Consider the following 106387-nt stretch of genomic DNA (forward strand, 5'->3'; position numbering starts at 1 on the left):
TGCCGGACTACATCCCCTTCCTGTGCACCGGGATCTTCGTCTTCGCCTTCACCCAGTCGGCGGTGCTGGCCGGCGCCCGCTCGCTGACCGACAACATCGGCCTGGTCAGAGCCCTGCATTTCCCACGGGCCGGGCTGCCGCTGGCCGTCACCCTGGTGCAGCTGCGGCAGCTGCTGCTGTCCCTGGGGGTGCTCGCGGTGATCGTCGTGGCGAGCGGTGTACCCGTCACCGCCCGCTGGCTGCTCGCGGTGCCCGCTCTGGCGCTGCAGACCGTCTTCACCGCCGGATGCGCGCTCGCCGTGGCCCGTGTCGGCGCCCGCACCACCGACTTCGCCCAGGTGCTGCCCTTCGCGGTCCGCAGCTGGATGTACGCGTCCGGGATCTTCTACGACCTCTCCCGGATCACCGCGCACGCCCCGCACGCCGTGACCCTGCTGCTGGAGGCCAACCCGGCGCAGGTCTACGTCGCGCTGATGCGCTACGCCCTGATCGACAGCGTCACCAGCGGCCGGCTGCCGCCGCACGTGTGGCCGCTCGCGCTGATCTGGGCGACTGTGGCGGGGTGCGCGGGATATGCGTTCTTCTGGTCGTCCGAGGAGGAGTACGGACGTGGCTGAACAGTCCGCAGGCGAGTCCGCAGCCGCAGCCCAGCCGCAGGCCGCACCGAAGGTCCTCCGGGGAGCCGGGCGCGAGGCGGAACCGGCGGCCGGGCCACCGCCCGTCCTACCGCCGTCCGCGCTGTCACCGGGAGTGCCGACCGTCGTGGTCGACGGCCTGCATGTCGTCTACCGGGTATACGGCGCCGGCACCGGCCACGGCAATGCCGCCGCCGCGCTGCGCCGCATCCTGCTCCGGCAGGGCGCGCCCAGCGTGCACCTCGTGCACGCCGTCAAAGGGGTGAGCTTCACCGCCTACCGCGGCGAGGCCATCGGCATCATCGGCTCCAACGGCTCGGGCAAGTCCACCCTGCTCAAGGCCATCGCGGGCCTGCTCCCACCGGACCGGGGCCGCGTCTACACCGACGGCCAGCCGTCGCTGCTCGGCGTGAACGCGGCGCTGATGAACGACCTGACCGGCGCCACCAACGTGATCCTCGGCGGCCTGGCCATGGGCATGTCCCAGGAGGAGATGCGCGAGCGCTACCAGGGGATCGTCGACTTCTCCGGGATCAACGAGAAGGACGACTTCATCTCCCTGCCGATGCGCACGTACTCCTCCGGCATGGCCGCCCGGCTGCGGTTCTCGATCGCGGCGGCCAAGAACCACGACGTGCTGATGATCGACGAGGCGCTCGCCACCGGCGACCGGGCCTTCCAGCGCCGCTCCGAGGAACGCATCCGCGAGCTGCGCAAGGAGGCCGGCACGGTCTTCCTGGTCAGCCACAACAACAACTCCATCCGCGACACCTGCGACCGAGTGCTGTGGCTGGAGAAGGGCGAACTGCTGAGAGACGGCCCCACCGACGAGGTCATCAAGGCCTACGAGGCCCACTCCGGCGGCAGCTGAGCGAGCGCGAAGGGGGAGGCCGGCCGTCAGGAGGGGTAGACCGTCAGTAGGAGTAGAAGCCCGCGCCTGACTTACGGCCGAGCCGCCCGGCGTCGACCATCCGCTGGAGGATCGGCGGGGCCGCGTACAACGGCTCCTTGTACTCCGCGTACATGGTGGCTGGTTGGGCTTGCCTGCGAGGGTTGGGGGCTCCGTCTCACTTACCTGCGCAAACGTCGTTTCGCAGCATTCCCAGACGTTCCGTGTGATGTCTCTACAGAGATCCCTGACGGGTCCCTGGGGCCGCCTGGCCTCCCTCAGAAATCCCTGGAAATAGACCGCCGCCCCGGTCCCTGAAGAGGGACGCGGGGCGGAGCCTGCCCTGCCGGCGGCGTGCCGCCCGGCTTCCGACCGACAGGGCCGTTCTGGGGGAGTGGTGCGATCCGGTCTGTACGACACTCGGGTCACCCGAAAAGATGCGTGCTCGATGCAGTAGAAAGTCGAACAGATGTTTGGTATGCAGGCGGTAGGTTCGTTTTGTCGGGTCCGCCGACCTCGGGATCTCCTTGATCGGAAACTGAGTAGTTAACTATGCAGACAGACGATCATGATGGCTACAGCGTTGATCACGTGCCGTCCGCAACCCCGATCCCCGACGAGATCCTGCGTCGCCGGCTCGCGCTCGGGGTTCGCATCCGGATCGCCCGGGAGGCCGCGGACCTGTCACAGGACCGCCTCGCCGAACTGGCCGGCCTGACCCGGGCGTCGATTTCCCACATCGAGACCGGAGTCCATTCCCCCACCGTGGACCGGCTGATGCTGATCGCCGACGCAGTCCGGGTACCCCTAAGCGTCCTAGTGCGGGACTGACTTCGGACTAGGTGCATGCCTCACGGTCCCGCACTCCGATGCCCGGGGCAACCATGTTGAGGTCACCCGATCGGGTGAATCTATGCGCGTCCTGCTGACGTTCCTGCGCACAACCCTGCCGCCCCGACCGCGTTGCGACCACCCGCGGTCGGGGCGTCCCCGCCGGCGCCATGGCGGGGTTGCCTGCGCGGCGCCTCGACGGGGGGCGTGGGCACCGCGCAGGCGGTGGGCTACCGGTGGCACCGTCCACCGGTGACCCGGTCTCAGGGGGCGTGCATTCGGGCGGCGGTGAGCCAGACCGGGGCGTGCCGGTCGGCAGTGCGCTTGGCGTCGTCGCAGGCCCGGGAGTCCCGGCACCACACCAGTTGAAGAGGTCCGCGGTCGTCGGTCCGCTGTCGGACCTCCCAGTCGGTGACTGTCCGCCCGCAGTGGTCGCAACGGCGGGGGGCGCCCTGCGGGATCCCCGCGTGGGCGGGTGGCCCGTCAGGGCACCCTATGAAGCTGGGCTCGGTCACCGCTTCGGCCGGCCGGTCACGGTCGACGTCGACTCGGTGGTGCAGCCGCCTTTGCGGCAGCCTTCAATCGGACAGGACATGGGTTCCTCCTCTCTCGGGTGTGATGGTGGTGCGTGCGAGCGCCTGGCCTACCTCGGCGAACAGGTCGGCGGTCAGTTGGAAGCCGGCGCCGCAGTGGTGGTAGAGGTGGCTGATCAGGATGTGCAGCCTGCGGAAGTCCTCCATGCCGATGCCGTCGACGAGGGCGGCGCGCAGGTTGGCGACGGTCTCGGGTAGCGGCTGCCCGGTGAATCGCGCTGTGAGGGCTTCCAGGTTCGAGGCGCGGCGTAGCCGGTCGAGGTCGGCGTCGAGGAACTCGCGGACGGTGTACGTCATGGCCGTCGTCCGCAGTCTGGCCCGCAGTGGTGGGGGACCGTCGCCGGGGGCGTGACACCCGGCAGGTGGACGATCGTGACCGGCCCGATGCTGGTCTGCCCCTCCCGGACGGTGACCAGGGTGGCGTCCGTGGACTCCATCACGCGGGGCCATTCGACCGGTTCGGGGGTCACCCGGACGGCGGCGTCCTCGGTATCCTGTTCCATGCCGACCTCGTACTCACTGGGGGTTGGCCACTCCCCGGACCGGTGGCACGGTCGCGGGGATTCTTCGTCCCATTACGGTATACCCCGATGTAGACCTCTGTAGAGGAGTACGGAGGGATCTGCACATGTGCGCAGGTCAGCGCATGTCTACGTTGATCGTGTGAGTGACACCGATCCGCAGGACCTCATTGACCACGAGTCCGGCCGGCCCATTTACATGCAGCTCGCCGACATCGTCGCGGGCATGATCTCCGCCGGGGCGCTGGTTGTGGACCGGCCGATCCCTGCCGAGTCCAGGCTGGCCGAGGAGTACGGGGTGGCCCGGTTGACGGCGCGTCGTGCTGTGCGGGAACTGCGCGAGCGGGGGCTGGTGTACACGGTGCAGGGCAAAGGCACGTTCGTTGCCGCACAGGAGCCGACCGCCGACTGACGGCATATGCCGTCCTGCCTGCGTGGATACCGCCCTGTCACAGGCGGGCCGTAGGGTTGTGCCATGCCCCGTACCACCACTCCCCCGGATACCGCGCGCCCTGATGCCGCGGCGCTGAACGAGCGGATACGGGCGTTCACGGCGGGCCGGTCGTACTGGTCGCCCGAGGCTTTGGCGGAGTTGGCGCGGATGCGCGCGGAATGGCAGGCGGCGGTCCAGGTGGAGGAAGCGGCGTGACGCGGGTGGTGCGGTACGTCGGCGGCCCACTGGACGGCCTCGAAGTAGACGTCACCGCGATGCCGGACTTCGATCCCAGCGGTGGCGCCTACCAGATCGTGGACGGCTGGGAGGACCGGGCGGACTACGAGCCGGAGCCCGGCGGGGACCCGCTGGTGTGGGTGTACCGGGGGCCCGTGTCGGGCTGAGCAGCGAGTTGTCTCCCCCAGTGGCAGCCCAGCGCGCGCCCGGTGATGGTGGAAAGACCCCAAGAGTCTGGAGATCACCGTGATCGTGAAACTGCTGCACGACAAGGGCCTGCGCGCCGAGCACTGCTACGCCGCCGGGTTTGTGTCCATTGGGCTGGCCATCGTGTCGTGGACGGCATCGATGCAGGCTGAGGCGGCTGGGGTGTCCCGTGCGGATCGGTGGGGCATTTTCATCGGCGAATGGGCGCCGACGTTCTTCGCGCTGGGGCTGGCTGTGGGGACCTATGAGACGCCTGAGGCGGCCGACCCGGGTGTCGACCGCCGGGACGCTTTCGCGTAGGTGCAGCACAACGCCCCCGCCGCGAACGACGGGGGCGTTCGTGTCTCCGGGGGCCTCTGCCCCGCGCCGTGTGGTCCCGCTGATTCGGGTACGGCTTGCGGGAGGGACTGGGGTTACCCCCCCCCGGCTGAACCCGGCAGACGAGGCCCGTCCCGCATCCGTGGGGATGCCGTTGCCGACCGTGGGGCCGAGGGGGCGGGCGGAAGGCGCCTACACCGGCCAGCGGGCCGGTTCAGCTCCTACGGGCCAGTGTGGCACGCCCCTCCGACACCGGACGCTGGATTGTCCGACCTCCGCCGTAGGGTGCGGGCATGGCCGATACGACGTTCCCCCCGGACCTGGTTGACCTGCAACGACGCGCCCATGAGGCGTGGGCTGCGGTGGAGGCGCACCGGAAGCAGGTGGACGCCCGGCGGGTCGCGGAGGCGGATGCGGCGGACGAGGCCCTGCGTGCAGCCGGACAGCGGGTGTCGGAGGTGCCGACGTGGGGCCGGCGCACCCTCCCCCCGTGGACCGAGGCGGACGACCAGGAGCACGCGCGGCTGATGGGCGAGGTCACCGCGGCCGCTGAGGCGCTCCGGGTGGGGGTTGCCGGGGCCGGGCTCGACGGCGGATACGACGCGGCACAAGGGCTGCACACGGCGGCGCGGGCGTAGGAGCGACGAAACCCCCGGCCGATGGTCGGGGGCCGTGGTGCGGCGGATCAGGTGATGTTCTTCTGCCGCCACAGGTCGTCGATCAGGTCGAGGCCGCGGGCTGTGGCATAGGCCACGGGGTAGCTGACCCCGCGATTCGTCTCGGGGATGACCCGGAACTGACCGCCGTCCTGGAACGCCTTCCGGGGAAGGTTCCGGCCGCCACCGTTCTGCGAGGTCTGCTTGCGGAATATCTGGATCTCGACCAGCCAGTTGGTCATGGTGCGCACGTCCGTGCCGAGCATGTCGGCGGTCTCGGTCATACCGATCAGCCCCGCCGTGTTGAGGAACTTGTCCCACTTTCCGGCCTTCGGAGCGGCGACTTCCAGCTCCTTCGCCAGCTGCTGCTCACGCTCCAGCGCGGCCACGTACTGCTTGGCCATCTCCAGCTCGGACATCGGCCGGCTGGTGGCGATCTCGGCCTTACGGGTCTGCACGGTGAAGTACGACTGGGCGGCGGCGACGGCCGGCTTATTCGGGTCGCCGTTCATCGCGACCAGGTAGGCGGCCTGGCGGCTCAGGCGGTAGTCGGCACGTGGGGCGCCGCCGGTACCTTTTTGCGTGGTGGCACAAAAAGCCTGTTCAGAGTAGGTGCCGGTGTTCTCGGCGGACCGGATGGCCCGCTTGACGACCTCGTCGAAGTCACGCCACTGGACGTAGGCCATGATCGGCTGGAGGTCGCGGGCGGACCAGTATTCCTGGCCGTAGTCGTCCACCCGGCGGATTGCGTCGAAGGGGCTGCCGTCTCCGCCGTCCCCGTCGTCGCTTCCGGCGGCCAGCGAGATACCGTTGTTCTGTGCCACGGAGCTTGTTCCTCCTGGTTCATGCCCTCCGCGGGACCCACTCCCGCGTGAGGGCGCACTTCGTTTTGGGGCGGATCGTGGGGCGATCCACTGGTTGGAACAATACAGCCAGTGACGACAACTCCCGGCGCATGATCGGAATTGATGATCTATCAGGGCGTTGCGAACTCATAGAAGACGGACTGAGTCAGACTGGCCGGACTGAAACGGCACTAGCCGGAGTGAAACGACACCCAGCTGCGTGACGCACGTCACAAAACCAAAGCGCTCCGACCTGCGGCTACGATCGAACACATGCCCGATTCCCTGCCGCCCCGTATCCGGGTCACCCTCCCCGGGTCCACCACCGGGCAGATCACCGGCTGGCAGCAGGACCAGGACGGCCAGTGGTGGGCCACCGTGACCGTGCGCGCCCCCGCTACCGCCGTGCAACCGGTCGACGGCGAGGACTACAGCCACGTGCCCCGCCAGCCGGCCCCGCAACCCGGACCCAAGTACGTCCTCGTCGCCCCCATCGACCCCGCCGGACAACCACTCGCCGCGGAACTCCACGAGACCACCTGCTTCGCCATCCCCCGCGACAGCAGCCTCCACCGGGTCACCCCCATACCCACCCCGGCCGACGCCCGCGGCATGCTCGGATTCCCCGACACCACCGCGTGCACCGCCTGCCGACCCGAGCCGTGACAGGGCTGCGCCCCGCCGGTACGGGGAGAGCGGCGGGGCGCTGCGGGGGGTGGGGCAAGAATGCGCCCATCCGGGGCCGGTGGCCATACGCATAAATGCGCAGAACACCTATGCAGGCGGGTCGAGGGCGTCCGCGTGCGCGACCAGAGCAGCGGCCAGCACGCGGGCCTGCTCCGGGGTGAGCAGGACCGCGTCGAGAAGTTGCGGCGCCTCCAGTGCGACGTAGTCCTTGCCCTCGAAGCGGTCCAGAGATACGACCGGCACCGGGCTGTAGTGGCTCACGTGCCGCTCCTCTGCGCGGTCCAGGTCTCGCCGTCGTGCTTCCACTCCAGTCGGTCGCTCGGGTCGTCGTAGCCGTTCTCGTAGCAGATGCCGCACAGTGCCCCGTGCTCGCCGTCGTGCCCATCGGGTAGGTCGCACACGGCTGTTCCGTGGGTGTGATGCAGCTCGGCGCCACACGCGGGCACGTCGACCTCTGCCATCAGGTCTCCTCGGGTGCGGGCGGGGCGGGGGTGGCCGTGCGCTTCGCCTCGACCTCGCGGCCGACCGTGGGCTCCCGCTTGCGTTCGGCACCGACCGAGCGGGCGATGCGGCGGAAGAACTCATCGGACAGCCCGGTGAGCTTGGCCAGCTCTGCAGCGGTCGAGCCGGCCAGCAAGTCCTTGGCGGCGCGTTCCTTCACCTCGGGTAGCTCAGCCTTGGCGGCTTCGTGGTGCCGCTTGTGTCGGGCGTAGACCCGGAGGTTGTCCTCGTCGGGCGCGTGGTCGGTAGCCATACCACATAGTTGCACAACCGTTGGCCTACTGGTAGGCCACACCCTTGCCCCACTAAAGAATCATGGAGAACAACAGGTTGGCCTCTTGCCTGGCCAAGAGTTGGCCTCTATAGTCGAGTCATCAGCAAGGAAGCGGCGAGCAGGGGAGACCAAGATGACGATGACCGCGCACATGGTGGCGTACACGGCACGCACCGGCACCGAGACCGAGCAGGGCGTCGCCCGCGTTGTAACCGACCGCAGGGTCCCGTCATGGCAGGACTGCCACGCACAGATCCCCGGCTACTTCACCGGCAAGTACCTCGGCCCCACCACCTCCTTCACCCTCCGGTACACCACCGCGGCGGGCGAGCAGGTCAAGGCCATGGACGCCACGCTCCTCAACAAGATCGGCCGTCTCGTCGCCAGCGCCGCCAAGCGCGGTGAGGCCTGGGACATCGCGGTCACCGACGCGGCGGGCGAGGACGTCACCTTCGACTTCGACTGCTTCCAGGACTGACCCACCCAGCCCACGGACCGGCGTGACGCTGCGGGACCGAATCCCGCCCGAGGGCACTCCGCGCAGACCGCATCACCGCACCGAGGGGCCCCCGATGATCCGCACGCTCCGCACCGCCCGCCGTAGTCTCCGTGCCGCACTGGCCGCCGGCCGGCACATGGTGTCCGCCGCGATCAGCGCCCACCACCGGCTCCTCGTCCGGCTGCTCGCGGCGGCCGACACGGGGGCTGTCGTGCGGATCCGCTACCAGGACCAGCACGGGACCGTCAGCGTCCGGGACATCAGCCCCCACACCCTCCGTCCCACCAACGCCGGGGACATCACCGTCCGCGCGTTCGACTGGCGCGACGGCGAAGACACCACATTCCGCACCGACCGCATCCAGCTCGCCGCGTAGGAGTCCGCCATGTACACCGACCCCGACTACAAGGCGCTCCCCGCCTCCAGCGTCCCCGCCGCGTTCGACCGTGGCCACCTGTACAGCCCGACCCTGGACCTCACCCGGTACGCCCTCGACGACAGCTACGCCTACGACTACCGGCCGGGTGACCTGTACGAGCCGATGCCCGAAGCCCCGCGCGGTAACCCCAAGGGCTTCGCGTGGTGGTGGCTGAACATCGCCCGAGTGGACGTGCCCGACTTCCTCGGCCTCCGAGTCGGCGACCAGATCACCATCCAACACGTCACCAGCGTCGGCTCCGGCGAAGTGATCGTCACCCATCGATTCGGCGCGGTCGTCCGATACCCGCTGCCAGCCAGCAGCTTCACCGAACGGACGCACGACGAAATGTACGTCCGCCGCCGCAACGACGCAGGCCACTGGTACCCGTAAGCCCCCAGACCGGCCCCACTCTCGACCTCTCCACCTGAACCACAACCCACAACCCAAAGGAAGTCATGAACATCGAGATCAACGTCAGCGACATCACCCTCGACACCATCGTCGGACAGGTCGTCGGCTTCGACGAGGACGGCGACGCCTACGAGACCGGGCAGCGCACCGTCGCCGATCTGGTTGCCGAGAAGATCGTCGCCCGACTGGTCGGAGACCAGCGCTATCCGACCCTCCGCGACATGGTCACCGAGATCCGCAAGGAGGAGATCCGCGCGGCCGTTCGCCCGTCCATCGACGAGGCGCTCGCCCGGCCGATCTACAAGACCAACGCCTACGGGGAGCGCACAGGCACCGAGACGACCCTTGCCGAGATCGTCGCCGATGAGGCGCGCAAGCAGCTCGCCGAGCCCGCCGACCGGTACCGCAGCGAGAAGGGCAGCGTTCTCCAGCAGGCCGTTCGCGCCGAGGTGCAGAAGGCGTTCTCCGATCAGATTGCGCAGGCCGTTCAGCAGGTCCGCGACATGGTCGCGCAGGAGTTGACGGGCGATCTCGCTGCGCAGATGACCAAGGCGCTGGCCGCCGGGCTCCGCAAGCCCTGACCCCGTCCCGCCTGATCGCCGCCCGGGTGCACGGACCCCCGCCGTGCACCCCGCGAGGTGATCAGCCGACCGACCCGAGAGGAGCCCGCTGTGACCGTGCTGATATCGGAAGCCACCCGGCGGTGGTGCGCCGACCGGGACCACCCCTTCATCACCTACAACCCGTGGCTCGACCGCAGCTACTGCAGGTGTGGCCAGCGGCAGGAGCCCGGCGATCAGCCGCAGGACTGGGACGCCACGCGCGAGATGTTCCACGACTGCAAGCCCGGCGAACCCTGCCGCTGCTACGCCAGTACGAAGCCCGACGCCGGCGATCGGCCCCGACCTGTCGTGCGGCCCGAGCAGGAGTCCCTCTTCGACGAGCCGACTCCTCCGAGGCACCCCGCCCGCAGGCCGCGGCTGCGTGACCGCCCCGTCACCGACGTCCACCTCCCCACCTGACCCCCGCCCACCCGAGCCTGCCAACCAACCAGCAAGGAGCACAGCATGACCGCCGCTGACGACTTCATCCGCCACATGCAGGGCCAGGACCCCGCCGAACTCGAACGCGACCGCGAGGAAGCCTGGGGGGGCGCGCGCACCGGCAAGGAAGCAGCCTTGACCCCCGCCGACCACGCCCGCCAGCGGGCCGCAGTCGAGGCGATCGGCTTCCGGCCGTTCGCCGAGACCGACACCCGCACGCTCATCATCGACAACGCGCCCGACGTGCCCAACCGGTACGGCTCCGGCAGCATCCGCGTCGCCGACGTGACCATCACGTACCACCGCGGCGAGGACGGCAGCCGCCGGATCACCGCCCGGGTTCGCGGTGAGTGGCGGCGCCCCGACGGGGAGATCACCGACGCCCCCATCAACCAGGAATACGCCGACGGACCCACTGCGGACTGGCCGGACTGGCTCGCTGGCCTCGCCTGGTACTACCACCCCGAGCCGCACACCGTTCCGGAGGAAGCGCGATGACCACCAAGACCGCCTGGCCGTATGACGCGGACCGTGACGACCCGCTGACCAAGCTCCGCATCCCGGTCGTGGCCTCATCCCACCCGGAGTGGAACTACATCGTCGCGTTCATCGCGGTCGACACCGCGCCCTACTCGTGGGGTAGCGGCGAGAGACCCACGGACGCCGAAGCCCAGCAGCTCGCCTCGTTCCTCGGGTACTACATCGACACCTGGTACGGCGACTCGTACAAGGCGCGGCTTGCGGAGCGCCCGTTCGATGTTGACGGCGGGGCGAACGGCATGACCTTCGTCAAGTACGGGGCCGGCGACTGGGGGTACCGGCGCCGCACATGGACCATGGGGCCGCTGTTCGTACCACAGTCCCCCAACTTCGCCGAGCGGCCCATCGGTCCGCTGACCCTGCCGCAACTCATGGACCGCATCTACGACGACGGAGACGGCAACGACCGGCCCGACTGGGCGCAGTGGAAGGCCGACCACCCCGACGTGTTCGGAGGCGACCAGTGACCGCCCTGGACGATGCCGCGCAGGCCGTGGAGGAGGCGCGGAGCAGGGTGCGGAATGCCCTGTGCGACCCGCCGACGCATCCCCCGACCGGTGGCGTCGGGATGATCTGGTCAGACGCCACGCCACTCGTGGACGCCCTCATCACCGCCGTCCGCCACCACGACGCGGAGGTGGCCCGGGAGTTCGCCGACCAGGAAGACGGGCTGCTCGCCATGCCGAAAGCCGCCGTGTACGTCCAAGGCATCCGCGACGGCGCCGACCGAATCGAACCGAAGGAGGGGACGTGACCGCCACCGATCACCCGTGCTTCTACGGGTGCCTGATCTGCCTGGAACGGAAGACCCGCGGCGCAAGTCCCAGCCTGTCGATCGCCCGCGCCGTTCAGACCTGCGCCGCGTGCCCGTCGCAGTGGGACGCCTGGACCGAGGACGGCGACTACCTGTACCTGCGCTACCGGTGGGGTGTCGGCACCGCCCGCTACGGCGACATCTTGGTCGCCCAGTTCGACACCGACGACCCATGGGGCGGAGTCATGGGACTCGACGAGTTCTGTGCCCGCGCCGGGATCATCCTCGCCGACGACGCCGAAGCGCTCGGTCGCCCCACCGCCTGATCCGCCCCGTCCCGCCGAACACCCGGCGCGGACGGGGCCGGCGTAACTCGCTGGCAGACGCCGTGTGACCAGCCGATCATCAGACCTACCCGTCCGAAAGGCCCGCTGTGAACATCCTGCTGTCAGGCATCGTCGGTTCCACCGCCTACGGCCTCGCCCGCGAAGGCTCCGACGTGGACCGCCTCGGCCTGTTCGCCGCACCCACAGAAGAACTGCACGGCCTGCACCAGCCGAAGGACTCCCACGTCACCACCCACCCGGACCGGACCCTGCACGAGGCGGCGAAGTGGTGCCGACTCGCCCTCGGCGGCAACCCCACCGTGATGGAACTCGTCTGGCTGCCCGACGACCTATACGAGGTGCGGACCGCCCTCGGTGACGAACTGATCGGGATACGGTCCTCGCTGCTGTCGGCGAAGCGAGTCCGTGACGCCTACCTCGGGTACGCCACCCAGCAGTTCAAGCGACTGTACGACCGGGGCGACGGGTCGTTCTCCGCCGATACCCGGAAGCGGACTGCGAAGCACGCCCGGCATCTGCGGAGACTGTGCCATCAGGGCTTCGAGCTGTATGCCACCGGCCGGCTGAGTATCCGCGTAGACAACCCCGAGGAGTATCACCGTTTCGGGGAGCAGGTCGCCGCCGACGCCATGCTGGCGCTGCCGATGCTCAAGCGCTTCGAGGCCGCTTTCGACGCCACGGTCAGCGTGCTGCCCGAGCAGCCTGACGAGGCTCCTGTCGAAGCGTGGCTGCGACGGGTGCGCGCCGCCCACTACGTCCGCGAGGGAATCTGACCTCACGCAATTCCGCCCCGCCACCGGCAGCAACGGTGGCGGGGCGTCGGCGTGTCCGGGGTCAGGGCACCCACAGGTGCGTGCACGCGAGGCATATTTGGGTGCTGGACCATTTGCCGCGGGCCTGGTCGGCGAGGGTGATCCGCCCGTGGATCGCCCACACGCCGACCCCGCCCCCGGCCAGGGCGAGGAGTCCCAGCGGCCACGCCCCGGTCACCAGCAGCACCACCCCGAGGGCGGCAACACCTGCGGCGATCAGCCGGGCCCGCCGGTCACCCTCGGCCGGCTGCGCGTACTTGCCTTTCAGCGGCGAATCCCCCGGCAACGACCGCCAGTAGTGCGGCAGGTGCTGAATGTTCGTGGACGCGCATTTGTCGGACGGGCAGCGCATGAATCCCCCTCAGGTCGGAAGCCCCAGCCTGCCGCAGGATGGCGGGCGAGGCGAGAGGGGAACCAGTCAGGCCGCAGCCAGTGTCGGCAACGCCGGGATGGCCCCGGCCAGCCACCCGCCCGGCTCAGCGGTGAAGTTGGGTGCGGCCGACGTCTCCCACCAGGACCGGACGGCGGTCGTGGTGACGGTCTCCTGGGTGCGCTTGTCGACGTACTCCACCGGCCGCTCCCCGACCTGCCGGACCGTGACCCGCCCACGCTTGCAGCCGGCCGGGTAGTCGTTCCAGTTGACCCCGGCCTCGGTGAACAGCAGCTCCTGCATGCCACCGGAGGACACCCCGTGCAGCCGCTTGTGGGAGAACTCGGCCTGCGCCGCCATCGAGATGCTGTTGCGGACGGCGTCGCGCTGCCTCCACAGGAAGTAGTTCGCGACCTCCACCGGATCGGCCATCGTGAACACCCGGGCATCGAACAGGGCGCGCTTCCCGGGGCGCCGCTCGTTCAGTACCGCGGTGGCCAGCGACGCGGACACGGACAGGACTTTCGCGACGACCCCGCCGAACCACGGCTGCGTGCCGAGCGCGGCGAAGTCCGTGACCAGGATGCTGATCTCGTCGGACTGCGTGTACGCGAACGCGGCCCCGGACACCTCCGCGCACAGGGCCTCCGCGACCGCGTCCATGTCCGCCATGAACGCCTCATCGAACGGGCGCTCGCAGCCTCGCAGGTACGAGTGGAACGACCGGCCGTCGAGACGCAACAGGGTGTACGTGCGGCGGGGCAACAGCGCCCGGTGGACAGCCTCGTAGGCCTTCATGCGGTCACCCAGGGCGGTGCTGTCGCTCATGTCGTGTCCTTCCTCGCCGCCCGCCGTGCCCGCATCCGGGCCAGGCGCTGCTGGTCGGTGGGCTCGGTCCAGCGATGCCAGCCGGCGTCGGCCGCCCACCGCTGCATGTGCTCCCGCTCCGAGTGCGGGCAGTGGCGGCAAGCGGAGGGGGTGGTGGTCATTCGCCACCTCCGAGTAGTTCGCCGTCCAGGGCGGCCAGACGCAGGCGGAACGGCTCCACGGTCTCGGTCGGCTGCTCCTCCCCGGGGCGCGGCCACTTGTCGGCGCGCAGCCCGTACTTCACTGGCGGCTCCCACCGCGAGCACTTCCAGTCAGAAGCGCGCCGGTAGATTTTGATCCACCCGTCGTCGCCATGCTCGGTACTGAGGTACGAGGGCATCAGGCCGCCCGTGTTGGGAATCGGCTCAACATCCGGTGCACTCCGGAACGCAGCCTCTGCGGCACGCCCGAAGTCTCGGTGCCGGTTGCAGTACCAGACCGGGGTTCGCCAGCCCGTCTCCAGGTCGACCCGCAGGGCGTTGCTGACCGCGTGCTGCCCGCACTCGCCCGCCCGGCGGATCATCGGCGCCGAGCAGAGCCGCTGCTGCCAGACGGCGGCATGCTTGTCCGGCTCGTACCGGGGCCGGTCGGCGTCGATCAGGTCGGAGAGGCGCGACCCCTTGCGACCCCATGTCGGGTACTCGCCGAGGATCGCAGCGGCACGAGTCCAGACCTGGCCTTTCGGCTCGCCGAACATGTCGAACCGGTCAGGGTCGCGGGCAACGAGCCAGGCCAGCAGGAGGATCAACTCGCGGGCCTCGGGTGTCATCCGCGGGTCGCGGTAGATGCGGGCAACGAACTTGTCGTACCCGTCACCACTGCCCCCGCCGCCCTTCCTCTTCCGCTTCGGGCCGGGCGGGGCCTGGTGGACTTCGGCGAGATGCAGGGCGGCACCCATCACGCCCCCTTGCTGACGGTCTTGCGTGCGGGCCAGGACCAGCCCATGCGGGCCCGGTGCCTGCCGCCGTGCTCGGCCGGAAGCTGACACGGGCGCGGCTGGTACTGCGACGGCACGAGATTCGGCGGACCGCCGACGCTCCCGCACTCAGTCTCACCGGGCGACGCAAAGTCCCGGAACCAGTCCATGTGCAGCGCGGACGACTTCACGTCCCGGTAGCAGAAGTGCGTGGCACAACCGCCGCACAGCTCGCACTCACGGCACTCGTCCAGCTTCCAGGGGTCGACCTGGAAACCCATGGCCTGCTGGTACCGCTCGTTGGCGCAGCCAGAGTCGAGCACCGACTTCCACGTGCGCTGGTCGTCGGCGGTCACGACGCCGCCTTGAAGCCGCCGCGAGCGACCGCACGCCGGACAGCGGCTGCGTGGTGCGCCCAGTACGACTGGTCGGCGTCGTCCAGTTCATCCCAGCCCCGGGTGTTGGCGCTCCGCCCGAACCGCTGGTACAGCCACGCAGGAAGGGTGTCCGGAGTGGCCTGCGGCTGGGCGCCGCCGCGGTCCTCAACGATCCACTTGCTGCCGAAGTCGTGTTCGTCGTTGCCGCCCGCTCCGAGCCAGCAGAGCCGCTGCCCGCCGGTACGGACACCTCCGCCGTGGATCACGTTCCCGGCATCGACAAGCGCGGGCGACACCGTCCCGGCGAGCGGGTCGATCCCGTAGTCCGCGAGGGCGTTCAGCGCGTCGGCGAGGTTCTGCCACAGGGCGGCCTCGTCGGTGGCTGCCGGGACGGGCTGTTGGACGTCAGTGGTCTGATCCATGGTCATTTTCTCCTGTTATGTGTAGGTTCAGTATCTCGCGAACTGGCCCCCGCCGCCACCCTGTTGGCAGGGTCCGCGGAGGCAAAAGCGCAGGTTGGGGCGGTCACCACTGCATCGCGGGGTGGCACTTCTCGCATGGGTGGTCGGTCTTGATGCCGTTGTGGTCGATGTGCTCGCGGAGGCGTCCGATCGGCTCGCACTCCACCTCGCCGCACCATGGGATGCCGGCGGTCTCCTCCGGGGTGGCGGGCCGGGACCAGATGTCGTTGCTGTACGGGGTGTGCTCGCGGGTCAGGGTGTCCGACCCCATGCGTTGGTGGGCCCGGCCCATCGCCCGTTCCCACATGCCCCCGTCCGCCGCGTCCCGGCGGCCGCCACCGAGGACGTCCTCCAGGGTCAGGTTCGCGTAGTCCTCCGCCGACGCCACCGCACCGCGGATGCCACCGGCAGCAGGCGGCGGCGAGGCGGGCACCGTGTCCGGCAGCTTCTTCGTGAGCTTCGACAGGTAGAACGCCACCGGGTTGTCCGGCCGGTAGTTGCCGAGGTGGAGGTAGTACGCCAAGCCCTGCATCGTCCAGCCCTTCTCAAGGACGGCGACGAAAGCCGCGGTCAGTTGCTGCCGCTGCTGCTTGTCTGGCACCTGATCCAGGTATTCGAGGGACGCGGTGATGTGCTCGGCAATCGATCGAAGATCGGAACCCCCTCCCCCTCCTCCTTCGGTGACGTCGGGGTCGACGGCCGGCTCGCAGGGCTCCGACAGGGAGGAGGTGGGATCTTGATGAGATTTAGAGACATGGGATGGGGGGCCAGTCACCACTGCTTCCGAGACAGTGGTGACTGCTTCATAAGCAGTGGTGACTGTCTCCCTTGCAGCGGTGACTGCTTCCTCGGCGGTCGCCACTGTTTCCGGAGACGAAGAAGAGACAGTCACCACTGTCTCTTCCGTCTCGATCAGCGGGGCCTCGAAGTCCGGCACCCGGAACTCCGCCGCCCTGCCCGGCACCGCGTACAGCAGCCGGCCATCCGCGCCCTTCCCGAACGGCACGCGGAACTCCCAGCCGGCCAACGCCAGGTTGCGCAGCGCATCCCTGACGACCCGCTCGTTCTTCGCCGCCGTCCACCGCACCAGATCCGTCAGGGTCGCCTTGCTGCGGCGACCGGTCTCCGGGTTGTACCGCCAGCCGTCATCCCACCGGGCATCGTCGGCGATCTCCAGGGCGACCGCCCGAGGCAGGCCCTTGATGCTGGGTGGCAGCACCTCGCGGAGATCACGGCGCAAGCTGCTACCCACGGGCGGTCACCCGGTCGGACCTGGGCACGCAGAACGAAGACATCAGTGGAGCCCTTCGGTACGAGAAAGAAGATCAAGAGCGCGGCGCCCGGTGAATCAGGAAGCCAGCAGGTCCAACCGGACCGGCCAATCGCTCACATCGACGCCGTTCGCCGCCGCGAGAAGGCCACGGACCGTCAGGTCGTGCTCAATCACGCCCTGCCCGATCGGCATCAACAGAGTCCACCGGCGCCAGTTGTCGCGAGCAGTACGGATCTCTCCGCACCACCCCATCTGGGGGGCGGCAACCTCGTGGACCTGCGCACGCAGCATCAGCAGGAGAGTCCGCAGCGGAAGCGACAGGTAGTCGAACCGAGTGAGCGCCGCGCCCGGGTCCTCCGGGAACTCCGTCAACCACGGCACCGGCAAGGGGATCGGCGTGCACTCGGCGCCCCGGCACGAGGACCGGCCCTTCGCCCACACATCCCGGTGCTTGCCGACCAGGCCGTCCTTGCGGACCACCTGCGGACGCTGACACCCCGCGCACACCGCGAAGCGACGCGGACGCGACCTCGGGGACTGGGCAGCTAAGGGCGTGCTTGCTACGCTTTCCATGCTGAAGCTCCTTCGTCTGGCGATGACGGACTTCTCTGGCCAGCGGTTGGTCCCGCTGGTTCTTGCGGCGGCCGGGTGCTCTAACACCCGGCCGTTGTGCTGCTCAGGCCTGACCCGTCTCGTGCCCCTTGGGCGCCTCGCCCATCTTGTTGAGGATTCGGACGAGCGAGGCAAACGCCTGTGGCGACATCTCGTCTCGGAGAATCTGGGCGATCACGGACGGCTTGTCGGTGGGGACCAGCGCTGCCCTTGGGTCGTTGCTGAACAGGGCCTTGTTGTAGGTGCGCCACTCGCGCAGCTCCTGACGGAATCTCTCTCGGTCGACGGGTACGTCAGTTAGCTGAGGCGTCTGGTCGTTGCGCACGAACCAGGCCCGGGCGAGGTAGCCGTCGAACCACTTGCCGGGGCCCCCCATGCCGAAGGCCGGGCGAACGTCGGGGCTCTCCAATTGCCCAAGTGCGGTGTTGCACCACTTGCAAAGGAGTCCGCGCACGGCTGCGTATCCGTATCGGTGGTCGTGGTCGATGACGAGACCGTGGCCCCGACGGTTCTCTGGAACGATGCCGCAGGCCTCGCATCGGCCGCCGCTGCGTTCCCAGAGGTTTTCGTAGTCGGCGCAGGTGAGCGAGTAGACCTTGTGGATCTTGCAGTCGACGGTGCTGGCGTGCGGGTTCTTCAGTCGCAGGAGGGCAGAGGGCCTCAAGTCGGCTCCTTTCCGTGGTTCACGCGCTTCAAGGCAACCACTATGGCGCCATAGTGTCAATGCGGCTCTACGACGGAGTCTGTTCTAGGCTGGCAGGGCACCTAGGTACCAAGACATCAGAGGAGGTGGGCCATGGTCAGCAGATACGACCGCCGAGCCGCATTCGAGCAAGTAGCCGACGCCCTTCGCGACCGCATTGCGAGAGGCGAGTACGAGCCGGGGAGTCAGCTCCCCTCGTACACGCAACTCGAATCGGAGTACGGCGTCGCCATCACCACGGCCCAGCGAGCGATCCGGACCCTCAAGGCCGAAGGGCTCATTGAGGGCCAGCGGGGCAAGGGCAACTTCGTTCGCCGCGAGCGACCGGTCGTCACGATTCCTGCTTCGTACATAGCGCCGGCCGACGGGAAGTGGCATGGCTGGCGTGCCACCGCACGTCTGCACGGCATGGACGGGTCGCAGACCCTCGATGAAGTGACGGAGGGCGACCCCCCGACCCCCGTTGCGGACGCTCTGCGACTCGAAGACGGCGAGCTGGTGGTGGTGCGGCGACGCACCATGTACCTGGACGGAAAGCCGGTCCAGTTGGCCGACAGCTACTACGCCGCGGAGCTGGCCCGGGGCACCCTCCTGGCCCGTAACGAGAAGATCCCGAGGGGCACCCCGGCGCTGCTCGACGAGATGGGGTACAAGACGGCCGAGTGCGAGGAGTTCGTCACCGCACGGATGCCGACCACCGGGGAAGCGGAGGCGCTCAAACTCGGCCCTGGCGTCCCCGTGATCGAGATGGTCCGCGTGACGAAGGCGGAGAACGACGTGCCGGTGCAGTGCGAGGTCTTCGTGCTTGCGGCCGATCGCCATCGGTTGAAGTACGTGCTGCCAAACTGCTGAGGCACCCCCTGGCGCCCCACCCCCTTCTGGGGTTGGGGCGCTTCTTGTTGTCCGAAAACAAGCAACGCGATTCGCGGGAACCTTGGCACTGAGGCGCCATGGCGCTATAGTCGGAATCCACGGAAGCCGCCCCAAGGAGACCGAGTGCCTACGAATGGATCACCGGAAAGGCGCCCGCCGTACTCCGTCAAGCAGATCGCACGCCTGCTCGGCGTCTCCCTGACCACGGTCTACGAGGAGATAGCGAGAGGCGAGCTGCCTGCCATGGCGATCGGTACTGGGCGCGGCACCTACCGCATCGAACCCACCGCCTTCGACGACTACAAAACACGCTGCTACGCCCGCGCCGTGCGTAGCGCCGAGACACCCGCCGCCGCCTAACGCAAGACGCCCCGGACGCGGTGACGCAATCACCGGCCGGGGCTGACCACCCAAGACCGCTAAGCCAACTGGGAGATCGAAATGACCGTATCAGCCACCACGAAGTCCGTCCGCCCGTTCCTGTCGCCTGTGGGCGAGGCCGCCCTGTCCCGCTTGGTGGCGGACACCGAGGGTTGGTTCCCGGTCGCCGCCGGGGATGAGCACCCGAGCCAGGAGGACGAGGCGTTGCGCCGGGTGCGGGAGCACCGTGACGCGATCCGTGAGGGGAAGGCCGCCTACGAGGAGTGGGCGGCGACCGCCGCATGAGCCCGGAGATGACGGCCCCCGCCGACCAGGGCCTGGCCGCCGTCGCACTCGCAGAACTGACCCGGCAGCACCTCGCCTCAGCCCAGCAAGCCGCACGGGCAGCCGACGACGCACACCGGCAGGTCGAGCAGGTGCGGGGCCAGCGGTGACCACGGCCGACGAGCAGGCGCAGGCCGCAGCCGACTGGCTCAACCCGACACCCGTCCGCGAAGAGGACGACCCCGAGGCCGCAACCCCCGCCGAAATGGATCAGCGCGTCCACGACGCCCGCACCACCTAACCCCCCAGCCCCTGGGTCGGCGGTGACGACCCCCACCCGCCGGCCCAGGCCACCAGCACTGGCACCCCACCGACACCCCAAGGAGAACCCGTGAGCAAGAAGTCCGATGCCCTGGCCGCCGTCACCGCCGAAGCCGAGGGGGCCGTTGCGCTCGACGTCTTCTACGGCGAGGACTCCCTGCAGTCCCGTGTCGGCCGTCGTGACGCCGGTAACGCCGTCACGAACGCCCGCAACGCCGGCGCCACCGACGACGAGATCCGCCAGGCCGCCCGGCAGGCGTTCCGCAAGGGCTGACCGTAGCCCCGACCGCCCGGACCCCGCGCCCGGACGGTCAGGAGATCAGTCGGACGACCCAACCCGGAAGGACCCCGTGAATCCGCTGAAGACCATCGCCGCTGTCCGTGAGCTGCGGGCGGCCGACCGCGCGCTGGAAGCCCTCGATGACGAGTGTGACCAGACCCCCGGCTGGTATGCCGCCAATCGGCGCGTCGATCAGGCCGACCGTAACCCGTACCTGCCGCAGTCCATGCGTGACCCCCGCGACCGCTGACCGTAGCCCAGGCTGCCCGTCCCGCACGGGCCGCCCGGAGATCGGCCAGACCACCACCACTCACCGACTTGGAGTTGCTGTGAACCGATTCCGTGAATCCGCCGCGTACCGGCGGCTCGTCGAAGCCACGCCCGGCATTGACGTGCTCGACGACGTGCTCGCCGTCGCTAAGGCCCGCCGCATCGACCGGCGGGAACGGCGCGAGGCCGACCGTGCCGCCTTCCGTGCCGCCCGCCGTACCTCCTGACCTCACCCCCCGACCCTTGGAGTTGCTGTGAAGACCGTGCTCGACTTTGTCGCCCCGGCCACTGGGGCGAGGCGTGGCGCCCGGCGGGATGCCGCGAAGTTCGCCCTGGGCGTGAAGCCGGGCGTGACCTACTTCAGCGTCGTCAACTGCCATGGCCGGTACCCGGGGGCGCCCCGGCAGATGCTCCTGGAGTGGGTGTTCACCGCGCGTGGCCCGTGGCTCTGGCAGAACGCCCGTTGCGGGCATCTGACGGCTGAGGGCGCGTGGCTGGGGTACGGGCCGTTGCACGAGCGCCGGCCCGCCGGGATCATGACGCACGCCGAGTTCCGCCGCCGCCCCGGAGTAGCCGGCCCGGACGCCGTCGAAGCCCTCGCCCGCGACCTCACCCCGGCGGGGGTGTGACATGACCTGGACGATCAGCCACGGCCGCCCGAACCCCGGCGGCATGTACGACGGGTACCACTCCCGCAGCTACGGCGAGGTCGGGGAGTGGCGGGACGCCCTGCTGTCGCTGCCCCTGTCGGCCCGGGACGCGGCGATCCTGCGGCCCCTGACGCAGCGGCGGAATGGTGACCCGTTCACCGTCGAGCCGCGCCGGGCGGCCGCGATTGCAGGCATCCTGCGGCAGAACCTGGGGCGGATGCCCCGTGGGCTGCGGGAGATGACGGAGACCCTGGCGGATGCGGCGGAGCGCGCTTCGGCGGCCAACCAGCCGTGGCGGTGGTCGTGATGACCATCGACATGGCGGTCTTCGAGCGGGAGCTGGTCGACCTCGGCCCCGGCCTGGCGGACGAGGTCGAGGCGTGGTTGCACGACCCGGGCCGGACCGCGCACCGCCTGGTGACCGTGCCGACCGCTGCACTGGTCGAGCAGGCCCTCAGCGGGCAGCCGGCCGCGACGGACACCCCGGTCCTGCCGGGTGGCATGTGGCGGGTCCTGCCCGACCGGCTGCTGGCCCTGCATCCGGGCCGGCGTGCGGACCGTCTGGAGCGGCTGCGTATCCCCGTCGCCCAGCACCTGGAGTTGACCGCCCACGTGCTCACCGAGTGGGGGTGGGCTCAGCCCGGCCGCCACAACCGCACGGTCACCGGCGGCAGGTGCCCCCGCGGCGCCCAGTACGCGCTCTACCGGCTCGGGTACGGCACCGAGCACACCCTCTTTGAGGGCGGGCGCCGCATCCAGGGCGAACTCGCCCGGCGCGGCGTCACCGCCCCGTACTGGGAGTGGAACGACTGGGCCACCACCAGCCGCCAGCAGGTCATCAGCGTCGTCTGTGAAGCCGCGAAGGGAGCCTGACATGCGCCACTGGAACAAGGCCCGCACCGTGGGCGACCTCGGGAACCTGATGGCCGACTGGCTGGAGGGCCGCATCCCCAAGCGGCCCGGCTACTTCGGGGGCGACACCGACCCGGAGACCCAGGCGCTCCTGCCGACGCTGATCGCCTGCAACCGGGCGGGGTTCGTCACTGAGGGCTCACAGCCAGGCCAGGACGGTCCGGCGTTCGATGGGCGTCGCTGGGTGCAGCGGGCCGCCGTAAACGGCTGGGTCGCCGACGACGCCCTTTATCAGCGGCTCGTGTCCGGCGCCCGCCGGTCGGGCCTGACCGTCGCCGACGGTCGGGCCATGACCATCACCGAGTGGGACGGTCGCCCGCACACCTCGTGCGGGGGGCGGATCTCCCAGCGGGACCTGCGCACCATCTGGGACGGCATCTCCCGGGAGGCGTTCCGCGCGGTTGGGCAGGCCCACGAGGTGGCGATCATCGACCCGCAGTGGGGGTCGTCCGATCGACTGTGGCGGATGCTCCGCCAGGCGGTGACGTGATGCCGACCGTACTGGTCGCCCGGCCCATCCGTGGTTGGCGGCGAATCCCGCTGGTTGCGCTGCTGCTGGCCGCCCAGGTCACGGTCGGGCTGATCGTCCTGGCCCTCCGTACCGTGCGGGTCGCCGTAACCCTCGCCGTCACCACAGCGGGCGCGGTCGAGCACCAGTTGGCCGCCCGCACCGGGCGCCCCGCCCTCTCCCAGACCAGCATCGCCGCAATCGCCAGCGCGTTCGTCACCGAGTTCCGTGCCGCCTACCACCAGCCCACCCGATAGGAGACCGGCCCCATGCGCGAGTTCTACACCACCACCATCAACGGCCAGATCCTCCACGGCACCACAGTCCTCAAGTGCCCGCGCGACCAGGCCGAGACCGGCCTCACCGTGTCCGGCTACGTCGGCCAGGGTGCGCGCATCACCTGCCCGTGCGGCCAGCAGTTCGAGCCCCCGCCCCCGTTCGACCCGGTGCACCTGCTCCGGATCATCGCCACCGACCCCCGCCGCGAGTTCAACCTCAGCTGCGGCGAACTGCCCAACTAGCCCACTCCCTGACCTGCGAAGGAGACCCCACCGTGACCGGCCAGCCCCTCAACGGGACCACCATGAACGGCACCAAGCCCCGCGTGCCCCTGTTCGAGGGCTGGCAGCCGATACACCTTGGCGGCATCCCCGCCCAGCCCGAGCCCGAGCCCGAGCCGATCGTCGAACCCGTGACCGAGCCCCGTTTCGACCCCGTCGCGCTCGCCGAAGCCGACCGCATCCGCCGACTTGCCGACGCTGAGGCCGAGGCGGTCCGCACCCGAGCCGTCGAGGACGCGGAGAAGCAGCGGATCGCCAATGAGCGCGCCGCCATGCGCCTGGATAAGGAGCGCGCCGACCACGTAGCGCACCTCGCGAAGAAGGCCGCCGAAACCGCCAAGGCCAACGCCGAGGAGGACAAGGCCAACGCCGCAGCCGAGGACGAGGCGGCCCGCGACGCAGCCCGAGACGCCGAGCAGCAGCGCTCCGAGTCCCTGTGGAAGTGGGGCGCCCGCGGCATCTACGCGGTTGGCCTCGCCATCGCCGCCCCCGTGCAGTTCGTCGACTTCTGGGACCCGCACCGGAAGTTCCTCCTCGCCGCACCCGCCCTCCTGGAAGGGTTCGCGCTCGTCCTCGCGGCCGGCGCCGCGTGGGCGGTCGCTCACCGCCGGGACGTCCTGCCGTACCGCATCGGCATCATGATCGGCGCTCTCATCGCGGCGACCATCAACCTGCGCGGCGGCCTCACCAACCCCGCCCTCGGGCTCAACGCCGGCCTCATCGGCGCCATCGCCTCCCTCGGCGGCCCGATCATCCTCATGGCCTACGAACACGGCATCGCCCAGAAGACCGACGGGATCCCGTCCCGCCGGGACCGTCGCGCAGAGCGGAAGCGGAAGGCCGCCGAGGAGGCCGCGCGGGACAAGGCGCGGGCCGACCGGAAGGCCGCCGAAGACAAGGCGGCGGCGGACAAGAAGGCCCGCGACGACGCCGCCGAAGCCGAGCAGAAGCGCCGGGACGACGACCGGCAGCAGCAGCACAAAGACGTGTGGAAGTGGGCCGAAGCGATGCGTTCGGCGCGCGGCCTGGCCACCGTCACCGAGCAACTGTGGGCGGACGCCTGGTATCGCGCCACCGGCTCGAAGACCGTCGGTGTGACGCCCGAGATGGAAGCCGAAAGCAGGGTCGCACACGACCGAATGAAGGTCGCCCTTGGTGGATCATCCGCGCACGTCGAATCCCATCGACCCTCTACCGCCACGAAGGACCCTGACGCCCCTGACGGCCGCCGCTTCAACGGGGGAACGCCGCCCACTCGCCGCCCGGGAGACAGCGCCTCCCCGCACCCCATCGCACGCACGCAGGCCCGCCTGGAACGGACCGCCGACACCCCCCGAGAGGACTCCTGAGATGGCCATCACCCAGATGCCCGACGCTGCGGTCGAGGCCGTCACCGACGCCCCGCCGATGCCCGCGCAGAGCCCCTACGCCGGCCCCGACTACGCGCCCGGCAAGACCGCGCCGACCCGCACCGGGGGCGCCGCCATGGTCGTCGCACGGGCCACCGGGCGCGGCCTTGGCGGAGGAGCCCGCTGGGTCGTCAACGGGGTTGTGCACAGCGGCCGCCAGTGGGTCGACCTCTATCACGACGACTACCCGCACATGATCGGCCTCGCGAAGGAGGAGCTGAAGGCAGCCAAAGGCACCCCCAGTGCCGCAGAGGCCAAAGCCACCGTGAAGCAGTGGCGCCGCGACCACAAACGGCACCGCCTCCAGCACCTCGGCCGAACCAGCATCGGCACCCTCACCACAGGCGGCACCCTCGCCGTGGGCGGCCTCGTCATCGGCGGCTGGCTCGACCTGCTCCTCGCCGGCTTCGGCATCGGTGCCGCCGCCTGGCACGGGCAGCGAGGCACAGGGGCTACGGCGATCGAAGCGGCACCCGAGCGGGAGGCGATCGAGCCGGGGGCCGTGCTGGACAACGACGGGCCGCCGTTCCCCCTGTCGCAGGCACACGACGCCGAGCAGGTCCGCGTCTGCGTGTGGCGGGCGCTCAAAACCGAGGGCGTGCCGGTCGCCGAGGTGTACGACATCGTCCGCCAGCAGTGGGGTTGGCAGTGCGTCGTCCGAGTCTCGGAGGGCACCCCCGAGACGATCATCTCCAAGGCCGGCGCACTGGAGACCCGGTTCGACCTGCCCACGAACGGCGTGCGGACTCAGCCGATGGTCGAGCGCCGAGCCTGCGCGGTTGTGCGGCTCGTCTCTGGCGATCCGTTCGCGTCCGCCCCAAGCCTCCCGTACCGGGCGCCGCTGTCCCTGTCGATCCTCGACAAGGCCCGCTATGGCACCTCGGTCGGCGGCGACCCGCTGGACATGTCCTTCGCCGGCGTGATGGGCCTGGTCGTCGCGGCGTCCGGTGGCGGCAAGACCGGCATCCTGCAGGCGATCGGCGAGATCACCACCGCCTGCCGGGACAACATCACCATCGACATCGACCCGCACGGCGACGGACTGGAAGACCTGCACGACGCCGTGCGGCTCACCGCCCGCACGACCGAGCAGATCGAGGCGGTGCTGCTGTTCCTGCTGATGCTGTCCAAGGGCCGGGCCCGCCTGCGGAAGAAGCTCGGCATGGGCCGCAAGTGGCAGGTCAGCCCGGAGCGCCCGCACTTCACCGTCCCGTTCGACGAGTTCCCGAAGGCGTCGAAGCTGGCGAAGAAGCTGGCGTTCGAACTGCTGCTTGTCGGCCGCAAGGAGGCCGTCACCGAGATCCTCGCCGCACAGGGCGGCACGACCCTGTACCTCGGGGAGAACATCGCCCAGATGATCGCCTTCAAGGCTGTCGGCCCGTGCAAGGTCGGCGACACCCGCGCCGTATTTGGTGACGGGGCCGTCTCCGAGGGGTGGCTGCCACACAAGCTCAGCCCCGCAACGGACACCGACCCGAAGGACGCCGGGCACCTCTTCGTGCAGGGCGTGCCGGGTCGGGCCGACGAGCCGATCGAGTACAAGGTCCACGAAATCCCGTCCGCAACCCTGAGGAAGCTCGCCACCGAGCGCAGGGAGGCGGGCCTGGTCGAGCCGGACCAGGAGAGCCTCGACGCAATGCGCGAGGTCGACCTCCCCGACTACGTACTGCCCGAGTACGACGCGGAGGGCAACCTGAAGAAGGAGGCCCCGGTGCAGCTCCTCACCTGGGACCAGTTGCTGCGGCTGTGTGACGCGGAGCCGGCCTTCGATGCGGCGCCGGGACTTGCCCGGACGGTCCTCGCGGATGCGGTCGACCTGATGGACAAGTTCGGCGTGGACCGGATGCGCACGGAGACGCTGACCGCCGCGCTCGTCGACCACGACCCCGGCGTCTACGGGGAGATGACGGCCGACGAGCTGAAGGCGTACCTCGCCGAAGCGGGCGTCGGGAAGCCGGTGACGCTCGGGCAGATCGACGGGATGAGCAACCCGCGGGGGTTCAAGCGGGATCAGCTCGCCGCCGCCATGTGACCCAATATGTCCTGCTCATCCACCTGCGCAGCCCTGCTCACCGGCACATTTCCGCAGGTCAGGGCTGCTCAGGGTAGTGCTCAGGCCCCGCTCAACACTGCTCGCCGAGCAGGGCCTGAGCAGGAACTCCGGCCCTCTGACCTGCACCGATGCGCACTGAGCGGCGCTTGAGCAGGGGTGCAAATCAGGATCAACCGCACACCTCGACGGCGCCGAACCCAAGCCGCCGAGCCGAGCAATGACACGCCTCAACCACCCATAACAAGGAGATCGTCCGTGATCAAGCGCGAGATCGTCAGCAAGCAGTACCAGCACAACGGCGGCACCGCACGCGTCGAACAGGACGCCGGAGGCCACCACTACGTCACCTGCTCCGGATGCCGCACCGACCAGTTCGCCCCCGGCATGGCCCCCGCCCTCGCCAACCTGGTCGCCGAACACGGCAACCAGTCCAACCCCCGCTAAGCCATGTTCGCCGCCACGTTCATCCTTCTCTACACCGCCCACCTGGTCGCCGACTACGTCCTGCAAACCGATCATCAGGCCGCCCACAAGGCCGACCGGTCAGTGGCCGGCTGGCGGGCCAACCTGGCTCACGCCGGCACCCACGTGATCGTGTGCGCAGCCGCACTCGCGGCCAGCGCCGCACTCCTCGGCGAACTGCACCCGGACACGTGGCGGGCGGCCACTGCGGTCGCCTGGATCGGAGCCAGCCACGCCGCCATCGACCGCCGCCGCGCCATCGCCTGGTGGATGATCCACGCCCGACAGCGCGATTTCCGCGAGCGCGGCGGTGCTGCCCACGTCGACCAGACCGCCCACATCGCGGCCCTCGTCATCGCCGCACTGATCATCGCCGCGGCCTGAACCCGGACCATCCCACAAAGACGAAAGGACCGTCATGCCCTACAACCCTGGTGACCGAGTCACCATCACCAACCCCCACCCCGAGAACGCCAAGTACCGCGGCAAGACCGGCACGATCGACCGGATCGGCCTCGATGGCATGTACGAACTCCGCGGCATCGACCGGCCCATCCGCGAGAAGCTCCTCGGCGTCATCGCCTGCACCGCCGACGAACTGACCGGGGCGTGACCGTGCCCCTCCGCGACCACGCCGGCCACCAGATCACCTACGAGGACCAAGGCCGCCCCGTCGGCGCCACCGACCCCCACCACGACACCGTCACCTGCCACACCTGCGGCGTCCGCATCCCCGAAGAGGAGAACTGATGCTTCCGGCCGGAACCCACGTCACCGTCCGCTCCGTCGGCCATCTGCCGAACCCCGGCAAGCACCAGAAGCTCATCGGCCGACAGGGCGTCGTCGGCGATCACGAGAACAGCCTCAACATCGTCACCGCGCTCGGGTCCACTATCGGCGGGTACTACGCCTTCCCCGACAACGCCCTCACCGCCACCGGGCACGGCACCCCACCCGCCATGCCGCGCCGGTACCGGGTCCGCGGCTACCACGCCGAGGACTGACCGTGCCGATCACGTTCCGCAAGTCGTTCCGCATCTTCCCCGGCGTGCGCGTCAACATCGGCCGCCGCTCCAGGTCGATCACGATCGGCCCGAAGTGGTTCAAGAAGACGTTCTCCAGCACCGGCCGCACCACCACATCCGCCGACCTCCCCGGGCCGTTCGGATGGCGCACCAGCCGACGCCGCAGAGACTGAGCGCGGCGCCCGCGACTCGCCACGCCGACCGCTCACGCCTGTACTACAACCTTGACTACAGTGGCACCTCTGCCAGGGAAAGGACCCACCACGATGCGACCGGCACGGTTCCAGGAGTTCGCGATCACCGCCTTCCAGCGCGGCAGCGAGGTCGCCGCCGTCGAACCCTGGCAGGACGGCACCCGGCGGCCCTACGGCGTGCAGGTGAAGTTCAACACGGGCGCAACATTCCGGGTTTCGATCACCGCGGTGACACCCCCCGGGGAGTCCTTCAAGGTGTCGGAGGTGCCCGTCGAGGCGGCACCCCCGAGCGAGGTACCCGTCCCGGACCTGTACGACGCCGGCAAGATCACATCGCAGCGGGCCGAGCTGTACCTGGCCGCACTGCTGAACAACACGGGCAGCCCGGAGATCGCCGACACGTTCGCGTACTCCGACCGGGACACCCCGCCCATGAACCCTGGCCTCGGCGTGAACTTCCACAATGGCGGCAAAGCGCACATGTTGATCTCCACCTGAGAGCAAACTGGTGGACCCGCACGATCCCCATCGAGCGAGAGGTCCCCACCATGAGATTCGACCCCAGCCAGTTACAGGCCGCGTGCCCGGTGTGCGGTGTGTACACCTCGGCGCCCGCCGGTCAGCCGACACCCCCGCACCAGCCGAACGCCGACCAGACAAAGGGCATGTGCCAAGGCAACGGGCAGCCCGCCATCTAGGACAGCGCAAAGAATCCCCCGCCCTCCCGAAGGAGAGCGGGGGATTCGTGGTCTGCGGGCTCAGACGCCGATGTCGTGCAGGAACGGTTTTGCATCATCCGGGACGAACGGTGGCGCCGGCGGCTCCAACCCCTGCGCCCGCGTGAAGATCACTAGGGTCCGCACCCACCCCGACAGGTACCCGATCGCCGACGTCTGCCCCGCGATCTGCGTATCCTGCCGACCGATACGGCCCTCCAAGCGCTCAATGTCCTTATCGAGGCGCTCGGTGACCGTCGTGAAATCGTCCCGCTTCTCCTGCCGCGGAGTCCGCCTCGCCGCGCGCCCGACACCCACGGTCCCCGCTGCGGTGACCGCTGCGACCACGACGCTCGTCCACTGACTCATTGCTTTCTCCGTACTCGCGGCGCGTTCTCTTCCCACGTGGCCCCCACCGCTGGGACCCCTGCAAGCGCCAGGAAGATCAGCGCGGAGACCCAGCCGCGCGGATTCTCACCCTGCGGCCACCACGACACGAAGAAACTCAGCGACCACGGCAACCACACCAGCACCAACGCGGAGAACCCTGGCCAGTCCCGCCCCTGCCCCAACGGAGAACACAGCACCGCAATAGCCCCCGCCGCCGCCAGCGTCACACCCCACCCGTGCAGGTCCATCAAGCCCAGCAAGAGCCGCAACCCCGGCGGGTGCGGAACCGGCGGTGTCGTGATGAGGCTGATCCCATACCCGAGGGCGATCGTGCCCAGCAGAACAAGCAATGCGCCGCGGTGGCCCACCTGGCGGGCGACACGGCGGGCCACCGCCCGCACGTCAGCCGGCCTTCACCGCGGAGCGCTGCTCCAGGGGCACGCTCGCCACCGGGGCGGTGACCTGGGTGCGGGTGAACAGGGCGATGCCCGCAGCAACGAGGGCCATGACCCAGCCCTGCCGGGTGGTGTCCCAGTCCAGACCCAGACCCACAACCAGGGCCATGCCCGCGGTAGCCAGCTGCATCAGGGCGGCACCCAGGGCGCCGTTCTTCAGGACCACAGCGGAGACGATGCCGACGACCGCGGCGGCGATCGCGTTGACCGCGGTCTGCACGCCCGGGCTGACGTCGATACCGAACGCGAACAGGGACTGCACGGCGGCCGCGATGAAGCCCAGGATCAGCGCCGGTTCTCTGCCGAAAATCTTCATGGGGGTGTTCCGTTTCTGCTGGTTGGGTTACGCGGTGGGCTGGGTGACGTCGACGGTCACGTGGACGGTGGCGTCGGCGATGGCCTGCTGGACGGCGGCCACGAGGGTCGCGGTGTCGACGTCGTCGTGGATGTTCCCGACGGCCTTCGCGAGGGTTGCCACGGTCGCGTTCAGTGCGGCCACCGTCGTGTTGAGCGCCTTCACGCCGCTGGCTGCCGCGCCGCTGCTGGCCTCCGCGTTGACCAGGCGCTGCCTCAGGTCCGGGCCCTTCGGCTCCAGGTCGGGGTTCTTGAACGTGGCGACCGCGCGAGCGATCTTGAGCGCGTCGTCGTTGCTGACGGTCATGTCGTCCTCCTGAGTCGGGAGCTTGCCGGGCATCCACTGCCCGTAGTCCGTCGCGTAGGCGGTGTCCTTGTCGCAGACCACGCCGTTGATGCGGACCGTGGACGCGTACTGGCGGATCACCGCCCGCGTGTCCCAGCGGCCCTGCGACCAGGCCACCGTCTGCCACGCCCACTTCGCGTAACCGTGATCGAGCAGCGCCTTGACGACCTTGTAGCCGCCATACACACCCGTCCGCGCCAGACCGATCACGCTGGCCACACCCTGGAAATACGCGATGACCACACCCGGGTCCGCGTCCCAGTCGACGGCGAAGAAAATCGGGCGGCCCGACGGCTGACCACACGCCGTGGCCTGCGCCGCCGCGTCCTTCGCGTCCGCGATACCCGCAGCACGACCCGCGCCGGCGCGGTTCGCAGTCGTCTCCCAGACGACCACGCACCACACACCGTGCGCCGCAAGATCCGCGGCCTCCGTGGCGTTCAGATTCTTGCTGGCGTTGTGCGACAGGTACCGGGCCGCAAACTTCATGCCCGCCGCAGCCAAGGCCGCGCCGCCAGGACGACCGCTGGAATAGTCCACACCGTCCAAGTCCACGACGGTCGTCATGCCCTCACCCATCTTCCGACCCTGACGAACCCGTGATCGCCGCAACTGCACAGCAGCGACGGAGAGAACGACGGCGGATCGAACGACTCGACCTGCCACATCGGCTTCCCCGGCTCGATTCGACGCGCCACCTCCCCATCGAAGGTGATGCCGCCCATACACTCCTCGCCCGCCGGGGTGAGGTGCCGGACCATCGCGGCGTACCGCTCCACATCCGGGATGCCGTCGTACTGCGGGTTCAGGTCCCGATCCGGGAACCACCCGGCGAACCGAATCGCGTGGTCATCGCCCAGGTCGATCCACTCGCTGCCCATCAACACTCCTCTCGGCGCCACTGCCGCTTCTCGCGGACACGCTGCGTCCTCTTGTCCACGCCGCTGTCCGGACAGTCCAGACCAGCCGTACCCCGGCGGCAGCACGGGCAGAACGACGGGTACACCCGGGAGAGCATGCGAGCCATCACAGCCCTTTCGCGGTCAGCCACGATCGGGCTGCGGTGGCCATCGCCGCGTCCACCTGATTCGGTGTCGGGGTCGGCGGGTTCGGTGAGGGCGCCGGCGTGGTGAGCGGCACGAACAGGGTGGCGTCGCCCTGTTCGTCGAGGAGCCGCCCGAAGTCGTCGAAGGAGAACGCGAAGCACCCTGCGACACCGAAGCTGACACCCCAGGAGTTGCGGGCCATCACGATGCGCTGTTCGGCGTTGATGCCGTAGAGCAGGAATTCGTGTCCGCCCCGCACGGACCCGCTGATCTTCGCGAGGCCGTTCGCGTCCGGGTTGTCGAAGCCCTCGTACCAGTTCACACCGACAATCAGCGGCGACGCGGTGAGCGCCTTGAGGGCGGTGTCGAGGGTGAAGGCGTGCTGGTAGCCGGAGATGAGCCCAGCCTTCTGTGCCGCCTTGGCTACGGCCAGACCGGTGGATCCGGTGTCGGTGGGCGGGTAGTTGCCGCGAACGTTGTCCAGGGCGGTGGCCGCCGAATACAGGGCCACGGCCTGCTTCTCGTCGACCGCGGGGTCACCGGTGGGGCGGGCGGTGACGCTGTCGGGGATGGAGAAGTACACGGGGTCGGTCCCCGCGAAGGCCTCCGCGGCGTTGCCGGTGCAGCTGCCGAGGTCGCCCTGGTCGAGGACGGGGATGCACACCTGGTGCACGGCGGAGGTGTAGGTGGACGGCACGAGGTCTTCGGAGATCGCGTAGTCGCGGGACCGGGAGTCGTGTTCGACGTGGCGTCCGAGGCGCTGGGGCCCGATGTCCGAGCTGTACTCGGGGATGTGGCGGGTGACGATCACGGCTGGCATGCGGGTTCTCCCTGCCTTCGAGGCGCCTTACCTCTGAATCGTAGCTTTAGCCAGACCTTCTGCCTACGAATCCAAAGTAACGGCTACGCTATGCCTTGGGTCGTCCGGACTCTGACCCGGCGGCGGACCCTGCCATGCGGGTCTCGGTCCGCCGCCCCAACCCGCAACCACCGCCCGCATGCGGAGGCACCACATGAGCAACCCGCCCACGTACCGAGCACTCTCGGAACAGGCCCTCAGCAAGACCGCCGCGATCATGCAGGACTTCCCGGAGCAGGGACTTCCCCTGAAGGCGGCATCGGCACGCTTCGAGCAAGCCCAGGTCATCGCCACCGTCGCAGTCGCACAGGCGCTGTTGGACATCGGCGATGTCCTCCGCGAGGGGTTCACCCGAACCGCCTTCGACGTGGAGGTGGACTGACATGGCCCGCCTGCGGATCCTCGAACTCCCCGAAGGGGCCAGCGACGAACGCCCGCCGTTCGCCATCGTGATCGACGAGATCGGCGAGGGCGCCGAAGCCGACTATCTGCGCGGCGACCTCGCCGAGACGGATGTCGCAGCCGACCGAATCGGGGCACGCTGCATCCTCGGGTTCACAGGCACCATCGATATCCCCGAGGCGGACCACCCCGTCCGCATGGTGTCCGTCGAGACGCCAGCGGACAACCCGGAGGATCCCTTCGATCCTCGCGTCCCCGAGACGATCGACACCGTTCGCGACCTACTCGGTATCGACATGACCCAAGGACCCTCCGATATCACCGGGGTCCTCCTCACAGCGTGCGGCCAGTTGGCCAACTCTGAGGCCGCACGAGACCACCTACGGCAGGAGACGGAGAACCTGCGCGGGCGGTCTGAGGCGCTGGAGCAGCGCCTCCGCGAGGTCCAGGCCGCATACCGGGACGCCCTCGGGCTCGACAACGACGAGGCCATCGACTCCCTCGCAGCAGCCCGGGACATGCGCCGCGATCTCGCCGACGCCCGATCGTGGGCGCGGCACGGCTACGAGATCGGGCAGCGTCACTGCGGATGGTCGGACCACGGCGTCGCACCCGCGTGGCTCACCGGAGGCTGGCCGCCGCACATCGACTCCTGCGAACACGCAACGCGGGCAGCTGGGTACGACACCACGCTGAGTCAGGTACGGACGCTCGCCTCAAAGCGTCTCGACGAAGACGAGTGCAGCCCGCAAGAACGGAGCGGCTACCACGACGCGATGCGCATGGTTCTCGCCCTGATGGACGACAACTACGACGGGCGCACCGTGGAGCCCGACGGGGAGGACGAATGACCGCCGACCCGTCCACCTGGGACCAGGAGCGGGACAGAATCCACGACGCGGTCGCCGGCGCCGTCCACGACCTCCGCGGCGACATGCTGCTGTCCACCGTCGTCGTCGGCGTCACCGTCAACTCGGACGGCGAGAAGTTGCTGTCCTGTTGGACCAGCCCCGACCTGCGGCAATGGGAAACCATCGGCCTCCTCGAATACCTGCGCATGCACCACGCCGGGAACCTCGCCGAACGCCACCCCGGACCCGGGGACGACGAATGAACGCGCGCCACCTCGTGATCAGCATCCGCAGGACCGATCGCCGACTCCCAAGGATCTCCTGCTGGATTGAACGGCACGGAGGCCTCGAAGTCGCCCTCGAACGAGTGCAGGCGCTGATCACAGACATCGAGGCCGACGCCACTCAGGTCCCCGAGACCGAGGGCCGCAACCTGCTGATCATCTCCCAGCGCCTCCGGGAGATCGTTACCGAGCCTGCCGACCAGGAAGGGCGGCCCGCATGAGTGCCGTGACGCCCGAACCCGTCCTCGACCTCTATGGGGTTCTCGCCGACCGATCCGGCTGCGGACAGATCCGCATCATGACCCCCCTCACCGCACTCCGTGACCACGGCTACCGGGCCGGCTGGGCAGACGGAATCCTCAAAGAAGGCCCGCTCCCCGCGAAGGCGTTCATCGGGCAGCGCATGTGCCAGCCCGCCATCAGTGCACGGTGGCAGCAGCTCGCCCGCAGCAGCAACCGGCCGAAGCTCGTCTTCGAGACGGACGACGACCTGTTCAACATCGACTGGAAGAGCCCCAGTGCCCACAAGTGGTTTAGTCAGGCCGACGTGCAGGCGAACCTGCGGGCCAACATCGCCGCCTCTGACGCCGTGACCGTCTCGACCGAGCCCCTCGCGGAATCCCTCCGCGACCTCAACCCGAACATCCACATCATCCCGAATTACCTGCCCGCGTGGCTGCTCGACCACCAGCGCCCCCGACGTGACGGGAAGATCGTCCTCGGCTGGGGCGGCAGCTTCACCCACGGCGCCGACTGGGACGAATGCGGCCAGCAGATCCGCCGCTTCCTCGAACGAGCACCCAGCAACGTCGAATTCCACGGCATCGGCAACGACTACGCGCGGGAGCAGAAGTTCCCTGCCGACCGGTGCCGCTTCACCCCATGGGTGGCCGATGTCCCCACGTTCTGGCGGACGATCGACTACGACATCGCCGTGATCCCGCTGATCCCGAGCGTCTTCAATCGCTCCAAGTCGCACGTGAAGTTCCTGGAGTGTGCCCTCCTCGGGATCCCCACCGTCGCCTCCGATGTCGGCCCCTACGCCGCGGCGATTGAGCACGGCAAGACCGGGTTCCTGGTTCGCCGGCCGCACGAGTGGGCCCGCTATCTACGGGACCTGGTCAACGACCGGGCCATGCGGGAAGAGATCGGCGCCAACGCCAAGGAGTGGGCGCGCGGCCACACGATCGAAGGCAACATCGACGCCTGGAAGAAGGCCCTCCTATGACCCGCCTGTTCCTCACCGGGGCCTCCGGGTTCGTCGGTGCCCACGTCCTACGCCGCATCCTCGAAGACACCGACTGGTCCGTGGCCTGCCCCGTGTCGCTACGACACCACGGCAACACCGACCGCATCACCCCGCTCCTCGCGAACCCAGAGTGGGCGGGCCGGGTCGACGTGTTCCTGTGCGACCTGGCCTGCGGCATCCCCGACACCCTCGCCGACCGCATCGGCCCCGTCGACTACATCCTCAACCTCGCCTCCAACAGCGGCGTCGAGGAGTCCATCGCCGACCCCAGCGGGTTCGTCCGCAACAACATCGAGGTCATGGGCAACGTCCTGGACTTCGCCCGCAAGGTGCAGCCGCGCGTGATGCTGCAGATGGGCACCGATGAGGAGTACGGTCCGGCGCCCGTCGGGTATGCGCACCGGGAGTGGGACCCGATCCTCCCTTCCAACCCGTATGCAGCCAGCAAGGCGGCGCAGTCGGCACTGGCCACGTCGGCGTGGCGCACGTTCGGCCTGCCGGTGATCCTCACCCGGACTATGAACCTGATCGGCCCGGGGCAGTCCGGGGAGAAACTGGTCCCCACGGTGATCCGGAAGGTGCTGGCCGGCGACACCGTGCCCATCTACGCGTCCCCCGATGGGGTTCCGGGGCAGCGGCATTGGATCGACGCCCGCGAGTTCGGGGACGCCTGGCTGCATCTCCTCCGGGAGGCCACCCCGCAGGTGTACCCGGAGCACGACCGGCCGTCACTGTGGCACATCGTTGGAGTCGAACGGTCCAACCTGGAGTTGGCGCAGACCATCGCCGACCTGATCGGGAAGCCCCTCCACTACAAGCTGGTGTCGTTCCACGCGGCTCGACCGGGTCACGACCTTCGCTACGCGCTCGACGGGTCCAAGCTGGCCGGCGCCGGGTGGAAGCCCCAACGGTCCCTGCGGGAAACCCTCGCCGACACGGTCGCCTGGTACCTGGACAACCCCGCCTGGTTGACCACGGGGGTGACGGCATGAGGGGCGTCATCCTCGCCGGCGGGCGCGGCACCCGGCTGGGTGACGCCACGCGGGTGGTGAACAAGCACCTTCTGCCCGTGTACGACCAGCCGATGGTCTACAGGCCGATTGCGACGCTGCGCGCCATGGGCTGCGACGACATCCTCATCGTCACCGGCGGGGAGAACGTCGGCGGGTTCGCCGAACTGTTGGGGTCGGGGTTCACGTACCGGGTGCAGGACCGGCCGGACGGCATCGCAGGGGCGCTGGCCTGCGCGGAGGGCTACGTCGACGGGCTGTTCCCGGTGATCCTCGGGGACAACTACATCGCGGGGCCGCCGCCCATGCCCGAGGGTCCGACCCTGTTCACGGCCCGCTGCGAGCACCCGGAGGCATTCGGGGTGTACGACCCCACGGCGCATCGGGTGGTGGAGAAGCCTGCGGTGCCCCCGTCGGACCAGGCGGTGATCGGCCTGTACGTGTACGACACCCGGGTCTTCGACGTGATCCGCAGCCTCGTCCCGTCCGAACGGGGCGAACTGGAGATCACCGATGTCAACAACTGGTACTTGGACAACGTCGGGATGACCGTGCAACCGCTGCCCGGCCGGTGGCTGGACATGGGCACCCCCGACGCTCTCCTGGATGCCGCGCTCTACGCCAAGGAGAACCACGCATGCTGACTGTCCTTGTGCCGACCCGTGGCCGGCCCGACAACCTGGCCGCCCTGTGGCAGGTGTTCACGGAGACGTGCGTCGGCGACACGATGCTCCTTGCCTGCGCGGATGAGGATGACCCGCAGCTTCCGGTGTACCGGAAGGTCTACGAGGCTGCCGAGCGTAAGCGGCTGGACGACGAGGTCGAGGACGTCGACCTGCTGACCGCCAGGCCGTCGCGGAGGTTCCTCAAGCGAGGCCCGCGCCTCGGTCTGGTTGTAGGCCCGCGCCTCCGGCTCGGGGGCACCCTCAACGCGGTGGCGCCGGTCTTCGCCCGGCAGTCCGAGTTCCTGGCGTTCATGGGCGACGACCATCGGCCGCGGACCTACGCCTGGGATGCCGCCTACCGTGAGGCACTGGCCGCACTGGGTACGGGCCTGGTGTACGGCAACGACCTGATCCAGGGTGCGAACCTGCCGACACAGGTGGCGATGACCTCGGACATCGTGCTGGCCACCGGGCACATGGTGCCGCCGGGCGCGGTTCATCTATTCCTGGACAATGCGTGGCTGGCTCTCGGTCGGGCGTTGGACGCAATTACGTACCTGCCGGATGTGGTGGTCGAGCACGTCCACCCGATCGCGGGCAAGGCTGCCTGGGATGCGGGCTACGCGGAGTGCAACACCGACGCCCTCATGGACGCCGACCGTCAGGTGTTCGAGCGCTGGCAGGCGGAGACGCTGCCCACCTGGGTCCGGCAGATCAAGGAGTACCGCCGTGGCTGACACCGACGATGAAGTTCAGGACTGTCGTTCGGAAGAGGGTCAGACGACCGGCCTGATCGACTCTCTCCTATTCATCTCCCGGGAGGTCGCGACAAGGGACCTGAGCCCGGAGAGGGTGCAGGCCGCACTGGAGGATCTGTTGGAAGATCCCGCCTTTCAAAAGGTCCTAGATGCGCACCCTCGTGGGGCGACGACCGCATCGGGGGCTGATCGTGGCTGAGCATCGTTTCTTCCCGGAAGGCACCGTCCCGCACGTGTCCACTCCGGAGTTCCACGCCCACCGGGAGCGCGCCCCGCACCTGGAGCAGGAGGTGCACCAAGGGCGTCTCCACAAAGCGTTCGAGTTCGTGATCCAGGCAGCCCAGGAGCAGGCGGCCCGCATCGACCGTGACCCGACGTCTCTGTCCGATCGGGACGTCACCCTGTCCGACCTCGGCTGCGGCGACGGCGGGCTGCTGTCCCTGCTGCGCGGGGTGGTCGGGCTCGACTCGTGGGGCTACGACTTCCAGCCCAGCAACGCGGCCGGCTGGGCTGAGCGGGGCGTTGAGGCGCAGGAGACGGACGTCTTCGGCATGTACAGAGACCTGCTCAACATCGGCGACATCAGCGTCACGACGGAGGTTCTGGAGCATCTCGCGATGCCACACCAGGTTGTTCGCTGGATCGGCACCCGCTCCCGCTACCTGGTCGCGTCGTCCCCGTGGAACGAGACCCCGGAGTCCCACGACGAGTGCCACGCATGGGGCTGGGATCAGGACGGGTATCGGGCGCTGATCGAGCAGGGCGGGTTCACCGTGGTCCGACACGAGACCGTCGGGCAGTTCCAGGTCGTACTCGGGGAGCGGCTCCACGACGAGCTTCCCGCCGTCCTGTCTCCCGCCCGCCGCATCACTGACCCGGATGAGGCTGAGGCGTTGGGCCTGACCGCCGATGCCAAGCGCATGAGGAGGCGTTCGTGAGAGTCCTCCTGACCGGCGCGTCCGGGTTCGTTGGCAGACGCCTGCATTGCGCCCTCGAAGACCGCGACTACGCCATCACGGCCATCGACCTCCAGCCGTTCAGCGGCGTGGAAGTTCAGGACGCCCTCGACTTCTTCCGCATCGACGACACTCGGTACGACCTGGCGATCCACTGTGCCGCGATCGTCGGCGGCCGGGCCAGCATCGACGGATCCCCGCTCGGTGTGGGCACGAATCTGGCGCTCGACTCCTGGTACATGCGGTGGCTGGTCCGCTCGGGCACCCCGCGCGCTGTGTACTTCTCGTCGTCGGCGGCGTATCCGGTGGAGCTCCAGCAGCCTGGGCCGATCCGCCGGCTGCGCGAGGCGGACATCGACCTGGATAACCCGCGTCCGGCAGACGCCACCTACGGTCTCGCGAAGCTGACCGGGGAGAACCTGGCCCGGTACGCGGAGGCGGAGGGCTGCCGCATCCTGATCCCCCGCCCGTTCTCCGGGTACGGCGCCGACCAGGACGACTGCTACCCGTTCCCTGCGTTCATCGGCAGGGCGGCCCGGTGGGAGGACGCCTTCCATATCTGGGGAGACGGGTCTTCCACTCGGGACTGGATTCACATCGACGACCTGGTTGGCGCCACCCTGGCCGGGCTGGACCAAGGCGTGAGCGGGGCGGTCAACTTCGGCTGGGGGCGAGCGACGTCCTTCGATGATCTGGCGACGGCGGTGACCACGGCCGCCGGATACAAGCCGTTCTTCCAGCACGTGAAGGATGCCCCGCAGGGCGTCCACCACCGGGTGTGCGACCCGACGCGGATGCTCTCCTTCTACCAGCCCCGCGTGAGCCTCGAAGAGGGCATTCAGCGGGCACTCAAGGCGGCGTCGTGACCGGCCCGGAGCACCTACTGGAGGGCAAGCGGCTGCTGGCCAAAGCAGCGGTGGTCGGTGAGGCAACCCCGGCAGGGCAGGCCGTCGCCACGGCGGCGACCGGGCACCTCCTCGCCGCGCTCACCACGGCGTTCGCCGCCGCACACCTCCCCGACCGGACCAGTTGGCAGAAGGCAGGAGACGCATGAGCCAGGACATCGTGGACTTCCTCCGCGCTCGGTACGCCGAAACGAGGCGCCGCGAGATGGCAAAGATCAGCATCCGCATGGACGGCGTCCCCCGGAACGAGATCGTCAGCGGTGACGGCGAGGGCGCCTACGTCCTCCTCGGCGAAGGAAACAGTCCCCACCGCCCGCGAGTGAGCCTCGCCGACTTCAACGAGCGATGGGGCGAATCCGCCGCCGACCCCTTCGTTCTCGCCGACCTCGACGCGAAGGAACAGATCCTCCGGGAGCTGCCGGGCCTTGAGTGGCACGAGCCGTGCGCGTCGCTGGCGTGGCTCGTCCTCGCCCTCCTAGCCCAGCCCTACGTTGCCCACCCGGACTACCGCGAGGAGTGGAGGCCATGACCATGCTCTCGCGACTCCTCTACCGCCTTCGCGTCCATCACCGCTCGGACCGGGCCAGGCTTCGGCATCCCGTGTGCAGGTGCGGGCGCCGTCACCCTGGCCCGCGCCCACGGCGCCGTGCCTGACTCCCCGCCGCGTTGCCCGTGCGGTCACCCGATCGGCGATGACTACTTGTGCATCGGCGGCTGGGTGTACGGGCCATGCAGGCACGAGGCGTGCGGCGGGGTATGCGAGACGTTCGGTCAGTGCGCGGGCAAGTGCACCTGCAAGGAGGATCGATGAACAGCCCCTTGGAGATCACCGTTGTGATCCCCGCCCACCCGGCCCGGGTGGCGAACGGGATGCTGGAGCGGGCCGTGCAGTCGGTAAAGAACCAGCTTCTCCCGGCCACGGACATCAGCGTCGCCGTCGACGAGACCGGTCAGGGTGCGGCGGCCACGCGGCAGCGCGCCCTCGCCGCCGTCCAGACGGAGTGGGTGGCGTTCCTCGACAGCGACGACTGGTTCTACCCAGAGCACCTGCGGGTGCTGGCCGCCGGGGCGCGCACCTACAGGGCGGACTACCTGTTCAGCTACTACTGGGTGCACTTCAACGACGGCCGCCGCTGGGACGCCAACGACCCCCTCGGGCACTTCGGGAAGCCGTTCTCCAATGCCGCCCCCCACCAGACGACCATCACCACCCTCGTCCGCACCGACCTCGCCAAGCAGGTCGGGTTCCACGAGCCCCCGCCGGACAGTGTCGTCGGCGGCCACCGCGGCGGCGAGGACTGGCACTTCACCGTCGGCTGCGCGGAGGCCGGCGCACGCATCGTCCACGTGCCCCGCCGCACCTGGGCCTGGGTCCATCACGGCGCCAACAGCAGCGGCATCCCCGGCCGGGGAGACGCCGCACTACCCCAAGGAGTCGCCCCGTGACCGCTCTGCCGACCGCCCCAGCCGCCGGTTCCGCGCCCACCGTCGATCCGATGCGGGCAGTCGCCGCCTACCAGCAGAAAGTCGGCGACCTCACCAACGAGGTGGTCATGCGGGACGCGTACATCGCCGAACTCGCCGAGACCATCACTGCCCTGACCGCAGAGATCAGGGATCTCCGCGGTCAGCTCGGCCTCCCAACCGAGGGCTAGGCGAGACGCGTCAGCTTCATGTACGAATCCGCCTTCAGGGTGACGGTCCCCGATGCCCCAGACCGGGCCCAGTTGACCGCGAACGTCCCCGTGACCGTGGGGCGAATGATTCCGCTGAGCGCCACCGCAGTCCCCGCCGCATAGGTGGCGGACAGGAGCGCCCCGTAGGTCTGAGTCCCCGGGGCGGACAGCTGGGACGTCACGATCAGTGCGTTCCCCGCCGCGGACGACGCGCTCGTCGCCTGCCCGGAATAGTTCACGTACCCGGCGCAGGACGCGGGGACCGTCAGGGTCGACGCGAAATCGGCATTGGTTTCGTCCGTAGTCAGGAGGAAGAGGGTCGCCTCCAGCAGGTACACGCGACCTGCGGTGACCGTGGTGGTGAGGTCTGGGTCGTCTGTCTTGGTGGCAGTGGCCCGCGGTGTGTCCGCCGCTTTCCGCAGCAGTGTCACGTTTCCCACGCCGCCGACGCTCAGGTCGCCGGTTACGGTGGCGTTCAGGGCCACGATCAGGTTGTCGTCGGTCTTGAGGGTGTTCACCGCGGACCGGTAGAGGTTCGTGTCCTCCGCCCCGGCGCCGGTCCCCCAGCTCAGTTTCCCGTCCGCTTGGACCCCGAAGCGGCGCTGCGCATCACCGGTGACCGCCGTGGCGATCGTGACGCCGGTGGCGGACGCGTTGGTCAGGGCGATGCCTGCGGTGAATGTCTGGAGCGTGCCTGGGGTGGCGACCTCCCGCCACGAGCCGGACGCCGGCGCCGTGCCGTTGGACACCCATACCCGGTTGGTGTCGGTCTCCCGGATCAACTGGCCGTTCCACGGGATGGAGGGCCGGGTCGAACTGGTGCAGGCGAACGCTCCTACGGCGGCGTCGACCCGATCCCAGTTCTGGCCCAGATCAAGGCTGTAGTCGACGTCCTCGGATCCGTCGGACTTTGACTTGTACAGGGCAAGGCGTGTGGTGGACGGATCAGGCACTGGGGGCCTCCAACGGGATTCCGGGTCGGTGTCGGCGGGGCGGGATGGGAAGGTCCCCGTACACGCTTTCCCAGCGGTAGATGTCAGTCAGTTCCCGGTGGTGCTGCACGCGGGCAGGGTCGGGCGTGTGATCGGGCAGTAGACCGCTGGGGTCCCGGAGCTGCACCACGGCCGCGCACGCATCCAGGCGGGTCCTGTGTGCGCCAGCGGCGTCCGCCCCGGAGCGCGCCGTGTAGAGGTGCACACGCTCGGAGTCCGGCTCCGTGGTGGTGACCCAACCCTGGACCAGCGCAGGGTCGTCGCGAGGATCAGGCTTGATGACCCCCCAGTGAAATTCGTGGATCAACGACAGCAGCGCTTCACGAGGGTCATCGAATTCGTAGGCGCCCATGCGGTTGGCCACGGCCTCCCTACTGAAAGCCACACCGAATCCGCGCACGCGTTCCGTGTCTTCGTCATCGAAATACTCGACTGTCCACTGTGCTCCGTCGTCTCGGACGGCCGTTACCGTGTGACCCATCAGACTGTCCTTGTGAATAGTGCGTCGATGACTGCGGATCCGGTGGTCGTATTGCGAAAAACAGCGAACGATGTGGCGCTGATGCTGTTGAAATACCAGACCGACCCCGATCCGCCCATGGTGAACGCCGCCGCAGCATAGGGGCGCGACGGGTAGGTGATGTCGAACGACCGGCCCAGCGTGCCCACACCGGTCCCCACGGATACGCTGAGCATCACCTGTGTCTGGGTGGCCTGTTGCTGGCTGGCCAGATTCCCGAAGGTGGCTGTCGTGCTGTCGTAATATTTCGAGTAACTCTCGTTAGAATCCCCGATTCGGAATCCGATCTGACCCAGGGTGGCCTGCAAGTCCATCTTGCCCCCTGTGGTCACCCCGTCATCCTTATACGAAGCATCCACCCCGCCGGGCCACACGATGGTCTCCCCGCCCTGCGTCGACTGACTGGACGCTTTAATGGACTGGGATATCACCCCATTGCCATTGGGGTATACGACGACCCTATTGCCCAGGGTGTTCCCGCCGCTGGAATAGTTGGCCCCGTTCATGCCGATCCCTGTGAGGGTGCTCACGGTGAAGGCGTTGATGTACGAGTAGTCCGTTCCTGAGTCAGCGTAAAACCTGATCTCCGGGAGGCTGGACGGGTTCATGATGATGCGGCGGCCCGAGCTGGACGTGGAGAGCTGCCCGATCATCGACAGGGAACCGTCGGCGGTTGAGCCGAACATGGTCTGGGTTCCGGTGGCGTCGTACAGCTCGAACCCGGAACCAGAGATCCGCATCCGCGCCCCGGTGTCCGCCGTCTTGATCTCCCCCGCCATCACCCACGACGCGGTGATCGTGCCCGCGGTGACCTTGCTGACGGTCAGGTCGGAGATGTGCGCGTCGTCGATGAGGAGCGCGGTCGCGGTGACGGCCGTCGACGGGCCCGACCGGTTGCCTGCGATGTCGACCGCGACGACCCTCACGTAGATCGCAGCCGTCGACTCCACGCTGTACGTGCCGACCGCCGGGATCTGCGCCTGGATCATCCCGGCGTTCGCTTTCAACTTCCCCAGGAGCGTGGTGTCGTCGGGGGTGAAGGCCGGCTCGTACTGGGCGTGGATCTCCAGGTGATCCAGGTCGGACTCCAGCGTAAAATCCCCACCGGACGCCTTGCCCAACAAGTGCGTGATCTGCACCGCAATGCGCGAAGCAGCCACGGTGGGGGCCGCCGGCGTGCTGGGCGCGATGTTGTCCTGGGTTGCCACGAACGTCGTCGTCGGCGACCACGCCCCCACATTCCCGGACGAGTCGACCGCACGGATCTGCACGTCATACCCGACACCCGGCGACAGATCCTGCACCTGCGCGGTCGCCTGATCCCAGCCGACGACCATCGTCTGCCAACCATCATCCGGCGCCGCGAACGGCTGCGCCCACGACTGCATGTCCTGCCAGCGAATCTGGGACACCGCAGACCACGTCGCCGGGTAGATCATGTCCGTGTCCACGGCGTACCGGATGTCGTAGTGGTCGCCATCCAGGATCGTGCTGCCGTCGACATTCAGCGGGGCGGTCCACTGCAACCGCACCCGCGCCCGCGTGAACCCCCGCGAGTCCAGGTACGCCGCACCCTGGAACGGAGTCACCAGCACAGGGACGCCCGGGACGGAGGTGTCCTGGGACGGCCGGGAACCCACCGGCTCCGTCGACCCGCCGGTCAGTTGGCGCTTGAAGTCCCCGACCGTCACATACGTGCCGGCGTCGTTGATCTCGATGTGGTCGGTCAGGTCCAACCAGGTGCCGTTCGCGGACCGGTACGCGACCGTGTAGTCCGCGGTGACCGGCCACTGAATACCCACCACCTGCAAGGTGATCGGGTTGAGACGCTGCCCCCGGAAGATGATCTCCTGGCCGGTGTCGACCAGGCCCTTATCCGGGTCGTAGACATAGATGTAGTCGCCAACATTGAAGGCGCCGTCAACGTCGTAGTCCTGGATGCCCAGTTGAAGATCCTGAGTGGGGCCTTCGAACTGCGACAGCGCCAGTTGCGCCCGGGTGGCAGCGTTCGTCGCCGAGGTGTCCGATTCGGAGACCAACCGGGTCAGCTTCACCGGGTTGCCGTGCAGGTCCTTGTACGGGTTGCTGCCAGGCGCAATGTTCGCCGACCCGGTGGCGATCGACGCCCCATCGCCCTCGGCGAGGAGCACCACACGGGTGGTGAAATCCTTCATGTCCGAGTCAAGGTTCATGCTGCCGGGGATCCCGCGCAGCGCCATGTCCTCACCGTCACCGCGGGCCACAACCGCGCACTGCGGTGTCGTCACGAACAGGTCGGAGTTCAGCCCCGCGTCCAGGGTGCCGTTCGTGTTGACCCGCCACGACACTGGCGCGGAAGGGGTTGCCATGGTGTCGCACACGTACTGGATGGCCTGCGCCGGCGTCTGCCACTGGTGCGTCCCGGAGTACGTGCCGGGTACGGAGTGGAGGGTGCCCTCGGTTACGGCACCGGAGGCGGGCAGGAGTCCGCGAATGACGTTAGGGAACGTGCTGCCCGACGCGAAGGTCGTGGCGTTCTCGATGATCGAGCCCTTGTTGTCCTCATCGCCGAGCCAGAACGACAGGCCCACGCCTGAGATTTTGACATTGTCGTTGGGCGCGTTGGTCCGTGCGTCATCCGCAAGGGAGTTCCCGCGGAGAACCCCGACGTAGCGGGCCACCGCAGGGTCGAGGAGGCTGTCGCCGTAGACGGCGGGGTCGACGCGGCCCGGAACGATGGCGATGTGCCCGAAGAAGACGAGGGCGTCCAGTGCCTCGCGGGGAATCGTCGGCTTGAGATCGATGTCCCACGAGCCGAGGGCACCAAGGGTCTCCTGGATGGTCACCGGTCACCGCCTCACACAGTAGGTGGCCTCTGCCAAGGCGCCGATGTACATGTTCCGTAGGTCCGTTGCCGCATCCCCCGAGACGGGTGAGCCTCCGCCGGCCACGACGCCCACCCAGAAGTCCAGGGCTGTCGTGGCGGCCTTGGAGACGCCGCCGTTCGTGTGGGCGGTGAAGGTCCGTGCGGAGCCGGCGGCGAAGCGGTTGCCGTCCCCGTCGTTGCCTGTGGCGGTGACGTATCCGGATGCGGCGGCGGACGTGTTGGTCTCCAGGGTCCGCAGGTACATGGCGAGGGTGGCGGCGCTCCCGGATTGGAGGTAGCCCTCCAGGGTTCGGCCGCCGCGGCGTAGCGCCAGGTCGAGGGTGACCCGGCCCGGGGAACGGGACGCGGTGAGCCGCACGATGGCGTGTTCGAGGTCGTTGCGGAGGATGCTCGCCGAGTCCCATGCGGCCACGCCGGACCCGGCGACCGAGACGTTCCACAGCTTGCTGTGCCACGCCCCGCCCGTGTACGCCTGCACGTCGATCACGCCGCCGCTGGCAGTCGGGACGACGTTGACGATGCCGTTCGACAACGCCCACCCGGCCGCGGGCAACTGGCGCTGCGTGCCCTCTGCCTCCAGGCCGGCGACAGTGTCCGTGATCCGCACGCGGCCCTTGAGGTAGTTCGTCGGGTCGCAGCCCCACCGGGCCGGCGGCGACAGGGGTACACCCCGGTAGACGGTGATCGTGCCGTCGGTGGTGGCCCGGGTCATCGACGACGGGTTGGTGCTGCCGGTGTAGTAGCCGGTGTGGCCGATGGCGGGGGCGTGCCAGAGTTCCCCGGTCAGAGAGAAGTCGTTGAGACGCCGAACCCCCGTCAGCCTGCTCTGCAGGTCCACCTCGCCGACCGACCCCAGCCTGGACAGGCTGATCTTCCAGTCGGCGGTGACCGTATCGCCCTTGTGTTCGGTGACCGTGCTGGCACTGGACTTGACCTGGTAGTAGCCGTTCCGCTCGGGCTTGTCGGTGAACGTGACCGCCGCGGGTGTGCCGACGTCCAAGGCATTGAGGTTGTCGTGCGTGCCCACCAGCGCCAGGCGAGTCAGGGGCGGCATGGACTCCTGTCCATCAAGGTCCATGCTTCGGTCCCCACCGGACTCCGTGGCGTCGAACGTCTCCCGCAGCAGGGTCCGGGAGAGTTGGATGCTGCCCCAGTCGAGTGTCATCGGCCGACCCCCGGGCGCTTGATGCTGCCGTTGTAGTTGATCAGAGCGTCGTTCATCTCACGGACCAACTCCTGAGCAGCGTGCTTGCGAGCTGCGGGGGTGGTGAAGTCGAATGTCCCGCTGATGTTGATCTGCTCGATGGTGACTCCACCGCCTCCGCTGTTGCTGAGCATTGCGTCGAGCTTCGCGGTGTGGTCGGCGGTCAGGACCCGTTCGGGCCTGCCGGTGCGGTTGACGGCCATCGTCGCGCCGGGCTGGAGCAGACCCCCGGAGTCGTAGCCGCCGGGCCGGTTCAGGGCCGACAGAGATCCGTACCGGTGGAGGGCGTAGCGCAGGCCGGCGTAGGTGTTGGCGAGCGGGTTGACGCTGGTGCCGTAGGAGAACGGCCCCGTGCCGCCGAACGGTCCGGCGTTGCTCTTGAACGTCGGGCCGATGACCTGCATGAGGCCGACGCTGGGCGTGCCGGCCTTCCAGTTGGAGTCCCACCGGTTGACCACGTTGGGGTTGCCGCCACTCTCCTGGTTCATGCGGCGCTCCACGGTGCCCAACCACCCGCCGGACTGGCCCAGCATCCCCAAGGCCTGCGTGATGACCGACGCCCACTGTGCGACGCCCGCCCCGGCCTTGTAGGAGATTTGCCCGGTGGCCGCCGCGGTCTTGTCCTTGGCCCCGAGGGTTTTCAGGACCCCGCCGAGGATGGTGGTGGGCACGCCCTTGATGAGCGCGCCAGCCGCGGTACCCCCAGTGGGGATGCGGTCGATGAGCGGCTGCACGAGGCTCTTGATGGCAGCGCGCGCGGCCTTCTCCAGGCCTCCGACCGCAATGCCCTTCACCCAGTCGGCGCCGGAGCTGAGGAGGTCGCCTGCGCCGCTGATGGCCTTGGAGGCGCCCCCGACGACGGATCCGACGACGCCACCGATGCCATAGTGGGGGGCGTGCTTGTCGGTGCGCCCGACGATGCGGTCGATCGCCGCATGGCCGCCCATCTGCGCAACCTGGGCGAGGGACAGGATCCGCTCGCCGGGGGTGAGCATCGCGGGCACCGTGTCGCCCTTGCCCTCGCCGGGGACGACACCACCACGATTGAAGCCGAGCTTCACTGTGGGCAGTTGCGGCAGGCCCACCTTGCTCGCGATGGTGTCCCACATTTTGCGGATGCCCTGGTTGTAGACGGTGTTGACCACGTACTTGATCGGCGAACTGAACTTGCCGGTCACACCGGACCAGATGGTTCCGAGGCTGTCGCGGAGGTCAGTGAAGGCCTTCTTGGTGCTGCTGGAGAAGGCGCTGATCGCTGACTTCACGGCGCTCACAGTCGAGTTGAACTTCGACGTGACCCCCGCCCACAGCCCGTTCCACGTGTTCGTCACGTTGGTGCGGAGTGCGGAGAACTGGCCGCCGATCCAGGTGCGGGCGGACGTGACGGCGTTGGACAGGCCGGACCAGAACCGGTCCCAGACCTGCCGAATCTGCACGGTGAGCGCGGTCCAGATCGCGACCACGTCCCGACGCAGCCCGTCGAAGATGGCTTTCGCGCGGTCCAACAGCAGGGTGAACCAGCCGATGATCGCCGTGACCAGATCGGGGATGATCGAATGCCCGACGAGGACATCGAACAACCAGGTGAACTTGTCGACGATCCACTTCACCGTGGCGGTCACAGCGTCGGTGAAAACGGTCAACCAACCGACGACCTTCTCAATGACCGGCACGAGGATCCCGATCGCCACCGACAACGTGCCGGACAAAAGCGCCGCCAGACCGGTGACCACCGGGAGCAGCGGGATCAGCACCGCATCCGTCAAGTTGATCAACGCCACGGCGAGCTGCGCCACCGACGGCAACAGTTGCAGAATCTGTGGGACCAGCGGCAGCATCGCCAGATCGAACGCCAACATCATGTCCACCAGCGGCCCAATACTGGGCAGCAGCGCCTGGATCACCTCCGTCAGCGGACCGGCAATCGCCTCCACCACCTGCAGCAGGACCGGCGCCACCTTCGCGAACACCGGACCCAAAGACTTGAGGACCGCGGACAGTACGTCGATCAGCGCGCCCACCACTGGGGCCAGCGCCACCAGTAGTTGACTCGCCAGATCCGACAGCATCCCCAGAAGCGGGCCGATCGCCGTCATCAGGTTCGCAATCGGCTTCGCGAGTTTCCCGATGACCGGGGCCAGCAGCACGAAGATGCCCAGCACCGGGTTGATCGCGAGAAGGATCCCGCCCAGCAACGGGCCGACGTCGCCCAGCCCAGACAGCATCTGGGTGATCGCATCCGCGATCGGCGCGAAGCCCTGCACGAACTGGATCAGCGCCGTACCCAGCGTGCCGGCCAGCAACTTCGCGATGGCGTTGATCGCGGTGAAGATACTGGTGAGCGCCTGCTGCACCTCCGGCATGGCGGTGACTCGGCGCAGCTCGGAGAACACCGCACCCAGGCTCCCGAGCGCGTCACCACCGCCCTGCGCGGCGGCCTTCATGACGTTCGACAGGGTCCCGAAGATGTCGCCAATGAGCTTGCCGAACTGCTTGGCGATGCCGACTGCGCCGTTGATCGCGTCGGACAGGCCACCATCCTTGAACGCAGCCGACAGCTTCTGGCTGATGCGGTCCGCAGCATTCCCAGCCGCGGTCGTGAGGCGCAGAAACGCCGGGCTCGCCGCCACCGACAGTTGGGCCAGGGCGGTGATGAACTGGGCGGGGAACCGGGAGAGGGGCGTCAGACCCCGGTTGATCCCGTCGAACATCTGCCGGAGCGTCCCGGCCTTGCTGAGATTGGTGACCGCACTCAGGGCGTTGGTCGCCATGTTGTTGAGGACTCTGGCCGTGCCGTCGAGACCAGTCCGAAGTACGGGCAGGGTGGTGTTCGCCATCGTCGTGAACGCCGTGTCGAGGCCCTGGAACAGCGTCTGCTGGACGTCGAGGCGCAGTGCCGTCCACGCGGCGCGCTGGGCGATGACAGCCGCGACGAAGGCCTGGGCTGCGGGTGCCAGTCGAGTCAGGGCCGCGTTCAGGCCGCCCGTCTTGAGCGTCGCGGACTGCTGCGCCTCCGCCACCGCGTTCGCCGCATCCGCGACGGCCTGCTGTGCGTCCGCGATCTGCCGGGCCCCGTCCGTTGCCGCCTGAACCTGCGCCGCCCGCGCATCGGACAGGTCCCGCTCAGCCCTTGCGATCTGCTGCGCCCCGTCAGCCTGGTCCCGAGCAGCGGCGATCCGCTGATCGTTGAGAGACTGCTCCGCATCTTCGACCGTCTGGGTGGCGTCGGTGACGGACTGCTTCGCGGCGGTGACCTTGTCGGAGCCCTCCACGCCGGCGGTGTTCGCGGCCGCCGCCTGGTCGGTCAGGCGCTGCGTCTCCGTCTGCTGCTCGGCGAGGGACTGCAGCGCCTTGTCGTAGGCGAGCTGGTCTTTCGCCAACTGCTCCGCGGATACGGCCGCGCCGGCCGCCTTGTCCTTGGCGAGCTGCTTCTGTGCGTCGGCTAGGTCGAGGACGTCTTGACGCTGGTTGAGCTGCGCGTCGGCGAGCCGGTTGTTGAGGTCTTCCAACTCCATGGCCGCGTCCTTGCGGGCCTGAGTGAGATCCTCTTGGGCCTGCTGGGCGGCGCGCTGGGCCTGGGTGAGGTCTCGTTCGGCCTGGGCGACGGATTCGGCGTCCCGCCGGTTGGAGTCGGCAACCTGGGAGACGGTGTTCTTGAGGTTCTGCTGCGCGTCGGCCACATCCCGGGCCGCTTTCACTCGGGCCGCCGCGGCGTTGACCTCCGCGTCTTTCTCCGCCTGCACCGCCTTCGCCAGCGACCGCTGCGCGGACTCCACACCCTTCGCCCCCGACAGGGCCGCGGACGCGCCCTTCACGGCAGGCTGGAACGCGGCCTTGAATGCGTCGGAGATCCCCGCGGTGCCGATCTTGATTGCGGCGAAGGCTGTCGCCAGCGACAGGACCGCGGGCACGGCGACCGCCGCAGCAGGCCCCATGGAGATCAGGGACTCGGTCAGTGACGCCAGTGTCGGGAGTGCGGCGACGACCGCCGCAGCGATCTTCGCGATCTTCGACGACAGGACTTCCAGCCCGCCACCGCTGCCCGTCAAGGACGACAGGCCACCCCGGGTGCTGACGTCGATGTTCATGTGCCGGTTGCGGGCCAGCGCGTCGAGCTGCGCGCGGGCTGCCGCCGTACTCGCAGTCGCGACGACATTCGCGGTGCGGCGGCGAGTGAGGTTGTTGATCTCGTCGGCTGCCACCCGGGTGTCGACGTCGATGCCGATGCGTACCCGCTGCCGGCGGGTCAGGTTGGCAAGCTCCTGGGCGCCGACCCTGGTGTCCACATTGGCCCGGATGATCACGAACCGGTCTGCGGTGAGCTTGTCGAGCTTCTTCGCGGCCCGGTCGTAGTACGGCTGGTTGATGATCGGGACAATGTCGGCGTCGTAAGAGTGCCCCGCGAGCCCGGTGAGAGGTGAGTCGTCCAGGTCAATGTTGACGGTAAGCCGGCGGGTGCGAGTGAGGTTGGCCAGTTCGTCTGCCGCCACTCTGGTGTCGGCGGAGGCCAGGATTTGGACAGTGCGATCCGAGGAGATCGCCCGGAGTCCAGCCACTGCGGCCTTGTCGTCAAGGTCGACCGTGAGCTTCACCGTCCTGGACTGGCCCAGCTTCAGCAGCGACGCCACCGCCGCCTTGTCATCCAGGTCGACGCCGACCTCCATCCGGCGGGCCTTGACCAAGGCGGCGATACGGGTATTGGCGGTCCCCGCGTCCAGGTCGGCCCGGACCTTGACGCTGAGGGTCTGCTGCTTCAGCCGGGCGATGTCCGCGTCGAGCTTCGTGCGGTCCATGCGCGCCTCGACGTAAGCGCCCGCCAACCTGAACTCGCCCACCGCTACACCGCCTTCACAAGCTCGATCTCATCCGGGTACTTCGCGGCCAGTGCTGCCGCCGACTGGTACTGCCGCTTGGGCTGCTCACTCCTGGGATCCGGTGCCTCTTGCTTGGGTGGCGCCGGCGGGTCGTGTTGGGCTTCTTCGATGCGGGCCGCCATGACGCCCTGGTAGGCGGGAGTTCGGTGGGCGAGGGAGAAGTAGCGGGGGCCGTCGATTTCCTGCTGGTCGAGGTCGATGCCGTAGAAGGTGAGAAAGTCGGCGTCGAGGTCCCGGGCGTAGTCGAGAACCCAGGCGATCTGCTCGGTGCGCTCCCGCCACCACTCGTCACTCAGCGGCCCCGGCGCCCCTTTCCCGGCTCCTCTTCGACAGCACCGAGGGCACCGTCCCGAAGCTGCTCCATGATCCGGTCGAGGTCTTCGTCTTCGAGGCCGTCGCAGTCCATGAGCGCCTGGTAGCCGTCCTCCCCGATGAGGACTTCCAGGAGTTCCTGTGACGCCAGCGCCTCACCCTGCCTGCGGGCGGTCCGCAGGTACCGCAGCCCGTAGTTCCGGCCGATCTTCTTCGGGATGGAGTACTCGACGTCGTCGACGTAGAAGAGGACGACACGCTCCTCCTCCACCTCCGGCTTGGAGGTGAGGCGTACCGGCTCGTACTCCACCTCGTCGTCGACCACTGGGGCGGGTGCGGGGCGGGGCTTGCGTGCGGCCTGCGTGCGGCGGGCTGCGGTGCGTGTGTTGGCGACCATGGTCGTGTCTCCTTCTGCGGAGGGGGGGTGTGGAGGGCAGCCGGGCTCGTCTCCCTCCACGGCGGCGAGCCCGGCCGGTAGAGGGGTGTTACGGCGTACCGTCGATGATCTTGTAGGGCTTGATGGCGCCGCTGACGTAGTGCGCAGTCAGCTTCACCGCCAGCACCGTCTGCTTGTCCTTCGTGTACGCCAGCTCGATGCTGTCCGTGGACAGCACCTTCCGCACGATGACCCGGCGCCGGTACGACAGCGGCGCGAACCCGTCGAACATCACCGCGCTGTAGTTCGGCTGCGACGAGGCGTCCGCCGCCGCCGGCTCGAACGTCTTGTAGCCCGACCCCGACGCGGTCGTGCCGCCGTTCAGGGCGTACACCAGGTTGTCGAGGGTGACCTCCGCCATGTTCGTCTCGACCGTGGTGGCCCGCTTCGTCAGCCGTGACCCCACGACCTCGACGATCTGGTCGACTTCCAACTCGGAGTACGTGTTCTCGATGGCGAGCTTCACGCCGTCGGTGGTGCCGCCGCAGTCCGTCCACGCCGACGCGGCCGGGGTGGCGTTGAGGGCGGCGGTGCTGTCGGCGGGCTCGGTCGCCTGAAAAGCGCCGCGGTACAGGGTGGCGGGCCCTTGGATCAGGTTGTCCGGGGTCACGATGCTCATTGCGGTCCTCCGTTGGTTGTGACCCGTTCGGGCCGCCGGGTGGGGTCGTGGAGGGTTGTCATCGGTGGAACTCCTCGCGCCTCAAGGGCCACGTGCAGCCTTCGAATTGCGGGTGGAAGCGGAGCTCGATCGTCTGCTCAGGCGGGATCGTGCGCGGGCAGGCCACGATGCGCGCCCCGGCGATCAGCCACTCCAGTTCGGGCCGGGAGCCGTGGACGATGACCCGCCCGCCGTAAGTGAGCAGGTCCCGGGTGCGGGGGCCTTCGATGGCCCAACGCGTGCTCATGAGCCCACCTGGATCCAGTGGAGCTGCAGGGCCAGGATGATCCGCGCCCACGAACCCGGGTCGGCGGAGGAGTCCCCGCCGCCGGGCACCACAGGGCGCTGCGGATCGAGGGCGACATGAGCGGACAGCACGCGGGCGTTCGGGTACCCAGCGGGCAGGGTGAGCAGCCGCGGCGTGTTCTCGTGGTCGAAGCACCCGGCGACGATCTGCTCCGCCAGTGCGGACGCCTTGTTGAACGGGGGCTTCACGCTGTCAGCGGCAGCCCACCAGCAGTCGATGCGGACAAGGGGCTCACGCATCGGCACGTACATGTTGGAGCTGCCGCCGCTGGCGCGCACGGTGACGAAGCCGGATGCGGCGACGGTGTCGTTGCGCGGCACGGTCGTGGCGACAATGTCCCCGACCAGGCCCTTCAGCCAGGCAACGGCGACAAGATCGGTGGTGGCGCGCTTCGCCAGGGTCGGCATCACGCCTCCCTCTTCGTCCACAAAGCCGGGCGGAGGAACGGCTGAGCCGGGGTGCCAGGGTGGTGGACCAAGGCGTAGGGGTGGTCGGCACCCTCCCAGAACAGGGCCTTGCCGGACTTGGGGCGGATGACGTGCGGGGCGGTGCCCTCTTCCATCCATGCGGCCCGGTCGAGGTCGGAGCCGACGCGGAACACCCCGTCGTTGACCTCGCAGCGAATCGACGCGGCCAGTTCACCGGTCCGCTTCGGCGCCAGCGCCTTCGCGTCCTGCTCGACCATGCCGCCGAGGTGGCCCATCAGGTCGTCGATGGCCGGCCCGAGGTTCGCTTCCAGCTCTGTGTTGTCGATGTCCATCCGCCCACTCCTCTCCGGCGCAGGTCGTACACGGTTGGTCTGCGGCACCCGGTCTCCCCGGGCGTTGGCCCGCAGGCCGGTGGGTCAGGTGACGCGTTTCAGGTCGAGCCGCACATCCGGGGTGTGGCCGATGCCGGGCTCTGCGGTCACAGCGGTGATCGCGTAGACGGTGCCGGTCACGTCGTCCCGCAGCCGGTCCTCCGGTCCCACCGGGGTGCCGGCGGGGAGGCGGGCGATGTGGGTGCGGATGACGCGGGGGGTGGGCTGCTCGGGAGTGGTGACGGTCTTCCCGGACTGGGTCAGCGACGCGGGGATCCGCTGTTGCCGGGGGTCCGTGCCGGGGGTGAGGCTGTCGACGGTGTCGCCGAAGTCATCGGTGGTGGTGCCGGTGAGGACCGTGACGCGGGTATTCGCGATGGCCTGCATCACGCGCCCCCGCCCATGGGAGTCCACCACTGGGAGTCGTCGGAGCCGTCGGCGAGGATGTTGCCGATGGGGCCGACACCCTCGATCGGGGACCGCACGTGGATCGTGCGGGACCGCATCCACGACACCCGGCGCAGCGCCCGGGTGGCCATGGGCGCGAGGACGAGGCCGTCGCCCTGCAGAGTGGTCGACACGCCGTCCTGCTGGATCTGCGTGGCATCCAGCCGCGTCTCCAACCCGAACTGCCCGGCGATCCACGCTGCCTGACGGGCGACGGCCTTGCCCAGCCAGTAGAGATCCCGCGCCCGCAACCGGTCCGTGTCCGTGTAGATCCGGCCGGACGCGATCTCAATGTCGTCCTGCGCCTGGACAAGCTGCGCATCCGTCACCGTTACGCCCGTGGCGTCGATGACGGATTGCACACTCGCCCAGGCGTCGACCACGGTCAGCCTGCCTCGATGACGTCGCGGGGTGTGGTTGTGTCCCCGGGGGTGTGGTCGATGCTGGACGGCACGGTGTCCACTGAGTACGTCAGGACGACGGAGTGCCCGTCGGGGTGGTCCTCTACCCCGTCGAAGCGGACGTCACCGCGGGGGTGGAGGCCGCGCTGGATCGCCTCGTTCGCGACCGCTGTCGAGTTGGCCTCGTGGACGGCGGGCACGTCGTAGTAGTCCCGTGCGAGCAGGACGAACTCCTTGACGTGGCGGGTGCCCTCACTGCCGTCCGTGGACCGCTCCTGCACCTCGACGTCCGGGTGACCGGCCTTCGCGGGGAACTGCTTGGTCGCCGCCGCTTCCTTCGTGGTCTTGCTGGTTGCCATGGCTCACCTCCCTGCCTGCTCGCTGGTGCCGCCCCGAGCCAAGGCGGCACCAGCAGTTGGGGAAGGTCAGCCGACGAGGATGGACGCGCCGGCGGGGTGGCCGTAGGCCCATCCGCGGCGGGCGCGCATCTTGAGGATCGACTCGTCGGTCAGGGCGCTGAGCCCGTCGCGGCCGTCGATGAACACCGACTCCGGGCCGGACCGGATACCGAGCTGCATGAGGTCCGTCGAGACGAACGCCATGATCGGCCGGCCGGTCGGGGTGCTGGTCGCGACAGCCGAGGTGCGCGCGCCCAGGGACCAGCGGATGTTCACGCCGAAGATCGTGTCGGGGGTTCCCGCCAGACCCTTGATGAAGATCGGCTCGCCCTGCAGGTCCTTGATGCCACGCAGGCTCTTGCGGAACGCCGGGTGGGCGATGGCCAGCATCGTCGCCGGGTCGTAGTAGTCGCCGACCTCGACCAGGCCGATCGCCGCAGAGAACTCGTCGTAGGTCGGGGCGCCGGCGGTCGCAGCGGTGGTGATGTTCGCGTCCGCGGTGTAGCCGACGTTGCTGTCGGTGGTGTGCAGCAGGTTGTACAGCGACTGGAACGGGACACCCGTGCCGACGGCCGCGGTCACGGCGAGGGTCGAGTTGTCCAGGACCTTGGCGTAGCTGACGGCCCAGTCCTTCATCTTGCTGGCGATGACGTCGGGCAGGGCGTCGTTGATGTCCTCCTCCGCGATGCGGAGGGCCTTGCCGAACTTCTTGGCGTAGAGGATGACCTCGTCGTTGGTGGAGGTGTCCTCACCGTAGGCGCCGCCCTTGTCGACGACACCGACGTCCATGCCCGCAGAGCGGGCGACGTGGCGGGTGTCGGACGACATGTTGATGCGGGAGGAAACGGCCTCGACCACGGATGTCTGGGTGATGCGGGTGATGACCTCGGACCCGTACTCTTCCGGGATCCAGGCCTCAAGGGTATTGCGAGCCACGATGCCACTCCTGCGGGCGCGTGATGGGACTGCTGGTCGCGGGTCCCATCACGGTCGCCTCGCTGGGGGCGGTGGCTACTCCATCACGGAGTAATTCACCTGAGGATGAATATACCTCGGGTTGTCAAGACCTACCGAGGGCCTTGTCCGCATGGATCTGCGCCGACGACTTCTTCACCGGGTCCGCGGCCGGGCGCGGCGCGCCCGTCGGGCGGGCCGCGACCCGCTTCTTCGGCGCCGCAAACAGCTCCGGGTAGTCGCGGCGCAGCTCGTCCACCGCCGACTCCAAGCCCGCTACGGCCCCGCTCTCGTCAACATCGAGCCCGTCGGTGTCGATGAGCTTCAGCAGCCGGGTCAGACGGCTGTCGCCCCTCTCCTTCGCGTCCCTCGATTCGGGGTCCTTCTCGTCGGCGAGGAACGACAGGGCGCCCGCTTCGATGAGGGCACCGCGGGCGGCCGTGCGGACGAGAGGTGCACGGAACCGCTTCTCGCCTTCCTCGCGCGCGAGTCGCAGCGCCTTCTCGTGGTCGGACTCGTTGACGCGCCCCTGGTCCTCCAGTTCGCGGGCACGTTCCCTGTTCCGCTTCGCGTCGGCGTTGGCCTTGGTGAGGGCGGCCTGGGTGCGCCGCCATTCGGCTGCGGACGGCACGTAGTCGTCATCGCCCGGCTTCGGCGCGGCTTTCTTCGCGGGGGCCTTGGGCTTCGGTGCGGGGTCCGGCTCGGGCTCCGGGTCATCCTCCGGCTCCGGGTCCACGTCGGGCTCGGGCTCCGGCTCGGGGTCGTCGACCACGACATCGTCGTCGTCTTCGGCGCCGCCTGCGATCGGCAGGATGGGGCGGCCGTCGGCGCGGTAGCCGAGGACCGTCCACGGGGGGACGCTGATCGGGGTGGGGTGGATGCCCATGGGTTCCTCCATCGCGGGGGTGGTGTTGCGGCGGCCCATCACGGGCGCCGGGTTCTGGGGGGTCATGCGGCCGCCTCGAAACGCCCGGTGCGCACCGCGGTACGGGCACGAGCCTCCACGGCGGGCAGCAGGTCGTGCTCGGTGCGGAGCAGTTCGCGGGCGGCTCGCACGCGGGCCACCCGGGATTCGGTGGCCAGGCGGGTGCCGTAGGCGAGGGAGCGGTGCGCCTCACGCCGGAGCGCCAGCGGGAACGGCACCCCCGCAGTGGTCCACCGGTCCGACCAGGGGATGGTTCGGCACCGGCACCAGCGGTGGACAGGTGGTCCGTCGATGGGAGCGGCTCCGATGTGACGGGACCGCGGGTCCCAGGACAAGCCGCCGGGGAAGTGGCCCTCCACATCGGCGAGGCGGCCGGCGTAGGCGAGGCAGCGGACGCAGGCGTTCGCCTCCGCCACCCACAGGCGGGCCAGGTGCGCCGCGCCGGCGACCGCGTCCAGGCCGGCGTTGACGGCCCGGCCGATCGTCCACGCCGTATGCCCGCGCACCGCGGCGCCAGCGGATCGTGCGGTGCCGATGGCGTGCAGCAGATCCGACCAGCGGGTCACATGCCCGCGGGTCAGCAGGGTGAGCGCCCGATAGCGGCGGTCCGCGATCAAGTCGCCAACCCGGGCCGCCTCATCCGCGAGGGCCTTCGACACCCGCAGCGCGGGCACCCTGCGGCCACGCCCGGACGCGGCACGCAGGAACTCCACGCCCTGCTGCACCCCCAATGCCACAGCAGCCGGGAGGGCGTCCCGGATAGCGTGTCGGGCCTGCGGGTCAAGACGATTCAGGAGACGCGACACTGCGGCGCGCACCGCAGCAACAATCCGATCCAGCACCGCGCCCGCCGTGGCGACCGCGCCGGCAGCGCCGAAGCTCACCACCCACGCCTTCAGCGTGCTGCGGACCAGGGAGTCGAACTGCCCGTCCAGGTCGCCCGTCGCCGCAGTCGAGGTCTGGTCTTCCAGGGTGCGCACCGCATCGGTGTGGTCCTCCTGGACCAGGCGCATCAGATCCTCGGACCGGTACGGCATCAGGCTGTCTCCTCGACAGGCTGGCCGAGGAGTTCGATGGCATCGACTGTCCCGGCCAGGATGCCCGTGACCTGCTCCTCGGTGAGGGCGCCCAGGGTTACCGCGGTACCGAGGCTCTGCGCAGCCGTCGCGAACGTCGCGATGATCTGAACACGGCGGCCGAGTTCGGCCTCGTCAGACTCCGACAGCCACGCCTCGACCTGCTCCTGCCGGTAGCCCGCCTCCATCAGCGCCTGAATGACCGGCACACCGGCGGCGATCTTCGCTGCCACAACCTGCCAGCCCTGCAAGTCGTCCACCGTTGCCGCCGGCGCCCACCGCACGTCCACGACGGGGTCGTCGAAACCGAGGAGGCGCAGGGCGAAGGTGAACGCGGCGGTCCAGGTGGCGCCGAAGAGCTTCTGTCGTTCCTTCACCTTGTCGACCAGTGGGGCTTCCTTGCGGCGCAGCGACTCGCCCGACGGAGCGTCGCCGGTGATGTCGAACAGGTGCGCCGGGGTGTCCGTCACGTGAGCCAGGGCGCGGATGTACCAGTCGGCTGGGTCGAGGAACGCCTTCGGGTCGGCCGGCTTGAACTCCCCGACAGCCTTGAATCCGCGGAGCAGCCACAGTTCACCCGGCCCGGACTTCAGGGAACTGGGGTCGCCCTGGTCCGTGGGCCCTGTGGCGTTGGCGTTCTCGGGGAAGTCCTCGTCGTCCCAGTCGCCGGGGTCAAGGTCACCGGTGTCGGTGTCCTTGGTCTCGGTCAGTGCGTACCGCTGCGGGGCTCCCGTGTAGTCGACGTTGCCCATGTGGGTCGTCGTCAGCTTCGTGATCGCATTCTGGGAGCCGTAGGCCGCGTAGTGCTCGGGGGTGCCGTAGGGGCGTGCCGTGCGGAAGTGGAACGCCGGGTTTTGCGGGAAATCCCAGGAGTGCGGGATCGTCCACGACTCCTCGTCCTCATCGTCCGCCGGCCACGGGTTCCAGTCGCGGGGCTGATCGCCCTTCGAGTTGCGCTCAGTCGTCCAGCGTTCGGTGTGGTCGTCGTACAGCACCTCGGCCCGCAGGCAGCCGCGTTCCGTCCAGCGTTTGATGACGAAGTCGATCTCGCGGGGCCGGTCTTCGCGGTAGATCGCCCGGACCGTGACCGGCGAGTTGTAGTACATCTCGATGCCGGTGACGTTGTCGTTGTCGTCCTGGATAGGGAGGACGAACAGGTAGCCGTCGCCCAACTCGCAGGTCTTGGTGTGGAGGTCGGGCGCCTCGATGTTGAGTTGGTTGGCTTTCCACAGGTCGGCGAGGGCTTTGTTCTGCGCATCGTCGGGACTGGTCACCGCGGTGATCTTCAGGCGGTTCGCGACGGCGGTGACGGGGGTCTTCGCGAAGTTGATGCGGAAGTCGACGTCGTTCGCGGCGAGGGCGCGGCGGAGACGGACGCTGGAGAAGACCTCCTGCACGGTGCCGTCGAAGTACGCGGCGGCCTTGTCGTAGCCGTGGCGGGACTCGGCGAGTTCTTCGATCCCGCACATGAGGTCGGCGCGCGCATCCACTTCCAAGGCGAACCTCCCACTAGACCCTTTGAATCGAAGGATAGCGGTACAGGTTGGGCGCAGGAAGTCAAGACCGAGAACCAGTAGACCTACGAAACGTAGGTGCTACACGTAGGACGCCTGCGAAGCCGAGGGCGGCGCCTGCTTCTTCGCCGGCGGAATGAACCGGCGCACCGCCGACCCCACGGCGTCGACCATGTCGTCGTTCGGCCCCTTCGGGAACGTGCACATCTGCTGCTCCACCTCCGGCAGCCGTCGTGCGTGGATCACCCGGCCGCGTTGATAGTGGTTCAACACCCCTTCAGCCCGGACGAACTTGTTCTCGACCTGCGCCACCGTCTTCACCTTCACCGGCATGTCATGGAGGATCGCCTTCCACGTGTCGCCACCCTGGTTGACCTCGATGAGGATCAGGCCGATCTGCGGGAACTCGTCGAGGAATGCCAGCACCAGGTCTCGCAGTAGCGGTCCGGGCTGGACCCGAACTGCGGTCACCGCGTGGACGGTGCAGCGGCGAAGACGCGTGGACCACGAAACGACGGCAAGGCCGGTGTAGTCGCTGGTGCGCTTCGCCGTGGTCGCCGGGTCGATGGACAGCATCATGTGCGTGACCGGATCGACACCTTCCCCGGGAGCCGGGTACCGGAAGTCGTCGGGCGTCCACAGCGCCCCGTCCGCGGCGAGAGGATCGTTCGCCATATTCTTGGCGTAGCTGCGGGTGTGGCGGATCTCCAGCAGGTAGTCGAGGGGCCACTTCGCCGGCCACATGGACCGCTCGGTGCCGTCGGGGCGTTCGACGATCGGTGGCGAGTAGTGGGCTCGGATGCCTTCTTCGGCGATCCAGTCTGCGGTCTCCACGCCGCGGGCGTGCCGGACGAGCTGGTGAATGATGCTGCCGGGCATGGTGACGGTGCCGCAGATGACGACGCGGGCGTAGATGTTCAGCGGCAGGATCGCGTCGAGGAGCGTTGTCTTGCGCTTGACCGCCAGGTCGTCGCTGTAGCTGCTCTCGTCTGGTTCAATATCGTCCAGCAAGATCAAGTCTGGGCGTTGCTCGCCGACCTTCATGCCGAGGCTGGACGAGTCGATGCCGCGGGCGGCGAAGACGAATCCGCTCTTCGCCACGTACATCGCCTGCGTGTCCGCCACCGAGTTGCCAGACGGGCGCTTCGCCGGGGCGCACAGGTCGGGGAAGTCCTGCCGCAGCAACTCGTTGCGGTCGATCTCACCCTTCGCCGTGGCCAGGTGCGTCTCCGCCTGCGTCGCACTGGCTGCGAATGCCGCAGCGAACTTCACGTGCCCGTGCGCCGCACCCCACAGCGGCAGGATCAGGAACCACCACGTCGACTTGCCCGTGTTGCGGGGTGCGATATACGCGTCCCGCTGCTCCGCCGGCCGGGTAACCGGCCTGGCCCACGCCCGCCCGGCCCGCGACCAGTCGAGGTGCGCGTCACCGAAGGTGATGTTCCCGTCGGCGTCCTTGAGATGGTGCCGCAGGTACACCAGCGCGAACAGCAACGGGTCGAGGCGAGTGAGGACCCGCCGACCCTCGGGGTCGTCAAGGAGTTCGGCGTCCTGGGCGGCAAGATACCGGTCGAGGTCGAACGTCTCGGCGTCCAGGCCGGCCAGGTATCCGGCCACTGGCTACGCCTCCGGGTCGTCGGCCCGGAGCGCCTGCTCCTGCGCCTCGACCCGTTCCCGGGCCAGGCGCAGTCGCTCTTGCAGTTCGGTGCTCTGCGGGACGGTGGTGACGGTGGCCTCGGTCTTGGTGGCGGCGTCGAGGCCGTAGAGCCGGCGGTAGGACTCGCGGAGGTTCCGCAGTTCCCGGATCGCGGCGAGCTTCGGCCCGTCGTCGAGGAGCGGCACGCCTTCGTCGTCCTTGACGACGCGCCCCTGGGAGACGTGGATGTGGTCGCGCTCCAGGACTTCCAGGGCCTGGACGTACAGCTGATCGAGTTCCGCAGCCTCGACGGCGATGAGTTCTTCGCCGGCCTGCTTGCGGACGTGATCGCGGCACTTGTTGATGGCGCGCCAGGCGTTGCCCTTGTTGCCGTAGCCGAGTTCGTCGGAGACTCGCTGGTAGTTGCGGTACTGGCGGTAGAGGCGGGCGGCTTCGGCATCGCGTTCGGCGGAGTCGAGGCTGTCCGTGAAGCGGCCCCAGCCGTCGCGTGCTTGGTCGTCTGTGGTCATGGCCCATCCTCCGAAGATGCGGGTACCTTTGAATCGTAGGCCAAATAGCACATGTGAGCTTGATTGCGATACCTAGTGGGGTGGTTTTGGCGATGGTGTCATCCCGAGGTGGCCGATACGGCTTCGTTTACAAGAACCGCCAATCCGTATACAAGGCCCTCCGTCGACAGGGCGCAAGCAAGTCGAAGGCCGCCCGCATCGGCAACGCCGGCAGGGTCCACGTCCAGCGCAGCGCCATGTCCCGCAAGGCGGCACGCACCCGGCGGCGCCGCGGAGGGCGCTGAGGGGTTGGCTCATCGGCGTCCAACCTTGGCCGTGCTGACTAGGTTGCACCCAGCAATGTGGCAAACTGGCAGTGGAAGCCCGTTCGGTCTATTGGGTGCAACCAGGAGTCGAGGGCGTAGGCGGACAGTCGCGTTGGCACGGGACTCGCCAGAACGATCACAGCCCCGGGGTCCGTCGACCCCGGGGCTGTGGCGTTTCCCTGCGCGGCACCCTGCTCCCGCGTCACACTCGCCTCATGGCGGTGACGTTCGCGGTGCTGTGCGACAGCGAGCCGGAGGCGACGGCGGAGCTGCAGCGCATGTGCGAACAGATGGGCTTGGAGCCTGTGGGTCCGCCTCACCGAATGGTGGGGCGGGCCAAGTGGCTCGCACGGGCCGCGCCCCCGACAAGCACTGCTCCTGCCGCCGTCAGGGGCAGGTCTCATCCGTCTTGACGGCGGTGAACGTCACCGGTTGCCCGGCGTAGGGCGTCCCCGCCCTGGGTGCCTGGGTGCAGATTTTCCAGTTGGACTCCAGGATGATCACACGGTCGCCACCTGCGTCCGTTGCTGTGATCGACGCAGATCCGGGAAGGCTGGACCGGGCCGCCCCCAGGCCCTTGCCGATGAAGTTCGGCATGGTACTGCCGGTCTTCGCCGGGGGCTTCTCGTCGCTTTTCGGGCACTGCTCGGTGAGCTTGACTGCCCCGAAGTCCAGCTTCGTGTCCACGTCCACGCTGGCCCCCGCCGCGGGCTTTTGGAAGCAGACCTGCCAGTCCCGGTCAAGGATCTGCATGCGGTCACGGCCGAGGGAGTCGTGGCTGGTGAGGTTGTAGAACCCGGCGGCCTGCGAGGTGTCCTGCGCAGTCTGCAGGCCCTTCCTGATCAGGTTCGGGACTGTGGCCTTGGGCGCGGGCGTCTTGCTGGCTGGCGTGTCACCTGTGGTTGTGGCGCCGACAGATGGGGCGTTGCTGCCGGCCCCGGCGCTGCTGCTGGCGGTCGGCGTGTCGTTCGGGTTGCACGCGGTGAGCGCGAGCAGGACTGCGGCGATGCCGGTGATGGTGGTGGTTGTGCGGGTGCGCACGATCATCCCCCTTGGGTGAATTGAGGGGATGAGCGTGGCAGGTGCGCGCGCGCCGTGCGTGGACTGTGACCGGCCTGTGACGAATCGTGGTCAGCCAGTCGGGGTCGACTGCGCTGCGTCGTGAGCCTGGATCGCCTGGGAGATTGCGCCGACGCTGGGGTTCTTGCCTTTGCTGGCGCCTTCGTTGATCCGGAGGTGGGGCTGGATCTGTCGAATGGTGAAGCCCTTGTCTCGGAGGGCCACAGCCTGAGCCACGAGCACGTCGGTCATGACGGGCTTGCGCCCTCCGACTCGGCCTCGCTTCCGCGCGGAGTCAAGGCCGTCCTTGGTCTTCTTCACGATGTCGCGGCGCCGGTCCTCGGCGAGCGCGAGGGCGAGGTCGAGGATGAAGGTGCGCTCCGTATGTTCGCCGGCCGCGATGCCTTCGAGGACTTTGACGGCGATGCCGCGCTCGAAGAGGTCGTTGAGGACGATCAGTCCTTCGAGGAGGTTGCGGCCGAGACGGTCGACCTCCTGGACGCAGAGCATGTCGCCTTGCCGGATGAACTCGACGGCGGACATGAGCGCCGGCCGGTCTTCGGTGCGCAGCTTGCCGCTGATCTTCTCTTCGAAAACCTTCAGGCAGATCGGATCGAGCGCGTCGTGTTGCCGCTGGATGTTCTGCTTGTCCGTGCTGACTCGGACGAGGCCGACTAGGGCCATTCCCACCCCTCCTCGTTCATCAAACGTAGTGACTACCTATCTGAACACTAGCAGATAGATGAACGAGTTAATGAACAACTGGATCTCGAACTTCGGGAGTTCGACAGTAATCGTGTTCAGATTCACGTTACGACCGGTTGATGAACAGCCCTACGCCCTGCCGCCAGCTCATCTCGACCGGCGACAGGGCGTAGTGCTCACCTCTTCCGGGGCTGGCGCGAAGTGAGGTTGCGTCCGATCGCCGTGAAGGTGGCGATGATGCGGAGGAGGTACAGCCAGTCGTCGCGGTCCATGCGGGTCTCCTTGGCGAGCAAAGGGCGGCGCCCCGGCTCGGGTTGGGCCGGGGCGCTGGGGGTGTCGAAGCTCAGGCGGGTATACATGGGATTGGCCATATCGGGTATCTCGTGACGAGACGTCTCATGCGCTCCCAAAAGCGCGATGAATAGTTATCCGTTCGTGTCCTGCGTTGCATCCCTTGCACTCGGGGCCACAGGTGACGGCTGGTCCTACCCGCCCTGGAGCGCATCGACTTTCCGCGCCGCGACCCACTCACTCCGCCGGTGTCCGCCACATCGCCCGGAGCGTCTCGTCGAGTAGCCGGTCGGCGTGCCCCCCGAGGTCTCCGGGTCCGGCCCACAGGTCGAGTAGCCGGCGTGGGGGCCGGTGGGTTTCCCGGTCGATGATGAGTAGGAACCGCATCTCCTCCCACACGCTGAGCCGCACGACGGGCCGCTGGTCGCCGGGTGTCATGGCCAGTCGGGGTCCGTTGTCCCCGCGATCCGTACCGGGGCGCCCGTCGCCGGGTGGCAGTCGCATTGGCAGCGCGCCATGTCCTGCTTGCGGGTGGTCCTGCAGCTCGCGTGTTCCCGTTGTCCCCAGGCCCGGAGTTCGTCGGCGTGCTCGGGGAAGGCTTCGGCGGCGAGGAAACAGGCGCGGGCGGTTTCGCATCCGGTTCCCAGGTAGGGCCGCATGTGGGGGGCGATGAGCGCCCGGAGGTGTTCGGGTAGGGCGTCGCGGTCGGAGCCGGGTGGGGGTGGCGCGTAGTCGGGGTCGGTGATGGCGACCCGGAGCCGCATGCTGTCGCCGAACTCCCCGGTGATGTGGTCGGCGATGGCCTGTGCCCGCGACTGCGCGTCACCGGCGTTGGGTGCGGTGATGTGGATGGTCAGGGCGACGGTGGTGGGCTCGGTCATCGGTTCCTCCGTGCGTCTCGTGCGGCCTGGCGCCTCGCGGCCCGGTTGGGTGTGGGCGGGTCGTCCCAGCCGAACGGGGACCCGTCGCGGTCGTCGGGGGTGACGGTCTCGTACCGGCGGAGTTCGGTCTCCCAGTGGGCGCCGACGGTCCCGGCGCGCTCGGTGGTCACTGCGTCTCCTCGGGGTCGTAGGTGCGGGTTGGTCCGGGTGGCCCGGCCATGTGGATGCCGCAGACGGGTAGCCATTCGCGGAGGTCGCGGTACCAGCGCCAGCCGATGGATGGGGTGTTGCAGTTGCCGCCGTCGCAGGAGCGGCCGTCTGCGGGTTCGTTCGGGGCGGGTTGGCGGATCAGTCCCTGGCCGGTCTTTGCGCGGCTTGGCGGCGGCGTGACGGAGCGCACGGGGCGTTGTCCGGCGCCCGAGCAGGTGCTGATGCCGTTGCGGTGCAGGCGGATGCTTCCGCCGATGGTTACTTGCCGGTCCAGGCCGCATCCGGAGCAGACGCCGTAGACGGGCCCGCTCACTGCCCGCCCCGGTCCTGGTCGGCGGGCAGGGTGAGGGCGTCTTCCACGGCGTAGCTGGTGGTCTCCCGGACGAGGCGACGCTGTACGGGCGTGCCGTCAGCCCACAGGGGGCGGATCTTGTTGCCGACGTTGAGCAGGTGCACGGCTTCGGCCCGGTCCGTTTTTAGGCCGCTGCCCGGTACCCACTGGTCACCGTCGACGTGCTCGACGCGCCACCGGTGGATCGGCGGGTGGGCTTCGGGGTCGCCGACCATCAGCGGCAGTACGGCATCGGCCAACGTCTCCGCGTCAGCGTTCGTGAACGGGCCCCCAGCGGCGTACAACTCGAACGCGATGCGCTCCCGCAGATCGAAGGTCGCGCCTCGGGCGGTGTGCTCATCGCCGATAGGAGCGGACTGTGTGGGCGCGCGGTATTTGGTGCACTCCAGACCCCATGCGGGGCACGGGCAGGTATCACACGGCGGAGTGCGCTTGGCGCTGGTGGTCACAGCGGGTCCTTTCTGGGTGCCCGGCCGGTCGGGGCCGGGCACCACGGGTGGGGGTCAGGGGGTGGCGGTGGCCGCGAACTCGGCGGCAGGGTCCGTGTTGCCGAGCCGGAGTTCGGCGATCTGCGCGAGCTTCCGGGCGAACGCGTCACCCGGTGTGTCGGTGATCGACGTCATGGCGACCATGGCTGTGACGATCACGTCGCACAGTTCGTCGACCACGTCCTCGCGGGTGTGCGTGGTGCCCTTGCGGGGGTTCTGGCCGAGGGTGCCGATCCACGCCTGCGCAACCTCCCCGGTCTCCTCGGACAGTTTCAGCAGACGCAGGGTGATCTCCTGCGGGGTACGGCCGTTGTTCGCGTCGAGCCAGGCGACAAGCCGGGCGATGACCGGCCACGAGTCGGGGGTGGTCAGGGTCATCAGGTGCTCCTTGGGGTGGTCGGGGTACGGTCCGGGGTGGGCGCCGGCCCTGTTACGAGCAGGGCCGGCGCTTCCACGGGGGTCATGCGGGGGTGCGTGAAGCGAGGTGCTGGTTGATGTCCAAGCCGAGCCCGGCAGCCGCTATGTGCGCGGCGAGAAGCGGGGGGACGGCGTTGCCGATCTGCTCGAACTGCTTGGTCTTGGTGCCCTGCCACGGGTAGCCCGCGGGAAAGGTCTGGAGCACGGCCGCTTCCTGCGCGGTGATGCGGACGGTGTCGGGGCTGGCGAACTGCGACTCGCCGCCTGCGGAGCGGTCGCGGTGGCCGGGCGGGGCGATGCGGTCTGTGGCGCACACCGTGGTCGCGGGGCGGTCTTGGACCCATTCGACGCGGGCGGAGTTGTTGCCGAACGCCATCGTCGGCGCAGGCTCATTCGGGCGCCTGGTCGCCGCATTGGGCTGGTTGCCGTTGCGGAGGACCCACGAGACGTCGTTGCAACGGGCGCCGAAGAACAGCGTCCCGGCCGGTTCGTCGAGCGGGCGGAAGGCGGCGTTCTGCTGCGTCCCATTGCGCAGCACCCATGACCGCGTGGACTTCACCAAGGTCTGCGCCGGCTCGTCGGCGGGGAACTCGTTGCCGCCAGAGGTCTTCCGGTCGCCGCGGGTGTTGACGATCAGTCCGGGTGTCCAGCCCAGGGCTTCGGCCATGGACACCCACGGCAGCAGCCCCGGGCCGAACAGGTCGGCGCCCTGCGGGTACTGGGCGTGCGTCGCAGTGGGCGCGGTGACGTCGCGGACGCGGGAGGCGATGAGGATGGCCCGCCGGCGGGTCTGCGGCACCCCGTAGTCCGCGGCGTTCAGGATGCCCGTCCACACGGAGTAGCCCCAGCTGCGGAGGATCGCGGCGTACTGCTTCCACAGCGGGAGGACGTCAGGGACTTCCTCCATGAGGATCGTCTCGGGGCGCAGGTCGTGGTGCCAGCGCATGGGTTCGGCGGCGAGCAGGGACCGCGGGTCCTTGCACGCGGCTAGGAGTTGCGCCCGGGTGTCGCGGCCTACTGCGAGGTCGGCGACGGCCTGATGGACGAGCGGCTGGTCGACCAGACCCAAGCCCTTGCCGGCGCGGGACCATGCCTGGCACGGCGGGGAGTCGATCTTTACCTTGACGCGGCCGACGAACGGCGCGGTCGGGTAGGCGGCGATGTCGGTGCGGATGGTGGCGCGATGCCCGGCTGCCATGCGGGTCCGGCAGGCGGCCATGTCCCATTCGAGGCCGACTTCGGCCAGGCCGAGCAGGTGCAGACCTTCGGCCCAGCCGCCAGGGCCGGCGAAGCCGTCGACAATCAGATTGGCTGTGCGGCCACCTGGCGGCCGAACAGACGTTCCGGCGTCCCTCGCGCCGCCAACCGGGGGTTCGCCCGCCTGTGCCCCCGTGGAGCCCCGCGACGGGGTCGGGGATGGGCACGCGCCAGGTTCACTCACCGTCAGGCGCCCGTTGGCGCCCTCCTCCGCCCTCACCGCGCACCACCCGGGGCGGCGGGGGTGCCGAGGATCAGGTCGGCGAGCGCCACGGTCTCCGGTCCGCCCACCCGGTTGAGCAGATCCGGGTCCAGCTCGCCCATCCGCGCCCATTTGTCGAACACGGCGGCCAGTGCGGCGCCACTGACCGGGTGGGCGGCGGCCACCTCAGCCGCCTCGGGCGTTCCAGCAACGGCTGCCCAGCCGATGGTCAGGGTGTACGGGCGGACCGCGTCTGCGGCTTCACGCAACCGCTGCGGGGTGCTGCTGGGGGTGCTCATTCAGTTCCTCCGGGTTGAGGTCGGACGGTGACCGGCGGCGATCCGTGCAGGTCACCGGGTTAGGCGGGGGTCAGGCGGCGTCGGTGTCGGCGGCCGGCTGGTCGTAGGCGGCGGGGGCGCGGTGGGTGGCGCAGTCGCAGTCGGGGTGGCAGGTGGGCCGGTCGGTGCGGGTGCCGGAGGGCCAGGCGCCGGGCTTGTGGAGCGGGCCGTTGGCGCTGCCGATGACGGGCGGGGGCGGCGGGGCGGCCGCGGCGGGCCGGCTCGCGGTGAGGGCTTCGATGAAGTCGCGAAGGTTGCCGTCTTCGGCTCGGATTGCGGCGACGTCGTCGGCGCTGATCTGGGGGCTCATCAGGTAGCTGCCATATCCACGAATCGGGCATAGTGCCCCTGGAACGCGGTGGTGATCGTCGCGGTGGGTCCGCCCCTGTGCTTGCCGACGATGAAGTCCGCCTCGCCGGCGCGCGGAGATTCCTTGTCGTAGGCGTCGTCGCGGTGGAGGAGCAGCACGATGTCGGCGTCCTGCTCGATGGCCCCGGACTCACGCAGGTCGGAAACCTGGGGCTTCTTCTCCTGGCGGTGTTCGGGGCCGCGGTTGAGCTGAGCCAGGATGATCAGGGTGATCCCGAATTCCTTGGCGAGGAGCTTGAGTCCGCGGCTGAGCTTGGCGACTTCGCCCTGCCTGTTCTCCGCTTTGGGCGCCTGCATGAGTTGCAGGTAGTCGACGATCACGAGGCGCAGGTCGGCGGTGCGCACGAGGTGTCGGACCTGTGCCCGTAGTCGCGACAGCGTGAGGTTGGGGTCGTCGTCGATGTGGAGCGGTGCGGCGAGGATCTTGTCGGTGATGGTCGCGGCGCGGGCGATGGCGGCGTCGTCGGCGATGCCCTGTTTGATGTGGTGCAGGGCGATCTTTGCTTCGGCGGACAGGATGGTTTTGGCGAGTTCGTCCTCGCTCATCTCCAGGCTGTCGAAGAGGGTGCAGATGCCGTGGTCGATGGCGGCGGCCCGGGCGAACCCGTTGGCCACCGTCGTTTTGCCCATTGCGGGTCGGGCTCCGACGACGACCATCTGTCCGGGTGCCCAGCCTCCGCAGAGGAGGCTGTCGAGGTCGAGGAACCCGGTGGGGATGCGGTCGGCGTTGGTGGGCGGGGTGATGGCGGCCGTGAGCGCACCGGCCCACAGGTCACCGAGGAGCCGGGTCTTGTTGGCACTTTCAGGCCGGACGATGCCGTCGAGTTGGGCCTGGAGTTCCGCGATGTCGCGGTCTTCGTCGAATGCGGGGCTGGTGGCTCGGGTGCGGGCGTCGTGGCCGAGGCTGACGATGCGGGCGGCAATGGCCGCTTTGGTGATCTTGTTGGCGAACCAGGCGGCCGCCCCGGGCTGGGCGTGGTCGTAGAGCCGGGCGAGCTGCACGCCGGTGGGCGGGACGATCGGGAGGGTGCCGTCCGCGCGCCACGCTTGGAGTTGCCGGTCGACGGCGTGCCACCGGATCTCGCCCTGACTCAGCCCGGTACGGAGTTCCTCGACGGCAAACCACACCCACCGGTAGCCGTCGTCGCTGATGTCCGCAGGGTCGAACCCTGAGGCCAGTTCGTCGATGAGTTCAGGTCGGGCCATGACGGACGCGGCGACGACTCGTTCGGCGTCGAGGTCACGGGGGATGCCGCGCACCTCGGGGTCGGCGGGGAGGTCGGACTCCCACAGGTCCGCGGTCACGCGCTGGTCTCCTGGTCGTCTTGGGCGGCGGCTTCGATGTGGACGTCGGACCGCTGGGGGTCGACGGTGAAGCTGCGCCCGTCGGGGGTGGTGATGGTGAACTCCAGGCCCCGCCGACCGGCACTGGACCACTGCATGGCACCGGTGATCTCGCCCTCGAACGTGACGCGGACCTTGGTCCCCTTGCGGGCCAGCGCACGAAGGCGGCCCTCCTCGTCGCTGAGGGCGTGCATGGGGCGCGACTTCGGCGCGTGTATCTGCGTCTCGACCGTCGGCCGCAGTGCGGGTACGGGCTTCTCGCAGCGACAGTTCGGCTTGAACACTTCGGGCTGCACCTTGTAGGTCCTGCGGCACTGGAGGCAGGGCCAGACCAGGTACGTGGTCTCTGGCAGCGCGGTCACGCGGCTTCCCCTGCCTGTCCGCGCCTGCGGTCGTGGCCCTTGAGCACCACGCGCTGGCACATCTCCGCGAGGCGGCTGGTGACCCGGTCGCCGAGCCGGGCGGCGAGGTCGGTGGCGCCGACGTTGGACGTCATCAGGGTGGGGAGGTGCTGCTCGTACCGGTGGTTGACCAGGCGGAAGTTGACCTCCTCGGTGAACTCGGTGGGCTTGCGGTCCGCGCCCAGGTCGTCGATCAGGAGCAGGCGGGCGTCGCGGTAGCGGCGGAACTCGCTCTCGGAGTCGACACCGTGCCGGGGGCGGAGCGCCCCGTACATGTCCGCGGCGGTGGTGACGACCCAGTGGGCGGTGACGCCGGTGATGGCGAGGTCCCGGATCGCCCCGTAGGCGCTGTGGGTTTTGCCGACGCCGGTGGGTCCGAGGAGCAGCAGCGACGGGCCGCGGTGGGCGTGGCCCATGAGGGCGCCGCGGGCCACTTGGTGCTGCCGGGCCTGGTCCGCAACGGCGTCGGCCCAGGTGCGCAGCGCCGGCTCGGCGGGCAGGGCGCTCCGGTAGTGGAACGGGATCACCTCGGCGGCGTGGACGAGGTTGCGGCGGGCGATGGACGGTTCGCTGTCGGGGTCCTCGCTGCTGTTGAGCCAGTCGAGGGTGCGGCCCCGGTTGGCGAGGAGCTGGTCGAGGTTGGGGTGGAGCCGCGGGTTCAGCGGCGGAACGTACTGCACTGGGTCACCACTTCTCGTCGTAGACGGAGTCGTCTTCGGGGTTGCGGTACGGGGTGTGGCCGCCGGACACGGCGCGGAGCGGGGGCCGGTTGGCGCGCTCGGAGGCGTACTTGGCGGAGCGGCGGATCCACTTCTGCCATTCGGCGGGCCAGTTGGGGCGGCGCACAGATTGGGCGCGGAAGTGGTCGAGGAACTGGGCGGTCTCGTATTCGAGGTCGAGGCCGGGGCCGAAGGTGCGTAGCGCCCAGGCGCGCATCGAGTCGGTGAGATCGAAGCCGTCGACGTCGATCGGGGAGAGGCAGCCGTCAGGCTGCGTGGTCTCGGCCGGCGATGCGGGTCCGGTTTCCCCGTTCGGCCCGCCGCCGCCCCTCTCTTCTGGGGCAGGGGTAGGGGTAGGGGAAGGGGAAAGGGCAGGGGCCGCGCGCACGTGTGTGCCCGCGTGCCCGCGCGTAGAGCCTTCCGGACCCCCTTCGTCAGGGGTATCGGAGGGGGTTCCCGAAGGGGGTCCGGAGGGGGTTGCGGAACCCCCTTCCGTGGGGTCGGGTGTGGGGTTGCCGAAGGCCTTGCGAAGGGTCTCGATGTGCTCGGCGATCTGCGCCCGGATGGACGGGCCTTCGCCCCGCGTCGTCTTGGTCGGCTCGTCGCTCAACTCGTCGAGCGGGACCCGGTCCATCTCGGCGAGAAGTGCCAGCCGCAGCTTCGGTGACGAAATCTCCAGCGCGCCGGAGACCATCGCGCCCATGACCTTGGGCATGCGCCACACGCCGTCGTTCCGGATGAACGAGCGGATCAGCAGTTCCTCCGTGTCGTCGTCGACGACGACGAAACGTGCCTGCTCCAGGCCGGTCAGGAGCTTGTCGAGTTCCGCGACCGACAGGCCAGCAGCCTTGCGTGCCCAGCGCCGCAGCGTCAGGTCGAGCAGGCCGGCGTGGTTCAGGTTCGGCTGCGAGATCAGGAACAGGTACAGGCGCTGCTGCTGCTGGTCGAGCGCCAGGAAGTCGGCGTCCTCCCAGATGGAGGTGAGGATGCGGCCGTGTCCGCGGGCCATCAGTTGGCACCGCCCGTCGCGATCAGTGCGGACAGGTGCTGGCGGAGATCGGTGGTCATCAATCTGCCTGCAACCGCCGCTGCGCCCACCAGCGCCAGGGGGTTCACTCCGGTGTCGTAGACCTCCCCGACTTCGTCGATGAACCGGCAGATGACGTCGCCAGGCGGCGTTCCGTCGTCGCTCGCGAGGTCCCACGCCGCTTCCCAGGCGTTCATGGCATCGACGCAGGCCACGAGCCGGCGATCTTCGGCAGACATCGGCGAGGGAGAGGAGCACATGACGCGCCCGATGTACGAAGCGATGTCAACGGCGTTGTCGGAGCCTGCCTGGAAAGCGGCCTCGGTGAGATCAGCGCTCGCCGAGGCGCCGCAGTCGAGCAGTTTGTGGGTTTCCTCGGTGAAGTAGGTGTCCGTCAGATCGGTAATGGGCTGACCGGTCCGCTGCCACGCCCACAGCCACGTCATGTAGAGGTGCGCGAAGGTCACCAGGCGTCGCTGGTCCGCTTCCTGCTTCATGGCGGCGGCCTGCCGGAACGTCCCCTGCTCGACGTCTGCCACCGGCATGGCGTTGGGCATGCTGCTGGTTTTGCCGCTGTTGCAGTCGGCGCAGGCGGTGACGAGATTGGTGGGCTTGTCGGTGCCTCCGAGCGACGTGGGGATGACGTGGTCGACGTTGAGTTTCACGTCGGGCGCGGTGGCGCCGCAGTAGCGGCAGGCGTGGTTGTCGCGCCTGAGCACTTCGTAGCGGAGTCGCTTGGAGACGGCCATGGGTTCTTCCTTCGGGAGGTGCTGGTCAGTGGGTCTTGGGCATGCGGAACCAGTGCCTCTTAGGGCGGCTTCTCTCGTTCGTGCCTAACGTAGCCATCATAGCTAAGAACGCGAACTTGCGCTGTTGTGTCGTGTAGCGAATCCGCTACTCTTGCGACATGGCCACCACACCCACGGAGCACCGAGCGAAGATTGCCGAGGCGCGCAATGTCCTCGGCGAGGTGATCTCCCGTGCCCGCTACGCCGGCGAGCCCACGGTGCTGGTCAACCGCGGCAAGGAAGCGGCCGTGATCGTGTCCTACGACTTCTACGAGCAAGCCCGCCACGACCGGGCCAAGCTGGACGCGGTGCAGGCCTACCTCGACGAACTCGGAACCGATGCGACCCGAGGGGACGTCATGAACATCCGGCGCGTCGTCTTCGAGACCCTGGAGATCGCCGACCGTCGTGCCGCAGAGAACATCGCGCGCGCGTCCGACTGACACGTCCCCCTCCTTCCTGGCCGGCCCCGCTACGGCGGGGCTTTGTGCTGTGCTGGGTGGTGCTGATCCTGCCGCCGATTGGTCGCCCATCCTGGGCCTGTGACCTGCGTCTTTGCGGCCCGGGGCGGTGAAGCCCCGGGCCGGGGTGGGCTACTCGCGGTCGGTGAGGTCGCCGCTCAGCGGGTCGCGGGGGCAGTCGCAGCCGCAGGGGCCGTGCTGGCTGGCACAGGTGCAGTGGCAGTCGTTCTCGCCGCAGGGCTCGTTGTCGCTGTAGTCGTTCATCGGTTCGGGGTTCTCCTTGGTGGTGTGATGGGTGGTGCGGCCCTTCCTGCTTCGATCGGGAAGGGCCGCACCCGTGGGGTCAGGCGCCGCGTCGTCCGCGGGGCCGGAGCGTGGTGCCGGCCTCAAGCAGGAGCCGGTGGAGGTAGCCGTAGGAGCGGCCGGTGGCTGCTTTGAGGTCGCGGATGGTGTCGCCGTCTTCGTAGCGGGCGCGGAGTGCGCCGCCGTAGACGGTGCGGGCGGCCCCGCGGAGGTACGTCACGACGGGACTCCTGCCGTGAGCTGCTGCTGTACGGCGGCGAGGACGTCGTCCGGCGGGGTCCAGAACTGCTGCTGGCCCTTGGCAGGGACCGGCTGGTCGAGGGTGGTGACGTTGGCGATCTGCCAGTGGAAGACCTGCCGCATCCCCCAGTCGGCGCACTGGTCGTCGCATCCGTCGCGGTCGAAGTGGCAGGCGGTGAAGGTGACGGCGGCGAGGATGACGCCGAGCAGGTCCGCACGATCGCCGTACAGGCGGGGGATCGCCCACGCGTCGGGCAGTACGGGCTTTCGCTCGGGTGCTGCGGCGGCGTGCAGGAGTACGGGTACGCCGACGTACCGGGCGGGCAGCGGCCAGGAGCGGTTCTCGATCCGCTTCGGAGCGTCGGACGGCTGGACGATGGCGTCCGCGTAGGGCTGCCGGATGGTCAGGGCCCTCACGCGGTCACCGCCGCGGTGGCCGGGACGTCGTGCGCGAAGCACGGCCCGCTGTCGGGGCAGACGTGCAGGACTCGGGCCGCCTCGGCTGCCGCCCGGATCTTGGCGATGACCGCCTCAACGTTCGTGACGTCGATGTAGACGACCGGGTCGGGGTCCCCGTCGGGGTGGGCGACGGAGAGGGAGACGACGGGCATGGTGCCGTAGTAGGTGCTGGCGTCGACCGGGGTGACGGTGAGGGTGACGCCGTCGCTGTCGGTGTAGTCGGGGCCGGTCACTGGGTGTCCTTCCTGTCGGGCGTGGGTGCTTCGGGTCGTCCGGCCATGGCGGCGGGCGTATGAGCTGGGCATTTCCACCCGTTCGCGAACAGCACGGCTGGCTCACCGCAGGGGGTGGTGCCGCTGTCGCAGACGCCGGGGGTGACGGGCGGCATGGCCGGACGGACGGGCCGGGTCGGGGTGGTCATGGGCGCCCGCAGGTGGTGCAGGCGCCGGTGATGAGGCCGAGGCGTCGGCCGATGCGGACCATGTCGGCCCGTTCGGCGGTGTCCCATTTGGTGTAGATGCCGTGGATGTAGGAGCGGACGGAGCCGCGGGTGACGCCCATGGCGGTGGCCATGTCGGTGACGGTCATGTCGCGGGCGATGAGCCGCAGCGTCTGCGTTTCCCGCGCGGTGAGCTGCGAGGCGTAGGTGGTGCTCACGCGGCGGCCTGCTTGTTTCGGGCGTCGCGCTCTTGCCGGTCGCGCCGGCTGGCGTCCCTGCATGCGGTGCAGATCGGCTCGCTGCGCCGAAGATGCCTGCGGTAGGCGGCGGATGTTCCGCAGGGCTGCAGTTCAACTGGCGACTTGGCGGCCGGTTCCGTGCCGGGGTCAGGCTGGGCTGCGGGGTTGTCGATGTCGTCCCAGTCGAGGGGTCCGTGCCAGCCGAGTTTGCGCGCCCGGCTCTTGGCTTTGGCGCTGGTGCCGGGACGCTTGCTGAGGGTCTTGTAGGCGGCGGTGATCGCGGCGGCCGTGGTGCCCTGGACGATCGACTGGTGCCCGTTTGCGATGCTGCTGATGGCGGATGCGGCGACCCCGCTTGCGCCGGCAATGGTCACGTTGTTGTGTCCGATTGCATAGAGCGCCCGAATGCGCCGCATGGTCCCTGTGACGGGCCGTTCGGCGACGGCGTCGAACGTTCCGGGGGTGACGGCGAGGATGCGCAGCGCCTTCTCGCGACGGCATCCCTTGGTCAGCCCGCGCATCAGGTAGTTGACCGTGGCGTGGGAGACGTGCGCGCGGCGGGCGATGAGGTCCTGACTCATGCCGGTGTCGGTGAGCGTGCGGATGTGCTGCCGCAGGGGTTCGGCGGGGTAGAGCGGGGGGGTGCCGGCGATGTGGGCGAGGGTGCGCTTCTTGCAGCTGAGGCTGTGGGCGCGGACGCAGGCGGCGCATTTGCAGGGCGGGTAGGAGCCGTTGCGGGCACCCTTGTACCGGGTCGGGGTGCCGTGCGGGGGCAGCGGGCGGACGGCGGTGGTCATGCCGCGGCCTCCAGGTTGTGGAAGCGCTGGCCGGCGACGCGGTGTCCGCGGGGGGTGAGCATCCAGACGGCGATGCGGTGCCCGTGGGTGGGCTCGGAGGTGGAGGGTTTGCCGTCGACGGGGACGCGTTCGATGATTCCGCCGAGTTTCAGGGAGTTGATGGCGCGGCTGAGGTAGGTGCGGCCTGCGTCGGGGAGGAGGGGGCGGATGTCGTTGCAGGTCCAGGTGGAGTAGCTGAGGCCGTAGAGGAACACGGCCTGTTCGACCAGGTGGTGGTCCCAGGCGGGGGCTTTGGCGAGTTCGGTGAGGGTGGCGTCGCGGCGGGTGGCGGCGAGACGCTCGGCGGGGGTGAGGCGGCGGGTCACCGGTCCTCCTTCTTGTTCTGGTGTCCTGCGTGGATGGCGGCGCTGATGATCAGTTCGATGGCGGTGGTGGCGCAGGCGACGGCCCATAGGGCGAGGCGCGTCCCGGCGGTCACGACGCGGCCTCCCGGCTGGCGTCGCCGCGGGCCGGGCGGGGCGCGGGGTGGTAGCTCGGGCCGGAGTGCGTCAGAGCGTCCAGGAAGCGGCTGAGGCGGCTCACGGGGCGACCTCCCCGGCGGCGATCTCCTGGCTGAGGCGGGTGTGCTGGTCGACGGCGTCGCGGCAGCCGTGCGCACACGGGTCGGTGGCCGGTTGCTCGCGGCTGATGCCACGAACGAGCTGCATGATCGTCTTCGCCTGATCGGTGATCTGCTCGTTGGCGTGGGTCAGGCGCATCCGGGTGGTGCGCAGTTCGGTGGTCAGGGCGGCGGCGTCTTCCGCGCTGAGGCTGCCCTCACGAGCGCGCTGGGCCACGGCGAGGCGGGCCTTGAGGTCGAGGATCTGGTTCCGCTTGCTGTTCCACATCAGCTCGTCGCCTCCTCGGCCTGGAACGGGACGAGGGGCCATGCCCGACTGATGACCGTGTCGGGCTTGGTCTTGCGCTGGTACTCCTCGAAGCCGGCGGCCCAGCGGGCGTGCCAGGTGATCTGCCAGCCGTGGAGGACGGCGCCGGGCACGGCGAGCTCCGGGTACTTCTCGCCGATGGCAAGGGCCACGTCGAGGGCGGCTTGGGCGTCGGCGTCGGCGGTGTGGGCGTCGTCGAGCTTCACGCCGTAGTGGGTGGCGAGGACTTCCAGCTTCCGCTTGCCCTTGCGCCACTTGTCCGCCGCCCGGTCCAACACGAGGGGGTCGATGACCGGGGCGATGGGGCCGTCGTGGAGGTCTTCGAGGGTGGGCAGCCCGTGGCGGCGACATTCCCGGTCGAGGAGGGTCAGGTCGAACGGGGCGTTCATCACGACGAGCGCGGATCGCAGGGCGAGTTCGTCAGCGAGGGCTTGGGTGATCTCGTCGATGACGAGGGCGGCTGGCTGGCCGTGTTTGCGGGCGTAGGCGGTGGTGACGTGGTGGATGTCGGAGGCGTCGGTGGGGATGTCGATCCCGGGGTCGGCCAGCCACTTGCGGGGCTCCCGGCCGGGCACGACCAGGGCGGCGGTGACGATCCGGTCGTTCTCTACGTCGGTGCCTGTGGTCTCGCAGTCGTAGCTTGCGAGGTACCCGAGGGGCCACGGGGCGGCGAGGTCACCGCCACCGATGGGCTGCTCAAAGTTGCTCATGGGATGCTCCTTCGAGGCCGCGCCTGCCTGCTTCCGACGGGCAGGCGCGGCCGTGCGGGGTGGGTTAGAACGGGGGCTCGTCGGAGTAGCCGAGGGTCAGCTCGTGGATGCGCGTCTTGATCGCGTCGTCGAGGTCGGCGCCCTCGTTCTTCAGCGCCGTGGCGAAGTTGCGCGCCCACTGCTGCGGCGACACGTTGTCGCCGTTCAGGAGCATTGAGGCGAGCTGTCCGGCGATGACCCGTCGGACCGGTGCGGGGATGTCCGCGCTGATGTCCGGCGTCGGCGCCCACGGGTCGTCGGCCGGCGTGGCGGACGCGGGGGTCTTCCAGGCGGACCGGGCGTCCCAGCCGTCGTCGGTGAGGCGGGCGTCGATGAGGTCGTCCATGTTGGCGTCGCCCTCGTCGAGCGCCTTGGCGAGGTCGACGGCGGCCTTCCACCGGTTGGTGTCCCGGCTGGCGAGGCCCTGCGCGATGTGCGTGGACACCAGCTCCCGCACGGCGTACTCGCGCTGGCGCAGCAGGGTCAGGGCGTCCCGCATGTCGGCGTGGCTGGCGGCCTGCTCCTCGTTGCGGGCGAGGGCTGCGTAGCCCTGTCCGATCCAGGCGGAGACCTCCGCGATCCGCATGTCCGGGGGGTTCTCGTTGTTGTGGTGGGCGGCGGTGGCGAGGTGCTTTTCCGCTTCGGCCCGGTGGTTGATCTGCATGGTTCGTGGTCTCCTTGGTGGAGACCGCGCCGGATTCGCCCCGGCGCGGTCGTGCGTGCGGGGCTACTGCGGGACGTGCGCGGTTGCGGGCCAGTCGGCGGCCGGCTGGTCGTCGTCGACGAACTCGCCGACCACCACCTCGTCCTGGTCGTCGTGCACGGGGCTGGGCACGGGCGCCTGCTGCACAGGGGCGGCCACGGGCTGGCCGGTCTCCGCGGCGACGACGGCCTGCGCGCGGAGCTGCTCGCGCATGTACTCGGCGGAGGTCGGGACCCACTTGGTGAGCCGGTGGGCGGCGGTCTTCATCCACATCGCCTCCTCGTGGTTCTTCCACGGGGAGTACTGCGAGTCGGAGCCCTGCGAAGAGGCCTTGGCCCGGTTGATGTCGCGCCGGTTGAGGACGACGACCTTGGAGGTGGCGCCGTCCTTCATGACGGCGTAGGCGTAGACGAGGCGCAGGTCACCGCGGTCGTCGGAGTCCCAGTCGATGTCGTGGATGGGGCGCTCGTCGCGGCCCGGTGCGTAGCGGAACGTGTCGTTGGCGCGGACCACCTCGACGATCACGGAGGACACGGCGCCGGCCCGGTAGATCAGTTCGATTTCGCCCTGGTAGCCGCGGATGCCCTGGATCTCCAGGCGGCCCTTCACCTTCCGCGGCGTCAGGTAGTACTGCTCGGTACCCGGAGTGAGGCCCAACTGCGCGGCGTCCATCAACGCGCCCATCAGTGCGGCGGGGTTGTTCTGTGCGGCGAGGGTGAGGTTCTTGTCGCGGCGCAGGACGCCGACGGCGAGGCGGACGAACGTCTCGGGCTTGACGTGCGACGGCATGACCATGGCGAGGTCGGAGCGGTACGCCTCGACCATGGCGCCGGGACCGTTGTCGACGCGGGCGACTTCGGAGCTGACGGTGGGCTGGTTCATGCTGCGATCTCCCTGTTGCGGGCTGGCTGGAGGGACTTCGTGGACCCGTCGGGCTTTGGGATGCGGGTGGCGATCCGCTGCTTTCCGACGACGGCCCGACGGGCGGTGCCGATTTCGTCGAGGACCAGGCCGGCCGCGGCCCGCTTCTCTGTCTCGGCCTGCTTGCAGGCGTCGAGGGCGGTGAAGTAGCGGTCGCGGAGGGCTTCGGCGATTTCGATGTCGACGTCGTCGACGGAGTCGGGGAGTTCCTTGACGACCTGGTAGGTGGCCGCGTGGCCGTCGATCGGGGGGCGTTCCCCGGCGTGGACGGAGCGCAGGAACTCTTCGGCGCGGTCGCGCATCATGTGCGCTTCGGCCGGGTCGGCTTCGACGAGGTATTCGCGGTAGTCGGACCCGGAGATGAGGACGATGAGGCGGCACCGCTGCAGGCCGAGGCCGTCGAGGTACCAGCGGCACTGGGCGCGGTAGTAGACGGGCACCTCGTCGGTGCCTTCCTCGCCCCATCCTTCGGCGTCGCGGCTGGTCTTGGCCTCGATGAGGTGGATCTCGCCGTTGGGGCCGACGCCGATCCGGTCGGGGTTGACGATCTGCCAGGGCCGTCCGGTGCCGTGGAAGGTGGGGGCGACGAGGGCCTGCCAGCCGGGGTTGCGGACCTGGAACTCGTCGCAGACTGCGGGCTCAAGCTTCTTGCCCCAGTACATTTCGTTGCTTTCCTGCACTGGGGCTACGAGCCCGGATTTGCGGTGCCACAGGGAGAAGCGGGACTCGAACGGGGACAGGCCGATGACGGCGCTGATCTCGGAGCCGCCGATGCCCTGCGCGCGGGCTGCGTGCCAGTCGTCGGAGCCGGGTTCGAACCAGCCGACGAGTTGACCGGCAGGCAGCGGCGGGAGCGTGGGGTCGGTCATCCCTGACCTCCGCATTGGTGGCCGGGGCCGATGAAGCCGCGCCCGCACGAGCAGGCCTCGGGTGCGTCCCAACCGCGGAGGATGGTGGCCGGCATCAGGCGCCGCCGTTTGCGAGGCGGAGCAGGACTGCTCCGTGGCAGTGGTCGGGCTGGCCGGGCTCGGGGAGGGGGCACCAGCACATGAGGTCGCGGCCCGCGAGCAGCTTGGGCACGTCGGCGGCGAGGTACGGGTGGGTGTCGAGGTGGTGCTCGTAGGCGGCGACGGCGAAGCGGCGGGCTTCGGCGGCGGTCGGCCACGTGCCGATCCCGGCGCCACCGGCGTTGTCGTGGACGGCGTGCCAGCCGCGTGTCTGCCGGTTGTAGACGATGCGGGTGGGGTTGCCCCACCGGGTGCCGCGTCCGACGTACAGGGCGCCTTCGGGCTTGCGCCAGCCGGCTTGGCGGCGGCGCTGGATTCGGGCCGGCATCAGGCACCGTCCCCGGGCTTGGCCCACTCGGTGGTGGTCGTGGTCACGGTGCGCTGGACGATGCGCGCCCCGGGACTGTCGGCGGCAACCAGGGCGGCCTCCTGGTGGTCGCGGGCGGCGATCGGGTACGGGGTGTGGGTCTCGTCGGCGGTGAGCAGGAGGGCGTACTCGGTGCGGCGGGTGACGCCTGCGCTGCCGCCTGCGAGGAGGTCGAGGAGCCCCGCGACGGTCATCCCCGCCTGATCGCCGTGGTCCGGCGAGGGCTCCGGCTCGTCGCCGTCCCCGGGCTCGCCACGAGTGCTGGCGTAGGCCGTGTCGTCGGTGTACGGCGTGGCCTGGTAACGGAGCTGGGCGGACGCGTCGTCCATGCCGAGGAATTCGAGGAGGTCGGCGGCCTCGGTCAGCACCTTGGCGCGGTGTGCGTCCATGGCGTCCCGGTAGTGGCCGGTGCCGATGAAGGCGCGGACCGCACCCCGGTCGACCTTCGACGCGAGGACACCCGCGTTCCATGTCGGCTGCTCGGCGGCCTTCTTGACGAGCCACGCGACGGTCTCGATCTTGGCCTCGGCCAGCACTGCGGGGCGGCAGGCGGCGTGGACAGCGGCAGCCAGGACCGGCACCCACTCGGCGTACTCGCTGGTGGGATCCACCTCGTGCAGGCCGTAGTCCTCGAAGTCGAACGCCTTGATCGCGGCGGTGACTGCGTCGATGGCGCTCATGCCGCCCTCCGTCCCTGCCGGATCGGCCAGACGCGCCGGCCGAGGATGGTGGTGAGCTGGTCGGCGAGCACGGTGAGGGGCCCGCGGTAGAGGCGGATGGTGCGGGACGCGGTGGGCAGGGCGGCCACCAGGCGTTCGGCGAGGACGTCGTCACGGGACGGGCGGTCCACGTCGTGCGGGTCGTGGTTGGGCTTGTCGCCCTGGATCAGGTCGACCAGGTCGTCGAACAGCTCCGGGTGCTCGTCCAGGACGCCGAACAGGTCCTTGAGCAGGTGCTCGTGGTAGTACCGGGCGACCTCCAGGTCCGCGCCGTCCGGGCGACGGGTCACGTGCACCGGGTACGTGCGGGGGGCGCTCATGCCGCACCCGCGGCTGCGGCTTCGAGGTCGTCGGCGGACCGGCGGAGTTCGGCGGCGGTGTCGGTGTTGCCGTGCTCCCAGGCGTCGTCCAGGCTGCTCATGTCGGAGCAGTCCGGGGCGGCCAGGCCGTCGACGGCCTTGGCGAGTTCGCGGGCGTGGGCGGCGAGCAACACCCGGGCCGCGTTCAGGGCATCACCCGGGTCGATGCCGAGGTTGTCCTGCGCGAGGATCAGTTCCTGTACGGCGATCAGGGCGGGGCTGGGCTCGGCGTCGTGGGATGCGAGGGCGCGGTGCATGTCGGCGGGTTCGAGGATCATCGGTTGCCCTCCTCGGGCGTGGTGGTGGTGCGGCGGGTTTTGGCGCGGTAGCCGAGGACGCACCAGGTGGCGGTCACAGCCCAGGCGGCGTACATCCACACGCAGATCGCAGGCCAGAACCAGGACGGGTACGGCGTCACGAGGTCACCTCCGCCCCGTAGCCGCATCGGGCGCACGGCGCGTCCGTGTCATCGAGGTCCGCGCAGACGACGCAACTGGCCGCGTCGAAGGCCGCGAAGTCCGCGCCGCTGATGTCGGTGCCGCACAGGGCGATATCGGGGTCGCAGCAGTAGACGTGGTCCAAGCCGTCATCCGACGACGTCGCCTGCTCCGAGGCTGCGGACAGAAGACTGAGGCCGCTCACGACGCGACCTCCGCCCGGCTCCGGCGGATGTACCGCAGGCCCACGGTGCACGGGCAGACGGACGCCAGGTCCGGCCACTCCGCCATGCGGCAGTCGTGCCAATGCGCCAACGGCGCCTCGGGCTCCGGAACGACAAGGGGCTGCAGGGTGCGCGCATCCCAGGCGGTGGCCGTCTCGTCGTACAGCTGGTCACCGCACAGGTACAGCACCTCAGGGGCGGCGGTCATCGGGCACCTGCCAGGTTGAACGCGGCCGGGTGTGCGGCCTGGGGGCTGTCCCACAGGGGCATCACCCGGATCGTCCGACTGGCAACCCGGCGGTGCGGCCCGTACTCCGGGCCGGGTGCCGGCTCCTCCACGAACCGGTCAGCCATGGCCGCGCGCAGCACGGTCACGTCCGTCTGCACGGTCGCCGCCTCGGTGTTGCAGGTGTTCGCCCTGACCGCGGCATCCAGCCGGCCTCGGGTGACCTGGTGGGCGTGGCGCTCCAGGTTCAGGGCGTGGACCCCATCCCCGAGAACCCGGGCGACAGCGCGGACTTCGGCCTGCCGCTCCTCGTCCGCGTCATTGAGCTGGACGCGCAGCCCGTTGATGAGAATCCCGGCGCCCTCCAATTGGTGCCGGAGGTTGCGGACCTCGTCGCGGAGCCGCTGATTCTCGGCGGCCAGGCGGGCGTTCGGACTTGCCTGCCTGCGGCCATGGCCGGGTGCGCGGAACGTGATGAGGCTCATCGGGTCCTCCTTGCGGGCTGTTCGGTGTCAGTGCTGGGTGCGCCCGCGCGGCGGATGGCGCGGCGGGTGGCCGGGGACAGGGCGAGCAGCGCCTGCCGTGCGGTGTCCAGGGCGGCGGCGGCAGCCTCAACATCCGCGGCGGTCGACCACTCCGGGTCCGTGGCCTCCATCTGGAAGCTCGCCTGACCCAGGTCGGTCAGCCGGCGCATCGTCAGGCCCGGGCGGGTGAGGAACATGCGGGCCACGTCATCCAGGAGGACGGCCATGACCTCCGGCAGTTCAGGTGCCGGGCGGCGACGGAACAGGCGGTTCACAGCGCGCTCCCCGTCTGCACGTTCGCGACGGACTTCGGTGCCCAGGCGGGCTCGCAGTCCGGGGAGGTGTAGCCGGCCGGGCGCCGATTGGGAGGCTGCTCGCCCCACTCGATGCCCAGTTCGAAGCCGGCACGCTGGGACGCGTCCAGGCCACGGCGGCCCTTCGACAGGTCCGGGAAGGTCGGGACGGTGCTGTCCTCGTCGGCGTCATGCAGCCAGTGCCCGTACTCCGCCAGACGTCCAGCCCTCAGGCTCGCCTCCAGTACGGCAGTCGGCACGTCCAGGGCGTCGATACGACGCTCGACCGGGGCGGTCATCGGGTCACCGCCTGGTGGAACACGCCGTGGACCCGCTCGATGAGGCGCACGTACTGGATCTCCTCCAGCGGCGACCACTCGGCAGCGTCACCGTGGACGTCGCCGAACTTGCGGTCCGCCTCAGCCAGTGCCGACTGCTCCAGGTCCACGAACGCCTGCTCCACCGTCAGTGGAACCAGCGGCCCGAACCGGGACTCGACCGTCTGCCGCGTCCACGGGAACGACTCCCCGTCGCCTCGGTCAGCCGGGTCCTGCGGCTGGTCGCACACCATCAGCACGTCGCCAGCCGGGGTGAGGCCATTGGGCCGCCACACGTCACCCGTGCGGTCCACGAACAGGACCGGGGTCTGGGTTGGGGCGGTCATACGTCCCCACCCGCCTCGGCCTTGAGCCGGGCGATCTCTGCCCTGGCCTCCGCCAGTTCGTCCTCAGCGGTGCGCTTCCTCTCGGCGTCCGCGACGACCGCGTCGTGGAGCTGCTGGGCGCCGCGCAACAGCGCCTTCGCCGCCCGGACCCGGTCGTCCATCGGCATGCTGTCGCTGATCTGGAAGGTGACGGCTCCGCTGCGGACGCCGTCCGGGTAGACGTACAACACCGGGTTCGGGGCACCGTTTCCGCGGGCGTCCGCGTGGGACTCCAGGAAGTACGTGCAGCTGATGCGGGTCATGACGTCACCGCCGGGACCTGCACCGCGCCGGTGCCACCGAGCCGCTTGTGCAGCTCGTTCAAGCCCTTCACGGTCACCCGAACCTGCGGGGCATCAAGGACCAGTTCGCCGGTACGCGGGTGGTAGTGGGACTGGGGCAGTTCCGACAGACGGCCCGCTTCGATTGCCGTCTGCATAGCGCGCGGCCTGTCGTCGCTGACCTGCCGGTACGTCCACTTGTTCTCGGCGAGGACCGTGAACAGACGCCGCTCACCCGTCTTGATCGACGGATCCCGGGACAGGATCTTCGCCGCGTCCCCGACCGAGAAGTCACCGGCCGCCGTGGCGAGCACGTTCCATGAGGCGGCGGCCGGCTCCAGTTCGGCGACCTTCGCTTCTGCCGCGTCCGCCCGGTCCGCCTCTTCCAAGACCATGCGGGCCAGATCCCGGTTCGACAGGACGGCGGGAGCAGCCGAGTAGGAGCCGGTGCGCCGGATCTGCGGGATGACCTCGTGGGTGAGCCAGCGGCGGAAGGCCGGGGCGCCGGGGGCCTTGCTGCTGAACACGAGGGTGTACAGGCCGGGCTCGGTGACGAATCGCGCCTCGGCGTTGCCGGTGGCGGGCGCCCTAAACTCGCTTAGGGCGGTCTGACCTGCGGCGATTCCCCGCATGTCGACCATGCGGCTTTCGTCGCCGTCGAGCATCCGCGCGGCAACGGTGGGGTTGGTGTGCTGAAGGACCTTGCAGACGTCGCCGTGGTGGAACAGCGGCTCGTCGTGGTCTCCGATGACCCGGACCGGCTGGCCGGTCTCCGGGAAGGTGAATGGGATGATGTTCGACAAGGCCTACGCCTCATTTCTTGGATGGTTGAGCGATGGGGCGCGGTCTGAGGGGTCGTCCGCTTCCTTGGCCGGCGCGGGCGGCCCCGCAACGCGCGGGGGTGCGGGTCAGGCGGCGCGGGAACCGCGCGTCTGCGCCGGGACCCGGGTGGGGTCAAGGTCCGGGTTGAAGCGGGAGTCGGCCTGCGCGGCTTCGTTCAGCCAGGCGTCCAGATCCGCGGAGAAGTACCAGATCCGGCCGTCCTTGATGAACGACTTCGGGCCGCGACGCCGGTGGCGCAGGATGCGGAGCGCGTTGGGGGTGCGCTTGAGGTACCTGGCCGCTTCCTTGTTGTTCATGAGCGGTGACGCTGTGTCCGTGGGGGTGTTGTCGGTGCTCATTCCGGGTTCTCCTTTCCAAAATCAGCGATGTCTGTGACGGGGTGCTCCAGCCCGTCTGCGATGCGTTTGAGCACCTCAGGGGCCGGGTGCTTGCTCTTGTTGCGCTCGATCCGGGAGAGCCACGAGGGACTGATGCCGACTCGGTCGGCGAACCTGTTGAGGCCGTAGCCGGCTTCCTCGCGGAGGCGCCGGATCGTCGTTCCCCGGGCTTCCATGTGGCAACGGTAGGCAATGAGATGTGAAATAGCAAGAAGCAAGTGGAAACGAATCGGCAACGGGAGTCTGACCTGCGACGTTGGCCGGATGGTGGGCTATGTGTGGCGCGTGTGGCGTGCCATGCTGTTGCCTGTCGTTGCTTCTCGTTGCGCATGAAAGGTCAGTCGTGGAGCCTCAGTGGGGCCGCCTTGGTGTCGCCATCCGGCGACAGCGCAAGCGCCTCGGCATGACCCAGGGCGACCTCGCTCAAGCCGCCGGCATGGCCATGCGCACCATCGGGAACTACGAGCGCGGCCGGGAACCCGAAGGTGACCTCGGCATTCCTGACGGCTACTACGTGGTGGCAGGCGTCATCGGCTGGACCACAGAGAGCGTCGACGCGGTCCTCGCCGGAGGCGACCCGACACCAGCGGTCGCGTCGGGGACAGTGAGGCAAGAAGCCGTCGAGGCCCTGACCGGGCCGGCCTTCAATCTCGCCGACCTCGCAAGGGACTCGGGTGCGCCCGAGGAGCTGGTCTCCCGATTCCGCGCCTCAGCGGTCGAACTGATCGGCTGGCTCAGTAATCACTCCTACAACCGAGGCACCAGCACGCTCGGCGAAGGCGTGATGCCGGGCGACGCGGAAACGATCCTCGGTCAGCTCGAAGAGGACGACGAACCGAGTAGCACATCGGGCCAGCTCCGGGGCTGACGGCGCCTCAGTTGATCGTGATACGGGCACCGTTGACCACAGTTGCCCCCCGATCGGACCGTTTCCTGTTGTTGCCCGACTCAAGGGTGTACAAAGGGATTTCCACATGGCGTGCCGCCCGCTCGACCCATTGGACCCGGGGGGTTGCATGCCTTACAACGACGTGGGCGTCTGCAGCGAACTCGGAATCACTGTCAGGCGGATGTGGTTGCGCGAGACCTGGGGGGCTTGGATCCCGCGCTACAAAACGATCATCATTGCTGACGGACTTTCCGAGGCAAACGAGCGATGTACGATCGCTCACCACCTAGAACACGCGCTGGCCGGTCACGGGCCATGCGGCACGGGGCCACACGCAGACAGACTGCGGGAAGCGCACCTGATGAGCCAGCTATCGATCTCACAGGACGACGACGCCGACCGTGCGGCCGCCCGCAAGTTGTTGTCCGGGATCGCACTTGTACCTTTGGCCACACGTGGCGATCTCTGCGCCGAGGCAGGCAAGATCGGCGTCACGGAACGCCTCCTCACGCTCCGGCTCGCAGACCTCTTCGGGGAGATGTCATGGCTGGTTCCATCGAAGATCGCTGGCTGAACAAGCGGAAGAACCCAGAGACCGGTCGCCGGGAGCGGACCAAACTCTGGGGGACGAACACGGCTCGGTACCGCGTCAAGGGCATACCCGGGGTCAAGGACCGGTCATTCCACGCACTCGATGACGCCAAGACGTGGAAGGCCACGGCGTTCACCGACTCCAAGCGCCACGAGTTCATCGACCCCCGCGAAGGCGCCATCCTCCTGGGCGACTACATCAAGAACGAGTGGTGGCCGACCCGCACCGACCCCGTCGGTACCGCCGCCCCGATGAAGTCCAAAATCTGGAAGCACATCATCGGCACCGCTCTCGGCCGGCAGCCTCTCAACGTCATCGAGGACAGGCTGCTGCTGGCCTGGCGTGCCGAACTGTCGGCGCGAGGGCTGCAGGAGTCAACGATCGAAGTGATCTGGAACCACCTCAGCACGATCCTGCAGTCAGCCGTCGGCAAGCGGATACCGCGGAACCCCTGCAGGGAAGCGGGCGGCGAGGTGCGGCCGCCGGGGGCGGGGGAGAGCAAGGCCCGCGCCTGGGGCGCTGGGGACGTGCTGGGTATCCGGGAAGGACTGCCGGACCGCTACGCGTCGATCCTGGACCTCGGTGTCCATGCCGGACTCCGGCAGGCTGAGGCCTTCGGGTTCAGCCCAGACGACGTCGACGAAGAACGGATGGTCCTCCACCTGCGTCGGCAGTTGCTCTGGGCCAACAGCACCCGCCCCTACTTCAAGCTCCCGAAGGGGCGCAAGGAACGAGATGTACCCCTATCGCCGGGTCTACTGCAGCTGCTCCGGCAACACGAGGATGCGTACCCGGCGGTGGAGGTCACCCTCCCGTGGCTTGGGCCGGGGAACAACAAGCGGCCCGCGGCGACCGTGCGGCTGCTGACGACGACCTGGCACGGCAACCGGATCAATCCGTCCATCTACAACCGCCGCACAATGAAGCCGGCCCTCGCTGCGGCTGGCCTCATCGCGCCAATGGGAGATGAGGGCTGGGAGCCATCGCGGGAGAAGATGCACCACCGGTTCCGGCACACCTACGCGAGCGTGCAACTCGCGGCTCGCGAGGATCCCGTGTCGCTGTCACACTGGATGGGTCACGCCTCTCCGGAGATCACGCTGCGGATCTACGCGCACTTCATGCCCGATGACGGGCGGCGCGGGCGGACGGCTCTGGACGAGTGGTTGAGTGTGGACTCCCGCTGAAAGTCCCTCCTGAATCCCTTGGGAACTTGGTGATCTTCGGCCCTGCCTTCCGGTCGTCGGAGTGCAGGGCCGATTGGTTTAGTCAGTAGGGAAGAACATGCAGGTCAGTAGGGGTAGAAGCCCGCGCCCGACTTACGGCCGAGCCGCCCGGCGTCGACCATCCGCTGGAGGATCGGCGGGGCCGCGTACAACGGCTCCTTGTACTCCGCGTACATCGAGTCGGCGATGGCGGCGACGGTGTCGAGGCCGATCAGGTCGGTCAGCTTGAGCGGGCCCATCGGGTGGGCGCAGCCCATCTCCATGCCGTTGTCGATGTCCTCGCGGGTCGCGATGCCCGACTCGAACATCCGGACGGCGGAGAGCAGATACGGCACCAGCAGCGCGTTCACCACGAAGCCCGAGCGGTCCTGGGCCCGGATCGCGTGCTTGCCCAGCACGTCCGTGACGAGGTGCTCCGCCCGCTTGAGGGTGTCACTGCCGGTGGTGAGCGCCGGGATCAGCTCGACCAGCGCCTGCACGGGTGCCGGGTTGAAGAAGTGGATGCCCAGCACATGCTCGGGGCGCGAGGTCGCCACCGCCAGCCTGACCAGCGGGATCGAGGAGGTGTTGGACGCCAGGATCGCGTCCTCGCGGGTCACCACCTGGTCGAGCACCCGGAAGATGTCCGTCTTGACCTGCTCGTTCTCCACGACGGCCTCGATGACCAGGTCGCGGTCGGCGAATTCGCCCAGGTCCGTGGTGAAGCTCAGCCGGCCGAGCGCCGCGTCCCGCTGCTCCTCGCTGATCTTGCCGCGCTCCGCCGCCTTGCCGAGCGAGTGGGTGAGCCGGGCCCGGCCCAGCTCCAGCGCCTCGCCCGTGGTCTCCGCGACCCTGACGTCGAGCCCCGCCTTCGCGCACACCTCGGCGATCCCGGAACCCATCTGGCCCGCGCCGACCACTCCGACGCGCTCGATGTCACTCACTCGACCAGCCCTTCACGCAGTTTCACCTCTACCGGACAGACGTTACCGGTGTCAGGGCCCGGCGCCGAGGGTGGGACCGTGTGATCCGGTCCCACCCTCGGCGCCCCTGGCCGCAGGTGCTGCTCAGACCTTGGTGCAGGCGGCGCCGTTCAGGGTGAACGCCGCGGGCACCGCCGCGGTCCCGGTGACCGTGGCGCCGAAGCCGAAGACCGCGTTGCCGCCGGCCGGTATCGAGGTGGCCCAGCTCGGCGCGGTGACGGACACGGCCGCCCCGCTCTGCGTGTAGTCCGCGCTCCACAGCGAGCTGATCTTCTCTCCCGCGGTGAAGGACCAGCCGAGCTTCCAGTTGTTCAGCGCGGAGCCGCCGGTGTTGGTGACCATGACGGAGGCCTGGAAGCCGCCGGGCCACTGGTTGGTGATCGCGTAGCCGACCGTGCACGACCCGGTCGACGTCCCGGTGGTGGGCGGAGTCGTCGGAGGTGTCGTCGGAGGTGTGGTCGGGGGAGTGGTCGGAGGTGTCGTGGACGGGCTCGTCGGGGGAGTCGTCGTCGGGGTGGTGGTGCCGGAGCTGTCCGAGGTGTCGCCGTAGATGATGCCGCGGCCGTTGGTCGCCACGTACACCCGGCCGTAGACCCGCGGGTCGCCGGTGATGGCGGTGTTGGTCACCCCGTACTGGTGGGCGTTGTCGTTGATCCGCACCCAGTTCGCGCCCGCGTCGGTGGAGCGGAAGATGCCGCGTACCCCGCCGATCTTCGCGCTGGTGTAGAGCGCCTGGTAGGACGCGCCGGGGGCCGCCTTGCCGAAGCCGATGTTGTCGGCCTCCTGCACGTTGGAGAGCTTGGTGAAGGACGCGCCGGAATTCGTGGAGTGCCACAGCCCGTACGTGCTGCCGCTGCCTCCCGCGATCCACACGTCGCCCTCGGCGCCGGGCAGCGCCTTCAGCTTCCCGCTGTCGGCCGGCAGCCCGGTGGCGGCGGTGGCGGCGAAGGTCGCGCCGCCGTCGGTGCTCACGTAGAACTTGCCGCCGTACAGGCCGTAGAACTTCTTCGCGTTCACCCGGTCGGACCCGATCGCCGCGCCGGTCGGTATGCCGCTCGCGGCCGACCAGGAGTTGCCGAAGCCGGTGGTGTGCTGCACGCCGGCGCCCTGCGGGCTCCACAGGAAGCCGCTGCCGTCCGCCGCCGCCGCGACCGTACCGCCGCCGCCGCCGACGCCGGACGGGTCGGTGCCGGCGAACCAGTTGGCGCCGTCGTCGGTGGAGAAGGCGACATGCGCGCCGGTGTCCTGGTTGCCGACCCTGACCATGGTGTTCGGGCTGGCGGCCGCGAAGTCCAGGCTGGTGGTCGTGGTGAAGTTCGGCTGGGTGAACATCATCGGCGGCACGGCCGTGAGGTCGGTGTGGCGGAAGCCGCCGATGTCACCGAGGGCGCTGATCAGCGGCGCGCCGGTCGGCGGGCTGATCAGGTCCTGGACCGAGGTCTCCTCCAGGCCCTTGGCGTTCGGCTTGATCGCGAACTTCGCGCCGGAGTCCCAGTTGGTGAGGTTGTCGGTGCCGTAGACGGTGGCGCCGGTGCCGTACCACATGCGGTTGGAGTTGAAGGGGTCGATCTCCAGCGACTCGGTCATCCAGCCCAGCTTCGGCGTCTCCTCCGGCGGCGCCGGATAGGCGCCCCAGCTCAGCCACGGCGAGGCGGAGACGTCCATCGTGTAGCGGTCGCTGCGGGTCGGGTAGCTGGTGATGTCCCAGGCCCGCGTCCAGGTGGACCCGCTGTTGGTGGAGCGGAACATCTGGGTGTCGGCCCACCAGGAGCTGTACCCGGTGACCATCACCGTCCCCGGGTGCTGCCGGTCCACGGTCAGCCCGCTGTAGCCGAAGTAGGTGTCCGCGTCCGACATCGGGCTGATGTTCGTCCAGGTGCCGGTCGCGGTGGCGTACCGCCAGACCTGGCCCTTGGCGCCGTCGTACGGGCCGCCGGTGTCGCTGGTGGCGAGGTAGAGGTAGCCGTTGACGGAGTCCAGTACGCCCTTGTGCGCGATATAGCCGGTGGGCTGCCCGGCGAGCCGCGACCAGGTGGAGCCGCCGTCGGTCGAGCGGTAGACGGTGTTGGCCTTGTCGGCGACGCCCACGTAGATGGTCTGCGTCGTGGCGCCCTTGGTGCCGGTGCGCGGGTCGAAGGTCACCCACACGTCGCCCTGGTTGTCGCTCTGGTAGCCGGTGCTGTCCGACGCGTCGGCCACGTAATTCCCGGCGTTGGGGAAGGAGGTGACCTTCGCCCAGGTCACGCCGGAGTCCGTGCTGCGCCACAGCCCGTTGCCGCTGGGTGCGGCGAAGTAGAGCACGCTGTCCTTGTTCGGGTCGATCGCCAGCCGCTCACCCATGCCGCGGCCCGGCATGTTCCCGCCGAGCTTGAACGGCAGCGCGGTCGCCGACCAGGTCGCGCCGCGGTCCGAGGAGCGCAGGATGGAACCGTTGTTGGGGTCCCAGGAGTTGGTGTACATCCCGACCGCGGCGTAGACCTTGTCCGGCGCCAGCGCGTCGGTGGCCAGGCTGACCACGCCGTTCTTGTTCCAGTCCGTCCACCCCGCCGAGTCCAGCAGCGGCGTCCACGACTTGGCCGACTCGTTCCACCGGTAGGCGCCGCCGATGTCGGTACGCGCGTAGGCGAGGTTCTTCTCCGACTGGTTGAAGATGATGCCGGGGACGAAGCCGCCGCCGCCGATCTGCACGTTCTTCCAGCTGTACGTGTCCGATACGGCGGCCGGCGCCGCGGCAGCGGCACCCGCGCCCGCGTTCGTGGCGGCCGCTGTCGCCGAGGCCACGGTGACGGCGCCGCCGATCAGGGAGAGCGCCGCGACGAGCGCGGCGAGGGGTCTGCGAAGCATGGGGGTACGTCCTTGGGTGGGGGGCGGACGAAGGCGTGGGAGCGCTCCCACGAGAGATCCGATGATAGCGCTCGCCTTCCCGGCTGCCAACGGTCGTCCCCTGACCGCCCCCCGAACTCCCCCGCCCGTGCGCACCTGCTGGGCTGGCCTCTGCGGTGGAGGGCACCCCCCTGGGGGCGCGGGGAACGGCGCGCTCAGCCCATCACCGGCCGGTGGTCCGGGGCGGACCGAGCGGCCCCTCGGGGCCGGTGGCGACGTGCGCCCATGCGAGGGCCTGGCAGGGTTGCCCCGGCGGAGCAAAGGGCAGGGATGGACGGTTCGGGTCGGCCCAGGACACCAGGAGGCAGGGATGGAACGGCTGTCACGGAGAACGCTCACTCTGGCCGCGGCCACCACGGCCGCGGCGGCCGCACTGCCGACAGCGGCGCGCGCGGCCACCGCCGAAGCCGAAGCCGAAGCCGCCACGGGAGTGGGCGCGGCCCACCACCCCCACAAGCCCCGCAGGGAATTGCGGGGCATGTGGATCGCGACCGTCGCGAACACGGACTGGCCGTCAGCCCCAGGCCTGCCCCCAGAAGCCCAGCGCAGCGAATTGCTCGGGCTGCTCGACCTGGCGGTCGAGCGGCGGCTGAACGCCGTCATGTTCCAGGTGCGGCCCACCGCGGACGCGTTCTGGCCGTCGCCGTACGAGCCGTGGGCCGCGTATCTGACCGGGACGCAGGGGTGCGACCCCGGATGGGACCCGCTGGGCACGGCCGTGCGCGAGGCCCACCGCCGCGGCCTCGAACTCCACGCGTGGTTCAACCCCTACCGGGTGGCGAACAGCGACGACCCGGCCCTGCTCGCCCCGACCCACCCGGCGCGGCTGTACCCGGAGTGGACGGTCGCCTACGGCGGCAAGCTCTACTACAACCCCGGCCTGCCGGAAGTCCGCCGCTTCGTGCAGGACGCGATGCTGGACGCGGTCCGCCGCTACCCGATCGACGCCGTCCACTGGGACGACTACTTCTACCCCTACCCGGTCGCCGGCCAGGTCTTCGACGACGACGACGCCTACGCCCGCCACGGCGCCGGCTTCCCGGACCGCGACGCCTGGCGCCGGCACAACACCGACCTGCTGGTCCACGAGACCGCCCTGCGTATCAAGGCGATCCGCCCGGGTACCCAGTTCGGCATCAGCCCCTTCGGCGTGTGGCGCAACGCCGCCACCGACCCGCTCGGCTCGGCCACGACCGCGGGCGTACAGACCTACGACGACCTGCACGCCGACACCCGCGGCTGGGTCCAGCGGGAGTGGATCGACTACATCGTCCCGCAGGTTTATTGGAACATCGGCTTCACGGCCGCGGACTACGCCGTGCTCGTCCCCTGGTGGTCCGACGTCGTCTCCGGCACCCGGGTGCGCCTCTACGTCGGCGAGGCCCTCTACAAGGTGGGCGTTCCGGCGCAGCCGGCACAGTGGCAGGACCCCCGAGAACTGCTCCGCCACTTGGACCTCTGTGCCGGACACCCGCAGGTCCGGGGCAATGTCTACTTCTCCGCCACCCAGGTCGCCGCCGACCCCCTGGGCGCCATGACCCTCGTCCAGGACCGCTACGCGCAGCGGGGTGGGCAATGGGCCCGCTAGAGCGCATGGCGGCCCTCTTGGCCGATCTTCCGGACGCAGACCGGGCTGGCTAGCACTCGCAGGCCTTCAGGGGACTTCAGAGAGGCGGACAGAGCCTCCGAGTGCCGCCACGAGGACTCCACTCCCGCTACCTCCCCGGAGCGGGACTGGAATCAAGGTTTCGGTACGCCGCGGAGCGGCCTCATAGGGCGGGGGCCTGGAGCGCATGTGAACGACGAAGGCCTCCGTGCTCTAGGGCCTGTTGTGAAAGTGCTGACGGGCCGGACGAGGTGATGCCCAGGTCCGGCCCGTCCGCTCGTCTCTACAGGTCGAGCTGGTACTGCAGTGTCGTGTGCGTGGGCAGGTAGCCGAGGCTGTCGCTGATGTGTCTCATGTGCGTGTTGCTGTCGGCGGTGTCGGTCAGGAGGCCGCCGAGGTCCGGGTAGTGCCCCTGGGCCTGTCGGATCGACTCGGCCTTCATCCAGCGGCCGAGGCCGTGTCCGCGGTGCTCGGGAAGCACGCCGGTGCCGTAGTGCTGGGCATCACCTGTGCCGCCGCCGGGCACGACGAGTTCGGTGAACCCGGCGATCGAGCCGTTGGAGGTGTCGATGGCGACGACTGAGACGTGACCTTCGAGAACTGTGTCAGCGCGCCCGCCATGTTCCGGAACGCGAAAATCTTTGCCACAGCCTTCGCTGATTGCCGAATGGTCGGAGCTGACTTTCAGTTCACGGAGATGCACAACGTGCGCTTCGTGAACTGTGACCTCACTGGCGCTCAGTTCGGCAACGTCAAGATGGGAACGGTCCGGGCCGGGCTGGCGTGCGAGGAACCGGCTCGGGTATAGGACACCCGGTAGGTTTGTATCCGCTGCTCACTTGTCGTCGTCGTCCGACCCGTAGAGGTGCGACTCATTTCGAACCATCCGGCGAGTGGCGCGGTGCCGGTCAGGCGTGCGTGTGTCTCGCTGCACCCCATCCTGCCTGGCAGGCTATTTCTCTTGCGAGCGTCACGCCGAGTGGTTTCTGGCCTACTGTCCGCGATGGCGGCGGCCGTGCCCTGCCTTGCCTGGTCCGCCTTGTGCCCGGCGTGCTCGTGGTGGACCGACTCGATGCCCCGAGGCCGGTGACGGTCGGCACACGCACCGGGCGGGTCTCGCGTCGGCCGTGCCCGGTCTCGCGGTCGTAGCGCACCGTGGCGCACTTCTTCCACGGTAGGCCCGCAGTGCGGCGTGCAGGCGCGGCTGGTCGCGCTTGACGACGAGGACGAAGTACGGCGGGGATGGCACCGGCCTGGGCGATGCCGCCGGCCCTCCCGTCCACGCGAGCGACACTTGCGGATGGCGGTGCCACGGCTGCTGCTCCTCACAGCAGATAGCGGCGCGGGTTACAGCCGCGCGCTTGTCTTTCCAGGAGCCGGCACAAAGTGCCGACCGGCGCGGGGCGCTGCAATTCCTGAGCGCGCGTCGCCCAGGAGGGGTGAGCGCTCACATTCGGTGGGAGGGGTCCAGGTGTGCGCGGTCGGCCTGCGGGGGCAATGCTCCGGTAGAGGGGTCGAAATGAGACTGACACATCTGTCGGCGCCACCTCAAGGGGTGTGCGGTACGCGCCTGTTCCGGTGCCGGCCCCGCGCGCCGGCCGTCCGCGCGGGGACCTCGGCTTCTGGCGCCGATGCGGGCACAGAGGCGCCCAGGGCAAGGGTGGGGACGGGAGGTCTCACCGATGACCGGATGAATCGGTTCGTGTCGTGAGGCTTGACACCGCGAGGGGCGGAGGTGCACGTTCTTGTATCCGAAACATCTGTCCCTCCAGTGATGCCATATCTCCGACCGATCAGTATATGTGAGCGCTAACACGGTGGGTGCCCGTCAGGTGAGCCGAGGGGTCGGGCGGTCCGGGCGGGCCCCCTTCCCCCTGGTTGTCGGCGAGTTGTGGTGGGACAAGGCCAACCCGGCGGGTCGCTCACCGCCTTACGGCTTCAGCGCCGCCCCGGCCGGTTCACCACCTGCCCGTGCCGGGTCCGTCTACAAGGAGGATCGTGTGAAGCGACAACACGTACAGCCGCCGCGCCGTCGACGCCTGGCCCTTTGGTCCGTGGCCGTCGTGGCGCTGCTGACCGGGGCTGTGGGAACACAGCCGGCCACGGCGACCGCCCTAAGGCCCACGGCGGCCGTTCCCGCCGCGCCGGCCTCCGGCACCGACGGCTTCACCGCGGGCAACGCCGCCATCGCGTCGGTCGACCTGGCCGGCACGTGGGGCTTCACCCCGGTGGGCCGGTCGGCGACGTCGATCACCGTGCCGGGCGGCGGCTGGTACAAGCAGGGCTTCACCGATGTGAACGAGGCGGTGTACTCCCGCACCATCACCGTGCCGGACTCCGGGCAGCCGCAGTCCACATGGATCGAGTTCGGCGCGGTGAACCACCAGGCGACCCTGTCGGTCGACGGGCGGACGGTGGCGACCAAGACCACCGCCTTCACGCCGTCGAACTTCGACATCAGCGCTTACGCCACACCCGGCACCACGCACACCATCACGGTCGATGTGAAGGGCAGGGGCGCCCTGAAGAACCCCGCGAACGGCAGGTATCTGGTGCCCGACGCGGCGGACTGGGCCGAGGCCGTGCCGCAGGGGATCTTCCGTTCGGCGTTCCTGCGCGTGTATCCGGCGGTGTACGTCAGCGACACGTTCGTCCGTACGTCCGTGGCCAATCAGACCCTCACCTACGACGCGTCGGTGACCAACACCTCAGGCGCCGCGCGGACGGTGACGCTGACCGGCTCGCTCGCCTCGGACAACGGCACGTCGTTCAGCTATCCGGCGCTGCCGAGCAAGACGGTCTCGGTGGCCGCCCACTCGACGGTCAAGGTGACGGTCGGGCCGGTGGCGTGGAACCTGGGCTCCTCCTCGTACTGGTGGCCCAACGTCCCCTACCGCCAGGGGTATCGCGCCCAACTGCACCGCCTGACGGTCCACGCGGCGACCGACGACGGCCGCACCAGCGACGCCACGTACCGCTTCGGATTCCGGGAGAGCAGCCAGAACGGCGAGTACTACTACCTCAACGGCGTGCGGGTGAACTTCCGCGGCGACAACCTCCAGGGCGCCGACTTCGACCGCGTCAACAACGGCGGCAAGGGCGACGCCTACGACACCCTGCCCGGCTTCCTCGCGCCCTCCTCGGGCAACGGCGGCTGGCCGCAGGCGGTCGACAACTACCAGCGGCTGAACTACAACGTGGTCCGCATTCATCAGGAGCCGGCCAGCCCCTACATGCTCGACGTGGCCGACGAGATGGGCCTGATGATCATCGACGAGACCGGCATCCGCGGCTCCAACAGCCTTCAGGACTTCGTCGCCGGGCACGACAACATGGTCGACCACGCCCGCTCGCTGACCCTGCGCGACCGCAACCACCCGGCCGTGATCCGCTGGAGCCAGAGCAACGAGCCCGGCAGCAGCGGTATGGACTCGGAGCAGTTCGAGAAGGACCTGTACGCGGCGATGAACGGCAACGACGGCACCCGGCCGGTCAGCGTCGACTCGTGGGTCGGCGCTCCGGCCAACCCCTACCCCACCATGACGTACGCCAACTTCGACGTCTTCGCGCACTACTTGGACGGTTTCGGCAACTACGGCGAGAAGGTCGTCTCGGTGTCCGGCCGGCCGGACGGCGAGGGCGAGTACATCTGGCCGAAGTGCAACACCAAACAGGGCTTCGAGTGGTTCGCCACCACGATGGTGGCCAAGCGCGCCAAGGACGCCAGCGACCTGCGTCCCTACACCCTGCTGTCCGCCTGGGCGGGCGTCATACCCGGCGTCCGTACCACCGACTTCACCCCAGAAGAGGGCGGCCACCCCCTCTACGGCGTCGACAACCTCTCCGACCCGTGGAGCAATCCGCAGATCCAGCGCGTCCAGGCCGCGTTCAACCCCGTTGCCGCGGTCGACCTGCCCTACTGGTCGGCCTCCGGCGTGTCGGACTCCAACGGCACCTTCCCGCTCACGCAAGCGGTCCCCGGATACGCCGCCAACAGCACCGTGAACCGTACGATCTCGGTGTTCAACGACGACTTCACCGGCACCGCCGTGGGCTTCGCCTGGAGCGCCCACCTCGACAGCGCCACCGGCCCGGTGATCGCCTCCGGGAACACCACCCTCACCGTCCCGCTCGGCTCGAAGGCGACGCAGACCGTGTCGTTCACCGCGCCGTCCAGCGGCTCACGGGTCTACCTCGTCCTGTCCACCAGCAAAGCCGGCACGACCGTGTTCAACGACGCGGTCGAGTACTTCACGTTGAGCGGCGGCGGGAGCACCGGTCCCGCACCGGGCTCCTACCGGATCGTCAACCGCAACAGCGGCAAGCCGCTGGCCATCGCCGGCAACTCCACCGCCGACGGCGCCAAGGCCGTCCAGCAGACCGGCGGCGGGACCTGGACCCTCAGCGCCTCCGGCAGCGCCTTCACCCTGCGCTACAACCCCACCGGCAAGGTGCTCGACGTCAACGGCGGTTCCACCACCACCGGCCTCCAGTTGGAGCAGTGGACCGCCAATGGCGGCACCAACCAGCAGTGGTACGTGCGATCCACCGGCGACGGGTATTACACCATCATCAGCCACGACAGCGGCCTGGCGGCCGACGTGAGCGGCCAGTCGACCAGCGACGGCGCCCAAGTCGTGCAGTGGACCGCCAACAACGGCGCCAACCAGCAATGGCAGCTGACACCGTCCTGATCCGACGGCCCGCCTGCCGGATGTGCCGCCACCTCCCCGTGGCGGCACATCCGGGGCGTGCGGCCATCCCGGGCCGGCGGCGGTGCTGCGGTGGCGGCGTCGCGGAGCGGCGCGGGCAGGGCTCGATCATCGCGGGCCTTCAAGGTGCCTCACGGAGGCGCACGGGTCCTCCGAGGGCCGCCGCTTTTTCGGCGGCAGGCAAAGCGATCAGCAGCACAGCCGCACCGAGGAGTGCGATGACCGCGATCCAGCCCGCGCCTACGTGCATCGCGTGGATGAACGCGTTGTCAGCGGCCTGGGCAAGGGCGGGGCGGTGGGTAGCGGTGGCGGCCTGGCGGGCCTGTTCTGCGGAAACCCGGGCCTGATCCCGCACCGGACCGGGTGCGCCCTTCAACGAAGGCTCGATCGCGCGTCGGTACGTGATCGACATGATCGTGCCGCCTACGGCGATTCCGATCACGCTGCCGGTCTGCCGCACGGTGTTGGTGACGGCAGAGCCTGCGCCGGCCTGCTCCAACGGCAGGTCGCTGATCAACGCGGCCGTGACGGGGCCGATCACCATGCCGATCGAGAGGCCCTGTATCAACAGCAGGATCTCGATCCAGCCGAGTGGGGTCCGCAGTCCGAGGAACCCGTACGCGCCCATGGTGAGCGCGGCCAGGGTCAGCGCCGGCACGGCGACAGGGCGCAGCGACAGGCGGCGGACCAGGCGGGTGCCGAGGGGTGCTCCCGCGAGCGCGCCGAACGCGGTCGGGATGTTGGCCAGGCCCGCCTTCATCGGCGAAAAGCCGAGCGCGCCTTGCAGGTAGAAAGCGTTGTAGAAGGTGATGGCGGCCACGGCGAAGAGCAGCAGTCCGAGTGCCGCATTGCCGCCACCGAATGTGCGTTGCGCGAGCAGTCGCGGATCAAAGCTGGGCGCTTTGACGCGCATTTCGGCGAATACGAAGACGGCCAGCAGAACCAGACCGGCGGCGATCGGCGCCCAGACGTCGGTACGACTCCACGCAGCCGCCTGTCCCGCCCGGATCAGCCCGTAGGCCAACGCCACCAGTCCACTGGCCGACAGCAGCATTCCGGCGGGGTCCAGCGGCCGCGGAGCGGGGCTGCGGAAATTCGGAACCAGCGCGGCGAGCCCGGCCAACGACAATGCCGCGACCGGGACATTGATCAGGAAGACCGAGCCCCACCAGAAATGCCCGAGCAGGAATCCCGCCAGCACCGGGCCGGCGGCCATTCCGACACCGGCCGACGTCGAGAAGACGCCGATCGCGGCAGCCCGCGCGGGGCCGGTGAAGGTCCACATGAGGATGGCCAGGTTGGCGGGCGTGATCAGCGCGCTGCCCACGCCCATCGCAGCCCGAGCCGCGATCAGCTGGCCCGCATCGCCTGCGTACGCCGCCCACAGGGAGGCCCCGGCGAAGACCGCCAACCCACCGGAGAACACGGTCCGGTGACCGAAGCGGTCGCCCAGTGCGCCCGCGGTGAACATCAGTGTGGCGAAGGCCAGAGTGTACGAACCCGTCGCCCACTGCAGCTGACCGGGATCGGCCCCCAGGCCGCGGACGGGGTCGGCGAGGGTTTCCAGCGCGGTGCTCAGGACGGTGTTGTCCAGCCAGATCAGCAGCGAACACAGCATGAGAACGGAAAGGATCAACTGCTGCCTGGACTTCGGCAATGTCGGAGGCGGGGTCATGAACACCTTCGGATATCGATCAGCAAGAATCTGACCGACTGGAACGTAAGCAAACTCCACAGCGCTGTCAAGTGTGGAGTTTCCAGTCATGACTGTTGCGGAATAAGGGAATCCATGCCCTCTGCCGGATTTGCGGGATGAACAGTTCTGTGCCCTCCGGCGGATTTGCGAATTCACGGAATTCATGACTTCCGGAGGGTTGCGACCGGGCGGATCCCATGCCCTCCGGTGAGCTGCCGCACCGTGTCCCGCGACCCCAGTTGACCGGGCCCGGTTCAGATGTCGGCGCGCGCCTGCTCGATCCATCCCAGCACGGCCTTGGCCCCGCACCGTTCGGCGGTGGCCTGCGCCTCGTCGAGGTGCCCGAGGGCCGCCTCGCGGTCGCCGGTCTCGGCGGACAGGAAGCCGAGCGCCACCAGCCCCGCAGCGACCCCGGGCAGGAACCCGATCTCGCGCCGCAGCGTCACGGACTCGGTCAGCAGCTCGCGGGCTCGGTCGATCCGCCCGGCTTCCTTCTCGGCGAAGCCGAGATGGCGCACCGCGTAGGACATGGTCTTCCGGTCGCCGACGGACCGCGCCAGCGCGTAAGACCGCTCGAAGTACGGCCTGCCGGTGGCGCCGTCGTCGCGTACCACCTGGTGCCAGCAACCGATCCAGAACAGCGCGTCGGCCTCACCGCCCGCATCGTCCAGGCGGTGGTACAGCTCGGCCGCACGCTCGAACAGCACCAGCTCCTGCGGGTTCTCCCGACGGTCGTCGAGGAAGCGCACGTGCAGCACCTTTCCGCGCTCCAGCGCGATCGGTGCCTCGACCGCGTCCAACTCCTGGTCGGCCGTGGCCAGCGCGGACGTGTCCCCGCCGAACATCGCCAACTCGTAGAGCTCCCGCGCCCGCTCGATCCGGTCCTGCTCCGGCATGCCCTGCCCCTCCCGCTCGGTGGATCACTCCCGGGCGAGGCTACCGTCAGGCAATTGCCCGCCACCCGGGATTTTGTCCGGGCCCCGCTCCGTGCCCCGGCTGTACGCTGAGCCGGACTCGGTGCTGCTCGGAGAACGGACTGGACTTCATGGACGTCGTCTTCGCCGGTCACGTGATCGAATGGCGAGGGCCTGCCCCGTTCTACTTCGTGCCTGTGCCGGAAGGGCAGTCCGCCGACATACGCGAGGTGGCGTCGATGGCCACGTACGGCTGGGGCGTCGTCCCTGTCGAGGCCCGGATCGGTGGGGTCGCCTTCACGACATCGCTCTTCCCGAAGGACGGCGGTTATCTCCTGCCGATCAAGAGCGCCGTGCGCGTGCCGCAAGGCCTCTCGGCCGGGGACGAGGTCACCGTGGAGATGACCGTTCGGGTGTAGCACCGGCGGCCACCAGGTTCTGCCCGCGCCTGCAAGCGCGCGACCGTGCACCGCTTCCCTGACGCGATGCACGGCCTGGAGCGGGGGATCGCTCGGTGATCCCGCGACAACCGTCGCGGCCGAGAGCCTCTTTGAAAGCAGCCTGCACGCGTTTTCCGTGCTGGTCGGCCATCCAGGCGGTGCATGTCGGACGTGCTCACAGCGGTGCGCCCCGCTCCTTGCCCGCAAGCGGTGCGGGCGGCGACGTCGCGGGGCAGGGCCTAGGCTGAGAGGATCATGTACCGATTCAGCACGCCGTGGGGCGACCTCGACCTGACCCGCTACCCCGCGGAGCCCCGCGAGCAACTGCGGGCCTGGGACGCGGCGGACGACTACCTGCTGCGGCATCTGGCGGAGAATCCGCCCGCGCCGGGCGGGACGACCGTGGTGCTGGGGGACCGATGGGGCGCCCTGGCCACCGCGCTCGCCGAGCGGCAGCCGGTGCAGATCTCCGACTCCTTCCTCGGGCAGCAGGCGACCCGGGCGAATCTGCGCAGGATCGGGGCCGAGGACCGGGTACGGCTGCTCTCGCCCCGTGACACCTGGGCCGCACCGCCGGAGCGCGTCGACCTGCTGCTGGTCCGGGTGCCGAGGAACCTGGCGCTGCTGGAGGACCAGCTGCACGCGCTGGCGCCGGCCGTCCACCGGGACACCGTCGTGGTCGGGACCGGGATGGTCACCGAGATCCACACCTCGACCCTGGCCCTCTTCGAGCGGATCCTCGGCCCGACGACCACCTCGCTCGCCGTACGCAAGGCCCGGCTGATCCACTGCACGCCCGACCCCGGCCTGCCGCGCACCCCCGGCCCCTGGCCGCTGCGCTACGCCCTGCCGGACGGCATCGGCCCGATGTCGGGGCGTACGGTCACCAACCACGCCGGCATCTTCTGCGCCGACCGGCTCGACGTCGGGACCCGGCTGCTGCTCGGGCACCTGCCCCGGCGCCAGGGGCCCGACCGGGTGATCGACCTGGGCTGCGGCAACGGTGTCGTCGGTACGGCGGCTGCGCTCGCCAATCCGGAGTCCGACGTGCTCTTCACCGACGAGTCCCACCAGGCCGTCGCCTCGGCCGAGGCGACCTTCCGGGACAACGCGGGAGCGGCCGCCGCGGCGGAATTCCTGGTCGCGGACGCGGCGACCGGCGTGCCCGCGGGCAGCGCCGACCTCGTACTGAACAACCCGCCCTTCCACTCCCACCGCGCCACCAGCGACAGCAGCGCGCGCCGGATGTTCGCCACCGCCCGGGCCGCGCTGCGGCCCGGGGGCGAGCTGTGGGTGGTCGGCAACCGCCATCTGGGCTACCACGTGCGGCTGCGGCGGCTGTTCGGGAACAGCGAGGTGATGGCGTCCGACCCGAAGTTCGTGGTGCTGCGCGCGGTGCGGCAGCCGCCCCGGGCCTGACCGGGGCCGGGCTCAGGCGGCTTCGACGGCCGCCTTGATCCGGTGGGCGAAGGCGTCCGCGTCCCTGCGGGCGGCCAGCAGGGCGAGGCCCACCAGGAGTTTGCCGACGCCGTGGCCCTCCAGGACGTTGAAGATCGAGACCCGGGTGCCGCCGCCGGGCAGCGACTGCAGGTCGTAGCCGCCCTCCTGGGAGGTCACGGTGTTCTTGGACAGCTCGGTCCAGCGGATCCTGGTCGGCTGCTGGAAATCGGTGATCCGGAATTCGCGCTTGGTCGTCATGCCGGCGTCCTTGACGGTGCTGGCGTAGACCGTGCCGATCGCGGTGGGGCCGTCCGTGGTCTTGGTGATCTCCAGGACCCGCGGGCTGAACTTCGGGTCGTTGGTGCCGTCCGCGAGGAAGGCGAAGACCTCTTCGATCGGGCGGTCGATCTCGACTGTTCCTGCGAACTTGCCGGCCATGGCTCCTCCTGTGCGGGCGTACGCCGGTCCGGCGTGCGGGCATTGTCGCAGAGCAGCCGGGGCGCGCGCGGCAGACTCGCGCGAGCGCCCGACCGGCGGGGGCACGGCAGGCGCGTGCGTACGCCTCCCCGGCGGGGGCACGGCAGGCCCGCCCGAGCGCCCCACCGGCCGACGCCGGCCGACGGCTGCTCCGCTACTCCGCCACGCCGGTGAGCAGCGTGCGCACCACCGTGCGGATCTCCGCGGCCTCCGGGGCGGTGCCGGGCTGCAGCCCGGCGAAGAGCAGGTGTCCGGTCCCGATCAGCATCATCGCCAGCGTGTCGACGTCCGCGTCGGGCGCGAGGCGGCCGAGGTCGCGCTCCGCGCGGAGGTAGGCGGCGACCATCTCGGTCGCCTCGGCGAGCACGGGTACGCCGCTCACTCCGCTGCCGCGCAGCATCGCGCGCAGGCTGTCGCGCGCGGTGACCAGGCCGACGATCGCCACGGCGACCGAGCAGAACAGCGTCGAGAGGGTGTCGCCGAGATTCCCCTCGACGGTGCCGGTCCCCGCGGACTCGCGCAGGGCGGTCGCCTGGTGCTCGACCCGGCCGATCCGGTCCCTCACGAGTTCGGCGAGGAAGGTGTCGAAGTCGGCGAAGTGCCGGTGCAGCACGCCCTTGGCGACGCCGGCCTCCGCGGTGATCGCGCGGCTGGTCAGCGCGTTCTGCCCCTCCCGCAGCAGGATGCGCTCCGCGGCGTCGAACAGCTGCTCCCGTACGTCGCGCAGGGCCACTCCGGTCGGCACCGCGGGTCCGCCTCTCGTCCGTCGAGGGCCCACCCGTTGGCGAGTGGGCGGGTGCCCACTTAGAGTGGGCGCATGCCCACCTTACCGTCATCCGGCATGGACCCGCGCCGGCGCGGCATGGCCGAATCCTTCGGCGCCGACGCGGAGCGATACGAGCGCACCCGCCCCGGTTGCCCCGACGCCCTGATCGCCGCTGTCACCGCGGCGGCCCCCGGCCCCGACCTCCTCGACGTCGGCTGCGGCACCGGCATCGCCGCCCGGCAGTTCCAGGCCGCGGGCTGCCGGGTGCTCGGCGTGGACCCCGACCCGCGGATGGCGGCCGCCGCCAGGCGCGGCGGGCTCCGGGCCGAGGTGTCGGCCATCGAGACCTGCGACCCGGCCGGCCGCAGCTTCGACGCGGTCGTCGCGGGCCAGTCCTGGCACTGGGTCGCCGCGGCCGCCGGTGCGGCGCAGGCGGCCCGCGTCCTGCGGCCCGGCGGCCTGCTCGCCCCGTTCTGGAACGTGGCCTGCCTGCCGCCCGACCTCGCCGAGGCGGTCCGCACGGTCTACGCGCGGCTGCTGCCGGACTCGCCCGCCTACCGCAAGGCGATGCCCGCCCTCGACGGCTACGCGCCGATCTTCGACACGGCCGCCGACGGCATCCGCCAGGCGGGCTCCTTCACCGAGCCGCAGCGGTGGCGCCACGACTGGCAGCGCACCTACACCCGCGACGAGTGGCTGGACCAGGTCCCGACCTTCGGCGGCCACAGCCTCTTCCCGCCGGCCACCCTCGCGGCACTGGTGCAGGGCATCGGCGAGGCCGTCGACGCGGTGGGCGGCGCCTTCACCGTGGACTACGCGGCCGTCGCGGTCGCGGCCACCCTCCGTCCCGCTCGCTAGAGCCGCGTCGCGGCACCCGTCAGCCACACCCCGGCGGCGACCGTGCAGGCGGCGGCGAGGCCCGCCAGCGGGACCGCCAGGTGTCCGGCGAGCGTGCACAGCAGCACCGCGGCCGCGCCGGCCGGCAGGACCAGGTGCTGGGCGAGCCCGTTCTTGAAGTGGCGGGTGTGCACGGCCCACACGGTGATCATGAAGATCGCGGTGGGCACCGTGACGCAGGCGCCCGCGGCGCGCGCCGAGATGTCCGCGTGGTGGGTGACCTGCTCCACCGCGACCTCGATGCCCGCACCGATCGCGGCGGCCGAGCCCAGCACGGCGTAGTGGCCGTAACCCCACACGAAGGCCCGCCTGCTGGACACCAGGTGCTCGTGGATGGGCACCGCGAAATAGCTCCAGAAGGCGGCGAAGACGATCAGCAGGCCGCCGCCCGCGATCGGCAGCAGCAGATCGAGCGCCGCCGACTCGTCCAGCGCGGACTGCACGGCGACCGTCGCCGCCGAGATGGTCTCGCCGAGCATGATGATGGTGAACAGCCCGTAGCGCTCGGCGATGTGGTGCGGATGCCAGGACGTCGCGTGGTCGTGCTCGGCATACGCGGGCACCGCCAGTTCGGCCACCACCAGGACCAGGAACCCGCCGGTCCAGAAGGACCCGGGCAGCAGGAGCAGCCCCACCCAGGCGAACTCCACGACGACGAGCCCGGCGGCGTACCGCAGGGCGACCTTGCGCGCCGCCCCGCGCTCGCCGAGCGCCGCCCGCAGCCACTGGAAGGTCAGCGCCACGCGCATGACGAGGTAGCCGACGACGGCGACCGTGTAGTCGCCCTGGTCGAAGGCCCGCGGTACCCCGGCCGCCAGCACCAGGACGCCCGACATCTGCACCAGCGTCGCGAGCCGGTAGGCGATGTCGTCGGTGTCGTAGGCGGACGCGAACCAGGTGAAATTCATCCAGGCCCACCAGATGGCGAAGAAGACCAGCAGATATCCGCCGATCCCGTGCGCGGGCTCCCCCTCCGCGAGCGCGTGCACCAGCCTCGACCCCGCCTGTGCGACCGCCACGACGAAGCACAGGTCGAACAGCAGCTCCAGCGGCGTCGACGCCCGGTGCGGCTCGTTCCTGCTCCGCGCCCTTATCGGCAACCGGACGGCGACCGCCCTGCCGTGGCCTGCCCCCGTCGGGGTGGTCATCTCATCCATGACGGGATTCTCGC

159 protein-coding genes and 2 pseudogenes (1 of these 161 only partly in view) are annotated in these 106387 nt (G+C 69.3%); 67 read left to right on the forward strand and 94 right to left on the reverse strand.

Going from position 1 to position 106387, the window contains the following annotated elements; translation table 11 throughout:
• Positions 1–617, forward strand: the 3' portion of a protein-coding gene (locus OG900_32970) for an ABC transporter permease (protein ID WUH94478.1). The gene continues 256 nt to the left of window position 1, outside the view; the window shows 617 of its 873 coding nt (coding positions 257–873); its start codon lies beyond the left edge, outside the window; the stop codon is at positions 615–617.
• 121 nt (positions 618–738) lie between these two features.
• Positions 739–1506 (forward strand): ABC transporter ATP-binding protein, encoded by a 768-nt coding sequence (locus OG900_32975; protein ID WUH96012.1) that lies wholly within the window; start codon positions 739–741, stop codon positions 1504–1506.
• A gap of 43 nt (positions 1507–1549) precedes the next feature.
• On the opposite strand, the pseudogene OG900_32980 reads toward OG900_32975, so the two are convergent.
• Positions 1550–1663: pseudogene (locus OG900_32980) on the reverse strand (3-hydroxyacyl-CoA dehydrogenase family protein).
• A gap of 452 nt (positions 1664–2115) precedes the next feature.
• Between OG900_32980 and OG900_32985 the strand changes: the two are divergent.
• Positions 2116–2355 carry a helix-turn-helix domain-containing protein gene (locus OG900_32985; GenBank protein WUH94479.1) on the forward strand — a complete coding sequence of 80 codons (240 nt, stop codon included), beginning with the start codon at positions 2116–2118 and terminating at the stop codon, positions 2353–2355.
• Between the two features lie 578 nt (positions 2356–2933).
• On the opposite strand, the gene OG900_32990 is transcribed toward OG900_32985, so the two are convergent.
• Positions 2934–3245, reverse strand: a complete 312-nt coding sequence (locus OG900_32990; protein ID WUH94480.1) for a hypothetical protein — start codon at positions 3243–3245, stop codon at positions 2934–2936.
• Positions 3242–3451 carry a hypothetical protein gene (locus OG900_32995; protein WUH94481.1) on the reverse strand — a complete coding sequence of 70 codons (210 nt, stop codon included), beginning with the start codon at positions 3449–3451 and terminating at the stop codon, positions 3242–3244. The genes OG900_32990 and OG900_32995 overlap by 4 nt, the downstream gene beginning before the upstream one ends.
• A gap of 160 nt (positions 3452–3611) precedes the next feature.
• Between OG900_32995 and OG900_33000 the strand changes: the two genes are divergently transcribed.
• From OG900_33000 to OG900_33020, 5 genes are all read left to right on the forward strand, one after another.
• Positions 3612–3881: a GntR family transcriptional regulator gene (locus tag OG900_33000; GenBank protein ID WUH94482.1), complete on the forward strand. Its 270-nt coding sequence runs from the start codon at positions 3612–3614 to the stop codon at positions 3879–3881.
• Positions 3882–3944: 63 nt separating this feature from the next.
• Positions 3945–4118: a hypothetical protein gene (locus OG900_33005; protein ID WUH94483.1), complete on the forward strand. Its 174-nt coding sequence runs from the start codon at positions 3945–3947 to the stop codon at positions 4116–4118.
• On the forward strand, positions 4115–4306 hold the full coding sequence (locus OG900_33010) for a hypothetical protein (GenBank protein ID WUH94484.1): 192 nt from the start codon (positions 4115–4117) through the stop codon (positions 4304–4306). Before OG900_33005 ends, OG900_33010 begins: the two co-directional genes overlap by 4 nt.
• A gap of 79 nt (positions 4307–4385) precedes the next feature.
• Entirely contained in the window at positions 4386–4646 is a 261-nt protein-coding gene (locus tag OG900_33015; protein WUH94485.1) for a hypothetical protein, read from the forward strand.
• A 311-nt stretch (positions 4647–4957) separates the two neighbouring features.
• Positions 4958–5302, forward strand: coding sequence for a hypothetical protein (locus OG900_33020; GenBank protein ID WUH94486.1), 345 nt, complete (start codon positions 4958–4960; stop codon positions 5300–5302).
• 47 nt (positions 5303–5349) lie between these two features.
• On the opposite strand, the gene OG900_33025 is transcribed toward OG900_33020, so the two are convergent.
• Positions 5350–6144 (reverse strand): phage antirepressor KilAC domain-containing protein, encoded by a 795-nt coding sequence (locus tag OG900_33025; protein WUH94487.1) that lies wholly within the window; start codon positions 6142–6144, stop codon positions 5350–5352.
• 294 nt (positions 6145–6438) lie between these two features.
• Between OG900_33025 and OG900_33030 the strand changes: the two genes are divergently transcribed.
• On the forward strand, positions 6439–6831 hold the full coding sequence (locus OG900_33030; protein ID WUH94488.1) for a hypothetical protein: 393 nt from the start codon (positions 6439–6441) through the stop codon (positions 6829–6831).
• A gap of 108 nt (positions 6832–6939) precedes the next feature.
• Here the strand turns inward: OG900_33030 and OG900_33035 are convergent, their stop codons facing one another.
• The 3 genes from OG900_33035 to OG900_33045 are packed head-to-tail and all read right to left on the reverse strand — an operon-like array spanning position 6940 to position 7606.
• Positions 6940–7113, reverse strand: a complete 174-nt coding sequence (locus OG900_33035; protein ID WUH94489.1) for a hypothetical protein — start codon at positions 7111–7113, stop codon at positions 6940–6942.
• A complete protein-coding gene (locus OG900_33040) occupies positions 7110–7313 on the reverse strand; it encodes a hypothetical protein (protein WUH94490.1) in 204 nt (67 codons plus the stop codon). Before OG900_33040 ends, OG900_33035 begins: the two co-directional genes overlap by 4 nt.
• Positions 7313–7606 carry a hypothetical protein gene (locus tag OG900_33045; GenBank protein ID WUH94491.1) on the reverse strand — a complete coding sequence of 98 codons (294 nt, stop codon included), beginning with the start codon at positions 7604–7606 and terminating at the stop codon, positions 7313–7315. The genes OG900_33040 and OG900_33045 overlap by 1 nt, the downstream gene beginning before the upstream one ends.
• Positions 7607–7760: 154 nt before the next feature.
• Here OG900_33045 and OG900_33050 point away from each other — a divergent pair, with 154 nt between their 5' ends.
• From OG900_33050 to OG900_33095, 10 genes are all read left to right on the forward strand, one after another.
• Complete coding sequence (locus tag OG900_33050; GenBank protein WUH94492.1) at positions 7761–8105, forward strand: hypothetical protein; 345 nt, start codon at positions 7761–7763, stop codon at positions 8103–8105.
• A gap of 94 nt (positions 8106–8199) precedes the next feature.
• Complete coding sequence (locus OG900_33055) at positions 8200–8502, forward strand: hypothetical protein (GenBank protein ID WUH94493.1); 303 nt, start codon at positions 8200–8202, stop codon at positions 8500–8502.
• Positions 8503–8511: 9 nt separating this feature from the next.
• Positions 8512–8937 (forward strand): hypothetical protein, encoded by a 426-nt coding sequence (locus OG900_33060; protein WUH94494.1) that lies wholly within the window; start codon positions 8512–8514, stop codon positions 8935–8937.
• A 65-nt stretch (positions 8938–9002) separates the two neighbouring features.
• Entirely contained in the window at positions 9003–9539 is a 537-nt protein-coding gene (locus OG900_33065; protein WUH94495.1) for a hypothetical protein, read from the forward strand.
• A gap of 90 nt (positions 9540–9629) precedes the next feature.
• Positions 9630–9980 (forward strand): hypothetical protein, encoded by a 351-nt coding sequence (locus OG900_33070; protein ID WUH94496.1) that lies wholly within the window; start codon positions 9630–9632, stop codon positions 9978–9980.
• Positions 9981–10025: 45 nt separating this feature from the next.
• A complete protein-coding gene (locus OG900_33075; GenBank protein ID WUH94497.1) occupies positions 10026–10499 on the forward strand; it encodes a hypothetical protein in 474 nt (157 codons plus the stop codon).
• A complete protein-coding gene (locus OG900_33080) occupies positions 10496–11008 on the forward strand; it encodes a hypothetical protein (GenBank protein WUH94498.1) in 513 nt (170 codons plus the stop codon). Before OG900_33075 ends, OG900_33080 begins: the two co-directional genes overlap by 4 nt.
• On the forward strand, positions 11005–11295 hold the full coding sequence (locus OG900_33085; GenBank protein ID WUH94499.1) for a hypothetical protein: 291 nt from the start codon (positions 11005–11007) through the stop codon (positions 11293–11295). The genes OG900_33080 and OG900_33085 overlap by 4 nt, the downstream gene beginning before the upstream one ends.
• On the forward strand, positions 11292–11621 hold the full coding sequence (locus OG900_33090; GenBank protein WUH94500.1) for a hypothetical protein: 330 nt from the start codon (positions 11292–11294) through the stop codon (positions 11619–11621). Before OG900_33085 ends, OG900_33090 begins: the two co-directional genes overlap by 4 nt.
• A gap of 107 nt (positions 11622–11728) precedes the next feature.
• A complete protein-coding gene (locus OG900_33095) occupies positions 11729–12415 on the forward strand; it encodes a nucleotidyltransferase domain-containing protein (GenBank protein WUH94501.1) in 687 nt (228 codons plus the stop codon).
• A 61-nt stretch (positions 12416–12476) separates the two neighbouring features.
• Here the strand turns inward: OG900_33095 and OG900_33100 are convergent, their stop codons facing one another.
• The 9 genes from OG900_33100 to OG900_33140 form a co-directional block, all read right to left on the reverse strand.
• On the reverse strand, positions 12477–12806 hold the full coding sequence (locus OG900_33100; GenBank protein WUH94502.1) for a hypothetical protein: 330 nt from the start codon (positions 12804–12806) through the stop codon (positions 12477–12479).
• Between the two features lie 66 nt (positions 12807–12872).
• Positions 12873–13652 carry a hypothetical protein gene (locus OG900_33105; GenBank protein ID WUH94503.1) on the reverse strand — a complete coding sequence of 260 codons (780 nt, stop codon included), beginning with the start codon at positions 13650–13652 and terminating at the stop codon, positions 12873–12875.
• On the reverse strand, positions 13649–13813 hold the full coding sequence (locus tag OG900_33110; protein ID WUH94504.1) for a hypothetical protein: 165 nt from the start codon (positions 13811–13813) through the stop codon (positions 13649–13651). Before OG900_33110 ends, OG900_33105 begins: the two co-directional genes overlap by 4 nt.
• A complete protein-coding gene (locus OG900_33115) occupies positions 13810–14589 on the reverse strand; it encodes a hypothetical protein (GenBank protein ID WUH94505.1) in 780 nt (259 codons plus the stop codon). Before OG900_33115 ends, OG900_33110 begins: the two co-directional genes overlap by 4 nt.
• A complete protein-coding gene (locus tag OG900_33120) occupies positions 14589–14963 on the reverse strand; it encodes a hypothetical protein (GenBank protein WUH94506.1) in 375 nt (124 codons plus the stop codon). Before OG900_33120 ends, OG900_33115 begins: the two co-directional genes overlap by 1 nt.
• Complete coding sequence (locus OG900_33125; protein ID WUH94507.1) at positions 14960–15406, reverse strand: hypothetical protein; 447 nt, start codon at positions 15404–15406, stop codon at positions 14960–14962. The genes OG900_33120 and OG900_33125 overlap by 4 nt, the downstream gene beginning before the upstream one ends.
• Before the next feature lie 103 nt (positions 15407–15509).
• Positions 15510–16697, reverse strand: a complete 1188-nt coding sequence (locus OG900_33130) for a hypothetical protein (GenBank protein WUH94508.1) — start codon at positions 16695–16697, stop codon at positions 15510–15512.
• A gap of 96 nt (positions 16698–16793) precedes the next feature.
• Complete coding sequence (locus OG900_33135) at positions 16794–17198, reverse strand: hypothetical protein (protein ID WUH94509.1); 405 nt, start codon at positions 17196–17198, stop codon at positions 16794–16796.
• 196 nt (positions 17199–17394) lie between these two features.
• Entirely contained in the window at positions 17395–17994 is a 600-nt protein-coding gene (locus tag OG900_33140) for an endonuclease VII domain-containing protein (protein ID WUH94510.1), read from the reverse strand.
• 132 nt (positions 17995–18126) lie between these two features.
• Here OG900_33140 and OG900_33145 point away from each other — a divergent pair, with 132 nt between their 5' ends.
• The 23 genes from OG900_33145 (at position 18127) to OG900_33255 (ending at position 28693) form a co-directional block, all read left to right on the forward strand.
• The gene (locus OG900_33145; protein WUH94511.1) at positions 18127–18885 is read left to right on the forward strand and encodes a GntR family transcriptional regulator; all 759 of its coding nucleotides are present in this window, start codon (positions 18127–18129) and stop codon (positions 18883–18885) included.
• Between the two features lie 144 nt (positions 18886–19029).
• Positions 19030–19266 (forward strand): helix-turn-helix domain-containing protein, encoded by a 237-nt coding sequence (locus OG900_33150; protein ID WUH94512.1) that lies wholly within the window; start codon positions 19030–19032, stop codon positions 19264–19266.
• Positions 19267–19347: 81 nt separating this feature from the next.
• On the forward strand, positions 19348–19572 hold the full coding sequence (locus OG900_33155; protein WUH94513.1) for a hypothetical protein: 225 nt from the start codon (positions 19348–19350) through the stop codon (positions 19570–19572).
• A gap of 8 nt (positions 19573–19580) precedes the next feature.
• A complete protein-coding gene (locus OG900_33160) occupies positions 19581–19721 on the forward strand; it encodes a hypothetical protein (GenBank protein ID WUH94514.1) in 141 nt (46 codons plus the stop codon).
• A complete protein-coding gene (locus OG900_33165; protein ID WUH94515.1) occupies positions 19718–19852 on the forward strand; it encodes a hypothetical protein in 135 nt (44 codons plus the stop codon). The genes OG900_33160 and OG900_33165 overlap by 4 nt, the downstream gene beginning before the upstream one ends.
• Positions 19853–19942: 90 nt before the next feature.
• A complete protein-coding gene (locus tag OG900_33170; GenBank protein ID WUH94516.1) occupies positions 19943–20146 on the forward strand; it encodes a hypothetical protein in 204 nt (67 codons plus the stop codon).
• 76 nt (positions 20147–20222) lie between these two features.
• On the forward strand, positions 20223–20402 hold the full coding sequence (locus OG900_33175) for a hypothetical protein (protein ID WUH94517.1): 180 nt from the start codon (positions 20223–20225) through the stop codon (positions 20400–20402).
• Positions 20403–20481: 79 nt separating this feature from the next.
• Entirely contained in the window at positions 20482–20649 is a 168-nt protein-coding gene (locus OG900_33180; GenBank protein ID WUH94518.1) for a hypothetical protein, read from the forward strand.
• 27 nt (positions 20650–20676) lie between these two features.
• Complete coding sequence (locus tag OG900_33185) at positions 20677–21051, forward strand: hypothetical protein (protein ID WUH94519.1); 375 nt, start codon at positions 20677–20679, stop codon at positions 21049–21051.
• 1 nt (position 21052) lies between these two features.
• Complete coding sequence (locus tag OG900_33190) at positions 21053–21379, forward strand: hypothetical protein (GenBank protein ID WUH94520.1); 327 nt, start codon at positions 21053–21055, stop codon at positions 21377–21379.
• A complete protein-coding gene (locus OG900_33195; protein ID WUH94521.1) occupies positions 21379–21945 on the forward strand; it encodes a hypothetical protein in 567 nt (188 codons plus the stop codon). Before OG900_33190 ends, OG900_33195 begins: the two co-directional genes overlap by 1 nt.
• 1 nt (position 21946) lies before the next feature.
• A complete protein-coding gene (locus tag OG900_33200) occupies positions 21947–22474 on the forward strand; it encodes a hypothetical protein (GenBank protein WUH94522.1) in 528 nt (175 codons plus the stop codon).
• Positions 22474–22749 carry a hypothetical protein gene (locus tag OG900_33205; protein WUH94523.1) on the forward strand — a complete coding sequence of 92 codons (276 nt, stop codon included), beginning with the start codon at positions 22474–22476 and terminating at the stop codon, positions 22747–22749. Before OG900_33200 ends, OG900_33205 begins: the two co-directional genes overlap by 1 nt.
• A gap of 12 nt (positions 22750–22761) precedes the next feature.
• Positions 22762–23013, forward strand: coding sequence for a hypothetical protein (locus OG900_33210; protein WUH94524.1), 252 nt, complete (start codon positions 22762–22764; stop codon positions 23011–23013).
• A gap of 32 nt (positions 23014–23045) precedes the next feature.
• Positions 23046–24401: a hypothetical protein gene (locus OG900_33215; protein WUH94525.1), complete on the forward strand. Its 1356-nt coding sequence runs from the start codon at positions 23046–23048 to the stop codon at positions 24399–24401.
• 1 nt (position 24402) lies between these two features.
• Complete coding sequence (locus OG900_33220; protein ID WUH94526.1) at positions 24403–26493, forward strand: DUF3631 domain-containing protein; 2091 nt, start codon at positions 24403–24405, stop codon at positions 26491–26493.
• Between the two features lie 276 nt (positions 26494–26769).
• The gene (locus tag OG900_33225) at positions 26770–26958 is read left to right on the forward strand and encodes a hypothetical protein (GenBank protein WUH94527.1); all 189 of its coding nucleotides are present in this window, start codon (positions 26770–26772) and stop codon (positions 26956–26958) included.
• Positions 26959–26961: 3 nt separating this feature from the next.
• A complete protein-coding gene (locus OG900_33230) occupies positions 26962–27360 on the forward strand; it encodes a DUF3307 domain-containing protein (GenBank protein WUH94528.1) in 399 nt (132 codons plus the stop codon).
• Between the two features lie 34 nt (positions 27361–27394).
• A complete protein-coding gene (locus OG900_33235; GenBank protein ID WUH94529.1) occupies positions 27395–27589 on the forward strand; it encodes a hypothetical protein in 195 nt (64 codons plus the stop codon).
• Positions 27586–27726 carry a hypothetical protein gene (locus OG900_33240; protein WUH94530.1) on the forward strand — a complete coding sequence of 47 codons (141 nt, stop codon included), beginning with the start codon at positions 27586–27588 and terminating at the stop codon, positions 27724–27726. Before OG900_33235 ends, OG900_33240 begins: the two co-directional genes overlap by 4 nt.
• On the forward strand, positions 27726–27980 hold the full coding sequence (locus tag OG900_33245; protein ID WUH94531.1) for a hypothetical protein: 255 nt from the start codon (positions 27726–27728) through the stop codon (positions 27978–27980). The genes OG900_33240 and OG900_33245 overlap by 1 nt, the downstream gene beginning before the upstream one ends.
• A 2-nt stretch (positions 27981–27982) precedes the next feature.
• Entirely contained in the window at positions 27983–28174 is a 192-nt protein-coding gene (locus OG900_33250; GenBank protein ID WUH94532.1) for a DUF4236 domain-containing protein, read from the forward strand.
• 93 nt (positions 28175–28267) lie between these two features.
• Positions 28268–28693, forward strand: a complete 426-nt coding sequence (locus tag OG900_33255; protein WUH94533.1) for a hypothetical protein — start codon at positions 28268–28270, stop codon at positions 28691–28693.
• Positions 28694–28953: 260 nt separating this feature from the next.
• Here the strand turns inward: OG900_33255 and OG900_33260 are convergent, their stop codons facing one another.
• From OG900_33260 to OG900_33285, 6 genes are all read right to left on the reverse strand, one after another.
• The gene (locus OG900_33260; protein ID WUH94534.1) at positions 28954–29280 is read right to left on the reverse strand and encodes a hypothetical protein; all 327 of its coding nucleotides are present in this window, start codon (positions 29278–29280) and stop codon (positions 28954–28956) included.
• Entirely contained in the window at positions 29277–29693 is a 417-nt protein-coding gene (locus tag OG900_33265; protein WUH94535.1) for a hypothetical protein, read from the reverse strand. Before OG900_33265 ends, OG900_33260 begins: the two co-directional genes overlap by 4 nt.
• A gap of 10 nt (positions 29694–29703) precedes the next feature.
• Positions 29704–30072, reverse strand: a complete 369-nt coding sequence (locus OG900_33270; GenBank protein ID WUH94536.1) for a hypothetical protein — start codon at positions 30070–30072, stop codon at positions 29704–29706.
• Positions 30073–30099: 27 nt separating this feature from the next.
• The gene (locus OG900_33275; GenBank protein WUH94537.1) at positions 30100–31023 is read right to left on the reverse strand and encodes a DUF1906 domain-containing protein; all 924 of its coding nucleotides are present in this window, start codon (positions 31021–31023) and stop codon (positions 30100–30102) included.
• Positions 31020–31337, reverse strand: a complete 318-nt coding sequence (locus OG900_33280) for a hypothetical protein (protein WUH94538.1) — start codon at positions 31335–31337, stop codon at positions 31020–31022. Before OG900_33280 ends, OG900_33275 begins: the two co-directional genes overlap by 4 nt.
• Positions 31338–31482: 145 nt before the next feature.
• Complete coding sequence (locus tag OG900_33285) at positions 31483–32322, reverse strand: hypothetical protein (GenBank protein WUH94539.1); 840 nt, start codon at positions 32320–32322, stop codon at positions 31483–31485.
• A 193-nt stretch (positions 32323–32515) separates the two neighbouring features.
• Between OG900_33285 and OG900_33290 the strand changes: the two genes are divergently transcribed.
• The 15 genes from OG900_33290 to OG900_33360 all read left to right on the forward strand — a co-directional run bounded on the left by OG900_33290 (position 32516) and on the right by OG900_33360 (position 41096).
• Complete coding sequence (locus tag OG900_33290) at positions 32516–32743, forward strand: hypothetical protein (protein WUH94540.1); 228 nt, start codon at positions 32516–32518, stop codon at positions 32741–32743.
• 1 nt (position 32744) lies between these two features.
• On the forward strand, positions 32745–33614 hold the full coding sequence (locus OG900_33295) for a hypothetical protein (GenBank protein WUH94541.1): 870 nt from the start codon (positions 32745–32747) through the stop codon (positions 33612–33614).
• Positions 33611–33877, forward strand: a complete 267-nt coding sequence (locus OG900_33300) for a hypothetical protein (GenBank protein ID WUH94542.1) — start codon at positions 33611–33613, stop codon at positions 33875–33877. Before OG900_33295 ends, OG900_33300 begins: the two co-directional genes overlap by 4 nt.
• Positions 33874–34119 (forward strand): hypothetical protein, encoded by a 246-nt coding sequence (locus tag OG900_33305; GenBank protein WUH94543.1) that lies wholly within the window; start codon positions 33874–33876, stop codon positions 34117–34119. The genes OG900_33300 and OG900_33305 overlap by 4 nt, the downstream gene beginning before the upstream one ends.
• Positions 34116–35126, forward strand: a complete 1011-nt coding sequence (locus OG900_33310; GenBank protein ID WUH94544.1) for a glycosyltransferase — start codon at positions 34116–34118, stop codon at positions 35124–35126. The genes OG900_33305 and OG900_33310 overlap by 4 nt, the downstream gene beginning before the upstream one ends.
• Positions 35123–36139 (forward strand): NAD-dependent epimerase/dehydratase family protein, encoded by a 1017-nt coding sequence (locus tag OG900_33315; protein WUH94545.1) that lies wholly within the window; start codon positions 35123–35125, stop codon positions 36137–36139. Before OG900_33310 ends, OG900_33315 begins: the two co-directional genes overlap by 4 nt.
• Complete coding sequence (locus tag OG900_33320; GenBank protein ID WUH94546.1) at positions 36136–36801, forward strand: sugar phosphate nucleotidyltransferase; 666 nt, start codon at positions 36136–36138, stop codon at positions 36799–36801. The genes OG900_33315 and OG900_33320 overlap by 4 nt, the downstream gene beginning before the upstream one ends.
• Positions 36795–37559 carry a hypothetical protein gene (locus OG900_33325; GenBank protein WUH94547.1) on the forward strand — a complete coding sequence of 255 codons (765 nt, stop codon included), beginning with the start codon at positions 36795–36797 and terminating at the stop codon, positions 37557–37559. The genes OG900_33320 and OG900_33325 overlap by 7 nt, the downstream gene beginning before the upstream one ends.
• Entirely contained in the window at positions 37552–37779 is a 228-nt protein-coding gene (locus tag OG900_33330) for a hypothetical protein (protein WUH94548.1), read from the forward strand. The genes OG900_33325 and OG900_33330 overlap by 8 nt, the downstream gene beginning before the upstream one ends.
• A complete protein-coding gene (locus OG900_33335; GenBank protein ID WUH94549.1) occupies positions 37772–38518 on the forward strand; it encodes a class I SAM-dependent methyltransferase in 747 nt (248 codons plus the stop codon). The genes OG900_33330 and OG900_33335 overlap by 8 nt, the downstream gene beginning before the upstream one ends.
• On the forward strand, positions 38515–39402 hold the full coding sequence (locus OG900_33340; protein ID WUH94550.1) for an NAD(P)-dependent oxidoreductase: 888 nt from the start codon (positions 38515–38517) through the stop codon (positions 39400–39402). Before OG900_33335 ends, OG900_33340 begins: the two co-directional genes overlap by 4 nt.
• A complete protein-coding gene (locus OG900_33345) occupies positions 39399–39590 on the forward strand; it encodes a hypothetical protein (GenBank protein ID WUH94551.1) in 192 nt (63 codons plus the stop codon). The genes OG900_33340 and OG900_33345 overlap by 4 nt, the downstream gene beginning before the upstream one ends.
• Positions 39587–39970, forward strand: coding sequence for a DUF6221 family protein (locus tag OG900_33350; GenBank protein ID WUH94552.1), 384 nt, complete (start codon positions 39587–39589; stop codon positions 39968–39970). Before OG900_33345 ends, OG900_33350 begins: the two co-directional genes overlap by 4 nt.
• Positions 39971–40248: 278 nt before the next feature.
• Positions 40249–40887, forward strand: a complete 639-nt coding sequence (locus OG900_33355) for a glycosyltransferase family 2 protein (GenBank protein ID WUH94553.1) — start codon at positions 40249–40251, stop codon at positions 40885–40887.
• On the forward strand, positions 40884–41096 hold the full coding sequence (locus OG900_33360; protein WUH94554.1) for a hypothetical protein: 213 nt from the start codon (positions 40884–40886) through the stop codon (positions 41094–41096). The genes OG900_33355 and OG900_33360 overlap by 4 nt, the downstream gene beginning before the upstream one ends.
• On the opposite strand, the gene OG900_33365 is transcribed toward OG900_33360, so the two are convergent.
• The 37 genes from OG900_33365 to OG900_33545 form a co-directional block, all read right to left on the reverse strand.
• Positions 41093–42070, reverse strand: coding sequence for a hypothetical protein (locus OG900_33365; protein WUH94555.1), 978 nt, complete (start codon positions 42068–42070; stop codon positions 41093–41095). The two genes, OG900_33360 and OG900_33365, sit on opposite strands and share 4 nt — an antisense overlap.
• Positions 42063–42590 (reverse strand): hypothetical protein, encoded by a 528-nt coding sequence (locus OG900_33370; GenBank protein ID WUH94556.1) that lies wholly within the window; start codon positions 42588–42590, stop codon positions 42063–42065. Before OG900_33370 ends, OG900_33365 begins: the two co-directional genes overlap by 8 nt.
• Complete coding sequence (locus OG900_33375; protein WUH94557.1) at positions 42590–45454, reverse strand: fibronectin type III domain-containing protein; 2865 nt, start codon at positions 45452–45454, stop codon at positions 42590–42592. Before OG900_33375 ends, OG900_33370 begins: the two co-directional genes overlap by 1 nt.
• Positions 45455–45457: 3 nt before the next feature.
• A complete protein-coding gene (locus OG900_33380) occupies positions 45458–46660 on the reverse strand; it encodes a hypothetical protein (GenBank protein ID WUH94558.1) in 1203 nt (400 codons plus the stop codon).
• A complete protein-coding gene (locus tag OG900_33385) occupies positions 46657–51534 on the reverse strand; it encodes a transglycosylase SLT domain-containing protein (GenBank protein ID WUH94559.1) in 4878 nt (1625 codons plus the stop codon). Before OG900_33385 ends, OG900_33380 begins: the two co-directional genes overlap by 4 nt.
• 2 nt (positions 51535–51536) lie before the next feature.
• The gene (locus OG900_33390; GenBank protein WUH94560.1) at positions 51537–51695 is read right to left on the reverse strand and encodes a hypothetical protein; all 159 of its coding nucleotides are present in this window, start codon (positions 51693–51695) and stop codon (positions 51537–51539) included.
• 170 nt (positions 51696–51865) lie between these two features.
• A complete protein-coding gene (locus OG900_33395) occupies positions 51866–52282 on the reverse strand; it encodes a hypothetical protein (GenBank protein ID WUH94561.1) in 417 nt (138 codons plus the stop codon).
• 88 nt (positions 52283–52370) lie between these two features.
• Positions 52371–52940, reverse strand: a complete 570-nt coding sequence (locus tag OG900_33400) for a hypothetical protein (protein ID WUH94562.1) — start codon at positions 52938–52940, stop codon at positions 52371–52373.
• Positions 52941–52998: 58 nt separating this feature from the next.
• Complete coding sequence (locus OG900_33405; GenBank protein ID WUH94563.1) at positions 52999–53226, reverse strand: hypothetical protein; 228 nt, start codon at positions 53224–53226, stop codon at positions 52999–53001.
• Positions 53223–53693: a hypothetical protein gene (locus tag OG900_33410; protein WUH94564.1), complete on the reverse strand. Its 471-nt coding sequence runs from the start codon at positions 53691–53693 to the stop codon at positions 53223–53225. Before OG900_33410 ends, OG900_33405 begins: the two co-directional genes overlap by 4 nt.
• On the reverse strand, positions 53693–54046 hold the full coding sequence (locus OG900_33415) for a hypothetical protein (protein WUH94565.1): 354 nt from the start codon (positions 54044–54046) through the stop codon (positions 53693–53695). Before OG900_33415 ends, OG900_33410 begins: the two co-directional genes overlap by 1 nt.
• Positions 54047–54130: 84 nt before the next feature.
• Positions 54131–54472 (reverse strand): hypothetical protein, encoded by a 342-nt coding sequence (locus OG900_33420; protein ID WUH94566.1) that lies wholly within the window; start codon positions 54470–54472, stop codon positions 54131–54133.
• The gene (locus OG900_33425; GenBank protein WUH94567.1) at positions 54472–54861 is read right to left on the reverse strand and encodes a hypothetical protein; all 390 of its coding nucleotides are present in this window, start codon (positions 54859–54861) and stop codon (positions 54472–54474) included. The genes OG900_33420 and OG900_33425 overlap by 1 nt, the downstream gene beginning before the upstream one ends.
• Before the next feature lie 56 nt (positions 54862–54917).
• Positions 54918–55292 (reverse strand): hypothetical protein, encoded by a 375-nt coding sequence (locus OG900_33430; protein WUH94568.1) that lies wholly within the window; start codon positions 55290–55292, stop codon positions 54918–54920.
• 66 nt (positions 55293–55358) lie between these two features.
• Complete coding sequence (locus OG900_33435; GenBank protein WUH94569.1) at positions 55359–56267, reverse strand: phage major capsid protein; 909 nt, start codon at positions 56265–56267, stop codon at positions 55359–55361.
• A 124-nt stretch (positions 56268–56391) separates the two neighbouring features.
• The gene (locus OG900_33440; GenBank protein WUH94570.1) at positions 56392–57237 is read right to left on the reverse strand and encodes a hypothetical protein; all 846 of its coding nucleotides are present in this window, start codon (positions 57235–57237) and stop codon (positions 56392–56394) included.
• Positions 57234–58247, reverse strand: a complete 1014-nt coding sequence (locus tag OG900_33445) for a hypothetical protein (GenBank protein WUH94571.1) — start codon at positions 58245–58247, stop codon at positions 57234–57236. The genes OG900_33440 and OG900_33445 overlap by 4 nt, the downstream gene beginning before the upstream one ends.
• Positions 58247–59782: a phage portal protein gene (locus OG900_33450; protein ID WUH94572.1), complete on the reverse strand. Its 1536-nt coding sequence runs from the start codon at positions 59780–59782 to the stop codon at positions 58247–58249. The genes OG900_33445 and OG900_33450 overlap by 1 nt, the downstream gene beginning before the upstream one ends.
• A gap of 99 nt (positions 59783–59881) precedes the next feature.
• Positions 59882–61294 carry a hypothetical protein gene (locus OG900_33455; GenBank protein WUH94573.1) on the reverse strand — a complete coding sequence of 471 codons (1413 nt, stop codon included), beginning with the start codon at positions 61292–61294 and terminating at the stop codon, positions 59882–59884.
• Between the two features lie 126 nt (positions 61295–61420).
• Positions 61421–61966, reverse strand: a complete 546-nt coding sequence (locus OG900_33460) for a hypothetical protein (protein WUH94574.1) — start codon at positions 61964–61966, stop codon at positions 61421–61423.
• 692 nt (positions 61967–62658) lie between these two features.
• Positions 62659–63318, reverse strand: a complete 660-nt coding sequence (locus OG900_33465; protein WUH94575.1) for a hypothetical protein — start codon at positions 63316–63318, stop codon at positions 62659–62661.
• An 84-nt stretch (positions 63319–63402) separates the two neighbouring features.
• Positions 63403–64014, reverse strand: a complete 612-nt coding sequence (locus OG900_33470; protein ID WUH94576.1) for a recombinase family protein — start codon at positions 64012–64014, stop codon at positions 63403–63405.
• A 197-nt stretch (positions 64015–64211) separates the two neighbouring features.
• Complete coding sequence (locus tag OG900_33475; protein ID WUH94577.1) at positions 64212–64394, reverse strand: hypothetical protein; 183 nt, start codon at positions 64392–64394, stop codon at positions 64212–64214.
• Positions 64395–64563: 169 nt separating this feature from the next.
• Positions 64564–64764: a hypothetical protein gene (locus OG900_33480; GenBank protein ID WUH94578.1), complete on the reverse strand. Its 201-nt coding sequence runs from the start codon at positions 64762–64764 to the stop codon at positions 64564–64566.
• Entirely contained in the window at positions 64761–65207 is a 447-nt protein-coding gene (locus OG900_33485) for a hypothetical protein (protein ID WUH94579.1), read from the reverse strand. The genes OG900_33480 and OG900_33485 overlap by 4 nt, the downstream gene beginning before the upstream one ends.
• Positions 65204–65377 (reverse strand): hypothetical protein, encoded by a 174-nt coding sequence (locus OG900_33490; GenBank protein ID WUH94580.1) that lies wholly within the window; start codon positions 65375–65377, stop codon positions 65204–65206. Before OG900_33490 ends, OG900_33485 begins: the two co-directional genes overlap by 4 nt.
• Entirely contained in the window at positions 65374–65730 is a 357-nt protein-coding gene (locus OG900_33495; protein WUH94581.1) for a hypothetical protein, read from the reverse strand. Before OG900_33495 ends, OG900_33490 begins: the two co-directional genes overlap by 4 nt.
• Positions 65727–66218, reverse strand: coding sequence for a hypothetical protein (locus OG900_33500; GenBank protein WUH94582.1), 492 nt, complete (start codon positions 66216–66218; stop codon positions 65727–65729). Before OG900_33500 ends, OG900_33495 begins: the two co-directional genes overlap by 4 nt.
• 54 nt (positions 66219–66272) lie before the next feature.
• A complete protein-coding gene (locus tag OG900_33505) occupies positions 66273–66635 on the reverse strand; it encodes a MazG-like family protein (GenBank protein ID WUH94583.1) in 363 nt (120 codons plus the stop codon).
• An 82-nt stretch (positions 66636–66717) separates the two neighbouring features.
• The gene (locus tag OG900_33510) at positions 66718–67980 is read right to left on the reverse strand and encodes a DNA cytosine methyltransferase (GenBank protein ID WUH96013.1); all 1263 of its coding nucleotides are present in this window, start codon (positions 67978–67980) and stop codon (positions 66718–66720) included.
• Positions 67981–68147: 167 nt separating this feature from the next.
• A complete protein-coding gene (locus tag OG900_33515) occupies positions 68148–68432 on the reverse strand; it encodes a hypothetical protein (protein ID WUH94584.1) in 285 nt (94 codons plus the stop codon).
• Between the two features lie 70 nt (positions 68433–68502).
• Positions 68503–68781 carry a hypothetical protein gene (locus tag OG900_33520; protein WUH94585.1) on the reverse strand — a complete coding sequence of 93 codons (279 nt, stop codon included), beginning with the start codon at positions 68779–68781 and terminating at the stop codon, positions 68503–68505.
• A complete protein-coding gene (locus OG900_33525) occupies positions 68781–70145 on the reverse strand; it encodes an AAA family ATPase (GenBank protein ID WUH94586.1) in 1365 nt (454 codons plus the stop codon). Before OG900_33525 ends, OG900_33520 begins: the two co-directional genes overlap by 1 nt.
• A complete protein-coding gene (locus OG900_33530) occupies positions 70142–70546 on the reverse strand; it encodes a hypothetical protein (GenBank protein ID WUH94587.1) in 405 nt (134 codons plus the stop codon). The genes OG900_33525 and OG900_33530 overlap by 4 nt, the downstream gene beginning before the upstream one ends.
• The gene (locus tag OG900_33535; GenBank protein WUH94588.1) at positions 70543–71265 is read right to left on the reverse strand and encodes an ATP-binding protein; all 723 of its coding nucleotides are present in this window, start codon (positions 71263–71265) and stop codon (positions 70543–70545) included. The genes OG900_33530 and OG900_33535 overlap by 4 nt, the downstream gene beginning before the upstream one ends.
• Positions 71266–71269: 4 nt before the next feature.
• Positions 71270–72313 (reverse strand): hypothetical protein, encoded by a 1044-nt coding sequence (locus OG900_33540; protein WUH94589.1) that lies wholly within the window; start codon positions 72311–72313, stop codon positions 71270–71272.
• Positions 72313–73080 (reverse strand): HNH endonuclease, encoded by a 768-nt coding sequence (locus tag OG900_33545; protein WUH94590.1) that lies wholly within the window; start codon positions 73078–73080, stop codon positions 72313–72315. Before OG900_33545 ends, OG900_33540 begins: the two co-directional genes overlap by 1 nt.
• A gap of 158 nt (positions 73081–73238) precedes the next feature.
• Here OG900_33545 and OG900_33550 point away from each other — a divergent pair, with 158 nt between their 5' ends.
• On the forward strand, positions 73239–73562 hold the full coding sequence (locus tag OG900_33550; protein ID WUH94591.1) for a type II toxin-antitoxin system prevent-host-death family antitoxin: 324 nt from the start codon (positions 73239–73241) through the stop codon (positions 73560–73562).
• A 150-nt stretch (positions 73563–73712) separates the two neighbouring features.
• Here OG900_33550 and OG900_33555 read toward each other — a convergent pair whose 3' ends face one another.
• From OG900_33555 to OG900_33685, 27 genes are all read right to left on the reverse strand, one after another.
• Positions 73713–73844 carry a hypothetical protein gene (locus OG900_33555; GenBank protein ID WUH94592.1) on the reverse strand — a complete coding sequence of 44 codons (132 nt, stop codon included), beginning with the start codon at positions 73842–73844 and terminating at the stop codon, positions 73713–73715.
• 79 nt (positions 73845–73923) lie between these two features.
• Positions 73924–74103, reverse strand: a complete 180-nt coding sequence (locus tag OG900_33560) for a helix-turn-helix domain-containing protein (protein ID WUH94593.1) — start codon at positions 74101–74103, stop codon at positions 73924–73926.
• A complete protein-coding gene (locus OG900_33565) occupies positions 74100–74540 on the reverse strand; it encodes a hypothetical protein (GenBank protein ID WUH94594.1) in 441 nt (146 codons plus the stop codon). The genes OG900_33560 and OG900_33565 overlap by 4 nt, the downstream gene beginning before the upstream one ends.
• Complete coding sequence (locus OG900_33570) at positions 74537–74815, reverse strand: hypothetical protein (protein WUH94595.1); 279 nt, start codon at positions 74813–74815, stop codon at positions 74537–74539. Before OG900_33570 ends, OG900_33565 begins: the two co-directional genes overlap by 4 nt.
• 184 nt (positions 74816–74999) lie before the next feature.
• Positions 75000–75239, reverse strand: a complete 240-nt coding sequence (locus OG900_33575) for a LuxR C-terminal-related transcriptional regulator (protein ID WUH94596.1) — start codon at positions 75237–75239, stop codon at positions 75000–75002.
• Positions 75236–76057, reverse strand: coding sequence for a hypothetical protein (locus OG900_33580; GenBank protein WUH94597.1), 822 nt, complete (start codon positions 76055–76057; stop codon positions 75236–75238). The genes OG900_33575 and OG900_33580 overlap by 4 nt, the downstream gene beginning before the upstream one ends.
• On the reverse strand, positions 76054–76422 hold the full coding sequence (locus OG900_33585) for a hypothetical protein (protein ID WUH94598.1): 369 nt from the start codon (positions 76420–76422) through the stop codon (positions 76054–76056). The genes OG900_33580 and OG900_33585 overlap by 4 nt, the downstream gene beginning before the upstream one ends.
• Before the next feature lie 213 nt (positions 76423–76635).
• Positions 76636–76944: a hypothetical protein gene (locus tag OG900_33590; protein ID WUH94599.1), complete on the reverse strand. Its 309-nt coding sequence runs from the start codon at positions 76942–76944 to the stop codon at positions 76636–76638.
• Positions 76944–77693, reverse strand: coding sequence for an exonuclease domain-containing protein (locus tag OG900_33595; protein ID WUH94600.1), 750 nt, complete (start codon positions 77691–77693; stop codon positions 76944–76946). Before OG900_33595 ends, OG900_33590 begins: the two co-directional genes overlap by 1 nt.
• Positions 77694–77757: 64 nt before the next feature.
• The gene (locus OG900_33600; protein WUH94601.1) at positions 77758–78396 is read right to left on the reverse strand and encodes a hypothetical protein; all 639 of its coding nucleotides are present in this window, start codon (positions 78394–78396) and stop codon (positions 77758–77760) included.
• Positions 78397–78459: 63 nt separating this feature from the next.
• Complete coding sequence (locus OG900_33605) at positions 78460–79317, reverse strand: recombinase RecT (GenBank protein ID WUH94602.1); 858 nt, start codon at positions 79315–79317, stop codon at positions 78460–78462.
• On the reverse strand, positions 79314–80225 hold the full coding sequence (locus OG900_33610; GenBank protein ID WUH94603.1) for a YqaJ viral recombinase family protein: 912 nt from the start codon (positions 80223–80225) through the stop codon (positions 79314–79316). Before OG900_33610 ends, OG900_33605 begins: the two co-directional genes overlap by 4 nt.
• Positions 80226–80319: 94 nt before the next feature.
• Complete coding sequence (locus OG900_33615) at positions 80320–80691, reverse strand: DUF4326 domain-containing protein (protein WUH94604.1); 372 nt, start codon at positions 80689–80691, stop codon at positions 80320–80322.
• Complete coding sequence (locus OG900_33620) at positions 80691–81410, reverse strand: hypothetical protein (protein ID WUH94605.1); 720 nt, start codon at positions 81408–81410, stop codon at positions 80691–80693. The genes OG900_33615 and OG900_33620 overlap by 1 nt, the downstream gene beginning before the upstream one ends.
• Positions 81407–81739, reverse strand: a complete 333-nt coding sequence (locus tag OG900_33625; protein WUH94606.1) for a hypothetical protein — start codon at positions 81737–81739, stop codon at positions 81407–81409. Before OG900_33625 ends, OG900_33620 begins: the two co-directional genes overlap by 4 nt.
• A 26-nt stretch (positions 81740–81765) precedes the next feature.
• Entirely contained in the window at positions 81766–82086 is a 321-nt protein-coding gene (locus OG900_33630; protein ID WUH94607.1) for a hypothetical protein, read from the reverse strand.
• A complete protein-coding gene (locus OG900_33635) occupies positions 82083–82226 on the reverse strand; it encodes a hypothetical protein (protein WUH94608.1) in 144 nt (47 codons plus the stop codon). The genes OG900_33630 and OG900_33635 overlap by 4 nt, the downstream gene beginning before the upstream one ends.
• Positions 82223–82450 carry a hypothetical protein gene (locus OG900_33640; GenBank protein WUH94609.1) on the reverse strand — a complete coding sequence of 76 codons (228 nt, stop codon included), beginning with the start codon at positions 82448–82450 and terminating at the stop codon, positions 82223–82225. The genes OG900_33635 and OG900_33640 overlap by 4 nt, the downstream gene beginning before the upstream one ends.
• Complete coding sequence (locus OG900_33645; protein WUH94610.1) at positions 82447–82677, reverse strand: hypothetical protein; 231 nt, start codon at positions 82675–82677, stop codon at positions 82447–82449. The genes OG900_33640 and OG900_33645 overlap by 4 nt, the downstream gene beginning before the upstream one ends.
• Positions 82674–83180 carry a hypothetical protein gene (locus OG900_33650; protein ID WUH94611.1) on the reverse strand — a complete coding sequence of 169 codons (507 nt, stop codon included), beginning with the start codon at positions 83178–83180 and terminating at the stop codon, positions 82674–82676. Before OG900_33650 ends, OG900_33645 begins: the two co-directional genes overlap by 4 nt.
• Positions 83177–83494 (reverse strand): hypothetical protein, encoded by a 318-nt coding sequence (locus OG900_33655; protein ID WUH94612.1) that lies wholly within the window; start codon positions 83492–83494, stop codon positions 83177–83179. Before OG900_33655 ends, OG900_33650 begins: the two co-directional genes overlap by 4 nt.
• The gene (locus OG900_33660) at positions 83491–83811 is read right to left on the reverse strand and encodes a hypothetical protein (protein WUH94613.1); all 321 of its coding nucleotides are present in this window, start codon (positions 83809–83811) and stop codon (positions 83491–83493) included. Before OG900_33660 ends, OG900_33655 begins: the two co-directional genes overlap by 4 nt.
• Positions 83808–84176 (reverse strand): hypothetical protein, encoded by a 369-nt coding sequence (locus tag OG900_33665; protein ID WUH94614.1) that lies wholly within the window; start codon positions 84174–84176, stop codon positions 83808–83810. The genes OG900_33660 and OG900_33665 overlap by 4 nt, the downstream gene beginning before the upstream one ends.
• On the reverse strand, positions 84173–84478 hold the full coding sequence (locus OG900_33670) for a hypothetical protein (protein WUH94615.1): 306 nt from the start codon (positions 84476–84478) through the stop codon (positions 84173–84175). Before OG900_33670 ends, OG900_33665 begins: the two co-directional genes overlap by 4 nt.
• Positions 84475–85299, reverse strand: a complete 825-nt coding sequence (locus OG900_33675; protein ID WUH94616.1) for a phage antirepressor KilAC domain-containing protein — start codon at positions 85297–85299, stop codon at positions 84475–84477. Before OG900_33675 ends, OG900_33670 begins: the two co-directional genes overlap by 4 nt.
• Positions 85300–85404: 105 nt before the next feature.
• On the reverse strand, positions 85405–85677 hold the full coding sequence (locus tag OG900_33680; protein WUH94617.1) for a helix-turn-helix domain-containing protein: 273 nt from the start codon (positions 85675–85677) through the stop codon (positions 85405–85407).
• Positions 85674–85892 (reverse strand): helix-turn-helix domain-containing protein, encoded by a 219-nt coding sequence (locus OG900_33685; protein ID WUH94618.1) that lies wholly within the window; start codon positions 85890–85892, stop codon positions 85674–85676. The genes OG900_33680 and OG900_33685 overlap by 4 nt, the downstream gene beginning before the upstream one ends.
• 98 nt (positions 85893–85990) lie before the next feature.
• Here OG900_33685 and OG900_33690 point away from each other — a divergent pair, with 98 nt between their 5' ends.
• The 3 genes from OG900_33690 (at position 85991) to OG900_33700 (ending at position 88384) form a co-directional block, all read left to right on the forward strand.
• Positions 85991–86584, forward strand: coding sequence for a helix-turn-helix transcriptional regulator (locus tag OG900_33690; protein ID WUH96014.1), 594 nt, complete (start codon positions 85991–85993; stop codon positions 86582–86584).
• 148 nt (positions 86585–86732) lie between these two features.
• Complete coding sequence (locus tag OG900_33695; protein ID WUH94619.1) at positions 86733–87179, forward strand: ImmA/IrrE family metallo-endopeptidase; 447 nt, start codon at positions 86733–86735, stop codon at positions 87177–87179.
• The gene (locus OG900_33700) at positions 87149–88384 is read left to right on the forward strand and encodes a site-specific integrase (protein WUH94620.1); all 1236 of its coding nucleotides are present in this window, start codon (positions 87149–87151) and stop codon (positions 88382–88384) included. Before OG900_33695 ends, OG900_33700 begins: the two co-directional genes overlap by 31 nt.
• 104 nt (positions 88385–88488) lie before the next feature.
• Here OG900_33700 and OG900_33705 read toward each other — a convergent pair whose 3' ends face one another.
• Positions 88489–89346 (reverse strand): 3-hydroxybutyryl-CoA dehydrogenase, encoded by an 858-nt coding sequence (locus tag OG900_33705; protein WUH94621.1) that lies wholly within the window; start codon positions 89344–89346, stop codon positions 88489–88491.
• A 123-nt stretch (positions 89347–89469) separates the two neighbouring features.
• Positions 89470–92229, reverse strand: coding sequence for a cellulose binding domain-containing protein (locus OG900_33710; GenBank protein WUH94622.1), 2760 nt, complete (start codon positions 92227–92229; stop codon positions 89470–89472).
• Positions 92230–92578: 349 nt separating this feature from the next.
• On the opposite strand from OG900_33710, the gene OG900_33715 reads away from it, so the two are divergent.
• Complete coding sequence (locus tag OG900_33715; protein WUH94623.1) at positions 92579–93856, forward strand: family 10 glycosylhydrolase; 1278 nt, start codon at positions 92579–92581, stop codon at positions 93854–93856.
• Positions 93857–94157: 301 nt separating this feature from the next.
• Here the strand turns inward: OG900_33715 and OG900_33720 are convergent.
• A pseudogene (locus OG900_33720) lies at positions 94158–94454 on the reverse strand (GNAT family N-acetyltransferase).
• A gap of 39 nt (positions 94455–94493) precedes the next feature.
• On the opposite strand from OG900_33720, the gene OG900_33725 reads away from it, so the two are divergent.
• Positions 94494–94682, forward strand: a complete 189-nt coding sequence (locus tag OG900_33725; GenBank protein ID WUH94624.1) for a pentapeptide repeat-containing protein — start codon at positions 94494–94496, stop codon at positions 94680–94682.
• A gap of 1192 nt (positions 94683–95874) precedes the next feature.
• Positions 95875–98568, forward strand: a complete 2694-nt coding sequence (locus OG900_33730; protein ID WUH94625.1) for an RICIN domain-containing protein — start codon at positions 95875–95877, stop codon at positions 98566–98568.
• A 139-nt stretch (positions 98569–98707) separates the two neighbouring features.
• Here the strand turns inward: OG900_33730 and OG900_33735 are convergent, their stop codons facing one another.
• Together OG900_33735 and OG900_33740 are read right to left on the reverse strand one after the other, a co-directional pair.
• Positions 98708–100321 carry an MFS transporter gene (locus OG900_33735; protein WUH94626.1) on the reverse strand — a complete coding sequence of 538 codons (1614 nt, stop codon included), beginning with the start codon at positions 100319–100321 and terminating at the stop codon, positions 98708–98710.
• A gap of 215 nt (positions 100322–100536) precedes the next feature.
• Positions 100537–101178 (reverse strand): tetratricopeptide repeat protein, encoded by a 642-nt coding sequence (locus OG900_33740; GenBank protein WUH94627.1) that lies wholly within the window; start codon positions 101176–101178, stop codon positions 100537–100539.
• Between the two features lie 149 nt (positions 101179–101327).
• On the opposite strand from OG900_33740, the gene OG900_33745 reads away from it, so the two are divergent.
• Both OG900_33745 and OG900_33750 read left to right on the forward strand, forming a co-directional pair.
• Positions 101328–101615, forward strand: a complete 288-nt coding sequence (locus OG900_33745) for a DUF1905 domain-containing protein (protein ID WUH94628.1) — start codon at positions 101328–101330, stop codon at positions 101613–101615.
• Positions 101616–101891: 276 nt separating this feature from the next.
• Positions 101892–103055, forward strand: a complete 1164-nt coding sequence (locus tag OG900_33750; protein WUH94629.1) for a methyltransferase — start codon at positions 101892–101894, stop codon at positions 103053–103055.
• A 12-nt stretch (positions 103056–103067) separates the two neighbouring features.
• Here OG900_33750 and OG900_33755 read toward each other — a convergent pair whose 3' ends face one another.
• Together OG900_33755 and OG900_33760 are read right to left on the reverse strand one after the other, a co-directional pair.
• A complete protein-coding gene (locus OG900_33755; GenBank protein ID WUH94630.1) occupies positions 103068–103514 on the reverse strand; it encodes an SRPBCC family protein in 447 nt (148 codons plus the stop codon).
• Between the two features lie 193 nt (positions 103515–103707).
• A complete protein-coding gene (locus OG900_33760; protein WUH94631.1) occupies positions 103708–104298 on the reverse strand; it encodes a TetR/AcrR family transcriptional regulator in 591 nt (196 codons plus the stop codon).
• 72 nt (positions 104299–104370) lie between these two features.
• Here OG900_33760 and OG900_33765 point away from each other — a divergent pair, with 72 nt between their 5' ends.
• Positions 104371–105177: a class I SAM-dependent methyltransferase gene (locus tag OG900_33765; GenBank protein ID WUH94632.1), complete on the forward strand. Its 807-nt coding sequence runs from the start codon at positions 104371–104373 to the stop codon at positions 105175–105177.
• On the opposite strand, the gene OG900_33770 is transcribed toward OG900_33765, so the two are convergent.
• A complete protein-coding gene (locus tag OG900_33770; protein WUH96015.1) occupies positions 105174–106364 on the reverse strand; it encodes a low temperature requirement protein A in 1191 nt (396 codons plus the stop codon). The genes OG900_33765 and OG900_33770 overlap by 4 nt on opposite strands.
• Between the last annotated feature and the right edge of the window lie 23 nt (positions 106365–106387).

Source organism: Streptomyces sp. NBC_00433 (genome assembly GCA_036015235.1).
Lineage (GTDB): Bacteria > Actinomycetota > Actinomycetes > Streptomycetales > Streptomycetaceae > Actinacidiphila.

Bases quoted from the DNA above. Each gene is read 5' to 3' on its own strand.
- OG900_33260 (WUH94534.1), bottom strand. From the start codon at position 29,280: ATGAGTCAGTGGACGAGCGTCGTGGTCGCAGCGGTCACCGCAGCGGGG.
- OG900_33065 (WUH94495.1), top strand. From the start codon at position 9,003: ATGAACATCGAGATCAACGTCAGCGACATCACCCTCGACACCATCGTC.
- OG900_33315 (WUH94545.1), top strand. From the start codon at position 35,123: ATGACCCGCCTGTTCCTCACCGGGGCCTCCGGGTTCGTCGGTGCCCAC.
- OG900_33280 (WUH94538.1), bottom strand. From the start codon at position 31,337: ATGGGCAGCGAGTGGATCGACCTGGGCGATGACCACGCGATTCGGTTC.
- OG900_33160 (WUH94514.1), top strand. From the start codon at position 19,581: ATGACGGCCCCCGCCGACCAGGGCCTGGCCGCCGTCGCACTCGCAGAA.
- OG900_33630 (WUH94607.1), bottom strand. From the start codon at position 82,086: ATGATCCTCGAACCCGCCGACATGCACCGCGCCCTCGCATCCCACGAC.
- OG900_33355 (WUH94553.1), top strand. From the start codon at position 40,249: ATGAACAGCCCCTTGGAGATCACCGTTGTGATCCCCGCCCACCCGGCC.
- OG900_33205 (WUH94523.1), top strand. From the start codon at position 22,474: ATGCCGACCGTACTGGTCGCCCGGCCCATCCGTGGTTGGCGGCGAATC.
- OG900_33030 (WUH94488.1), top strand. From the start codon at position 6,439: ATGCCCGATTCCCTGCCGCCCCGTATCCGGGTCACCCTCCCCGGGTCC.
- OG900_33115 (WUH94505.1), bottom strand. From the start codon at position 14,589: ATGGGTGCCGCCCTGCATCTCGCCGAAGTCCACCAGGCCCCGCCCGGC.
- OG900_33230 (WUH94528.1), top strand. From the start codon at position 26,962: ATGTTCGCCGCCACGTTCATCCTTCTCTACACCGCCCACCTGGTCGCC.
- OG900_33555 (WUH94592.1), bottom strand. From the start codon at position 73,844: ATGAACGACTACAGCGACAACGAGCCCTGCGGCGAGAACGACTGCCAC.
- OG900_33275 (WUH94537.1), bottom strand. From the start codon at position 31,023: ATGACGACCGTCGTGGACTTGGACGGTGTGGACTATTCCAGCGGTCGT.
- OG900_33325 (WUH94547.1), top strand. From the start codon at position 36,795: ATGCTGACTGTCCTTGTGCCGACCCGTGGCCGGCCCGACAACCTGGCC.
- OG900_33580 (WUH94597.1), bottom strand. From the start codon at position 76,057: ATGACCACCGCCGTCCGCCCGCTGCCCCCGCACGGCACCCCGACCCGG.
- OG900_33350 (WUH94552.1), top strand. From the start codon at position 39,587: ATGAGCCAGGACATCGTGGACTTCCTCCGCGCTCGGTACGCCGAAACG.
- OG900_33685 (WUH94618.1), bottom strand. From the start codon at position 85,892: ATGGAAGCCCGGGGAACGACGATCCGGCGCCTCCGCGAGGAAGCCGGC.
- OG900_33505 (WUH94583.1), bottom strand. From the start codon at position 66,635: ATGACCCTGACCACCCCCGACTCGTGGCCGGTCATCGCCCGGCTTGTC.
- OG900_33700 (WUH94620.1), top strand. From the start codon at position 87,149: ATGGCTGGTTCCATCGAAGATCGCTGGCTGAACAAGCGGAAGAACCCA.
- OG900_33235 (WUH94529.1), top strand. From the start codon at position 27,395: ATGCCCTACAACCCTGGTGACCGAGTCACCATCACCAACCCCCACCCC.
- OG900_33710 (WUH94622.1), bottom strand. From the start codon at position 92,229: ATGCTTCGCAGACCCCTCGCCGCGCTCGTCGCGGCGCTCTCCCTGATC.
- OG900_33055 (WUH94493.1), top strand. From the start codon at position 8,200: ATGATCCGCACGCTCCGCACCGCCCGCCGTAGTCTCCGTGCCGCACTG.
- OG900_33520 (WUH94585.1), bottom strand. From the start codon at position 68,781: ATGAGCCCCCAGATCAGCGCCGACGACGTCGCCGCAATCCGAGCCGAA.
- OG900_33550 (WUH94591.1), top strand. From the start codon at position 73,239: ATGGCCACCACACCCACGGAGCACCGAGCGAAGATTGCCGAGGCGCGC.
- OG900_32995 (WUH94481.1), bottom strand. From the start codon at position 3,451: ATGGAACAGGATACCGAGGACGCCGCCGTCCGGGTGACCCCCGAACCG.
- OG900_33645 (WUH94610.1), bottom strand. From the start codon at position 82,677: ATGACCGCCGCCCCTGAGGTGCTGTACCTGTGCGGTGACCAGCTGTAC.
- OG900_33540 (WUH94589.1), bottom strand. From the start codon at position 72,313: ATGGCCCGCGGACACGGCCGCATCCTCACCTCCATCTGGGAGGACGCC.
- OG900_33745 (WUH94628.1), top strand. From the start codon at position 101,328: ATGGACGTCGTCTTCGCCGGTCACGTGATCGAATGGCGAGGGCCTGCC.
- OG900_33200 (WUH94522.1), top strand. From the start codon at position 21,947: ATGCGCCACTGGAACAAGGCCCGCACCGTGGGCGACCTCGGGAACCTG.
- OG900_33515 (WUH94584.1), bottom strand. From the start codon at position 68,432: ATGAGCACCCCCAGCAGCACCCCGCAGCGGTTGCGTGAAGCCGCAGAC.
- OG900_33400 (WUH94562.1), bottom strand. From the start codon at position 52,940: ATGAGCATCGTGACCCCGGACAACCTGATCCAAGGGCCCGCCACCCTG.
- OG900_33680 (WUH94617.1), bottom strand. From the start codon at position 85,677: ATGAGCACCGACAACACCCCCACGGACACAGCGTCACCGCTCATGAAC.
- OG900_33475 (WUH94577.1), bottom strand. From the start codon at position 64,394: ATGTATACCCGCCTGAGCTTCGACACCCCCAGCGCCCCGGCCCAACCC.
- OG900_33715 (WUH94623.1), top strand. From the start codon at position 92,579: ATGGAACGGCTGTCACGGAGAACGCTCACTCTGGCCGCGGCCACCACG.
- OG900_33040 (WUH94490.1), bottom strand. From the start codon at position 7,313: ATGGCAGAGGTCGACGTGCCCGCGTGTGGCGCCGAGCTGCATCACACC.
- OG900_33620 (WUH94605.1), bottom strand. From the start codon at position 81,410: ATGAGCGCCATCGACGCAGTCACCGCCGCGATCAAGGCGTTCGACTTC.
- OG900_33075 (WUH94497.1), top strand. From the start codon at position 10,026: ATGACCGCCGCTGACGACTTCATCCGCCACATGCAGGGCCAGGACCCC.
- OG900_32990 (WUH94480.1), bottom strand. From the start codon at position 3,245: ATGACGTACACCGTCCGCGAGTTCCTCGACGCCGACCTCGACCGGCTA.
- OG900_33285 (WUH94539.1), bottom strand. From the start codon at position 32,322: ATGCCAGCCGTGATCGTCACCCGCCACATCCCCGAGTACAGCTCGGAC.
- OG900_33665 (WUH94614.1), bottom strand. From the start codon at position 84,176: ATGACCGCCCCAACCCAGACCCCGGTCCTGTTCGTGGACCGCACGGGT.
- OG900_33295 (WUH94541.1), top strand. From the start codon at position 32,745: ATGGCCCGCCTGCGGATCCTCGAACTCCCCGAAGGGGCCAGCGACGAA.
- OG900_33395 (WUH94561.1), bottom strand. From the start codon at position 52,282: ATGGTCGCCAACACACGCACCGCAGCCCGCCGCACGCAGGCCGCACGC.
- OG900_33610 (WUH94603.1), bottom strand. From the start codon at position 80,225: ATGACCGACCCCACGCTCCCGCCGCTGCCTGCCGGTCAACTCGTCGGC.
- OG900_33300 (WUH94542.1), top strand. From the start codon at position 33,611: ATGACCGCCGACCCGTCCACCTGGGACCAGGAGCGGGACAGAATCCAC.
- OG900_33005 (WUH94483.1), top strand. From the start codon at position 3,945: ATGCCCCGTACCACCACTCCCCCGGATACCGCGCGCCCTGATGCCGCG.
- OG900_33430 (WUH94568.1), bottom strand. From the start codon at position 55,292: ATGGCAACCAGCAAGACCACGAAGGAAGCGGCGGCGACCAAGCAGTTC.
- OG900_33605 (WUH94602.1), bottom strand. From the start codon at position 79,317: ATGAACCAGCCCACCGTCAGCTCCGAAGTCGCCCGCGTCGACAACGGT.
- OG900_33420 (WUH94566.1), bottom strand. From the start codon at position 54,472: ATGCAGGCCATCGCGAATACCCGCGTCACGGTCCTCACCGGCACCACC.
- OG900_33305 (WUH94543.1), top strand. From the start codon at position 33,874: ATGAACGCGCGCCACCTCGTGATCAGCATCCGCAGGACCGATCGCCGA.
- OG900_33405 (WUH94563.1), bottom strand. From the start codon at position 53,226: ATGAGCACGCGTTGGGCCATCGAAGGCCCCCGCACCCGGGACCTGCTC.
- OG900_33765 (WUH94632.1), top strand. From the start codon at position 104,371: ATGCCCACCTTACCGTCATCCGGCATGGACCCGCGCCGGCGCGGCATG.
- OG900_33100 (WUH94502.1), bottom strand. From the start codon at position 12,806: ATGCGCTGCCCGTCCGACAAATGCGCGTCCACGAACATTCAGCACCTG.
- OG900_33470 (WUH94576.1), bottom strand. From the start codon at position 64,014: ATGGCCCTAGTCGGCCTCGTCCGAGTCAGCACGGACAAGCAGAACATC.
- OG900_33060 (WUH94494.1), top strand. From the start codon at position 8,512: ATGTACACCGACCCCGACTACAAGGCGCTCCCCGCCTCCAGCGTCCCC.
- OG900_33310 (WUH94544.1), top strand. From the start codon at position 34,116: ATGAGTGCCGTGACGCCCGAACCCGTCCTCGACCTCTATGGGGTTCTC.
- OG900_33750 (WUH94629.1), top strand. From the start codon at position 101,892: ATGTACCGATTCAGCACGCCGTGGGGCGACCTCGACCTGACCCGCTAC.
- OG900_33740 (WUH94627.1), bottom strand. From the start codon at position 101,178: ATGCCGGAGCAGGACCGGATCGAGCGGGCGCGGGAGCTCTACGAGTTG.
- OG900_33380 (WUH94558.1), bottom strand. From the start codon at position 46,660: ATGACACTCGACTGGGGCAGCATCCAACTCTCCCGGACCCTGCTGCGG.
- OG900_33105 (WUH94503.1), bottom strand. From the start codon at position 13,652: ATGAGCGACAGCACCGCCCTGGGTGACCGCATGAAGGCCTACGAGGCT.
- OG900_33600 (WUH94601.1), bottom strand. From the start codon at position 78,396: ATGCAGATCAACCACCGGGCCGAAGCGGAAAAGCACCTCGCCACCGCC.
- OG900_33485 (WUH94579.1), bottom strand. From the start codon at position 65,207: ATGACCGAGCCCACCACCGTCGCCCTGACCATCCACATCACCGCACCC.
- OG900_33190 (WUH94520.1), top strand. From the start codon at position 21,053: ATGACCTGGACGATCAGCCACGGCCGCCCGAACCCCGGCGGCATGTAC.
- OG900_33145 (WUH94511.1), top strand. From the start codon at position 18,127: ATGGTCAGCAGATACGACCGCCGAGCCGCATTCGAGCAAGTAGCCGAC.
- OG900_33660 (WUH94613.1), bottom strand. From the start codon at position 83,811: ATGACCGCCCCGGTCGAGCGTCGTATCGACGCCCTGGACGTGCCGACT.
- OG900_33650 (WUH94611.1), bottom strand. From the start codon at position 83,180: ATGAGCCTCATCACGTTCCGCGCACCCGGCCATGGCCGCAGGCAGGCA.
- OG900_33210 (WUH94524.1), top strand. From the start codon at position 22,762: ATGCGCGAGTTCTACACCACCACCATCAACGGCCAGATCCTCCACGGC.
- OG900_33080 (WUH94498.1), top strand. From the start codon at position 10,496: ATGACCACCAAGACCGCCTGGCCGTATGACGCGGACCGTGACGACCCG.
- OG900_33155 (WUH94513.1), top strand. From the start codon at position 19,348: ATGACCGTATCAGCCACCACGAAGTCCGTCCGCCCGTTCCTGTCGCCT.
- OG900_33465 (WUH94575.1), bottom strand. From the start codon at position 63,318: ATGATCGTGCGCACCCGCACAACCACCACCATCACCGGCATCGCCGCA.
- OG900_33125 (WUH94507.1), bottom strand. From the start codon at position 15,406: ATGGATCAGACCACTGACGTCCAACAGCCCGTCCCGGCAGCCACCGAC.
- OG900_33595 (WUH94600.1), bottom strand. From the start codon at position 77,693: ATGAGCAACTTTGAGCAGCCCATCGGTGGCGGTGACCTCGCCGCCCCG.
- OG900_33415 (WUH94565.1), bottom strand. From the start codon at position 54,046: ATGGACATCGACAACACAGAGCTGGAAGCGAACCTCGGGCCGGCCATC.
- OG900_33110 (WUH94504.1), bottom strand. From the start codon at position 13,813: ATGACCACCACCCCCTCCGCTTGCCGCCACTGCCCGCACTCGGAGCGG.
- OG900_33410 (WUH94564.1), bottom strand. From the start codon at position 53,693: ATGCCGACCCTGGCGAAGCGCGCCACCACCGATCTTGTCGCCGTTGCC.
- OG900_33695 (WUH94619.1), top strand. From the start codon at position 86,733: ATGCCTTACAACGACGTGGGCGTCTGCAGCGAACTCGGAATCACTGTC.
- OG900_33460 (WUH94574.1), bottom strand. From the start codon at position 61,966: ATGACCACAGACGACCAAGCACGCGACGGCTGGGGCCGCTTCACGGAC.
- OG900_33020 (WUH94486.1), top strand. From the start codon at position 4,958: ATGGCCGATACGACGTTCCCCCCGGACCTGGTTGACCTGCAACGACGC.
- OG900_33245 (WUH94531.1), top strand. From the start codon at position 27,726: ATGCTTCCGGCCGGAACCCACGTCACCGTCCGCTCCGTCGGCCATCTG.
- OG900_33480 (WUH94578.1), bottom strand. From the start codon at position 64,764: ATGACACCCGGCGACCAGCGGCCCGTCGTGCGGCTCAGCGTGTGGGAG.
- OG900_33725 (WUH94624.1), top strand. From the start codon at position 94,494: ATGTTCCGGAACGCGAAAATCTTTGCCACAGCCTTCGCTGATTGCCGA.
- OG900_33615 (WUH94604.1), bottom strand. From the start codon at position 80,691: ATGCCGGCCCGAATCCAGCGCCGCCGCCAAGCCGGCTGGCGCAAGCCC.
- OG900_33255 (WUH94533.1), top strand. From the start codon at position 28,268: ATGCGACCGGCACGGTTCCAGGAGTTCGCGATCACCGCCTTCCAGCGC.
- OG900_33220 (WUH94526.1), top strand. From the start codon at position 24,403: ATGGCCATCACCCAGATGCCCGACGCTGCGGTCGAGGCCGTCACCGAC.
- OG900_33590 (WUH94599.1), bottom strand. From the start codon at position 76,944: ATGTGGAACAGCAAGCGGAACCAGATCCTCGACCTCAAGGCCCGCCTC.
- OG900_33045 (WUH94491.1), bottom strand. From the start codon at position 7,606: ATGGCTACCGACCACGCGCCCGACGAGGACAACCTCCGGGTCTACGCC.
- OG900_33390 (WUH94560.1), bottom strand. From the start codon at position 51,695: ATGGCGGCCCGCATCGAAGAAGCCCAACACGACCCGCCGGCGCCACCC.
- OG900_33270 (WUH94536.1), bottom strand. From the start codon at position 30,072: ATGAAGATTTTCGGCAGAGAACCGGCGCTGATCCTGGGCTTCATCGCG.
- OG900_33320 (WUH94546.1), top strand. From the start codon at position 36,136: ATGAGGGGCGTCATCCTCGCCGGCGGGCGCGGCACCCGGCTGGGTGAC.
- OG900_33195 (WUH94521.1), top strand. From the start codon at position 21,379: ATGACCATCGACATGGCGGTCTTCGAGCGGGAGCTGGTCGACCTCGGC.
- OG900_33440 (WUH94570.1), bottom strand. From the start codon at position 57,237: ATGACCCCCCAGAACCCGGCGCCCGTGATGGGCCGCCGCAACACCACC.
- OG900_33290 (WUH94540.1), top strand. From the start codon at position 32,516: ATGAGCAACCCGCCCACGTACCGAGCACTCTCGGAACAGGCCCTCAGC.
- OG900_33755 (WUH94630.1), bottom strand. From the start codon at position 103,514: ATGGCCGGCAAGTTCGCAGGAACAGTCGAGATCGACCGCCCGATCGAA.
- OG900_33670 (WUH94615.1), bottom strand. From the start codon at position 84,478: ATGACCCGCATCAGCTGCACGTACTTCCTGGAGTCCCACGCGGACGCC.
- OG900_33545 (WUH94590.1), bottom strand. From the start codon at position 73,080: ATGGCCGTCTCCAAGCGACTCCGCTACGAAGTGCTCAGGCGCGACAAC.
- OG900_33445 (WUH94571.1), bottom strand. From the start codon at position 58,247: ATGCCGTACCGGTCCGAGGATCTGATGCGCCTGGTCCAGGAGGACCAC.
- OG900_33770 (WUH96015.1), bottom strand. From the start codon at position 106,364: ATGACCACCCCGACGGGGGCAGGCCACGGCAGGGCGGTCGCCGTCCGG.
- OG900_33370 (WUH94556.1), bottom strand. From the start codon at position 42,590: ATGGGTCACACGGTAACGGCCGTCCGAGACGACGGAGCACAGTGGACA.
- OG900_33690 (WUH96014.1), top strand. From the start codon at position 85,991: ATGTGTGGCGCGTGTGGCGTGCCATGCTGTTGCCTGTCGTTGCTTCTC.
- OG900_33050 (WUH94492.1), top strand. From the start codon at position 7,761: ATGACGATGACCGCGCACATGGTGGCGTACACGGCACGCACCGGCACC.